Annotated in this window: 95 protein-coding genes and 3 pseudogenes (1 of these 98 running past the window's edge); 37 read left to right on the top strand and 61 right to left on the bottom strand. The window is 65.7% G+C overall.

All coding sequences use genetic code 11. The annotated features are described in order from the left end of the window. Positions 1-12,183: the 5' portion of a YDG domain-containing protein gene (locus DNX69_RS11630; protein WP_165825242.1), read on the bottom strand. The gene continues 936 nt to the left of window position 1, outside the view; the window shows 12,183 of its 13,119 coding nt (coding positions 1-12,183); the start codon lies at positions 12,181-12,183; the stop codon falls past the left edge of the window. A gap of 284 nt (positions 12,184-12,467) precedes the next feature. Between DNX69_RS11630 and DNX69_RS11625 the strand changes: the two genes are divergently transcribed. Beyond that, complete coding sequence (locus DNX69_RS11625) at positions 12,468-13,433, top strand: LysR substrate-binding domain-containing protein (RefSeq protein WP_110786157.1); 966 nt, start codon at positions 12,468-12,470, stop codon at positions 13,431-13,433. Positions 13,434-13,481: 48 nt separating this feature from the next. Here the strand turns inward: DNX69_RS11625 and DNX69_RS11620 are convergent, their stop codons facing one another. Continuing rightward, positions 13,482-15,185, bottom strand: coding sequence for a ShlB/FhaC/HecB family hemolysin secretion/activation protein (locus tag DNX69_RS11620; protein WP_165825241.1), 1,704 nt, complete (start codon positions 15,183-15,185; stop codon positions 13,482-13,484). Between the two features lie 259 nt (positions 15,186-15,444). On the opposite strand from DNX69_RS11620, the gene DNX69_RS11615 reads away from it, so the two are divergent. After that, positions 15,445-15,990 (top strand): invasion associated locus B family protein, encoded by a 546-nt coding sequence (locus DNX69_RS11615; RefSeq protein WP_165825240.1) that lies wholly within the window; start codon positions 15,445-15,447, stop codon positions 15,988-15,990. 183 nt (positions 15,991-16,173) lie between these two features. Here DNX69_RS11615 and hisI read toward each other — a convergent pair whose 3' ends face one another. Both hisI and folE read right to left on the bottom strand, forming a co-directional pair. Beyond that, positions 16,174-16,668 carry a phosphoribosyl-AMP cyclohydrolase gene (gene hisI / locus DNX69_RS11610; protein ID WP_234826935.1) on the bottom strand — a complete coding sequence of 165 codons (495 nt, stop codon included), beginning with the start codon at positions 16,666-16,668 and terminating at the stop codon, positions 16,174-16,176. After that, positions 16,665-17,303, bottom strand: coding sequence for a GTP cyclohydrolase I FolE (gene folE, locus DNX69_RS11605; protein WP_110786153.1), 639 nt, complete (start codon positions 17,301-17,303; stop codon positions 16,665-16,667). The genes hisI and folE overlap by 4 nt, the downstream gene beginning before the upstream one ends. A gap of 99 nt (positions 17,304-17,402) precedes the next feature. Here folE and DNX69_RS11600 point away from each other — a divergent pair, with 99 nt between their 5' ends. From DNX69_RS11600 to DNX69_RS26900, 3 genes and pseudogenes are all read left to right on the top strand, one after another. Continuing rightward, entirely contained in the window at positions 17,403-17,897 is a 495-nt protein-coding gene (locus DNX69_RS11600; protein ID WP_165825239.1) for a Fur family transcriptional regulator, read from the top strand. A gap of 36 nt (positions 17,898-17,933) precedes the next feature. After that, a pseudogene (locus DNX69_RS11595) lies at positions 17,934-18,128 on the top strand (cysteine--tRNA ligase); the annotation flags it as partial. Then, a complete protein-coding gene (locus DNX69_RS26900) occupies positions 18,071-18,271 on the top strand; it encodes a GTP-binding protein (protein WP_425327304.1) in 201 nt (66 codons plus the stop codon). The pseudogene DNX69_RS11595 and the gene DNX69_RS26900, both read left to right, overlap by 58 nt. A gap of 108 nt (positions 18,272-18,379) precedes the next feature. Here the strand turns inward: DNX69_RS26900 and DNX69_RS11585 are convergent, their stop codons facing one another. The 19 genes from DNX69_RS11585 to DNX69_RS11495 form a co-directional block, all read right to left on the bottom strand. After that, a complete protein-coding gene (locus tag DNX69_RS11585; protein WP_234826934.1) occupies positions 18,380-19,264 on the bottom strand; it encodes a thermonuclease family protein in 885 nt (294 codons plus the stop codon). Positions 19,265-19,657: 393 nt separating this feature from the next. Further along, on the bottom strand, positions 19,658-21,235 hold the full coding sequence (gene ggt, locus DNX69_RS11580) for a gamma-glutamyltransferase (protein ID WP_110786149.1): 1,578 nt from the start codon (positions 21,233-21,235) through the stop codon (positions 19,658-19,660). Positions 21,236-21,320: 85 nt separating this feature from the next. Then, complete coding sequence (locus tag DNX69_RS11575) at positions 21,321-22,982, bottom strand: ABC transporter ATP-binding protein (RefSeq protein ID WP_110786148.1); 1,662 nt, start codon at positions 22,980-22,982, stop codon at positions 21,321-21,323. Then, positions 22,979-23,818, bottom strand: coding sequence for an ABC transporter permease (locus tag DNX69_RS11570; RefSeq protein WP_110786287.1), 840 nt, complete (start codon positions 23,816-23,818; stop codon positions 22,979-22,981). Before DNX69_RS11570 ends, DNX69_RS11575 begins: the two co-directional genes overlap by 4 nt. Positions 23,819-23,830: 12 nt before the next feature. Next, the gene (locus tag DNX69_RS11565; RefSeq protein WP_110786147.1) at positions 23,831-24,853 is read right to left on the bottom strand and encodes an ABC transporter permease; all 1,023 of its coding nucleotides are present in this window, start codon (positions 24,851-24,853) and stop codon (positions 23,831-23,833) included. Next, positions 24,850-26,439, bottom strand: coding sequence for an ABC transporter substrate-binding protein (locus tag DNX69_RS11560; RefSeq protein ID WP_110786146.1), 1,590 nt, complete (start codon positions 26,437-26,439; stop codon positions 24,850-24,852). Before DNX69_RS11560 ends, DNX69_RS11565 begins: the two co-directional genes overlap by 4 nt. Positions 26,440-26,515: 76 nt before the next feature. Further along, positions 26,516-28,102, bottom strand: a complete 1,587-nt coding sequence (locus tag DNX69_RS11555; RefSeq protein ID WP_110786145.1) for an acetolactate synthase large subunit — start codon at positions 28,100-28,102, stop codon at positions 26,516-26,518. Then, positions 28,102-29,400, bottom strand: a complete 1,299-nt coding sequence (locus tag DNX69_RS11550) for an ArgE/DapE family deacylase (protein ID WP_110786144.1) — start codon at positions 29,398-29,400, stop codon at positions 28,102-28,104. Before DNX69_RS11550 ends, DNX69_RS11555 begins: the two co-directional genes overlap by 1 nt. Positions 29,401-29,450: 50 nt before the next feature. Continuing rightward, on the bottom strand, positions 29,451-30,902 hold the full coding sequence (locus DNX69_RS11545; protein WP_110786143.1) for an NAD-dependent succinate-semialdehyde dehydrogenase: 1,452 nt from the start codon (positions 30,900-30,902) through the stop codon (positions 29,451-29,453). A gap of 37 nt (positions 30,903-30,939) precedes the next feature. Further along, positions 30,940-32,214, bottom strand: a complete 1,275-nt coding sequence (gene gabT / locus DNX69_RS11540; RefSeq protein ID WP_110786142.1) for a 4-aminobutyrate--2-oxoglutarate transaminase — start codon at positions 32,212-32,214, stop codon at positions 30,940-30,942. 184 nt (positions 32,215-32,398) lie between these two features. Next, complete coding sequence (locus tag DNX69_RS11535) at positions 32,399-33,289, bottom strand: LysR substrate-binding domain-containing protein (protein ID WP_110786286.1); 891 nt, start codon at positions 33,287-33,289, stop codon at positions 32,399-32,401. A 497-nt stretch (positions 33,290-33,786) separates the two neighbouring features. Continuing rightward, complete coding sequence (locus tag DNX69_RS11530; RefSeq protein WP_110786141.1) at positions 33,787-34,635, bottom strand: N-acyl homoserine lactonase family protein; 849 nt, start codon at positions 34,633-34,635, stop codon at positions 33,787-33,789. Positions 34,636-34,728: 93 nt separating this feature from the next. Continuing rightward, positions 34,729-35,931 carry a tricarballylate utilization 4Fe-4S protein TcuB gene (tcuB, locus tag DNX69_RS11525; RefSeq protein ID WP_110786140.1) on the bottom strand — a complete coding sequence of 401 codons (1,203 nt, stop codon included), beginning with the start codon at positions 35,929-35,931 and terminating at the stop codon, positions 34,729-34,731. Beyond that, complete coding sequence (gene tcuA, locus DNX69_RS11520) at positions 35,915-37,363, bottom strand: FAD-dependent tricarballylate dehydrogenase TcuA (protein WP_110786285.1); 1,449 nt, start codon at positions 37,361-37,363, stop codon at positions 35,915-35,917. Before tcuA ends, tcuB begins: the two co-directional genes overlap by 17 nt. Positions 37,364-37,406: 43 nt before the next feature. Further along, positions 37,407-38,114 (bottom strand): IclR family transcriptional regulator, encoded by a 708-nt coding sequence (locus DNX69_RS11515; protein ID WP_207803140.1) that lies wholly within the window; start codon positions 38,112-38,114, stop codon positions 37,407-37,409. A gap of 55 nt (positions 38,115-38,169) precedes the next feature. Continuing rightward, positions 38,170-39,072, bottom strand: a complete 903-nt coding sequence (locus DNX69_RS11510; protein WP_283809341.1) for an NAD(P)-dependent oxidoreductase — start codon at positions 39,070-39,072, stop codon at positions 38,170-38,172. 55 nt (positions 39,073-39,127) lie between these two features. Beyond that, positions 39,128-40,336: an ABC transporter substrate-binding protein gene (locus tag DNX69_RS11505; RefSeq protein ID WP_110786138.1), complete on the bottom strand. Its 1,209-nt coding sequence runs from the start codon at positions 40,334-40,336 to the stop codon at positions 39,128-39,130. Positions 40,337-40,346: 10 nt separating this feature from the next. Continuing rightward, the gene (locus tag DNX69_RS11500; RefSeq protein ID WP_110786137.1) at positions 40,347-41,204 is read right to left on the bottom strand and encodes an alpha/beta fold hydrolase; all 858 of its coding nucleotides are present in this window, start codon (positions 41,202-41,204) and stop codon (positions 40,347-40,349) included. Next, complete coding sequence (locus tag DNX69_RS11495) at positions 41,201-41,575, bottom strand: hypothetical protein (RefSeq protein WP_234826933.1); 375 nt, start codon at positions 41,573-41,575, stop codon at positions 41,201-41,203. Before DNX69_RS11495 ends, DNX69_RS11500 begins: the two co-directional genes overlap by 4 nt. 345 nt (positions 41,576-41,920) lie before the next feature. Between DNX69_RS11495 and DNX69_RS11490 the strand changes: the two genes are divergently transcribed. After that, a complete protein-coding gene (locus DNX69_RS11490; RefSeq protein WP_110786135.1) occupies positions 41,921-43,354 on the top strand; it encodes an NAD-dependent succinate-semialdehyde dehydrogenase in 1,434 nt (477 codons plus the stop codon). Positions 43,355-43,365: 11 nt separating this feature from the next. Here the strand turns inward: DNX69_RS11490 and DNX69_RS11485 are convergent, their stop codons facing one another. The 6 genes from DNX69_RS11485 to DNX69_RS11460 all read right to left on the bottom strand — a co-directional run bounded on the left by DNX69_RS11485 (position 43,366) and on the right by DNX69_RS11460 (position 48,334). After that, positions 43,366-43,737, bottom strand: a complete 372-nt coding sequence (locus DNX69_RS11485; RefSeq protein ID WP_110786283.1) for a carboxymuconolactone decarboxylase family protein — start codon at positions 43,735-43,737, stop codon at positions 43,366-43,368. A 91-nt stretch (positions 43,738-43,828) separates the two neighbouring features. Next, positions 43,829-44,551, bottom strand: a complete 723-nt coding sequence (locus tag DNX69_RS11480) for an ABC transporter ATP-binding protein (protein ID WP_165825238.1) — start codon at positions 44,549-44,551, stop codon at positions 43,829-43,831. Then, positions 44,548-45,273: an ABC transporter ATP-binding protein gene (locus DNX69_RS11475; RefSeq protein WP_110786134.1), complete on the bottom strand. Its 726-nt coding sequence runs from the start codon at positions 45,271-45,273 to the stop codon at positions 44,548-44,550. Before DNX69_RS11475 ends, DNX69_RS11480 begins: the two co-directional genes overlap by 4 nt. Further along, a complete protein-coding gene (locus DNX69_RS11470; RefSeq protein ID WP_110786133.1) occupies positions 45,270-46,244 on the bottom strand; it encodes a branched-chain amino acid ABC transporter permease in 975 nt (324 codons plus the stop codon). The genes DNX69_RS11475 and DNX69_RS11470 overlap by 4 nt, the downstream gene beginning before the upstream one ends. Further along, the gene (locus DNX69_RS11465; protein ID WP_110786132.1) at positions 46,241-47,101 is read right to left on the bottom strand and encodes a branched-chain amino acid ABC transporter permease; all 861 of its coding nucleotides are present in this window, start codon (positions 47,099-47,101) and stop codon (positions 46,241-46,243) included. Before DNX69_RS11465 ends, DNX69_RS11470 begins: the two co-directional genes overlap by 4 nt. 12 nt (positions 47,102-47,113) lie before the next feature. Continuing rightward, positions 47,114-48,334 carry an ABC transporter substrate-binding protein gene (locus tag DNX69_RS11460; RefSeq protein WP_234826932.1) on the bottom strand — a complete coding sequence of 407 codons (1,221 nt, stop codon included), beginning with the start codon at positions 48,332-48,334 and terminating at the stop codon, positions 47,114-47,116. Between the two features lie 115 nt (positions 48,335-48,449). Between DNX69_RS11460 and DNX69_RS11455 the strand changes: the two genes are divergently transcribed. The 4 genes from DNX69_RS11455 (at position 48,450) to DNX69_RS26840 (ending at position 51,937) form a co-directional block, all read left to right on the top strand. Continuing rightward, positions 48,450-49,133 (top strand): GntR family transcriptional regulator, encoded by a 684-nt coding sequence (locus DNX69_RS11455; protein ID WP_110786131.1) that lies wholly within the window; start codon positions 48,450-48,452, stop codon positions 49,131-49,133. A 60-nt stretch (positions 49,134-49,193) separates the two neighbouring features. Continuing rightward, on the top strand, positions 49,194-50,084 hold the full coding sequence (locus DNX69_RS11450) for an NAD(P)-dependent oxidoreductase (protein WP_110786130.1): 891 nt from the start codon (positions 49,194-49,196) through the stop codon (positions 50,082-50,084). Between the two features lie 13 nt (positions 50,085-50,097). Next, the gene (locus tag DNX69_RS11445; protein ID WP_110786280.1) at positions 50,098-51,333 is read left to right on the top strand and encodes an alpha/beta fold hydrolase; all 1,236 of its coding nucleotides are present in this window, start codon (positions 50,098-50,100) and stop codon (positions 51,331-51,333) included. An 82-nt stretch (positions 51,334-51,415) separates the two neighbouring features. After that, positions 51,416-51,937, top strand: coding sequence for a GNAT family N-acetyltransferase (locus DNX69_RS26840; protein WP_110786129.1), 522 nt, complete (start codon positions 51,416-51,418; stop codon positions 51,935-51,937). 34 nt (positions 51,938-51,971) lie between these two features. Here DNX69_RS26840 and cydC read toward each other — a convergent pair whose 3' ends face one another. The 6 genes from cydC to DNX69_RS11410 form a co-directional block, all read right to left on the bottom strand. Then, positions 51,972-53,621 carry a thiol reductant ABC exporter subunit CydC gene (cydC, locus tag DNX69_RS11435; protein WP_110786128.1) on the bottom strand — a complete coding sequence of 550 codons (1,650 nt, stop codon included), beginning with the start codon at positions 53,619-53,621 and terminating at the stop codon, positions 51,972-51,974. After that, on the bottom strand, positions 53,614-55,338 hold the full coding sequence (gene cydD / locus DNX69_RS11430) for a thiol reductant ABC exporter subunit CydD (protein ID WP_110786127.1): 1,725 nt from the start codon (positions 55,336-55,338) through the stop codon (positions 53,614-53,616). Before cydD ends, cydC begins: the two co-directional genes overlap by 8 nt. A gap of 93 nt (positions 55,339-55,431) precedes the next feature. Beyond that, a complete protein-coding gene (cydX, locus tag DNX69_RS11425; RefSeq protein WP_110786126.1) occupies positions 55,432-55,584 on the bottom strand; it encodes a cytochrome bd-I oxidase subunit CydX in 153 nt (50 codons plus the stop codon). 12 nt (positions 55,585-55,596) lie between these two features. Further along, on the bottom strand, positions 55,597-56,748 hold the full coding sequence (gene cydB, locus DNX69_RS11420; RefSeq protein WP_110786125.1) for a cytochrome d ubiquinol oxidase subunit II: 1,152 nt from the start codon (positions 56,746-56,748) through the stop codon (positions 55,597-55,599). A gap of 16 nt (positions 56,749-56,764) precedes the next feature. Continuing rightward, positions 56,765-58,339, bottom strand: a complete 1,575-nt coding sequence (locus DNX69_RS11415; RefSeq protein WP_110786279.1) for a cytochrome ubiquinol oxidase subunit I — start codon at positions 58,337-58,339, stop codon at positions 56,765-56,767. Between the two features lie 539 nt (positions 58,340-58,878). Continuing rightward, complete coding sequence (locus tag DNX69_RS11410; RefSeq protein WP_110786124.1) at positions 58,879-59,241, bottom strand: darcynin family protein; 363 nt, start codon at positions 59,239-59,241, stop codon at positions 58,879-58,881. Positions 59,242-59,403: 162 nt separating this feature from the next. Between DNX69_RS11410 and DNX69_RS11405 the strand changes: the two genes are divergently transcribed. Next, positions 59,404-59,934: a TetR/AcrR family transcriptional regulator gene (locus DNX69_RS11405; RefSeq protein WP_234826931.1), complete on the top strand. Its 531-nt coding sequence runs from the start codon at positions 59,404-59,406 to the stop codon at positions 59,932-59,934. A gap of 38 nt (positions 59,935-59,972) precedes the next feature. Here DNX69_RS11405 and DNX69_RS11400 read toward each other — a convergent pair whose 3' ends face one another. After that, positions 59,973-61,442 carry an MFS transporter gene (locus DNX69_RS11400; RefSeq protein ID WP_110786122.1) on the bottom strand — a complete coding sequence of 490 codons (1,470 nt, stop codon included), beginning with the start codon at positions 61,440-61,442 and terminating at the stop codon, positions 59,973-59,975. Between the two features lie 74 nt (positions 61,443-61,516). On the opposite strand from DNX69_RS11400, the gene DNX69_RS11395 reads away from it, so the two are divergent. Then, positions 61,517-62,392 carry a helix-turn-helix transcriptional regulator gene (locus tag DNX69_RS11395; RefSeq protein ID WP_110786121.1) on the top strand — a complete coding sequence of 292 codons (876 nt, stop codon included), beginning with the start codon at positions 61,517-61,519 and terminating at the stop codon, positions 62,390-62,392. Between the two features lie 126 nt (positions 62,393-62,518). On the opposite strand, the gene DNX69_RS11390 is transcribed toward DNX69_RS11395, so the two are convergent. Both DNX69_RS11390 and DNX69_RS11385 read right to left on the bottom strand, forming a co-directional pair. Further along, positions 62,519-63,019 carry a GNAT family N-acetyltransferase gene (locus tag DNX69_RS11390; RefSeq protein ID WP_110786120.1) on the bottom strand — a complete coding sequence of 167 codons (501 nt, stop codon included), beginning with the start codon at positions 63,017-63,019 and terminating at the stop codon, positions 62,519-62,521. A 1-nt stretch (position 63,020) separates the two neighbouring features. Further along, complete coding sequence (locus tag DNX69_RS11385) at positions 63,021-63,353, bottom strand: YjhX family toxin (protein WP_425327303.1); 333 nt, start codon at positions 63,351-63,353, stop codon at positions 63,021-63,023. Between the two features lie 382 nt (positions 63,354-63,735). Here DNX69_RS11385 and DNX69_RS11380 point away from each other — a divergent pair, with 382 nt between their 5' ends. The 3 genes from DNX69_RS11380 to DNX69_RS11370 are packed head-to-tail and all read left to right on the top strand — an operon-like array spanning position 63,736 to position 65,510. Further along, entirely contained in the window at positions 63,736-64,263 is a 528-nt protein-coding gene (locus DNX69_RS11380) for a hypothetical protein (RefSeq protein WP_110786118.1), read from the top strand. Positions 64,264-64,278: 15 nt separating this feature from the next. Further along, positions 64,279-64,884 carry a hypothetical protein gene (locus DNX69_RS11375; protein ID WP_110786117.1) on the top strand — a complete coding sequence of 202 codons (606 nt, stop codon included), beginning with the start codon at positions 64,279-64,281 and terminating at the stop codon, positions 64,882-64,884. Continuing rightward, complete coding sequence (locus DNX69_RS11370; protein ID WP_110786116.1) at positions 64,881-65,510, top strand: hypothetical protein; 630 nt, start codon at positions 64,881-64,883, stop codon at positions 65,508-65,510. Before DNX69_RS11375 ends, DNX69_RS11370 begins: the two co-directional genes overlap by 4 nt. On the opposite strand, the gene DNX69_RS11365 is transcribed toward DNX69_RS11370, so the two are convergent. Genes DNX69_RS11365 through DNX69_RS11355 form a run of 3 tightly spaced genes read right to left on the bottom strand, consistent with a single transcriptional unit; the run spans position 65,505 to position 68,451 of the window. Beyond that, the gene (locus DNX69_RS11365; RefSeq protein WP_110786115.1) at positions 65,505-66,275 is read right to left on the bottom strand and encodes an ABC transporter ATP-binding protein; all 771 of its coding nucleotides are present in this window, start codon (positions 66,273-66,275) and stop codon (positions 65,505-65,507) included. The two genes, DNX69_RS11370 and DNX69_RS11365, sit on opposite strands and share 6 nt — an antisense overlap. Continuing rightward, complete coding sequence (locus tag DNX69_RS11360; RefSeq protein WP_110786114.1) at positions 66,272-67,360, bottom strand: FecCD family ABC transporter permease; 1,089 nt, start codon at positions 67,358-67,360, stop codon at positions 66,272-66,274. Before DNX69_RS11360 ends, DNX69_RS11365 begins: the two co-directional genes overlap by 4 nt. After that, positions 67,357-68,451 (bottom strand): ABC transporter substrate-binding protein, encoded by a 1,095-nt coding sequence (locus DNX69_RS11355; protein WP_110786278.1) that lies wholly within the window; start codon positions 68,449-68,451, stop codon positions 67,357-67,359. The genes DNX69_RS11360 and DNX69_RS11355 overlap by 4 nt, the downstream gene beginning before the upstream one ends. 497 nt (positions 68,452-68,948) lie before the next feature. On the opposite strand from DNX69_RS11355, the gene DNX69_RS11350 reads away from it, so the two are divergent. Next, entirely contained in the window at positions 68,949-71,111 is a 2,163-nt protein-coding gene (locus DNX69_RS11350; RefSeq protein ID WP_234826930.1) for a TonB-dependent receptor, read from the top strand. A 102-nt stretch (positions 71,112-71,213) separates the two neighbouring features. Here DNX69_RS11350 and DNX69_RS11345 read toward each other — a convergent pair whose 3' ends face one another. From DNX69_RS11345 to irrA, 6 genes are all read right to left on the bottom strand, one after another. Next, positions 71,214-71,888, bottom strand: coding sequence for a cytochrome b/b6 domain-containing protein (locus DNX69_RS11345; RefSeq protein WP_110786112.1), 675 nt, complete (start codon positions 71,886-71,888; stop codon positions 71,214-71,216). Positions 71,889-71,892: 4 nt separating this feature from the next. After that, a complete protein-coding gene (locus DNX69_RS11340) occupies positions 71,893-72,333 on the bottom strand; it encodes a c-type cytochrome (RefSeq protein WP_110786111.1) in 441 nt (146 codons plus the stop codon). A gap of 388 nt (positions 72,334-72,721) precedes the next feature. Further along, positions 72,722-72,910 (bottom strand): hypothetical protein, encoded by a 189-nt coding sequence (locus DNX69_RS11335; RefSeq protein ID WP_165825237.1) that lies wholly within the window; start codon positions 72,908-72,910, stop codon positions 72,722-72,724. Between the two features lie 9 nt (positions 72,911-72,919). Further along, the gene (locus tag DNX69_RS11330) at positions 72,920-74,086 is read right to left on the bottom strand and encodes a PepSY-associated TM helix domain-containing protein (RefSeq protein WP_110786109.1); all 1,167 of its coding nucleotides are present in this window, start codon (positions 74,084-74,086) and stop codon (positions 72,920-72,922) included. Between the two features lie 3 nt (positions 74,087-74,089). Continuing rightward, on the bottom strand, positions 74,090-76,432 hold the full coding sequence (locus tag DNX69_RS11325; RefSeq protein WP_110786108.1) for a TonB-dependent siderophore receptor: 2,343 nt from the start codon (positions 76,430-76,432) through the stop codon (positions 74,090-74,092). A 201-nt stretch (positions 76,433-76,633) separates the two neighbouring features. Further along, a complete protein-coding gene (gene irrA / locus DNX69_RS11320; protein WP_110786277.1) occupies positions 76,634-77,119 on the bottom strand; it encodes an iron response transcriptional regulator IrrA in 486 nt (161 codons plus the stop codon). 404 nt (positions 77,120-77,523) lie between these two features. Between irrA and DNX69_RS11315 the strand changes: the two genes are divergently transcribed. From DNX69_RS11315 to DNX69_RS11260, 12 genes are all read left to right on the top strand, one after another. Beyond that, on the top strand, positions 77,524-77,730 hold the full coding sequence (locus tag DNX69_RS11315; protein ID WP_133256011.1) for a hypothetical protein: 207 nt from the start codon (positions 77,524-77,526) through the stop codon (positions 77,728-77,730). 68 nt (positions 77,731-77,798) lie between these two features. After that, a complete protein-coding gene (locus DNX69_RS26610) occupies positions 77,799-78,218 on the top strand; it encodes a FeoA family protein (RefSeq protein WP_234826929.1) in 420 nt (139 codons plus the stop codon). Continuing rightward, positions 78,208-80,550 carry a Fe(2+) transporter permease subunit FeoB gene (feoB, locus tag DNX69_RS11305; RefSeq protein WP_234826928.1) on the top strand — a complete coding sequence of 781 codons (2,343 nt, stop codon included), beginning with the start codon at positions 78,208-78,210 and terminating at the stop codon, positions 80,548-80,550. The genes DNX69_RS26610 and feoB overlap by 11 nt, the downstream gene beginning before the upstream one ends. A 10-nt stretch (positions 80,551-80,560) precedes the next feature. Beyond that, the gene (locus DNX69_RS11300; protein WP_110786105.1) at positions 80,561-80,779 is read left to right on the top strand and encodes a FeoC-like transcriptional regulator; all 219 of its coding nucleotides are present in this window, start codon (positions 80,561-80,563) and stop codon (positions 80,777-80,779) included. Beyond that, positions 80,767-81,117 (top strand): hypothetical protein, encoded by a 351-nt coding sequence (locus DNX69_RS11295; protein WP_110786104.1) that lies wholly within the window; start codon positions 80,767-80,769, stop codon positions 81,115-81,117. The genes DNX69_RS11300 and DNX69_RS11295 overlap by 13 nt, the downstream gene beginning before the upstream one ends. Further along, positions 81,107-81,379 (top strand): hypothetical protein, encoded by a 273-nt coding sequence (locus DNX69_RS11290; protein WP_133256010.1) that lies wholly within the window; start codon positions 81,107-81,109, stop codon positions 81,377-81,379. Before DNX69_RS11295 ends, DNX69_RS11290 begins: the two co-directional genes overlap by 11 nt. A gap of 50 nt (positions 81,380-81,429) precedes the next feature. Beyond that, on the top strand, positions 81,430-81,861 hold the full coding sequence (locus DNX69_RS11285) for a hypothetical protein (RefSeq protein ID WP_133256009.1): 432 nt from the start codon (positions 81,430-81,432) through the stop codon (positions 81,859-81,861). 29 nt (positions 81,862-81,890) lie between these two features. After that, the gene (locus DNX69_RS26095; RefSeq protein WP_133256008.1) at positions 81,891-82,457 is read left to right on the top strand and encodes a hypothetical protein; all 567 of its coding nucleotides are present in this window, start codon (positions 81,891-81,893) and stop codon (positions 82,455-82,457) included. 18 nt (positions 82,458-82,475) lie between these two features. Next, complete coding sequence (locus tag DNX69_RS11275; RefSeq protein WP_234826927.1) at positions 82,476-84,641, top strand: heavy metal translocating P-type ATPase; 2,166 nt, start codon at positions 82,476-82,478, stop codon at positions 84,639-84,641. Next, positions 84,638-85,018 carry an HMA2 domain-containing protein gene (locus DNX69_RS11270; RefSeq protein ID WP_110786100.1) on the top strand — a complete coding sequence of 127 codons (381 nt, stop codon included), beginning with the start codon at positions 84,638-84,640 and terminating at the stop codon, positions 85,016-85,018. Before DNX69_RS11275 ends, DNX69_RS11270 begins: the two co-directional genes overlap by 4 nt. 226 nt (positions 85,019-85,244) lie before the next feature. Further along, on the top strand, positions 85,245-85,826 hold the full coding sequence (locus tag DNX69_RS11265; protein WP_110786099.1) for a Tll0287-like domain-containing protein: 582 nt from the start codon (positions 85,245-85,247) through the stop codon (positions 85,824-85,826). Positions 85,827-86,021: 195 nt separating this feature from the next. After that, positions 86,022-87,440, top strand: coding sequence for a sensor histidine kinase (locus DNX69_RS11260; protein ID WP_110786098.1), 1,419 nt, complete (start codon positions 86,022-86,024; stop codon positions 87,438-87,440). 13 nt (positions 87,441-87,453) lie between these two features. Here the strand turns inward: DNX69_RS11260 and DNX69_RS11255 are convergent, their stop codons facing one another. Then, positions 87,454-89,748 carry a CHASE2 domain-containing protein gene (locus tag DNX69_RS11255; protein ID WP_110786097.1) on the bottom strand — a complete coding sequence of 765 codons (2,295 nt, stop codon included), beginning with the start codon at positions 89,746-89,748 and terminating at the stop codon, positions 87,454-87,456. 192 nt (positions 89,749-89,940) lie between these two features. Here DNX69_RS11255 and DNX69_RS11250 point away from each other — a divergent pair, with 192 nt between their 5' ends. Next, positions 89,941-90,366: a hypothetical protein gene (locus DNX69_RS11250; protein WP_110786096.1), complete on the top strand. Its 426-nt coding sequence runs from the start codon at positions 89,941-89,943 to the stop codon at positions 90,364-90,366. A gap of 22 nt (positions 90,367-90,388) precedes the next feature. Here DNX69_RS11250 and DNX69_RS11245 read toward each other — a convergent pair whose 3' ends face one another. Further along, positions 90,389-92,095 (bottom strand): FecR domain-containing protein, encoded by a 1,707-nt coding sequence (locus tag DNX69_RS11245; RefSeq protein WP_110786095.1) that lies wholly within the window; start codon positions 92,093-92,095, stop codon positions 90,389-90,391. Between the two features lie 11 nt (positions 92,096-92,106). Next, positions 92,107-93,396, bottom strand: a complete 1,290-nt coding sequence (locus tag DNX69_RS11240; protein ID WP_234826949.1) for a tetratricopeptide repeat protein — start codon at positions 93,394-93,396, stop codon at positions 92,107-92,109. 330 nt (positions 93,397-93,726) lie between these two features. Between DNX69_RS11240 and DNX69_RS11235 the strand changes: the two genes are divergently transcribed. The 3 genes and pseudogenes from DNX69_RS11235 to DNX69_RS11225 all read left to right on the top strand — a co-directional run bounded on the left by DNX69_RS11235 (position 93,727) and on the right by DNX69_RS11225 (position 96,655). After that, entirely contained in the window at positions 93,727-94,188 is a 462-nt protein-coding gene (locus DNX69_RS11235; protein WP_110786274.1) for an SRPBCC family protein, read from the top strand. Between the two features lie 188 nt (positions 94,189-94,376). After that, entirely contained in the window at positions 94,377-95,819 is a 1,443-nt protein-coding gene (locus DNX69_RS11230) for a hypothetical protein (protein WP_133256007.1), read from the top strand. 144 nt (positions 95,820-95,963) lie between these two features. Then, positions 95,964-96,655, top strand: a pseudogene (locus DNX69_RS11225) (IS5 family transposase). 932 nt (positions 96,656-97,587) lie between these two features. Here the strand turns inward: DNX69_RS11225 and DNX69_RS11220 are convergent. After that, positions 97,588-99,213, bottom strand: coding sequence for a peptide chain release factor 3 (locus tag DNX69_RS11220; RefSeq protein ID WP_110786091.1), 1,626 nt, complete (start codon positions 99,211-99,213; stop codon positions 97,588-97,590). 229 nt (positions 99,214-99,442) lie between these two features. On the opposite strand from DNX69_RS11220, the gene sugE reads away from it, so the two are divergent. Continuing rightward, the gene (gene sugE, locus DNX69_RS11215) at positions 99,443-99,757 is read left to right on the top strand and encodes a quaternary ammonium compound efflux SMR transporter SugE (protein ID WP_012495776.1); all 315 of its coding nucleotides are present in this window, start codon (positions 99,443-99,445) and stop codon (positions 99,755-99,757) included. 31 nt (positions 99,758-99,788) lie between these two features. Here the strand turns inward: sugE and corA are convergent, their stop codons facing one another. The 3 genes from corA to DNX69_RS11200 all read right to left on the bottom strand — a co-directional run bounded on the left by corA (position 99,789) and on the right by DNX69_RS11200 (position 102,599). Further along, entirely contained in the window at positions 99,789-100,805 is a 1,017-nt protein-coding gene (gene corA / locus DNX69_RS11210) for a magnesium/cobalt transporter CorA (RefSeq protein WP_425327302.1), read from the bottom strand. 124 nt (positions 100,806-100,929) lie between these two features. Beyond that, positions 100,930-101,940 (bottom strand): inorganic phosphate transporter, encoded by a 1,011-nt coding sequence (locus DNX69_RS11205; RefSeq protein WP_110786090.1) that lies wholly within the window; start codon positions 101,938-101,940, stop codon positions 100,930-100,932. A gap of 14 nt (positions 101,941-101,954) precedes the next feature. Further along, positions 101,955-102,599 carry a DUF47 domain-containing protein gene (locus tag DNX69_RS11200; RefSeq protein ID WP_110786089.1) on the bottom strand — a complete coding sequence of 215 codons (645 nt, stop codon included), beginning with the start codon at positions 102,597-102,599 and terminating at the stop codon, positions 101,955-101,957. 598 nt (positions 102,600-103,197) lie between these two features. Between DNX69_RS11200 and DNX69_RS11195 the strand changes: the two genes are divergently transcribed. Then, positions 103,198-105,786, top strand: coding sequence for a DUF4407 domain-containing protein (locus DNX69_RS11195; protein ID WP_234826926.1), 2,589 nt, complete (start codon positions 103,198-103,200; stop codon positions 105,784-105,786). Between the two features lie 121 nt (positions 105,787-105,907). On the opposite strand, the gene DNX69_RS11190 is transcribed toward DNX69_RS11195, so the two are convergent. The 7 genes and pseudogenes from DNX69_RS11190 to DNX69_RS11160 all read right to left on the bottom strand — a co-directional run bounded on the left by DNX69_RS11190 (position 105,908) and on the right by DNX69_RS11160 (position 110,563). Then, the gene (locus DNX69_RS11190; RefSeq protein WP_110786087.1) at positions 105,908-106,879 is read right to left on the bottom strand and encodes a branched-chain amino acid ABC transporter permease; all 972 of its coding nucleotides are present in this window, start codon (positions 106,877-106,879) and stop codon (positions 105,908-105,910) included. 1 nt (position 106,880) lies between these two features. After that, positions 106,881-107,756, bottom strand: a complete 876-nt coding sequence (locus tag DNX69_RS11185; protein WP_011157830.1) for a branched-chain amino acid ABC transporter permease — start codon at positions 107,754-107,756, stop codon at positions 106,881-106,883. Between the two features lie 56 nt (positions 107,757-107,812). Then, positions 107,813-108,559 carry an ABC transporter ATP-binding protein gene (locus DNX69_RS11180; protein ID WP_110786086.1) on the bottom strand — a complete coding sequence of 249 codons (747 nt, stop codon included), beginning with the start codon at positions 108,557-108,559 and terminating at the stop codon, positions 107,813-107,815. Then, entirely contained in the window at positions 108,552-109,307 is a 756-nt protein-coding gene (locus tag DNX69_RS11175) for an ABC transporter ATP-binding protein (RefSeq protein ID WP_110786085.1), read from the bottom strand. The genes DNX69_RS11180 and DNX69_RS11175 overlap by 8 nt, the downstream gene beginning before the upstream one ends. 222 nt (positions 109,308-109,529) lie before the next feature. Continuing rightward, positions 109,530-109,877, bottom strand: coding sequence for an ArsC family reductase (locus DNX69_RS11170; RefSeq protein ID WP_110786272.1), 348 nt, complete (start codon positions 109,875-109,877; stop codon positions 109,530-109,532). Between the two features lie 40 nt (positions 109,878-109,917). Then, positions 109,918-110,309, bottom strand: a pseudogene (locus DNX69_RS11165) (type II toxin-antitoxin system VapC family toxin). Continuing rightward, positions 110,306-110,563 (bottom strand): type II toxin-antitoxin system Phd/YefM family antitoxin, encoded by a 258-nt coding sequence (locus DNX69_RS11160; RefSeq protein ID WP_110786084.1) that lies wholly within the window; start codon positions 110,561-110,563, stop codon positions 110,306-110,308. Before DNX69_RS11160 ends, DNX69_RS11165 begins: the two are co-directional and overlap by 4 nt. Before the next feature lie 187 nt (positions 110,564-110,750). Between DNX69_RS11160 and DNX69_RS11155 the strand changes: the two genes are divergently transcribed. The 3 genes from DNX69_RS11155 to DNX69_RS11145 all read left to right on the top strand — a co-directional run bounded on the left by DNX69_RS11155 (position 110,751) and on the right by DNX69_RS11145 (position 115,300). Further along, positions 110,751-112,229 (top strand): pyruvate kinase, encoded by a 1,479-nt coding sequence (locus tag DNX69_RS11155; protein WP_110786271.1) that lies wholly within the window; start codon positions 110,751-110,753, stop codon positions 112,227-112,229. A gap of 113 nt (positions 112,230-112,342) precedes the next feature. Beyond that, the gene (locus DNX69_RS11150) at positions 112,343-113,314 is read left to right on the top strand and encodes a TY-Chap domain-containing protein (RefSeq protein WP_110786083.1); all 972 of its coding nucleotides are present in this window, start codon (positions 112,343-112,345) and stop codon (positions 113,312-113,314) included. Positions 113,315-113,500: 186 nt separating this feature from the next. Further along, entirely contained in the window at positions 113,501-115,300 is a 1,800-nt protein-coding gene (locus tag DNX69_RS11145; protein WP_110786082.1) for an NAD(P)/FAD-dependent oxidoreductase, read from the top strand. Positions 115,301-115,343 lie beyond the last annotated feature (43 nt).

Raw genomic sequence — 115,343 nt, 5'->3', positions numbered from 1 at the left:
GCTGCCGACGCTCTCGCCCGGATCGCGGCTCAGCGCGCCGCTCAGACTGTCGCCGGCGACCAGCGAACCGTTGATCAGGCTGAAGCCGAACACCGGATCCGCCGTGCCGCTGGTCTTCGACCCCGGCTCCGCCGCCACCGTGATGGCGCGCGGGGTGATGTCGGCCGCGCCGATGAAGCCAGTCGACGCCAGCACATAATTGCCGGCCCCTGCCCCGGTCAGGCCGTAGCTGCCGGTCACGGTCTTCCCGGTGCCGACGTTCTTGTCGGCATAGGCGATGCCGGCGAGAAGCAGCGCCACCTCGTCGCTGCCGATCACGCCCGACAGCGTGCCGTTGCCGGTGACCGCTGCGGCGGTGGTGCCGTCGTAGACCTTGCTGGCCGCCACGCTGCCGTTCGACGCGAGCGTCAGCGTCGCCGGGGCGATGTCGGCCACCCCGGCGAAGCCGGTCGTGGCCAACACGTAGTTGCCGGCCCCCGCCCCGGTCAGGCTGTAGCTGCCGGTCACGGCCTTGCCAGCACCGACATTCTTGTCGGCATAGGCTGCCCCGCTCAGCAGCAGCGCGACAGCGTCGCTACCGAACACGCCCGATAGCGTACCATTGCCGGTGACGGCAGCCGATGTGGAGCCATCGTAGACCTTGGTGCCAGCGACCGTTCCTGCCGAAGCGATCGTCAGCGTCGCTGGCGTGATGTCGGCCGCACCGGTGAACCCGGTCGTGGCCAGCACGTAGTTGCCCGCCTCCGCGCCCGTCAGGCTGTAGCTGCCGGTCACCGTCTTGCCGGTGCCGACATTCTTGTCGGCATAGGCGGTGCCAGCCAGCAACAGGCCCACAACATCACCATTGATCACGCCCGATAGGGTGCCATTGCCGGTAACCGCTGCGGCGGTGGTGCCGTCGTAGACCTTGCTGGCCGCCACGCTGCCGGCCGACGCAATACTGAGCATCGCTGCAGTGATATCCGCCGAGCCGATGAAACCGGTCGAGGCCAACATATAGTTGCCCGCGTCTGCCCCGGATAGGCTGTAGCTGCCAGTCACCGTCTTGCCGGTGCCGACGTTCTTGTCTGCGTAAGCGGTGCCGGCGAGCAGCAGGCTGACCGCGTCGCCATTGAGCACACCCGAAAGCGTGCCGTTCCCGGTGACGGCCGCCGATGTGGTGCCGTCATAGACCTTGCTGCCGGCCACGCTGCCCGCCGACGCGATTGTCAGCGTCGCCGGTGTGATATCGGCCGCGCCGGTGAAGCCGGTCGAGGCCAGCACATAGTTGCTGGCACCCGCCCCGGTGAGGCTGTAGCTGCCGGTGACTGTCTTGCCGGCGCCGACGTTCTTGTCCGCATAGACCGTGCCGGCGAGCAACAGGCTGACAGCGTCGCCATTGAGCACGCCAGCCAACGTGCCGTTGCCGGTGACGGCCGCCGACGTGTTGCCGTCATACACCTTGCTGCCGGCGACGGTTCCTGCCGAGGCAATCGTCAGCGTCGCTGGCGTGATGTCGGCCGAACCAGTGAAACCGGTCGAGGACAGCACATAGTTGCTGGCACCCGCCCCGGACAAGCTGTAGCTGCCGGTCACTGTCTTGCCGGTGCCGACATTCTTGTCCGCATAGGCGGTGCCGGCGAGCAGCAGGCTGACGGCGTCGCCGCCGATCACGCCAGCCAACGTGCCGTTGCCGGTGACGGACGCCGATGTGTTGCCATCGTAGACCTTGCTGCCGGCCACGGTGCCCGCCGACGCAATCGTCAGCGTTGCCGGGGTAATATCGGCCGAACCGGTGAACCCTGTCGAAGCGAGCACGTAGTTGCCGGCACCCGCCCCGGACAGGCTGTAGCTGCCGGTGACGGCCTTGCCGGTGCCGACGTTCTTGTCCGCATAGCTGGTGCCGCCGAGCAACAGCGTCACCTCGTCGCTGCCGATCACGCCCGCGAGCGTGCCGTTGCCGGCGACCATGGCCGAGGTGGTGCCATCGTAGACCTTGCTCCCGGCGACGCTGCCCGCCGACGCGATCGTCAGCGTCGCCGCGGTGATGTCGGCCGAGCCGGTGAACCCGGTCGAGGCCAACACGTAGTTGCCGGCCCCTGCCCCGGTCAGGCTGTAGCTGCCTGTGACCGTCTTGCCGGTGCCGACGTTCTTGTCCGCATAGGCGGTGCCGGCGAGCAACAGGCTGACCGCGTCGTCATTGATCACGCCAGCCAATGTGCCGTTGCCGGTGACGGCCGCCGATGTGTTGCCATCGTAGACCTTGCTGCCGGCCACGCTGCCCGCCGACGCGATTGTCAGCGTTGCCGGCGTGATATCGGCCGAACCGGTGAACCCGGTCGAAGAGAGCGCGTAGTTGCCGGCTCCCGCTCCGGTCAGGCTGTAGCTGCCGGTCACCGTCTTGCCGGTGCCGACGTTCTTGTCCGCGTAGACGGTCCCGCCGAGCAGCAGGCTGACCGCGTCGCCGCCAATCACCCCTGAAAGCGAGCCGTTGCCGGTGACGGCCGCCGATGTGTTGCCATCGTAGACCTTGCTGCCGGCCACGCTGCCCGCCGACGCGATCGTCAGCGTTGCCGGCGTGATATCGGCCGAACCGGTGAACCCGGTCGAAGAGAGCACGTAGTTGCCGGCTCCCGCTCCGGTCAGGCTGTAGCCGCCGGTCACCGTCTTGCCGGTGCCAACGTTCTTGTCAGCGTAGACGGTTCCACCGAGCAACAGGCTGACCGCGTCGCCGTTGAGCACGCCCGACAGCGTGCCGTTGCCGGTGACCGCCGCAGATGTGCCGCCATCATAGATCTTGCTGCCCGCCACGCTGCCCGCCGACGCAATCGTCAGAGTCGCTGCCGTGATGTCGGCCGAACCGGTGAAGCCGCTCGAGGACAGCACATAGTTGCTGGCGCCCGCCCCGGTCAGGCTATAGCTGCCGGTCACCGTCTTGCCGGTGCCGACATTCTTGTCCGCATAGACGGTGCCGCCGAGCAGCAGTCCGACGACGTCGCCGCCGATCACGCCAGCCAGCGTTCCGTTGCCGGTGACGGCCGCAGACGTGTTGCCGTCGTAGACCTTGCTGCCGGCTACACTGCCTGCCGACGCAATCGTCAGAGTCGCCGGTGTAATCGAGGCCGAGGAACTTGCGGTGGTCGACAGGATGTAATTGCCGGCGCTGGCGCCGCTCAGGGTCAGGCCGCTGACCGCCACGGTCTTGCCGGAGCCGACATTGGCGTCGGCGAACACGAAGGTCCCGGAACCGCCGACGTTCACCGCGTCGCCTTGTACGACGCCATTGAACCCGACGATCGAGCCGGTCGCCGTAGTGGTCCCGTCATAGACCTTGTCGTCGGCGACCGCGATCGCCGAGATCACCGCCCGGTTCACCGTCAATCCGCCAGCCACATAGCTGATGTTGTAGTTCGACGACGTCAGCCCCGACGCCGTCAGCGTATAGCTGCCGGCATTGACCGCCCCCTGCGCGGTCCCGCCATAGGCCAGCGTGCCGCCCAGCACCGAGGTGTTCTCGTTGTTGACGAAGCCCGCATAGCCGACGCCGTTGCCGCCCGTGAACGCCTGGCCGTCATAGGTCTTGGTGGCATTCGCCGCCGTCACCGTCAGGTCGGCCTTGTTCACCGTGAGCGAGCCGCTGGCATAGGTGATCGCGTAATTCTCCAGTCCGGCCCCCTGGACCCCGCTGGCGGTGATGGTGTAGCCACCGGCATTGGCCGTCGCCGCGACGCCGGCGCTCGCCAGGTTCACCGCATTGATGGTGTCGCTGTTATACAACGAACCGGTCACGGTGTAGCCGTTCGGCCCGAAGGTCAGCATGTCGCCGTAGGTCTTGGTGCGATCGTTGGCCGTGATCGTCAACGGCGCCCGATCGACCGTCAACGTGCCCGCCACGTAGGTGATCGCGTAATTCGACAACCCGCTGCCGACCGCGTTGCTCGCCGTCAACCCATACGTCCCGACAGTACCCGACACGCCCGCGCCGCCGCTGAGCAGCGTCACCCCGTCGATCTTGTCACCGTTGAACAGCGTCCCCGTCGTGGAGAACCCGGTCGACCCCAGTGCCAGATCGGTGCCGTAGGTCTTGTGCTGGTCGAGCGCCGTCACCGTCAGTGGCGCCTGAGTCACCACCAGATTGCCGGCGTTGTAGTAGATCAGATAGTTGCCGAGGCGGTTTCCCGACGCCCCGCTCACGGCGACCTGATAGCTGCCGACATTGGCACTCGCCGCCGCGCCGGCGCTGCTCAGGCTCACCGCATCGACGGTGTCGCCGTTGACCAGCCCGGTCGCGGTGAACTCCGTGCCGCTGAACGAACGCGCCGAACCGTACACCTTCGACAGGTCAGTACCCGTGATGGTCAGGATCGCCGGACTGACCTGCAGCGTTCCAGGCTGATAGCTGATCGCGTAATTCGACAGCCCGCTGCCGATGGCCGCGCTGGCGATCAGGTCGTAATTCCCGACGCCCGCAGTCGCCGCCGCGCCAGTGCTGCCCAGCGTCACCGCGACCACCTTGTCGGCATTCTTCAAGCCGGACGTGGTGAAATCGGATGTCGACGTGTAGGTGTCGCCATAGATCTTGCTGGCCATGCCGGCATAGACGATCAGCGTCGCCTTATTCACCGTCAGCGCGCCGTCCGCATAGGTGATCGCATAGTTCGACAGGCCGTTGCCCTGCGCCGCCGAAGCGATGATCGCGTGCGGTCCCGCCGCCGCCGTGGCCGCGGCGCCATCGCTCGCGAGCGTCACGCTGTTGATCTTATCGCCATTATACAGTGAGCCGCTCACCGTATAGGCCGTCGAGCCGAGATCGATCGTGTTGCCATAGACCTTGCTCTGGCCGTTCGCCGTGATCGTCAGCGGCGCCGGATTCACCGTTAGGGTGCCCGGCAGATAGGTGATGGCGTAATTGTAGATCCCCGTCCCCGCTGCTCCGCTGGCGCTGATGCTGTACGAGCCGACGCCGGCCGTACCATAAGCTCCGGCGCTCGACAGCGTTACGCTCGTCAACGTGTCACCGTTATACAGCGATCCCGTCACCGAATAACCGGCCATCCCCGACACGGCACCGTAGGTTTTGCTGGCGTCGTTGGCCGTGATCGTGAGTGGCGCCGGATTCACCGTCAGCCAACCCGTGGCATAGGTGATGCTGTAATTGTTCAGCCCGCTGCCGGTCGCATTGCTGGCATAGATCGTCGATCCGCCTGCGGCCGCCGTGGCATTGGTGCCAAAGCTCGACAACGTGACGCCCGTGACCTTGTCGTTGTTGTACAACGCCCCCGTCACGGTGAATGCCGTGCTGTCGAGTGAGATGGCGCTGCCGTAGGTCTTCGACTGATTGTTGGCAGTAATGGTCAGCGGCGCCGGCGTGACGTTCAGCGAGCCGGGATTGTAATAGATCAGATAGTTGGACAATCCGGTGCCGGTCGCCGCGCTGGCGGTGACCTGATAGGTCCCGGTCCCCTTGCTGGCCGCGGCGCCGGCGCTGCTCAGCGTCACCCCCGACACGGTGTCACCATTGGTTAGCCCGGACGCGGTGAACTCGGTGCCGACGAAGCTCAGGTCGGTACCGTAGGTCTTGGTCGCGTTGGCCGCGGTGATCGTCAACGTCGCCGGCGACACCTGCAGGGTGCTCGCCTGATAATAGATGTTGTAATTCGACAGACCTGTTCCCTGCGCGTTGCTCGGCGTCAGGCCGTAGCTGGCGACCGTCGCGGTCGCCGCAGCACCGGCGCTGGACAGCGTGACACTGTTCACGTTGTCGCCATTGAGGAGACCGGACGCAACGAAGTTGCTGGTCGAGTTATAGGTCGTTCCGTAGGTCTTGTTCGCCGATCCGGCATAGATGATCAGAGTCGCCTTGTTCACCGTCAAGGTGCCGTCGGCATAGGTGATGGCGTAGTTCGACAAACCGTCGCCTTGCGCCGCGCTTGCCGTAATCGCATGCGACCCTGCCGATCCGCCCGCCGCCGCACCGTCGCTCGCCAGCGTCACCGAATTGATCTTGTTGCCGTTGTACAGGTTGCCCGTCACCGTATAGGCGGTCGAGCCGAGGTCGAGCGACGCGCCGTAGATCTTGCTCTGATCGTTGGCCGTGATCGTGAGCGGCGCCGGATTCACCGTCAGCGTCCCAGGCTGATAGGTGATGGCGTAGTTGTAGAGACCTGTGCCGGTCGCACCGCTGGCGGTGATCGCATAGGTGCCGACATTCGCCGCCGTACCCGCCCCCGTGCTCGACAGCGACACCCCGCTGATCGTGTCCCCGTTATAGAGCGCGCCTGAGACCGAATATCCTCCGCCTCCCCATGCGGCCCCATAGGTCTTGGTCGCATCGTTGGCGGTGATGGTCAGGGGCGCCGGATTCACCGTCAGCTTGCCGGTCACATAGCTGATGCTGTAGTTGGCAAGCCCTGTACCGGTTGCATTGTTGGCGTAGATCGTCGACCAGCCGACCGCCGCCGTCGCCCCCGCAGCAGCGCTGGTGAAGGTGACGCCGTCGACTTTGTCGTTATTGTACAGGCTGCCCGACAACGTGAAATCAGTCGACCCCAGCGGCAGCGCGCTGCCGTAGGTCTTGGAGCGGTCGTTGGCGGTGATCGTCAGCGGCGCCGGGGTGACGCTGAGATAGCCGGCATTGTAATAGATCAGGTAGTTCGACAGCCCGGTCCCGGTCGCATTGCTGGCGGTGATTTGGTAGCTGTTGGCGTTGGCGGTCGCGGCCGCGCCGCCGCTGGTCAGCGTCACCGACGACACCGCGTCGCTGTTGTGCAGTCCGGACACGGTGAATTCGGTGCCGGCGAAGGTCAGGTTGTTGCCGTAGACCTTCGAGCCGTTCGACGCTGTGATGGTCAGGCTCGCTTTGCTGACGACGAGCGTACCCTGCGAATACATCACGTTGTAATTGTCGAGGCCAATGCCCTGGACGGCGCTAGCGTTCAACCCATAGCTGCCGACGATGGCGGTCGCCGCCGCGCCGTCGCTGGTCAACGTCACGCCGGTGACCTTGTCGGAATTCTGCAGGCCCGAAACCGAATAGTCGCTGCTCGAGCCCGTGTAGCCGGTGCCGTAAGTCTTGTAGGCCGTAGACACGTAGATGATCAGCGACGCCTTGTTGACGGTCAACTGCCCGGAGCTGACGAAGTTCAGCGCATAGGACCCGGTCGACGCCACGCTACCCTGCGCGATGTCGATCAGGTACGGGCCACCGGCGACGGTCGCGGTGCCTGCGGCGCCGGCCGACGAGAGAACCGGCGTGCCAGTGTAGAGCGACGACAGCGTGTCGGCCTTGAACGCCCCGCTGACGCCGGCGCTGGCGCCGGTCACCGTGTAGGACGACGACACGTCGGCGGTCGCGCCGTAGTACTTCGACGCGTCGGTCGAACTGAAGGTCAGCGTCGGCTGATAGGCGAACACGTAGCGGTTGCCGGACGCGATCGTCGCCGGCGCGTTCGCCGCGTAGGTGGCGTTCCAGACCGCGGTGTTGCCGCTGTCGAGATTGTTGAAGGTGTTGCCGGTCGGCGCTGCGGCGTAGACCAGCCAGCGACCGTTCGGCACACTGATCGCCGAGGAACCGGCATTGTTGACGAATCCGGTGCCCGCGGAGAGCACGACGGCGTTGCCGGTCGCGCTTGAGCTCAAGGGCCCCGCCAACGTCAGAGCGCCCGCGGTGCGGATGAGCAGACCGCCATTGGCCGTGAACGCGCCGACGGACAGGTCGGTGCTGCTGTAGAAATCGAGGCTGCCCGATCCGAGGTTTCCGGGCTGCAGCGAGGAGACCGCATTGCCGGAATCCGTCAGCGAATAGCTGATGCCGCTCGAGATGTATTGCAGCTTGAGAGTCGCGGCGCTGATCGACGCACCCGCCGTCTGGGTCACCGTGCCGTTCGACGACAGCACCAGGTTGCCGGTCTGACTGATCGCCTGATCGATGGTGAAGCTGCTGCCGGTCGCGACGATCCAGCGGTTGGCGAGCGCTGTCGACACGCCCGACGATCCGATCGCAACGGCGAGGCCCGACGAGATCGACGACAACGTCGACGCGGCGCTTTGTTCAACGAGCGTGTTGCCGAGGATGTTCAGGCCGGTGATCGACCCTGCTGCGTTCTGAACGTAGCTGACGCCGGCGTTGGTGCCGGAGGTGAAGCTGACGAGCTGGCTGTTGCTGCCGATCGTGCCGGGCGCGAGCAGGACGTTGTAGTAACCGTTGGCGCCGGCGCTCGCCGATCCGACCGCGGCGCCGTTGACCATCACCGCGACGTTGCCGCCGGAAGCCGGGGTCACGCCATTGTTCGTGTACGCCGTGCCGGAAACCACCTGCGGGGTGCCGGACCAGAAGCTCTTCAGGAAGGGATAGCTCACTCCGGCGATGATGCCCCAGGTCGCGGTGTTCCATCCGGACGGCAGCGCCGCCTGCAGGGTCGCCGTGGTGACGCCGGTGCCGCCGTCGCTCGTCGACAGGCCGCTCGTCTGGGTGTCCCAGTAGGAGTTGGTGACGGTGCCCGCCCCCATTTTCGCGATCAGCCCGCCCCGCGACGAACCCGAGGAGGTGACGTAGCCGGTCGCGAAGGAGTTGCTGACCGTGATACCGCCGAAATAGCCGACGAGACCGCCGGCGCGATTGTACGCGTTGACGGCACCGGTCGCGTAGGTGTTGGTGATCGTGACACCGGCGTCTGCGTACCCCAAGAGTCCGCCGATATAGTTCGAGGTGCCGGACACGGTTCCGGTCGCGAAGGACAATTCGATAGGGCCGGCGGATTGGCCGACGAGGCCGCCGACATAGCTGGCCCCGCTGACGGCGCCGGTCGCATACGACCCCGTCACCATGGCGGCGGTCGAGGCCGACATCCCGACGAGGCCGCCGACGCCGTCGCCCGTGGCCGTCACGGTGGCGTCCGAATGGGAGCCGGAAATGGTCGCGTGGGCATAACCGACGAGACCGCCCACCTGATAGCCACCGGAGACGACGCCGCTCGACCAGACGTTGTCGAGCGTTCCGTAGCTGTCCGCGGCGACGATGCCCACGTGGGTCCCGCCCGAGACCCGCGCGTCCACGACGCCGAGATTGCTGATCCGCGATCCGGTGCTGCCAATATACCCGAACAGGCCGACATCGTCGTTGCTCGGACGATTGATGACGAGCCCGGAGATCACATGGCCCTTGCCGTCGAGGCTGCCCTTGAACTGCGCCGAGGCGCTGCCGATCGGCACGAAGCCGGCCGAGCCCCACATTTCCGACGGGTTGGCGAGCGCGGTGCCGAGCGCGATGTCGCCCGCGAGCGTGTAGGAAGCGCCGAGCGTCGTCGCATTCATGGCGATCAGCTGGAGCTGATGCGCGTTGCTGATCGTGGTTGAATATTCGCTGCGCAGGAACGGCCGCGTCGAGCCGTCGATCATGAACCAGGTGTTGGTGAAGTCGAAGCCGCTGTAGCTCGATTGCGTCAGGGCCTGAGCCGTGGTCAGAGCCGTCGCTCCGGAGCATGTTCCGGATCCGCAGGCATTGGCCACACCGGTCGTCGTGGCGTCCCAATAGACTCCGGACATAACCGGAGCGCTGCCGAACTGCTGGTAGATCACGCCGCCGCCCGGTAGCTGCGACGAAACCCGTCCGGAACTCCAGACATTGGAGAGGGTGACGGCGCCGTTCGTCGTCCCGATCAGGCCGCCGGCGCCTCCTGCAGAGACCGACGCGGTCGAATAGGAATCGGAAATGCTTCCGCCGTTGGCAGCGGCGCCGACCAGGCCGCCGGCGTTGCCGGCGATGCTGCCGTTGTTGCGTCCCTTCACGATTCCCGTCGCGTTGGACCGCGAGATCGTCCCCCCGGCCAGACCGCCGACGAGACCGCCGACCTGAATATAGCCTTCGACCGTTGCACTGCTTTGCGAATCGCTGATCGAGCCGCCCGACGCCAATTGGCCGGCGACACCGCCGACGTTGAGGTTCGAAGCGACGACCGAACCGGAGACTGATACAGCAGTGACCGTCCCCACACTCTGTCCGATCAAGCCGCCGACATTCACGTGCCCGATGATGTCGACGTTCGCCATCGTGAGACGGCTGATCGCAGAGCTCGCACTCCCAGAGCCGAACAGACCGACCTGATCGGTCGAAGACCGGTGGATGGTGAGGCCGCTGATGGTGTGACCGAGACCATCGAACGAGCCGCTGAATTTGGTCGTCGAATTCCCGATCGGCACGAAGCCGGCGCCGCTGTTCCAGTTCGCGGTTCCGGTGGCATCGACGTCGTTGGCCAGCACGTAGGACGCCGCGAGCAACGCCGACGACGAACCGATGCCCTGCAGGCCGTAGACGTCGGCGATCTGATAGGGCGAGCCGGCGTTGCCTGCACCTCCGGTCACGCGCAGGAACGAGCCGCCGGCGATGGTGAAGCTCGTCGCAGCGAACGACGGCAACGTACTGCCGTTCTGCACCCAGGCGCCGGACTGCAGCGTGAACTGGCCGACATTGATGCCGCCGGTCGCGGTGACGCCACCCACGGCGTTGATGGTCAGCCCGCCGCTGGCCGCAGTGATGTCGGCATTGATGGCGATGTTGTTGGCGGCGGTCAGCGTCAGCGTGTTGCTGCCGCTCCAAGAGATCGCGCTCGCCACCGTGATGTTGCCGTCCTGCGAGCCGGCCGAGCCCGACAGGCCGGTGGTGACGACGACGTTGCCGGAGGCGAGCGCCGCCTGCAGCGTGGCGATGTTCAGCACCGAATCGTCGGCCGACGGGGTGAAGGTGCCGCCCGACAGCGAGCCGCCGGAACTGTTCGCGTTCGAAATCACGATGTTGCGCGGATCGAGCAGCAGCGTGCCCGCGCCCGCAGTGCCGGCGAGCGCGGCGGTGCCGGTGAAATCGAGCAGACGATGACCTGAGACTTCGGCGAAGCCGCCGGCGCCACCCTGGCCCGAGACGTCGAGCGCACCCGCGAAGGTGGTCGTGTCGTCGGACCAGACCACGACTCGGCCGCCCTGCCCGCTGGTGCCCGCCGCTCTCAGCGTCGCGCCCGCGGCCACGGTGGTGGTCTCGGCATTGGCGACCGGATCGGTCGAGAAGTTATTGGCGACGTTGGCGCCGCCCTGATAATCGCCGCCGACCAAAAGCGTGCCGCCGGTCGTGCCGCTGACGTCGAGCTTGCCGGACGACTCGATGGTGACGTCCTTGGCGGTGATCACGACGACGCCGCCATTGCCGGTCTTGCCCTTGGCGGCGACCTCGCCGGAAATCTTCGCCGACTCCGTGCCGGTGATCTTGATGCGGCCCCCAGTCGTGCCGCTCGCCTTGACCTTGCCGGACACCGCGACCTTGGCACCCGAGACGTCGATGGACCCGCCCCGCGCAGTCCTGCCGCCGCTCGCGGTCACCTTGCCGGAAATCTGCACTTTGCCGCCGGCACCGCCGCCGATGATGATCTTGCCGTTGCGGGTGCCGACCGAATTCGCCCGGATCGTGCCCGGCACGTTGACCGCATCGCGCAACAGACCGGCCGCGGTCGCGGCGCTGAGATGCACGGTGCCGCCATCGGCGATGATCTTGCCCTTGTTCGACACCAGCGGACGACCGTCGGAGCCGACGATGCCGCCGAGCGAGCTGGTCGGCACCGCGACCGACAGGAAGCCGTCGCCGGCAAGATCGAGCGTGATCAGCTCGCCGCTGCCGAGCCCGACCTTGCCCAGCCGCGCCGAGATCAGGCCGTCATTGGCGACCTGGCCGCCGAGCAGCGCGGCGAAACCGCCGTCGGACACGTTGATCCGGCCCGCATTGGTGACGGCGGCGGAGGCGCCGTTGCCGCTGAACGTGTAGTTGCCCGACATGAAGTCGGAATCCTTGATGTTCAGCGTCGAGGCCGCGAACGATCCGACATTGACGGTGCCGGTCGGGGTGATGGCGATTCCGTTCGGATTGACCAGCAGCACCGTGCCGGGCGCGTTGATCGATCCGGCGATGCTCGACGGCGTGGTGCCGGTGACCCGATTGAGCGTTGCCGACGACGCACCGGGCTGAAGGAAATTGACGGTGCCGCCCTGGCCGACCGAGAACGAATTCCAGTTGATGATGGCGCGGTCGGACGACTGGTTGACGTTGAGGGTCGCTGCGTTCGGCGAACTGATCGTCGCGCTTCCGGCTGCGACGCTGCCGCCGCTGGGGAGCTGCTGCGCCATCGACAAGGTCGGCGTCAGCACCAGTGCGGTGGCCGCCACCATTGCGACGATCTTGCGCGACCGCGACCCTCTGCTATCGGCCACGAGGGCACGAGATTGCAGATTCGTCGAACGCTTGACTGACCGAGCCGAACGCATTGCCGCCTTCCCTCCCTCGGACAGCGCGGCGACAAGCCGCGCATCGGAGGGATCATTAAAATTTTCTTACAGTGCGAGTTTTGTGGAATAGTGTGCCGGTGATGAGAAATTGAAATTCGGTATAGCTTTCATTCGGCTCGCTGATTTCATGCCCGTCGCGCCGACAACCGATTGAACGTACTCGACTAATGGCCATTAACCTACGAACGATCGATCTTAACCTTCTGGTGATCTTCGAGGCGCTGTACGCCACCAAGAACACCAGCCGCGCGGCCGAGCGGCTCGGCATGAGTCAACCTGCCGTGTCGAATGCACTCGCCCGCTTGCGCGATCTGATCGGCGATCCGCTGTTCGTGCGGCAATCGCGCGGACTGAAGCCGACGATGAAGGCGCAGGAAGTGATCGGCCCGGTACGCGAGGCGCTGTCGGTGATCGGGCGACAATTCGTCGCCGGCAGCAGCATCGATCTGTCGACCTATCGGCGGCAATTTCGCATCGTCATCACCGATCCCTACGAGCCGATCATGATGCCGCCGATCGTACGCGTCGTCGCGGCGGAAGCTCCAGGCGTCGAGATCGAGTGCATTCAGCCGACCGCAGGATTCGCCGAGCTGCTGCGCGAAGGCTCGATCGATCTGGCATGCTCGGTGTTTCCGGTCGACACCACCGATCTCGTCGTGAAGTCGCTCGGCCAGACCGACTTCGTGATCGTCAGCCGCCGCGACCACCCGGCGATCACCAAGCCGCTCGATCGCGCCACCTTTCTGACGCTGCCGCAGATCACGATCGGCCGCGAACTACGCGGCATGACGGGCATCGAGAAAGTCCACGTCACCCAGAATATCAACCGACGCACGCCCTATGCGGCGGCGAAGATCTGGTCGATTCCCCCGATGGTCGAACGCACCGATCTGATCGCGTTCCTGCCGCGGCGTTTTGCCGAGGAAGTCGCCGGCAACTTCCATCTCGATCTGCACGAGATCCCGATCGAGATGGAGCTTCAGCACGGCTACATCATGTGGCACGTCAACAGCGAACACGACCCCGGGCACCGCTGGCTGCGCGAAAGCATGCTGCAGGCGATTCATCCGGGATGGGGTGCCCGCCCGGAGCCGATTCAGAGCACCGATCACGTCGCCGCCACGCCAGCTTGACGCCGAGCAGAGGCCACCAGACGCCGCCACGCTCGGCGGACGGGCGCCTCAGTAGCGCAGCGACAGGCCGGTGAAGACGCGCCAGCCGGGCTGCTGGAACGGATCGTTGGTGACCTTGCGGGCGCCTTCGAGAAAGCCGAAAACGTCGACCGGCACCGCACCGGTCTGCGGCATGCTGAAGCGTACGCCTGCGCCCCAGTTCGAAGCGTGCTGGCTGGCGATCTCCAGACTGGTCGGCTGGGCGAGGATGCGCTCGCCGGTGGCCGCGAACAGATACGGGGTGACTTCCGCGGTCACGTTCGGCAGCGCGAACGGGTGTCCGAACTCTGTGCGGACCACCCAGCCGGTGTCCCCGATGAACGAGCCGGCGCTGTAGCCGGACAGCAGCCGGGCGCCGACCAGATCGAACTGCTCCGAATGCAGCAGCGGCTTGTCGAACGAAGTCTGACCGTTGGCGAACGCCGCCACGAAGAAGCCGGCCGGAAGGCTCTGCGTCAGTTCGAAATGTCCGGCCAACTTGGTGAACACCGCATCTGCGCCGGCGCGCGACAGCGGCAGCAGCGGATCGGCGTCGGCGGCGGTGCGGGCGCCGAACGCATCGAGCCCCCGTGACAGGGTGGCGCCGTACCCGATCACGGTACCGCTCTCGCGCAGCCGCCACAATCCCTCGACGCTGCCACGCACCGTCCGCACGCGATCGAGGCTGAGCGGCAGCGCCGGACTGAACAGCAGCGATTCGATTTCTTCATCGGTCGCGTCGAACCGTGCGCTGAACGTCAGTTCGGCATCGCGGCGTTTGAGCGCCGCATAGGACAGTCGGCCGTAGCCCTGCGTCAGGAAACCCTGCGACGCCGTCAGCAGCGAGGCGGCCTGCGGCGTGGTGATGCCGCGGGTGAAGCCGCCGTCGAACTTCCAGCCGTCGGTGCCCAGCGGGGTAGCGAATGTCGCGCTCAGATATCGCCGCGTCGGAAACGCGCTGGTGTAATCGCTATCGGGCAATCCGGCGGCCGACACGGTGATCTGCTCGCCCATGCCGAACACGCTGTTGAGCGATGCGCTCGCCACGACCTGCCCGGTGCCGAACACCGAAGGCATCGCGTTGTCGGCATAGACCGACGCGGAGACCGGCTTGTAGGTGCCGGCCAGAACCAGCACCGCGCCCCCGACCTGCTTGCCTGCGCTGAACACCGCGTTGAGCACGATGCCGGGCGTCTCGCCGGCCAGCAGCAGGCGCCGCTCCAATTCAGCTTGCGTCAAATGGCGCTTGTCGATCAGTGACGACACCACCGCGACCACGGCCTTGCGTCCGGGCTCGGCGATGTTGCTGGCATCGATCTGCTCGACGAAGCCGTCGATAATCGCCACCTTCACCCGCGCGGCCTCGCCGAGCTCCTGCGGCGGCACCACGACGCGCACCAGCGGATAGCCGGCGCGGGAATACACCGCCTGCAATGCGGTGGCGAACTCGAATACTTGCGCAACCGAGATCCGCTTGCCGACCAGCGGCGCCGCGAGTCTTTCACGTTCGGCGGCGAGCTCTTCGAACTCTCCTTCGATCGCGATGCCGGTCAGCTTGAAGGTCAGCGCCTTGGCACCCGGCGGAATCGTGGCGCCGGCTTCGACGCGGGGCAGGATGATGCGGGTCGGCGCGGACACAGAGGGCGGCGCCACCGGCGGCGCCACCTGGCTCGGCGGCGGCGCGATCTGCGCGACTGCAGCGTCTGTCGATTGCCAAACGGCCGCGGCGATCACGCAAGCGGTCGCACCCGCTGCTCTGAAACGACTCCACCCGCGCATGCACCCTCGCCTTTGCCTCGTCCGTTCTTCGGCGGATATCGCAGTGAGCACAAGTGCAAGGATGCATCACTCGGCGACGGGTGATATCGGCGAGGTCAATAGCTCCTATTTCCAAATTCAATTGGTCCTCTCCCAACGCCGTGCCTAACAGGATGTTCGCACGCGGCGAACAAGCCGCCGACGTGAACGCGAAACGAAAATGGAGTGGAGTGCGATGGCCAAGGTTCGTGATTGCGGCATGATGGCGTTTGTTGTGACGATCGCGGCGACGACCTCGGTACTTGCCGCGCCGGACAAGCCGGCCGCAGGCGCTGATACACACACGCCGCAGGCCACCACCGCGACCTATCAGGACTGGACCGTACGCTGCGACATTCGCGACGCCGCGAAGACGTGCGAGATGGCGCAGGCGATGCAGATCAAGGGCCAGCCGCAGCCGGTGACGCAGATCGCGATCGGTCAGCAGAGCAAGACGTCGCCGATGAAGATCGTGTTTCAGGTGCCGATCAACGTCGCGCTCGGTGACGGCCCGCGCCTCATCGTCGACGACAAGGACCCCGGCATCGCCGCCGCGTATCGCCGCTGCGTCCCGGTCGCCTGCTTCGCCGAAGCCGACATCAAGGACGATCAGATCAAGAAGCTGAAAGGCCTCAGCGAAAACGGCAAGCTGCAATTCAGGGACGCAGCCGATCAGCTGATCTCGATCCCGGTGTCGTTCAAAGGCTTCGACCAGGCCTTCGACGCGATGCAGAAGAGATAGCACACACTGGATTCGGCGTGCGGAGACGCGCCGCCCCTCTCATGTCCGCGCGAGAGGTATGCAAATCAGCAGGTCGTGCCGATCGCCGAGTCTGATTCCGGCGGTGACGAGCGTGCTCGGCAGCACAACATTAGGTTTTCGGTTCGAGCCGGGAGCGCGCCACATGTCTCGTCCATGACCGGGCTAGAGTTGCGTCGGATTTGGCACGTCGCCATAGATCGCGATCGGATCAAAGACCTTACTGCTCTCCGTGAAGGATAGTTGGATAGGCCGCGAGGCGGCATGAAGCGGGACGGCACGGTAGAAGCAGGATCGGTAGCCGACATGGCAACTGGCTCCGCCGACGATTTCCACCCGAAGCCAGACAGAATCCTGATCATCGTCGATCCTGATCTCGACGACCTTCTGTACGAGCCCGCTGGTGGCGCCCTTGCGCCACAGACATTGCCGGCTGCGACTCCAGTAGTGGGCTTCGCCCGTCTCGATCGTGTAGCTCAGCGCCTCAGGCGTCATCACACCCATCATCAGGACCTCTCCTGACGCGGCGTCGGTGGTGACGACTGGTATGAGCCCGTCGGAACCGAATTTCGGCGCCAGGACGCAGCCTTCTTCGACCTGCTCGACGGAAAGCCGCGGCGCGAAGAGATTGGTCGGCATACCAGAATTTGTCGTGCTCATGCCAATGCCTCGCTGGGACGGTTGATTGAGGCGAGGAATTCCTGCCGCAAATCGCGGTCGGTCTTGAAGGCTCCCATAAACCGGCGTGTGATCATCCCAACGCCGGGCTTTCGGATGCCACGCGTCGTCATGCACATATGTCCGGCTTCGATGACGACAGCCACACCGCGCGGTCTGAGCACGTCCTGGATCGTGTCGGCGATCTGCGTGGTCAAGGTTTCCTGGATCTGCAACCGCTTGGCATAGACCTCGACGACCCGGGCTAGCTTGCTGATGCCGACCACCCGGTCTGCCGGAAGATAGGCCACATGGGCTTTGCCGATGATCGGCACGATGTGGTGCTCGCAATGCGATTCGATCCGCATATTGCGAAGTACGATCACGTCATCATAGTCGTTGGTTTCTTCGAAGGTCCGGCCGAGCAACTCGGCCGGATCGATGTCGTAGCCCGCGAAGAACTCCTCATAGGCGCGTACGACCCTTGCCGGCGTGTCGACCAGACCTTCCCGGTCGGGATCATCCCCCGCCCATTCAATCAACAGGCGCACGGCCGCCTCCACATCCGCGCGAGAGGGTCGCTTCCGCCGTGCCTGTTTCTTGTTTTCGAAGACGACGCCGTTCACGGCCACATCCATTGCATCCCAACTCCTCGGCTTGCTCTTGCCCACCACAATGCAATGTTATAACATTGCATGCAAGCTCGATGCCCGAGCGACGGAGAATCGGATTCCCTGATGCTTCACGCCCAGCGCTTGCCCGGAGCCCGAGAGCGCCAGAGCGTCGCCAACGCCCTGCACGCTGCGGAGAAAACCTGTGACAGGAGAGGCGTGCAGCTCACGCCGATCCGACGCGCCGTGCTTGAAGCCCTCTGGCAGGTCGATCAGCCGATCGGCGCTTATGAACTGATCCGCAAGCTCGAGACCAGGCTCGGCCGCAAGCTTGCGCCGCCGACCGTCTATCGCGTTCTCGACTTCCTCTTGGAGCAGAAATTCATCGCTCGTATCGAGACGAGGAATGCTTTCATCCCCTGCGCTCATCCTGATCATGAGCACACATGCGTGTTCTTCATCTGTGAGGCCTGCGGAAGCTCCGCTGAGGTCGAAAACGACAAGGTCGAGGCGCTGTTCAACATCGACGCCGCCGCGCTCGGATTCCGGATCGGAAAGCGCGTGATCGAAATGCAGGGCATGTGCGCCAACTGCCTCACCGCTTCCGGCGCAGCCACCTGACAGCGTACTGACAGGGACTGAGACCTGCCTTCGATCGACATTCATGGCGGCGGACAGGATCTGATCTTTCCGCACCACGAGAACGAAATCGCTCAAGGAACCGGTGCCCGGTACTGGATCCACAACGGCTTCGTCACCGTCGAACGGCGGAAGATGTCGAAGTCGCTCGGCACGTGCTGCTCGTTCGCAAGCATTGGAACTCGACTTGGGGCGATCGACGGCAGGAGTTGGTCTTTGTCGGAGGATCGGAGATGGACGAGCAGGCGATCCGTGACGCCCTCGACGCCTCCCTCCACGGCAGCGCCATCACGGGCGTGTCGAAGGCCCACGCCAAGCTGCACGATCCGTTCCCTGCCTGGGGTCGAGCGGCATGACGGCCCTCGGGATGGGCCGCTTCGGATCTGCTTTCACTTACCGCGCGACAGTTACTTCTCGGTCTTGTCGTGCGAGGCCGCTGGCGACGGTCTGAGCGCGATCAAAGCTCACTTCTTTGGCGCGCGGCAGCCTGCCGTTTCGGCTTCCTTGACGCTGCAGAACCAGCGCTTGCCCGGCCCCATCTTCAGCTTCGCGTATAGTCGGCTACCCGGCTGATGGTACGTGCACTGACCGCCGCGGCCGATATTGGACTTGATGACGCATTCCGGCGAAGGTGGTTCGGCCGCCGCCGCGGCGCCGCGCAGGATTTCCAGGGCTGCGCCCGGCACGCTGGCGGCTCCGACGATGGTCGTCTGGGCGGTTCGATCGCGCCAATCCGCAGGCGCGATGAAGGCGCCCGACCAGAGGCCGGACTGCGCGTCCCGAGCGATCGCCTCGGAGGCCTGATAGGCGCCGGACGACCGGATCAGCGCCACGGCCCATCCCGAGCGCACCATCCATTCTTCGACGCTCTCGGCATTGGCCGAGCAGCTTCCGAGCGACCTGCCGTATTTGTCGTGACCCGCAACTTTGCAGGTCCAGGGCTTCGCGCCGAAGCGCTTGGCGAGTTCGTCGCGCGCGGCGAGACCACAGGTCCACCCGGTGCCCTTCTCGTCGACGCAAATCTGATCCGTTTCCGGCGCGTCGATCCCCTGCAGCCGAATTCTCCTGCCACTGATCTCGACCGTATTGCCGTCGATCACCAGCGGCATGCCGGCGATCTCGATCGGCTCGTCACCGGGCAGGCAGACATACTGCGTGCTGTGCATGCCGAGGCACCGGGCTGCGCCCAGTGTGAAGTCGATCTTCACGCCGAGGTCACGCGGCTTTCCGTAAGGGCCGCGATCGTTGACCCGGATGCTGCAGCTTCGGCCGTTCGCCGGGTTGGTGACCACGACAGTGGTGCCGAGGGGATATTCGTGGGAGGCTGCGGTCAGGCCGTCATGGTTCATCGGTTCGCCGCTGCTCGTCCGCGAACCGATCGTATACAGCGACGCGAGGACCTCTTTGCCCAAGCCGCACTTGCCTGTCCTGTGCACGAAGCGATGTACTGTGTCCCAGCCCCGCGCATCGGCCACGCCGGGGGCAAGCGCGATCACAGCATATGCGGCCGCGCAGATCGCTATCTTCGAGAAAACTTGCATTCCAACCCATCGCCTCCGATGCGCGGCTCAGCATAGCCGGCCTGCATCCGTGCCGAATGCTCAGAAATCATGGCTTTTCTGGGCGAAAATTGGGTCGAGACAACGCGGGGCCGAGGCGGCCCGGTGAAATGGGTCCGGCCACTGCATGTCCGTCACGCCGGCAAGGCGATAGGACTGATCGAGCTTCCGCCTTCGCCGGCTTCAATAGCCGAGCGCCACGCCGTCTTTGCGGTGGTCGGACGCGCCGAGCAGAACGCCACGCGCACGGTCGATGCGGATCGCCTGACAGCCGCCGATCGCCTGCTCGGTCCAGCGCACGGTGTGTCCACGGCGCTGCATCTCGTCGTGGACGTCCTGGCCGATCGTGGTCTCGAGCGTCAGCGCGCCGTCGAAGCAGAAACTGCGCGGGCGCTCGGCGGCGGCCTGGATGTCGAGGCCGAGGTCCAGCACGTTGGAGATGAAGTTGGCGTGTCCGGTGGCCTGATAGTGCCCGCCCATCACGCCGAACGGCATCACCGCCTCATCGCCCTGCATCAGCATGCCGGGAATGATCGTGTGCATCGGACGCTTACGAGGCGCCAACGAGTTGGGATGGCCGGGCTTGGCGCGGAAACTCCATCCGCGATTGTGCAGCAGCACGCCGGAATTCGGCGCGTAGATGCCGCTGCCGAACGGCGAGAAGATCGAGTTGATCAGCGACACCGCGTTGAGATCACGGTCGACCACGGTGACATAGACCGTGTCGCGATGTTCGGTGTCGAGCCACGGCTGCGCCTCACCGGCGCGATCCATCGTGATCGCCCGCCGGATCTTGCCGATCAGCGCATCCGACAGGAAGCGGGCGGGCTCGAGCGGGTGGACCGCCGGATCGCAGAAATACGCGTCGCGCGTCGCGTAAGCCGCCTTGGTGGCCTCGGCGAGCAGATGAATCCGGTCGGCCTCGTTCAGTTTGCCGACGTCGAAGCCTTCGAGCACACGCATGATCATCAGCGCCGCGAGGCCCTGCCCGTTCGGCGGACATTCCATCACGGTATAGCCGCGATAATCGGCCGAGATCGGCGTCACGTCCTCGCCGCGGTGGGCGGCGAAATCATCGACTGCGTGCGCGCCGCCGAGCTTGCGCAGCACCGCCACGATCTCTTCGGCGACCTCGCCCTCGTAGAAGCCGGCGCGGCCCTCGCTCGCGATCTTGCGCAACGTCGCGCCGAGCCGCGGCTGGGCGCGGACGTCGCCGATCTCGGGCGCATTTCCGCCGGGCAGGAACTGCGCCGCGGCGTTCGGATCGATTTCGACGCGCGCGCGGAACCGGTGCCAGTCGGCCGCGACGCGCGGCGTGATGCAGAAGCCCTGTTCGGCCGCCTCGATTGCCGGCGCCAGCACATCCGCGAGCGGCAGTCTGCCGTGGCGCTCGATCAACGTGCACCACGCATCGATCGCCCCCGGAATGGTGACCGCCTCGGGCGAGGTCGGTGGAATGTCGCGCGCGTCGCCGCCCGCATATTTCTCCGCGTCGGTGCCGGCCGGGGTGCGACCGGAGCCGTTCAGTGCAATCGGGCGACCGCCGCCCAGCGCGACCAGCGCGAAACAGTCACCGCCGATGCCGGTCATCTGCGGCTCGACCACGCCCTGGATCGCGACCGCCGCCGCCGCGGCGTCGATCGCATTGCCGCCGCGGCGCAGGATGTCGATCGCCGCCAAGGTCGCGCGCGGATGCGACGTCGCCGCCATGCCGTTCTGCGCGACCGCGAGCGAGCGGCCGGTCTTGTGGAAATCGCGCATTGTTGGTTCCCTGTTGGGTTTCGTTCGCAGCTATACCGCCGGTAGCCCGTACTCCACTACTGGTCAGACCGGCGAGAGCGCCCGGCTATGCGGACATGACGTCATTCTGCACCGCCGAAGCCTGCGGACCCGCGAACAGGCTGCGGCCCGGGATCGCGTCGAGCAAGGCGCGGGTGTAAGCATGCTGGGGTGACGTGAAGACCGACTTGGTATCGCCCTGCTCGACAATCTCACCGCGGCGCATCACCACGATGCGATCGGCGATCTCGGCGGCGACGCGCAGATCGTGCGTGATGAAAAGCATTGCCAGGTTCATCTCCTCGCGCAGTTCGGCGAGCAGGTCGAGAATCTGCGCCTGCACCGAGACGTCGAGCGCGGACACCGCCTCGTCCGCCACCAGCACCATCGGTTTCAGCGCCAGCGCGCGCGCGATGCAGATGCGCTGACGCTGACCGCCGGAGAATTCGTGCGGATAGCGCTCGGCCGCGCTGGCCTCCAGCCCGACGCGCGCCAGCAGGCGTTTGGCATCCGCGATCGCCTCCGCCGGCGGCACGCCGTAAGCCATCGGTCCGCGCGCGATGGCGTCGCCGACTTTCTGCCGCGGATCGAGCGCGGCGAACGGGTCCTGAAACACGATCTGGACCTTGCGCCGCATCGCCCGCAGCCCGCTGCCGCGCAACTCGAGGAAATCCATGCCGCCGAATTCGATCGCGCCGGAGTCCGGCTCGATCAAGCGCATGATGATGCGGCCGAGCGTCGATTTGCCGGAACCGGATTCGCCGACCACCGCCACGGTCTCGCGCGGACGCAGGCTGAGCGCGACATCGCGCACCGCCGGCACCGTACGGTGCGGCCGGAACAGCCCCTGCGCGGTCACGAAGGTCTTGTTCAGCCCGTGGGCGTCGAGCAACGGCTCGCCGTCGAGGTGACGGTCGCGCTCCGCGCCCGGCCGCGTGCCCGGCACCGCCGCGATCAGCGCCTTGGTGTAGTCGTCCTTCGGATGCCGCAACACCTCGTCGACGCTGCCCTGCTCGACGACGCGTCCGCCGCGCATCACCACCACCCGATCGGCGATGTCGGCGACGACGCCAAAATCGTGGGTGATGAACAAGACGCCCATGCCGCGCTCGGACTGCAGCCGACGGATCAGCGCCAGGATCTGCTTCTGCGTGGTGACGTCGAGTGCGGTGGTCGGCTCGTCGGCCAGCAACAGCGCCGGATTGTTCGACATCGCCATCGCGATCATCACCCGTTGACGCTGACCGCCGGAGAGCTGGAACGGATAGCTGCGAACCAGGGTCGCCGGCTCCGGCAACCCGACCGCAGCAATCAGTTCGAGCACCCGCGCGTCGAGATCGGCGCGGCTGGGCCGCGGATTGGCGTGGATCAGGATCGCTTCGGCGATCTGATCGCCGACCCGCGCCAACGGATTGAGCGCACTCAGCGGCTCCTGGAAGATCATCGAGATCGCACCGCCGCGCAGGCCGCGCATCGTGTCTTCATCGGCGTGCGCAAGATCAGTTCCGCGGAACCGGATGGCACCGCTGCCGATCGACAGGTTCGGCGGCAACAATCCCAGCACGGCATGAGCGGTGATCGACTTGCCCGAGCCGGACTCGCCGACCAGGCAGACGATCTCGTTGCGCCGCACGCTGAGCGACACCTCCGCGACCGCGTGGCTACGGTCGCCGCCCTTCGGCAGCGCCACCGACAGATTTTCGACGGACAGCAGGATATCATCGCTCATGCTTTTCGCGCCTTTCGTGAGATGCGCGGGTTCAGGGTGTCGTTCAGCCCTTCGCCAACGAGATTGATCGCCAGAACCGTCAGCACGATCGCAATGCCGGGAAACATGCTCATCCACCACGCCTGCCGGATCACCGTCCGCGACGCGCCGATCATCAGCCCCCACGACATCAGATTTGGGTCGCCCAGCCCCATGAAGCTGAGCGCGCTCTCGATCAGGATCGCGGTCGCGATCGTCAGCGATCCGGTGACGATGATCGGCGAGATCGCATTCGGCAGAATGTGACGCAGCGCCACCACCATCGGCGCCTGCCCCTGGCAAACCGCAGCCTGGACGAATTCGCGGCCGCGCAGCCGCATGAACTCCGCCCGCGTCAGCCGCGCCAGCGGCGGCCAGCTCACCACGCCGATCGAGATAATGACGTTGGTGAGCGTCGGCCCGATCGTCGCCACCAGCAGGATCGCCAGAACGAAACCGGGAATGGTCTGGAACAGCTCGGTGATACGCATCATCAGATCGTCGACCCGGCCGCCGAAATAACCGGCGATCGCCCCGATCACCACGCCGATGCACAGCGCCGCCAACGTCGAGGCGATGCCGATCGTCAGCGACACCCGGGCGCCATAGGCGATGCCCGCAGCGACGTTACGGCCGAGCATGTCCGATCCGAGCGGCAATCCCTCGCTCCCCGGCGGCTGGAACGGCGCCGCAACCATCTCCCAGGGATCTTCGGGAAAGATCGTCGGCGCGGCGACCGCGAGCACGACCACGCCGATCAGGATCACCAGACCGATCACGCCGGTCGGATGAGTGAGGAAGGTCTTCACGCGATCCATCATAACCTCCGCTCAGGACGCCGCACGCAACGACACACGCGGATCGACTACCCGGTAGATCGCGTCAGTCAGAAGATTGAGCCCGATGACGATCACCGACATCACCAGGAAGATCCCGAGCATCAGCGGATAATCACGCTGCAGCACGGCGTCGAAAGTCAGCCGGCCGAGGCCTGGCCATGCGAACACCGTCTCGATCACCACCGAACCACCGACCAGCGTTCCGGCCTGCATGCCGGCGACGGTGACCACCGGCAGCACCGCGTTGCGCAGCATGTGGTGAATGATGATCTGGCCGCGCTTCAGCCCCTTGGCGCGCGCCGTCTTGATGAAGTCCTGATGCGCGACGTCGATTACCGCGGACCGCATCAACCTGGCGTAAATCGCCAGATGCACCGCGCCGAGCGAGATCACCGGCAGCACCAGATGCGAGGCAATGTCGCTGGCCCGTTCGAGCGGCGTCATCTCGACACCGATCGTGACGTAGCCGAACGCCGGCAGCCAATCGAGCTGAACCGAGAACAACAGCACCAGCATCAGGCCAAGCCAGAACACCGGCATGGCGTAGAGGAACAGCGACACGATGGTCAGCGCGGTGTCCGACCATTTGCCGGCCCGCACCCCCGCCAGCGTGCCCAGCGACACGCCGACGAAAAGCGACAGAAGAAACGCGCAGCAGGTCAACAGCAGTGTGGCCGGCAGGCGCTCGCCGATCAGCGACAGCACTGAGCGTTGCTGCCGATAAGAGTAGCCGAGATCCAGCGTCACGATCCGCTTCAGATAGATCGCGAGCTGCACCGGGTACGGCTTGTCCAGGCCATACTCGGCACGAAGCTTGGTCAGCATCTCCTCATCGGCCGCCCCGCTCTGCCCGGCCATCACCTGCGCGGGATCGCCGGGCGCAGCATGCACCAGCACGAAGTTGAAGGTGGCGATCACCAGCACCACCGCGACGAAGCGGGCCACCCAGCGGGCGACCGCCAAAGCGATCGCCACACCACGACTGCCGCCGATCGACTGCGCCAGCGCCATCATCCGAACGAAACCGTCCCGAATGTGTCGTGGACGCCGATCGCCGTGGTCACCACGTTCTTCAGCCGCTTGTCCATGAAGTTCGGGTAGTCGATCTCGAGCAGCCAGGCGACCGGCACCTCCTCGACCATGATTTTCTGGACCTCGCTGTAGAGCTCCTGACGCTTGTCGTCCGACGTTGCGACCGCGGCCGCCTCGAACAGCCGGTCGACCTCCGGGTTGGAGTAGCCGCAGGTGTTGGAGAACAGGATGCCCTTGCGGATGTTGGACGAGATGTAGCTTCGAGAAACGCCGAGCGCGGGATCACCGAACTGATAGACCGTCGTCGACGTCATGGAGAAGTCCCAATTGCTGAACTTCTCGGCCCAGCCGGCGATATCGATTCCTTTCAGCTGCAGATCGATGCCGACGCGGGCGAGCGACTGCCGCAGAAACTCGGAAGCCCGCTGATGGGTTTCGCCATAGGGCGGCACCAGATAGGGAATCGACACCCGCTTGCCGTCGGGGCCCGGCTTCAACCCCATCTCGTCGAGCAGCGCCTTCGCCTTCTCGGGCGAGTAGTCGTACTTCTTGACGTCCTTCTCGTAGAATTTCGTCTTCGACGACACCGGGCCGGTGGACACCTTGCCGAGACCGAAATAGACGCGGGCGAGCAGTGCCTTGCGGTCGATCGCGTACATCACCGCCTGCCGGAACCGCTTATCGTTCATCGGCGCGATCCGGTTGTTCATCTCGAGCCAGGTATGCGGCGCGAAGAACTCGTAGCCCTTGGTGGTCATCGTCAGATGCGGGAGCTTCTGCAGCCGCGGCACCTCGAACAGCTCGACGTCGGTCCACTGCGTGAGCTGAACGGTCCCCTGCTCCAGCGCCACCGAGCGCGAGGCGGAATCCGGGATCACGCGGTAGATGATCTCGTCGAGAACCGGCTCGTTCGGACGATAATAGCCCTCGTGCCTGACCAGATGGACGTGCGAGCCGCGCACCCATTCCTTCAGCTTGAACGGGCCGGATCCGATCGCCTTCGCATTGGCCGGATTCTTGCGATAGTCAGTGCCCTCGTAGATGTGCTTCGGCACGATCGGCGCGGTGGTGCAATCGAACGCGGTGAGGAACGGTGCGAACGGCGTCTTCAGCTTGAACACCACGGTGAGCGGGTCCGGCGCCTCGGCCTTCTCGACCCGCGAGAAGGTGTTGCGCGCCCGCGCGTGGTTTTCCATCAGGATCTTGGTGATCGAGAACACCACGTCTTCGGAGGTCAGCGGCGTGCCGTCGTGGAAGGTGATGTTGGGGAACAGCTTGAAGGTGTAGGTCAGCTTGTCGGGCGACACTTCCCAGGACTGAGCGAGGCCCGGCAGCGGCTTGAGGTCGAAATCGTAGCGCAGCAGGCTCTCGTAGATCTTGCCGCCCAGCGTCAGCGTCGGCTGCTGCTGATTGAGCGCGGTGACCAGGATCGGCGGTTCCGGCTGAATGATGGTGTTGAGCGTGCCGCCGCGGGTCTGCCCTACGGCACGCGTGATGCCGAGCGGGATTCCGCCGATGCCGGCCGCGCCAGCGAGCAGGCCGAGCTTGGTGAATTCGCGTCTGTTCATGAGATCCCCCGCGTTACAAGAAGTTGAAACTGATAGTTCATCCAGAAAGCTGATCGTGACGACGACAGTCGCCGCATCAGACCATCGCCTCGATCAGATACGGACCGCGCCGCGCCAGCGCCGCGTCGAACGCCCGCGTGAACTCGGCCAGTGTGGTGGCGCGGCTCGCTTCGACACCCAGGCCCTGCGCCATCTTCGTCCAGTCGAGCTCGGGCTGATCGAGCTGCAGCATCCGCTGCGCATTGCGTCCCGGCGTCTGCGCCCCGACCTTGCTCATCTCGCCCCACAGCGTGGCGTAGGAGCGGTTCGAGAACACGATGGTGACGACGTCGAGATTTTCGCGGGCGTGAGTCCACAGTCCCTGCACCGTGTACATCCCGCTGCCGTCGGCCTGCAGGTTGATCACCTTGCGGTCGGGACACGCGACCGCCGCACCTGCGGCCATCGGAATGCCAATCCCGATCGCGCCGCCGGTGATCTGCAGATAATCGTGCGGCGGGGCGTCGTAGGAATAATCGAAGAAGCCCGACGAGGTCAGCGCCTCGTCGCAAATGATCGCCTGCTCCGGCAGCCTTGCTGCCACGAGACGGTTCACCGCATCCACGGAGAGAGCATCTCCGCCGGCCGCCGGAGCGGAAGCCGCCGCCGGCGCGGCCGAGACCGCCTCGAGCTTGACGCCCGCCTCGTCCGCGAGCCATTCCAGTGCCTGCGGCAGATCCTGATCGGGTCCCGCCAATCGCACGATCTCGCACGACGGCGGCGCGAGCCGGCCGGGACGGTTCGGATAGGCGAAGAACGACACCGGCTCCTTGGCGCCGATCAGCACCAGCATGTCGACCCCGCGCAGCAGCGCACCGCCGCCGTCGTGCGTCATCGGCAGCTTGGCGATCGGCGCGCGGCCGCGGCCACGTTCGATCCGGCCGTTGCTGCCCTGCGCGTAGATCTCCACGCCGGTCGTACGACGAATGCCGTCAGCGATGCGCAGCGCTCCCTCGCGCAGCGCCGCGCCGGTGAGCAGCAACACCACTTTGCGCCCATCGCGGATCGCGGTGCCGATGCGGGCGACGGTCTCCCGCTCCAATGGCGTCTGCGGCAGCCGTTGGCCGCGCGCCAGCTCGGAGCCATAGACGTGTTCGTTCCACGCCATGTCGGCCGGCAGGATCAGCGTGGAGATTCCCGGCGCCATGCTCTGCGCCCAGGCCTCGGCGACGTCCTGATCGATCCGCACCGGATCGCCGATCCGCTTGACCCAACGCGACATCGGCCGCGCCAGGGAGTCGATGTCGCTGGTCAGCGGCGAGTCCAGCGGCAGATGCTCGACCGCGTGATCGCCGACGATGTTGATCATCGGCGAAAGCGCGCGCCGCGCGTTGTGCATGTTGGCCAGACCGTTGGCGAGGCCGGGGCCGAGATGCAGCAGCGTCGCCGCCGGCCGGTCGCGCATCCGGGCGTAGCCGTCGGCAGCGCCGGTGACGACACCCTCGAACAGCCCCAGGATGCACCGCATCCGCGGCTGCCGATCGAGCGCCGCGACGAAATGCATTTCCGACGTGCCCGGATTGGCGAAGCAAACGTCGACGTCGTGGGCCAGCAGCGCGTCGCACAGCCGGTCGGCCCCGGTCATCGATTGTGTGGCGGAGGTCGACACGGCTGCGATCGCCATCACAGCTTCCTCAGCCCGCACCACTCGGCGACGAACAGCGCAATGCTCAGCGTCGTCTTGCGCAGGCTTTCAAGATCGATGCGCTCGTTGAACGCGTGCGGACCTTCACCGTAGGGTCCGTAACACAGCGCCGGAATGCCGTAGTCGACCGAGTAGTACCGCGTATCGTTGACCGCCGTCGACAGGCGGGCGTCGAGCGGCGCGTTGAACGCGGCCTTGTGCGCGCTGGCGAGAACGTCTTCAGCAACGCCGCCGGGCTCGCACACGGCCGGATCGGCCTGGAAGCCGCTCCAGATCAGTTCGGCCGGATTCTCCGACAGGAAGCTGTCGGTCGCCTGCGCGTCGGCGAGGCATTTCTCGATGCCGCGCATCGCGTCCTGCGGCGTATCGCCGGTCAGCAGACCGAGCCGGCAGTCGAGTTCGCACCAGGCTGCAGTCGAGCTCGCCCAGTCGCCGCCCTTGACGATGCCGACGTTGAACTTGATCGGATTCTTGATCTGTCCGAACCAGGGATCGCGCACCGCCTGGGCGTTGAGCGTCTTGGTGTACTCCTCGAACGCACGGATCAGATGCATCGCCGACAGGATGGCGCTGGTGCCGGTCTCCGAATAGGCGACATGCACCGGCGTGCCACGCACCCGCAGTCTGAACCAGATCGCGCCGACCTGAGCACGCGTCAGCGTGTGGCCGGTCGGCTCGGGGATCAGGCACGCATCGGCACGATAGCCGCGCATCAAGGTCGAGAGTGCGCCGTTGCCGGTGCTCTCCTCTTCGGTCACGGTCTGCACGTGGACGCGCGCATCGGGCGCGTAACCGGCGGCGCGGATCGCATCGAGCGCGAAGATCATCGCCGACACGCCGCCTTTCATGTCCTGCGCGCCGCGGCCGATCATCCAGCCGTCACGCACGGTCGCGGCGAAGGGCGGGTCGTTCCACAGATCGACCGGCCCTTCCGGTACCACGTCGATATGGCCCTGCAGGATCAGGCTGCGGCCCTTGCCGTCATAATCTGGGGTGGCGACGACCTGCATCGAGCCGGCGGGATCGATCGTGTCCATCGGCGCCGCCTTCGGGTGACTGGCGATATCGACGTCGGCGAGACTGAAAGTGTCGACCTTGTAGCCGCGGTCGGCGAATTGCTGCGCCAGCCATGCCTGCTGCGGAGCTTCCTCGCCGCGCAGGCTGCGGAACTGCACCATGCGCTGGAGAAACGCGACCTGGTCGTCGAAGTTGCGATCGACGGCAGCACGCAGGCTCTCGGTGATCGCATCCGATTTCGTCAATGTCTCAGTCGCCACGTCTCGTGTCTCCCCTGAATCTCAATCTTCTCGTCATGTGGATAGCAGTGTCAGCGATCGAGGCCGCCGAGCAGGATGTACTTGGTCTCGACATACTCCTCGATGCCGTGGCGCGAGCCCTCGCGGCCGAGGCCGGACTGCTTGACGCCGCCGAACGGCACCACGTCGGCCCCGAGCAGCGCCGAGTTGACGCCGACCATGCCGGACTCCAGCGCTTCGGCGACACGGAACACGCGGCCGAGATCACGCGCATAGAAGTAAGCGGCCAGACCGAACGGCGAGTCGTTCGCCTGCGCGATCACGTCGGCCTCGTCGGTGAAGCGATACACCGGCGCGACCGGACCGAAGGTCTCTTCGCGGGTGATCAGCATCGCGGTGGTGACACCGGCCAGCACGGTCGGCTCGAAGAAGGTGCGACCGAGCGCGTGACGCTTGCCGCCGAGCACGACCTTGGCGCCCTTGCCGACGGCGTCGGCGACATGACGCTCGACCTTGGTGATCGCCTCCTTGGTGATCAACGGACCCTGCGTCACTCCGGCGTCGACGCCGTTGCCGACCTGCAGCGTCGCCACCTTGGCGGTGAGCTTCTCGACGAAGGCGTCGTAAATCCCATCCTGCGCATAGATGCGATTGGCGCAGACGCAGGTCTGTCCCATGTTGCGGAACTTCGACGTGATCACGCCTTCGACCGCGGCGTCGAGATCGGCATCGTCGAACACGATGAAGGGCGCGTTGCCGCCGAGCTCGAGGCCGACCTTCTTCACGGTCGAGGCCGCCTGACGCATCAGGATCTTGCCGACCTCGGTCGAGCCGGTGAAGCTGATCGCCCGCACCGTCGGATGCTCGGTCCAGGCCCGACCGATCGCCGGCGCATCGCCGGTGACGATGTTGAGCACGCCCGGCGGGAAGCCGGCGCGCTGCGCCAGTACGCCCAGCGCGAGCGCCGTCAGCGGCGTTTCCGGCGCCGGCTTGATCACGACGGTGCAACCGGCGGCCAAAGCCGGCGCGACCTTGCGGGTGATCATCGCGGCGGGGAAATTCCACGGTGTGATCGCCGCGACGACGCCGACCGGCTGGCGGATGACCATCGTGCGGGCATCGGCGCGATGCGACGGAATGGTCTCGCCGTAGATGCGCCGCGCCTCCTCGGCGTAGAACTCCACGAAAGACGCCGCGTAGTCGATCTCGCCCAGCGCCTCGGCCAGCGGCTTGCCCTGCTCGCGCGTCAGCAGCAGCGCCAGATCTTCGCGATTGGCGATGATCTGATCGAACCACGCCCGCAGCATCGTCGCGCGCTGCTTGGCGAGCAGCTTCGACCATTGCCGGAATGCGATATCGGCGGCGCGCACCGCCTCCTCGGCCTCGTCCGCACCGAAATGCGGCACCGCGCCGATGCGCTCGCCCGTCGCCGGGTTGAACACGGCATCGACCGGCTCACCACACCACTTGCCGCCAATCAGGCAGCGCTCGGCCAACAGGCCGGGATCACTCGGCATCAACATCTCGATTAGTCCCGTCTCGGCGCAGACGCGCCATGTGCTACGCAGCGAGGCAACGCTCCAGGATCGCCAAGCCTTCATCGACGATCTCGTCCGACGCCGTCAGCGGCACCAGAATGCGAATGGTGTTGGCGGCGGTGCCGCACGACAGCAGGATCAGCCCGTTCTCGTAGGCCAGCTTCGTCACCCGCTTGGTCATCTCCGCATCCGGCTCGTTGCTGCCGCGCTGCTTGAGAATGTCGAACGCGACCATCGCTCCCGGCCCGCGCGCGACCGAGGTCGGCACCAGCGTGTTCGACAGCGCGAAGCGATCGATCGCGTTGCGCAACCGCTCGCCAATCTGGTTCGCGCGTGCAATCAGGTTCTCTTCTTCGAACACGTCGAGCACTGCGAGCGCGGCGGCGCACGCCAACGGATTGCCCGCATAGGTGCCGCCGAGGCCGCCCGGCTCAGCCGCATCCATGATCGCGGCGCGGCCGATCACGCCCGACAGCGGCAAGCCGCCGGCGAGACTCTTGGCGACGCAGACGATGTCGGCCTGCACGTCGTAGTGCTCCATCGCAAACATCTTGCCGGTGCGACCGAAACCGGTCTGCACCTCGTCGGCAATCAGCACGATGCCGTTCTCGTCGCACAGCCTGCGCAGACCACGCATCAGTTCGGGCGGCGCCTGGTGGAAGCCGCCCTCGCCCTGCACCGGCTCGATGATGATCGCCGCGACCTGCGAGGCGTCGATATCGGCCTTGAACACGAACGAGACGCAGCGTAGCGCGTCCTCGACGGAGACGTCGCCGCCGGCCGCGGGAAACGGCACATGCCACACGCCGGGCAGCGGCGGGCCGAGCGCCTTCTTGTAGGGAATGACCTTGCCGGTCATCGCCGACGCGAACGCGGTCCGTCCATGAAAGCCGCCTGTGAAGGCGATGACGCCGCTGCGCCCGGTCGCGGCGCGCGCGATCTTCACGGCGTTCTCGGTGGCTTCCGCGCCGGTGCTGAGCAGGATCGACTTCAGCGGTCCGTTGATCGGCGCCAATTGATTCAGCCGCTCGGCGAGTTTGATATAACCCTCATAGGGCGCCACCTGGAAACAGGTGTGGGTGAAGCGATCGAGCTGCTCCCGGATCGCTGCGACGATGCGCGGATGGCAATGACCGGTGTTGAGCACGGCGATGCCGCCGGCGAAATCAACGTAGCGCTTGCCCTCGACGTCCCAGATCTCGCTATTCAGCGCACGCTCTGCAAATACCGGCGTTGCTTGGCTGACACCTCGCACGACAGCCGCCTGTCTGCGCGCCAGCAATTCACTATTCGTCATCAGCTCTCTCCTGAACTGACGACAACGCTAAAGCGACGACGAGGACAATCAATCAGCTTGTAAGTTCGATCTGGTGACTTCCATGCACCAATCGAAAAATGCTGCACCATTGAGAGCAGAGACTGATGCTTTGTTGGGCGCTTCGCTCAACGCGTGGCCAGAGCGCTCGCATTCGGCATCGCGGCTAGATCTCCGACAGCACTTGCTTCAGCCAGTTTCGCAATGCAACGATCTCCGGATCGTCCCACCGCTCTCTCAGCGCAACGAGCTGATAAGTCTCCATATAAACCGACGAACTGATCACCTCGACCAGCGCGCCGGAACGCAGATCGTCCTCGACCAGCACCTCGTTGCCAAGCGCGACGCCCTGCCCGAGCCGTGCCGCTTCAATCGCCAGATGGGCGTGCCACAACCGTTGGCCGCGCAGCGGCGGCAGATCGTCGAGGCCCGCGAGTTCGAACCAACGGGTCCATTGCATGGTCGACTCTTCATGGATCAGCGCGATCTGCGACAGATCCTCGAGACTGGTGATCGCCGGATAGCGCGCCAGATAGGCCGGGCTGGCGACCGGAAACACGCGCGGCCGCAATAGGATTTCCGCCATCAGCGGTCCGCGGGAGTCGATGACGTCGGCATAGACGATCTCGGCGTCGGCTTCGGCCCGCGACAAGTCTGGATGAGTCAACGTCGGCTGTAGATTCACCTCCCAGTTGCGCGGAGGCCCGGTCAATTCCGGCAGCCGCGACAGCAGCAGCCGATTGGCGATGCCCGGAATACACCAAATGTTCAGCGTCGGCAGCGACGTCGGCCGTGCGGACGTGGTGGCGCGCGCGATGATGTCGAAGGCTTGCGAAATTTGCGCGTGAAAGTTGACGCCGGCCTCGGTCAAGATGACGCCGCGCCCCTCGCCGCGGACCAACGCAACGCCGAGAAATTTCTGCAGATTCTGCAGATGCCGCGAGACGACGGTATGACTGACCGCCAATTCGTCTCCGGCGGCGCGGACGCTGCCGGTGCGCCCGACAGCCTCGAAGGCACGGAGCGCGATCAGCGACGGCAAACGACGGCGCATCATGAGCCCCACATCACCGGGGCACTGTGACGACGCTTAGACATTGTGAACTCGTTGCCTCCACGCACTCGCGCGAAACCGTGGTCTTCTGCAATCTAGCCCCGGTCAGCTGCAGGACTCTTCCCCCTTGTCGCACGCCGAAGCAACCGTCACAAACGCACGACCTCCCCGTCGCCGCGCTGGGCCATTGCCTTGGCACGACGATTCGCTCAAATTTGAACGGTTCAGTCCGCGGGGGATATGGCGATGCGCCGAATTCGCGCCGGTGCGGGTGACCTCCGCCTTCGCAAATCTTCAATTTTTTCGAAGTGTTGTCGCCTGGGAGGGCAGCGTTCGCGTCATGTGTCAGCCGGAGCCGGAGTCGACGGCGAGACGGCCCGCCCGATCCGCCGGCATGATCTTCCGGTCAAAGACGTCGGTCCATCCCGGGTTCGAGGCTGGCTCGAACATCGCGCCAACGCGCTGGGCGCAGCAAACCGGGACAGACGATCGCAGGCTGACTACTTCGACGGAAGCTGTTGCTGTGGCGGCTGATGCAGCATGAAGGCGTCGGGGTGCCCCGCCACTGCGGGATAAAGCGCAGCGACCAGTGGATCGTGCCCGGGGACAATTCCGTCGATCCCGCCGGCCAGCCGCTTCAGCTCACGCCATCCCTCACACATCTCGCCGACATTGCTGACGATCGGGAAGGGATTTTCCTTGATGATGTTGTCGTAGAAATGCGCGGCATCCGAGGCGAGCACGACCGGACCGCGCGCCGTTTCGACCCGCACGACCTGAAGCCCGTTGGAATGGCCGCCGATCAGATGAAGGCTGATGCCGGGAGCCAACTGGCCATCGCCATCATGGAAGACGACCCGACCGCCGTAGACGTGCCGCACCAGCGTGGTCACGTCGGTGACGGAGAACGGGTGCCGCAATGCGCGATGGCACATGCAGCGCCCTGTCGCGTAGGAGACCTCACGATCCTGAACGTGAAAGCGAGCATTCGGAAAACTGTCGAGATTACCCGCGTGGTCGTAGTGCAGATGCGTAATGACGACGTCTTCGATGGCGAGCGGATCGATGCCGAAACGTCGCAACGCTTCGACCGGATCGATCGTCAGAGCCCGGTTGCGCTCCTGCGCGGCGACTTCGCCGAAACCGGTGTCGACAAGGACCGTCCGCCCCTCCCCGCGTATCACCCAAACGAAGTAGTCGAGATCACTCGCCTGCTCGTGCGCGTCGGGAAACATGAAGTTCTGGAAGATTGCGCGATTCCGCATCGTGGCATAACGCAGCGCAAAGATTTCATACTGCGCAACGGCGCCTCCGGACGTAGCGGCCGTTCCACTCGGGCGGTTGACCATAGGCTTCCCTCCACCGACATCACGCGCTCTCGACGAGCCATCTTGTTATAGGGATGTTCAATACAACGTGCGGCGCCTCGCAGCCAGCGCTTCCTACTCGCCGCCGACGCCGAGGCGGTTCGGCATTCGCCTTTCGATGTTGAACTTGAGCAGTGCCGCGGCGCGGAAGATGCCGTGGGCGAACTTGCCATAGGGCAGCGTCAGGAACAGCGCCAGCACCGTAGCAAGATGGATCGCGAGCCACAGCGCCATCCACTGCGTATCGCGCAGCGCGAGCAGCGCGAAGCCGGTCGCACTGACCAGCAGCAGCAGCGCGATGAACCCGCGATCCATGGAATGCTGTGCGGGATCGCCATGCTGCGGGTCGCGGCGCAAATTGAGCCACAATAGGCCGATCGGCCCCATGATCAGTCCGATGCCGCCGAGCGAGCCGAGCACCACCGGCGCGCTGAACAGACCATAGGGGGCGTGCAGGCCGAGCGCGTAGTGATACAGCGACGCCACGCAAGTCGCGGCGAAGCACAGCAGGAAGCCGTACAGGGTGGATTGATGGAAGCGCCGGCGCCACAGCGTGAAGCGGTCGCTCTCCTCGTTGCAGCCCTCGCCATGACCGCCGCCGAGATAACGCATCCGCGCGACGTCGGAGACCGCTTCCGCCGCTGCCGGCATCCGCGCCCGCGCGGCCTCGGCCGTATCGCCGCCGAGCGCCGGCGACACCTGCCGCCAGAATCGCGTCACGCCGATGCCGAGCGCCAGCACCGCGTAGAAGAACGCCGCGCTGAACAGCACGGCCAGCAGATTGTGCGGGAACACCGCGTAGAAATTGCCGGCCAGCGGCGCGTGGCGCAGGCTTCCGGTGATCGCGACCGCCAGGATCAGAAACAGCGCCAGACCTCCCGCCAGAGCGAGCGCGACGGTCAGCCCGGCGCGGTCGTAGAGGCGGCCGAAGGCCGAGGGCCACGCGTAGTCCTTGTAGGTTCGCACCCGGACCTTGGCCATCGCCTGCGGCACGTTGACGGCGAATTCGTGCGGCGGCGCGTATTGGCAAGCGTGCAAGCACGCGCCGCAATTGTGGCACAGGTTGGCGAGGTAGTGCGTATCGGCCTGATCGAACGCCAGCCGGCGGGTCATCGCCGGAAACACCGCGCAGAACCCCTCGCAATAGCGGCAGGCATTGCAGATCTGCAGCACCCTCGCGACTTCGGCCTCGTCGGCGCTCAGGATGCCGGCCAGACCGATCCCGCCCTGACAGGCTGCCGGATCGGAAGGCGCGGCAGGGTCAGCGAGCGGCCGCATAGTCGAACTCCTGCTGGAACGTCGGATGCTGGAAGCCGGCCGCGCGCGCGGCGTTGACGCCGGCGATGCGGCCGAACGCCGTGCCGATGCTCATGCCGACGCCGGCGGTGTAGCCTTTGCCCAGCACATTGCCTGCCACCATCTCGCCGGCCGCGAACAGATTGTCGGTCGGCGTGCCGCGGAAACGAACCGCCGCCGTCGCGTCGGTCTTCAGGCCCAGATAAGTGAAGGTAATCCCCGGACGCAGCGGATAAGCGGTGAACGGCGGCGTGTCGATCGGCAGGGCCCAATGCGTCTTCGCCGGCGACAAGCCATCGGTCCTGCAGTCGTCCATTTTGGTGTGGTCGAAGGTGCCCGGCTGGCACGCGGCGTTGTAGGCGGACAGCGTGTCGACAAACGCCTTCGGGTCGAGACCAATCTGCGCGGCAAGCTCATCCAGGGTCTCCGCCCGCGTGCCTTCGAACACCGGCGGCATGAAACGGCCGATCGCCTTGGCGTCGATGATCGACCAGGCGATCTGCCCCGGCTGCTGGGCGACGAGCCGTCCCCAGATCGCGTAGCGCTTCGGCCAGAAATCCTCGCCTTCATCGTAGAACCGCGCTGCGTCGCGATTGACGACGACGCCGAGCGACACGCAATCGATCCGGGTGCAGATGCCGCCGTCGTAAAGCGGTGCGCGCGCGTCGATCGCGACGCAATGCGCCTGCGTCGGATCGCCGATGCTGTCGAAGCCAGCGTCGATCATAAATTTGAGCGGTACGCCCTGATTGAACCGCGTGCCGCGGATCAGGAAATTCTCGGCGGGCCATTCGCCGCGCTCGTTCTGGCCCCAAGCCTCGCGCTGCCACTCCAGATTGGACTCGAAGCCGCCGCAGGCGAGCACGCAGGTCCTGCCGGCGATACGCTCGCCGGTGTCGGTGATCGCGGCGACGAACCGTCCGTTCTCGAGTTCGAAGCTCCGCACCTTGGTGTCGTAGCGAACCTTCACGCCGAGCGCTTCGGCGCTGCGATAATACGCGTTCACCAGCGCCTTGCCGCCGCCCATGAAGAATGCGTTGGTGCGCGCGACGTGCAACGCGCCCGAAAGCGGCGGCTGGAAGTGCACGCCGTGACGCCGCATCCACGGCCGGCAGCGCGACGAATGGCGGATCACCAAACGGGCCAGCGGCTCGTCGGTCAGGCCGCCGGTGACTTTCAAGAGGTCCTGCCAGAACTCGTCTTCGGGATAGGCCTCGACCAGCACATCCTGCGGCGCGTCGTGCATGCAGCGCAGATTGCGCACATGCATCGAGTTGCCGCCGCGCCACTCGCGTGGTGCGGCTTCGAGGATCAGCACCGAGGCGCCCGCTTCCCGCGCCATCAACGCCGCGCACAGAGCGGCGTTGCCTCCGCCGATCACCACAACGTCCGGAACGCCCGCGGAAGTCGCCATCACCGACACCGCCGACCGGCCGCGGCCGATGCGCGCCACACCATCATCGATACGCGGGCCATGTCCCACCCAAACTCTGCGTGAGCGCCCGGGCCACCGGGCCGAGCACGCGCTTCATCTTTGCGATCTCCGCCTTGCCGAACCGCTCGCGCGGACCGGACAGCGAGATCACCCCGATCAGCATGTCGCGCGGGCCGAACACCGGCGCGGCGACCGCGGCACAGCTCGGATCGCGCTCGCCGAGCGAGACGTCGAAGCCGTCGGTCCGGATCGCGTCGTAACGCGCTCCCTTCTGGCCGGCGTAAGCCAGGATGATGTGGCCGGCGGCGCCGCGATCCAGCGCGTAGCTGTGCCCGACCTCGACCCGATCGAGCGTGGCGTGACGCGAATTCACCCGAAACAGGCACAGCCGGTTTTCCGCGTCCTGCCGAATGTGAAACGACGCACTTTCGGTACCTTGATCGACCAGTTGCTGCAGCGCGGGCAACACATGGTGTCCGATGGCGTTCTTGCGCGTGAACGCGGCGCCGAGGCGGAACGCGGCCGGCCCGAGGTCGTAGGCGCCATCGGGCAGCCTCGTCGCGTAACCGGTCGCGATCAGCGATCCGAGCAATCGCAGAATCGTGCTCTTGTAGAAGCCGGTTCGGACCGCGAGTTCGGCCAGCGTCATCGGCTGGTCAGCGGTCTCCAGCGCCGCCACGATGGCGAGCGCACGCTCGACCGCGGCGACGCCTTCGCCGGCTTCACGCATCGGCGCCTCTGTCGTCGAAGATCCGGTCGCGGACCGCTTCATCGTGCCATCCAGGTCACGCCGAGCGCGACGCCGCAATCACGCGCGCCAGCACCGGCCAGTAGAGATCACCGTATCCCGCCTCGATCGCCTCGCCGAGCAGCTTGTCGGCGAGCTCCGCGCCGGGCAGGTTGATGTCCACCGATCTGGCGAGGTCAAGCGCGTAAGAGATGTCCTTCCGTGCGTACTCGGTCGAGAACGCCCGTTCCGGAAAGACGTCCGGCAGCATCGCCTTCATGCCGTGGTTGCGCAACGCGAAGCTGTCGGCCGATCCCTTGGCGAGTGTCTCGAACACCAGCTTGGCATCGAGTCCCGCCCGCTTGGCGGTTTCCAGCGCTTCGCCGAGCGCCACCACCGTCTGCATCAGCACCATATTGTTGAGGATCTTCACCACCTGCCCGGCGCCGACGCCGCCGCAATGGGTGATATCGGTCGCAAATGTCGCGATCAACGGCCGTAGCTTGTCGAACGTCGCCGCATCGGCGCCGACCATCACGCTCAGCGTGCCCTCTTCGGCCGCCTGCCGGGTGCGCGCGATCGGTGCGTCGGCGAAGGCCGCGTCCTTTGCGGCGAAGCGCTCGGCGAGCTCCCGACTCGCCTGCACCGGCGAGGTGCCGAGATCGACGATGGTGTGACGCGCCTCGGCATGCCGCAGCAGGCCGTCATCGCCTTCGCACACCGCCTGCACGTGCTTGCCACTCGGCAGCGCCATGAAGATCACGTCGGCATCGCGGGCAAGATCGGCGAGCGAGGCCGCACGCTTGACGCCCGCCTCCGCGAGCCGCTGCAGCGGCGCATCTGCCCGATCGAAACCGAGCACTTCGGCGCCGGATTTTCGGGCCAGATTGCGGCACATTGGCTCGCCCATGACACCCAGTCCGATGAATCCGATCGCCGCCATCACAAGTTCCTCTTTCATTCCCAAATCCAAAGCCGCAGGCGCGCCGACACGGCGCGCCTGACTCAAGCCGAGGTCAGTTCTGCACCAACGGACAGTTGCCCTCGCTCATCGGGCGGAACGCCCCCGCGCCCGGCGACACCTTCACGACCTTGTAGTAATCGAATTTGTACTTCGATTCGTCCGGCTTCTTTACCTGAACAAGATACATCGTGTGAAGCACACGTCCGTCCGGACGGATGGCGACGTCCTTGTTGTACATGTCGTTGACCTTCATCTCGTGCATCTTCTTGGCGACGATCGTCGGGTCTTTGGTGCCGGCGGCTTTCACCGCCGCGAGATAATGATGCACGCCGCTGTAGACGCCAGCCTGCACCATGCTCGGCGGCTTGCCGGTCGCCGCGATGTAGCGTTTGGTCCAGGCCCGGGTCTCGTCGTTGAGGTCCCAATAGAACGAGGTCGTGACCTGCAGCCCCTGAGCCACCTTGAGGCCGAGCGCGTTGACGTCAGTGATGAAGACCAGCAGGCCGGCGAGCTGCTGGCCGCTCTCGACGATGCCGAATTCCCCGGCCTGCTTGATCGCGGTCTGCACGTCCGCACCGGAGGTCGCGAGGCCGACGACCTTGGCCTTGGAGCCCTGCGCCTGCAGCAGGAACGACGCCATGTCGGTGGTGCCGAGCGGATGCGCGGACGATCCGACCACCTTGCCACCGGCGGCTTCGATGAACTTGGTCGCGTCGCGCTGCAGCGCGTGACCGAACGCGTAATCCGCCGTGATGAAGTACCACGTCTTGCCGCCCAACTTGGTGATGGCGTCGCTGGTCATCTTCGACAGCGCATAGGTGTCATAGTTGAAGTGGAAGCTGACCGGCGAACACGCCTTGCCGGTGAAGTCGGACGAACCGGGGCCGCTGATCACGAAAATCTTGTTCTTCTGTCGCGCCACTTCGAGGATGGCGAAACCGGCCGACGACGCCGCGCCGTCGGCGATCATGTCGACACCATCGGTATCGAACCAGCGCCGCGCCGTCGCCGCCGCGATATCCGGCTTGTTCTGGTGGTCGGCGGCGATGACTTCGATCTTCTCTCCCAGCAATTCGCCACCGAAGTCTTCGGCCGCGAGCTTGGCGGCAGCGACCGAACCGGTGCCTCCATTGTCGGCGAAAACGCCGGACTGATCGTTGAGCACGCCGATCTTGATCGTCTCCGCGGCTTTCGCCGGCAACGCCGACAGCACCAGTGCGGCTGAAAGATACAGCGCTTTCTTGAATGTTCGGGTCGTCATGGTTTCCTCCTCAGATGGTCTTTTGTTGTTTGATGGCATCGAGAACCGGCGCGATGTAGCGCCGGAATTGGTCGGGATTTTCGCTCATCGGAAAATGACCGAGCTTCTCCATCACGACGACCGCGGCGCCAGGAATCCCCGCGGCAGTGCGCAACGTGTCTTCCGGCGAGCAGGAGAAGTCGTATTCGCCGGTGAGCAGATAGAGCGGACACGCGCTGGTATCGATCGCCTTGGTACGCCCCCGCAGATCACCATCGACGCGGTAGAAATACAGGTCGCCCTTGAACACGCCGGGCCCCCCCTGCTTGTAGGCCCACAACGTTTCCATCCGAGTCTCGGCCGGACTCTGCGGCGCGACGAGACCCGACACGAGCGCCGCGCAAACTTCGCCGCCATGAATGTCGGGGCGATTCAGCCAGCTCGTATCGTACCAGGGCGCCTGGAAGTCCGCGGCTTCGAGGCCGATCAGCGCCCTGAACTCGGCCGCGTGGTCGATCGCCAGATTCAGCACAATACGCCCGCCGATCGAGCAGCCCATCACCACCGGCCGATCGAGATCGAGCGCCGCGCAAAATGCGCGGATCGTCTCGGTGTAGCGCGCGGTCGTGAGCTGATACTCGGTGCCGTCCCAATCCGCCGGCGGGTTCGACTTGCCGTGCCACGGCAGATCGAACGCGATGATGCGGAAAGCCTTCGCGAATGCCTCGTCGGCGAGCAGATGGCGCCACTGTCGGCCGTCCGAGCCAGCGGTGTGTAAACAAACCAGCGGAATGCCGCTGCCCGCCTCCTCGAAATAGATCCGGTGCGTCGTGCCGGCGATGTCGACATGCACGTAGCGGCCGACCATCGGTTCAATGTGCCCGGTCATCGCGCGCCTCCTGTGCGGGGCAGCGCGAGCAGATCCTTGAAGTACTGCAGGTGCGTCATGAACGGCTTGATGTCGCCTTCGAGAGTCGCCGCGCCGCGCTTGGTGAGTGCCAGCAGATCGTGCCACCCCGCGGCCGGCATCGGTTGCCAGTAGGCCGTCCAAGCCTCCGGCGTCGCCCGATACGCGAAAGTCCAGGACCGCATCAGCACCGGAGCCGGCGTCATGTCCGTGATACGGCCGGCACGGATCGCGACGTGGAACGCCTGCTCGACCGAACCGAGCAGGCAATCGACGTCGAGCAAACGTGCCCGATGGATCAACGCCGGATCGCGCTCGAGCATCGCTGGCAGATGCGTAAACGCATCGCTCACGGCATCAGAGCCTGTCATCGCCGGCCCCCATAGAGGAGATATCGACACCGATTGTTCGGCGCCGCGTTCCGATCGGTGAAACCATCGCGTGCGCTGGTGCGATGTGCGCGCCGGTGTCGGCTACTGCGCATCCCGTCGCCGTTCGTGACCTCCCCTGGCCTGCCATCTCGCTCCCTTGTCGCTTGTTTTGCCCGGCCGCTGCTGCGAACGCGCCGTCGGGGATCGGTCGCCCCGACTTCAATCGTTCTGTCTGACAGAACTGTTGTTCTGTTATAGGAACATATGATTGGATGCGACGCAAGCGGGCAGCATCGCTCGCGCTTCAAACAGCAAGCGGACTTGGCAATGACCTATCCAGAGATCGAGCTCTATGTCGGCGGACATTGGCTTCGCAGGCCGGGCGCCCCGATCGTCAATCCGGCGGACGAAAGCGTGCTCGGCACCGTGCCGCACGCGACCATCGCCGACCTCGACGATGCGCTCGACGCAGCCGCGCGCGGCTTCGCCCTGTGGCGCAAGACGGCCCCGAATGCACGGGCGCAGATCATCCTGCGCGCTGCCGCGTTGATCCGCGAACGCGTCGATCAGATGGCGGTGGCGATGACGCTGGAGCAAGGCAAGCCGCTCGATCAGGCGCGCCTGGAAATCCTGCGCGGCTGCGACATCATCGAATGGGACGCGACCGAAGGCATGCGCCAGTATGGCCGCGTCATTCCGGCCGGCCCCGGACTGCAGCACACCGTGTATCGCCAGCCGATCGGCCCGGTGGCTGCGTTTTCGCCCTGGAATTTCCCGATGAGCTCACCGGCGCGCAAAGTCGCCGGCGCGCTGGCGTCGGGCTGCTCGATCATCCTGAAAGCATCCGAAGAGACACCGGCCGGCGCGCTGCAGCTGGTACGCGCCTTCCACGACGCCGGCCTGCCGCCGGGCGTGCTCAACCTGGTGTACGGCGATCCGGCCGCCATTTCCGATCATCTGGTGCCGCATCCAACGATCCGCCTGATCACGTTCACCGGGTCGGTCCCTGTCGGCAAACACCTCGCCGCGATGGCGGGCCGCGCGATGAAACCTGCGATCATGGAGCTCGGCGGTCATGGCCCGGTCATCGTCTGCGATGACGTCGATCCGGTCACCACGGCCGCCGCGTCTGTGGTCGCGAAGTCGCGCAATGCGGGCCAGGTCTGCGTCGCGCCGACGCGGTTCTTCGTCCACGAGCGGCTGTATGAAAAGTTTGCCGCGACCTTTGCGGAGCGTGCGGCACAGCTGAAGATCGGCAACGGACTCGATCCTTCCACTCAGCTCGGCCCGCTGGCGAATGTTCGCCGGATCGAGGCGATGGAGCGGTTGGTGGCGGATGCCAAATCACGCGGCGCCCGCGTGATGGCCGGCGGACAGCGCCTGGGGAATCGCGGCTACTACTATCCGCTCACGGTGCTGGCCGACCTTCCCGACGATGCGCTGGCGATGAACGAAGAGCCGTTCGGTCCGCTGGCGCTGATCAATCCGGTGCGCAGCCTCGACGAGGCGATCGCCAAGGCCAATGCCCTGCCCTTCGGCCTCGCCGCCTACGCCTTCACCCGGTCGGCCGACAACGTGCAACGGCTGTCGACCGACGTGGAGGCCGGCAATCTCACCATCAACCATTTCGTGGCGTCGACCGCGGAGACACCGTTCGGCGGCGTCAAGGACAGCGGCTACGGCCGCGAAGGCGGCACCGAAGGCCTTGGCTGCTACACGATCGCCAAGAACGTCTCACACCAGTTCACGCCGGCGGGCTAGCGACGTCGTCGCTACTCCACCTTGCCCATCTCCTTGAGGACTTCATTGGCCGCCTTGAAAGCGTCGAGGCCGGCCGGGATGCCGCAATACACCGTGGCGTGCAGCAACACTTCCTTGATCTCCTCGACGGTGACGCCGTTGGTGATCGCGCCGCGGGTGTGCAACTTGATCTCCGGGGCGCGGTTGAGCGCCGTGAGCATCGCAAGATTCAGCATGCTGCGAGTCTTGCGATCGAGCCCCGGACGATTCCAGGCGTAGCCCCAGCACCATTCGGTTGTGATGTGCTGAAACGCCATCATGAAGTCGTTGGTCGATTGCATCGACTTGTCGACGTACTCCGCGCCGAGAACTTCGCGGCGGGCCGAGAGGCCGATATCGAACATGCCGCCGAGGGTGATCTTCTGGTCGTAGCTCACAGGTGTCGTCCTTTAATTTTCAGTTGGTTCGAATCGAAATCAGGTCCGTTACGACCGCTCATATACCCAGATAGGCCGAGCGGACGGCGGGATTTTGGCTCAAGTCGGCGGAGGAGCCCTGCAGTGCGATCCGGCCGCTCTCCAGGACGTAGCCGCGCGTCGCCACGTCGAGTGCCAGGCCGACATTCTGCTCGACCAACAGGATCGAGGTTCCGCCGCTGTGGATTTTGACGAAGGCATCGTGCATCTCCTCGACGACCTTCGGCGCAAGCCCATGACTCGGCTCGTCGAGCAGCAACAGCTTGGGCCGCAGCATCAGCGCGCGGCCGACAGCGACCATTTGCTGCTCGCCGCCGGACAGCGTGCCGGCGAGCTGACTGCGCCGCTCCAGCAGCCGCGGAAACAGCTCGAAGATGCGCTGCATCCGCTGCGGCAGATCCGAGGCCTTGCGCGCCGTGAACGCGCCGAGCATCAGATTGTCTTCGACGCTCATGTCCGGGAAGACGTGACGCCCCTCCGGCACATGCGCAATGCCGAGGGCCGGCACCTCGTGCGCCGCGCGGCTCGACAGATCGGCGCCCGCAAAGCGCATCGAGCCGGAGACACGCGGCACCAGGCGCGAGATCGCGCGCAGGATCGTGCTCTTGCCGGCGGTGTTGGCGCCGATGATGCAGACGAACTCGCCGTCGCGGATTTCGAGGTCGATGCCGTGCAGCACCTCGACTTCGCCATAGCCGGCGCGAAGCCCTTTGATCTCGAGTAGCGGCACAGCCTCGCTCATGTATGCGCCTCCATCGAGCGGCCGAGATAAGCCTCGATCACCACCGGATCGTTGGCGACCTGCTGGGCTGTGCCGTCGGCCAGCAGCTTGCCGAAATTCAGCACCAAGATGCGATCGCAGATCGTCATGATGGCGCGCATGTGATGTTCGACCACCAGCAGCGTCAGGCCGTCGTCGCGCAGCGAGCGGATCAGATCCATGATCTCCTGCATTTCGACCGGATTGAGCGCCGCCATCACCTCGTCGAGCAGCAGCACCTTCGGGCCGGTACACAACGCACGCGCCAGTTCGACACGCGCCCGCTCGGGAAACGACAGCTCGCCGGCGAGCTTGTGCGCGACCGATCGCAGCCCGACACGGTCGAGGCAGATCAGCGCCTGCTCGCGCGCGGTGGTGACGTCGTGGCGCAGCAAGCCGGCGGTGAGCACGTTGTCGAGCACCGAGCTTTCGGCGAACAGCGCGACGTTCTGGAACGTCTTGGTCATGCCGAGCGCCGCCACCTTGTGCGGCTTCATCCCGACCAGGCTGGCGTCGCCGAGCTTGATCGTTCCGCTATCGGGGCGGATCAGTCCGACCAGCGTGCTGAAGAACGTCGTCTTGCCGGCGCCGTTGGGGCCGATCAAACCGACGATCTGCCCCTGCGGCACCGCGAAGGTCACATCCGACAACGCCTGCAGGCCGCCGAACCGCTTGGACAGGCCGCGCACATTGAGGATCGTCATGGGCGTGTCTCCCCGCGGACGAAACGGGCACGCAGCGCGTCCCACAGCGTGATGAAGCCACGCGGCTTCCACAGGATCACCGCGATCAGGATGGCGCCGAAAATCAGCTGTGACAGACCGGCCGCGCGAGCCGAGAACAGGTCGTTCATCAGTTCCTCGATCGGAATGATGAACAGCGCACCGAGAATCGGACCTGCGGCGGTGCCGACGCCGCCGAGGATCGCGATCAGCGCGACGCGGATCGAGATCGCCGCGGCGCTGAACACGGTGTCGGGATCGAAGAACACCGCGACCTGGGCGTAGAGCGTCCCGAGCATCGCCATCAGCACGCCGGAGATCACCGCGGTCTGCAGCTTGACCTTGGTGGTGTCGATGCCGATCACTTCGGCGGCGGCTGGATTTTCGCGGATCGCCCGCAGCCGGTACCCCATCGCGCCACGCCGAATGATCTCGAAGATCGCGGTCACAATGATCAGCGCGACCAGCGCGATATAGGCATGGGGCAAGAGCTGCTTGAACGAGTATGCGGCAAAGCTCGGCGGCGTGAACGGCACCGATAGCCCGCCGGGCCCGCCGGTGAGCGGCGTCCAGACATTGGCGATCACCCGCATGACTTCGCCGAACGCCAGCGTCGCCAGCGCGAAGTAGTGTCCCTGCAGCCGCAGCGTCGGGATCGCGATCACTAAAGCCGCGAGACCGCCGAGCGCCCCGGCCGCGAACATGCCGAGCCACGGGGTGATGCCGAATTTCAGCAGCAGGATGGTCGAGGTGTAGGCGCCGATGCCGAAGAACGCCGCGTGGCCGAGCGATGTCTGATTGGCGAGGCCGCCGATCAGATTCCACGCCTGCGCCATGGCGGCGAACAGCAGCGTGAAGGTGAGTACGCGGATCCAATAGCCGGTCGGGCTGAGCAGCAGCGGCAGCACAGCCGCGACCGCGATCACCGCGGCGAGAGCGAGCCATTTTCTCATCGCCGTGCTCCGACCAGGCCTTGCGGGCGCACGGCCAACACCAGAATGAAGACGATGAACAACACCAGGTTTTGCAGCTGGATCGGAAACACCAGGGCCGACAGCGCCTGGATCACACCGACCGCGAGCCCGCCGACCACCGCACCGGCGACGCTGCCGAGGCCGCCGAGCACGACGACGGTGAACATCAGCACCACGAACTGTCCGCCGACGCCGGGAAACACCGCCACATAAGGCAGGATCACGGCGCCGCCGAACGCGGTGAGCCCGACGCCGAGCGCGAACGCCATCTTGTACATCAGCGCGGTATCGATCCCCATCAGCTGCGCCGCCATCGGGTTCTGCGCGGTGGCGCGCATCGCCCGGCCGAACCAGCTCGTGCGCATGAACCACCACAGCGCCACGCCGCAGGCCAGCGACATCGCGAACGCGATCAGATAAGGCACGCTGACGAACAGCGCGCCGAGCGACAGCGACATCGTCTGATAGCTCGTCACCACCGAGCGGAACTGGGAGCCGAAGGTGAGCAGCGCGCCGTTCTCCAGCACGATCAGGAGGCCGACCGTGAGGAAGATCTGCGCCACCGACGGCGCCTTCAGCACCCGTGAGATCAGCTGCCCCTGCACCACCCAGCCGATCGCGAACGCCACCGCGAAGGACAGCGGCGCCGCGAGAACCGGATCGAGCCCGAGATAGGCCCAGGCGAACCACGACACGAACATGCCGATCATCAGGAATTCCGCCTGCGCGAAATTCACGATACCCATCACGCCGTAGACGAGAGTGAGCCCGATCGAGATCACGGCGTAGACGCCGCCGACCAGCAGGCCGTCAATGATAGCTTGAACGAAGGACACGTCAGGCTTCGCTCAGGTCTTCCACTCGGCGGTGCCCTTGGCGACGTCCTTGGGCCAGACCGTCACCAGTTCTTTGTTGCGCCACTGCACCATCACCGGCACCGACAGCACGTTGAGGCCGGTCGAGTCGAACTGCACGGCGCCGCCGGTCATCGCCTTGGTCCAGCCGCCGGTGAACTTGGCGCCGCGCAGCGCGGCGGCGACGTCCTCGGCCTTGGCCGACTTGGCCTTCTCGATCGCCTGCACCAGCACGTCGAGCGCGACCGCGTGTTCGAGCGCTTCGTGAACCATGAAGTAACCGAAGCGCTTGCGGAAGCGCTCGGTCAGATCCGGCGCCAGATCGTAGTTCGCCGGCGCGATCGACAGCACGCCTTCGGCGAATTCGCCGAGACCCTTCTCGAAATCCGGAATCACATAGCCGGCCGCGCCGCCGATCGCCGGCATGGTGATGCGCTGCTGCCGCATGGTGCGGATGATCAGCAGGCTGTCGTTGAGATAGGACACCGGGAACACCGCCTGGGCGCCGGACGCGCGCAGCTTGTTGATCAGCGGCGTGGTGTCGGTGATGCCGAGCGGATAGGCGTCGTCCATCGCGACTTCGACATTGGCGGCCTTCGCGGCGGCGCGCAAGCCGTTCGCCTGCGCGGTGCCGTAGGCAGTGTCCTCGTACATGATCGCGATCTTGTCGATCTTGGCGCCGGCCGCCTGGGCGATCGCCAGCGTGTAGTCGAGCTGCGCCTTGCCGAGCGTCGACGCCTTGGCGACGACCTGGAAGATGTTCTTGAAGCCGCGCCCGGTGATCTGGTCGGCGAACGACATCGTCAACAGCGGAATGTCGCGGCGTTCGGTCACTTCCGAGATCGCGATGGTCAGCGACGACGCGAAAGCGCCGAGGATGCCGGTGACTTCGTTCTGCGAGATCAGCCGCTGCGCCACGGTGCCGGCCGTGGTGGGGGTCGAGGTCGCGTCGGCGACGATCAGGTTGATCTTGGCGCCGCCCAGCGCCTTGATGCCGCCGGCCGCGTTGATCTCGTCGGCGACGAGTTCGATGCCGTTGCGGGAGTTGATACCGAACTGCGCATTGGCACCCGAGAGCGGCATGATCACGCCGATGTTGACCGCTTTCGCGTCGGCGCGAGCCGAACCTCCGATCATCGGACTGGCGAGCAGCGACGCTGTGCCGGCGAGCAATGTACGACGGCTCAGCCCCGCGCGGGGCGACATCTTCGACATGGTTTCTTCCTCCCGGTGACCAATAGGTCTGTTTTGATTGGGTCCGAGGTCGCCACAAATCAGACCATCCGTCAAGCTGCTTGACAGATTGTCTGACAATCGGCCAGATCGCCGCATGCCCAAGACCGACTCGAACCTCAACGTCTCGCGTGAAGCCACCAGTCTTCGCCTGCTGGTGGAGAACCGCCTGCGCTCGGCGATCGGCAGCGGCGTGTTCAAGCCAGGACAGCGGCTGATTGAGCGCGAGCTGTGCGAACAGACCGGCGTCGGCCGGACGTCGATCCGTGAGGCGCTGCGTCAGCTCGAGGCCGAAGGGCTGGTCACCACCATCCCGCACCGCGGCCCGATCGTCAGCACGATCACGGCCGACGAAGCCGCCCAGCTCTACGATCTGCGGGCTCTGCTCGAAGGTTTCGCTGGCCGTGAATGCGCCAAACGCCGCGATCCGGCGATCATCGGTCGGCTGCGAACGCAGTACGAACGCATGAGCGCGGTCGCCGGCAACGATGATCGCAGCGAGCTCCTCGCGGCCAAGACCGAATTCTACGCCGCTCTGCTGGAAGGCTGCGGCAACGTCTTCGTCGAACGCTTTCTCAAGATGCTGCTGAACCGCGTGACGGTGCTGCGGATGACCTCGATGACGCAGCCGAACCGGATCGGCCGCAGCCTGCTCGAGATCGGCACCATCCTCGACGCGATCGAAAACGGCGACGAAGACGGCGCCGAACGGGCCTGCGTGGAGCACATCAACAACGCCGCTGCGATCGCGCTCGAGGCGCTCCGCCGCGGCGAGCCCTGAGCGACAGCGCCACGGCTCAGCACGACCTTCAAAAACAAAACACGATGGAGAGGAACGCCAGTGTCGCAATCAGCCGCCATCACTCCGCCCGCACGCATTGCCGTGATCGGCCTCGGGAACATGGGACGTCCGATGTCGGCCTGCCTGGCCCGCGCCGGGTATCACGTCGTCGGCTTCGACATCTCCGCCGAGGCGCGCTCCGCCTACGCTGAGGCGGGCGGTACTGCGGCCTCGACTGCGTCTGACGCGGTCGCCGGCGCGGCCGCCGTCGTCACGCTGCTGGGTGACGGCAAGATCGTGCGGAGCGCGATCGAGGGCGTCAAAGCCCATCTGGCCCCCGGCGCCGTAGTGATCGACATGAGCTCGTCGGCACCGATCGGCACGCGCGCGCTCGGCGAGGAGCTGATCGCTGCCGGCTTCGGCTTCATCGACGCCCCGGTGTCAGGCGGCGTCAAGCGTGCCGTCGACGGCACGCTGGCGATCATGGCCGGCGGCGATGGCGCCACGATCGATCGCGCCGAGCCGGTCCTCAAGGCCATGGGCAAGTCGATCTTCCGCACCGGCCCGCTCGGCTCCGGCCACGCCGCCAAGGCGCTCAACAACTACGTCTCGGCCGCCGGCCTCGCCGCCGCGGTGGAAGCGCTGGCGATCGGCGGCCGCTTCGGCATCGAGCCCGAGGTCCTGGTCGACGTGCTGAACGCCTCGACCGGACGCAACAACTCGACCGAGAACAAGCTCAAGCAATTCGTGATCCCGGAGAAGTACACCTCGGGGTTCTCGCTGGCGCTGATGGCAAAGGATATCGGCACCGCCGACGAACTCGCCCACGACATCGGCGTCAGCGCCCCGCTCGCGGACCAGGTGACCGCGCTGTGGAGCGCCGCAATGCAGGCGCTCGGGCCAGGCGCCGACCATGTGGAAATCGGCCGCTATCTGACCGCCAAACGCTGAGCAAGTGCTGCAGATGGCGCTGATCGATCAGCTCCGCGATCGGCTGACGCAGGCAGTCGCCGCCCCGGAAGCCCGGTCGCTGGCGCGCGGGCTCGACGTCACGGTCGCATTCGTCGCCGGGCAGCAGGCCGTCGGCATCGTCTGCTCGGCCGACGGACCGATGATCGCTGCGACGCCCGGCGGGATCGACATTACGCTTTCAGCCGCCGAGAACGAATGGCGGGAGGCGCTGGCGCCCTGCCCGCTACCGACCTATCACTCGTTCTCGTCCATCCAGTTGCGCAACCCGAACTTCGTCGTCACCGGAGACGCGCTGGTGATCGCCCAGGCGCGCGCATTTCTTGAAGCGATCTTCGCCCATCTGACGATTGCCGAACCGGCGCACAGCGAGCCCGATCTCACGCGTCTCAGCGGACGTTATCATCGCGTGCGTAGCGCCAGCAGCGGCGTCTGCGACATCTATGCGGAAGCCGCCGGCCAGGGCGCGCCGATCCTGTGCCTGCATACGGCTGGTGCCGACGCCCGGCAGTTTCACGGCGTGATGTGCGATCCCCATCTCGGGCGCCACTGGCGCCTGATCGGCTTCGACATGCCGCATCACGGCCGCTCCCTGCCGCCGCTCGACTGGGACGGCGGCAGCTACAGCCTCGATCAGGCGACCTATCTCGACTGGTGCATCAGTTTCATCGAGCAGACGGTCGGCGAACCGGTGGTGGTGATCGGCTGCTCGATGGGGGCGGGCATCGCGCTCGCCCTCGCCGCCGAGCGGCCGGATCTGGTCAAAGCCGTTATCGCGCTCGAAGCCCCGCTGCGGCCGCGCGGCCGGCGCAATCCGTATCTCACCCATGCCAAGGTCAATGGCGGCTGGCATTCGGCCGCCTATGTGCGCGGACTGATGAGTCCGTCGAGCTCTGCCGAGGATCGCCGCCGCGCCGCCTGGATCTATTCGCAGGGCGCCCCCGGAGTCTACGACGGCGACCTCGCCTTCTACTCCGACGAGTTCGACGGTGAGCCGATCGCGAAGCGGATCGACGGCGGCCGCATTCCCGTGCACCTGATGATCGGCCACTACGATTTTTCCGCCACCGTCGCCGATGCTCACGCGCTGGCCGGATGGATCGACGGCGCAACGGTCACGGAGATGCCGGAGCTCGGGCATTTCCCGATGACGGAGAATCCGCCGAGGCTGCTGGAGTATCTGCGACCAGTCCTGGCAACACTGAAACCTCCCGCGTCGCCTTCCCGCTGATCGAAGCGCCAAAGCAGGACGCCTCGACACCAGACCGCCCCGAGGCCTCCCATCCGGGTGCCTGCCCGGCTACACTGCGCAGATGATACGGATCAGACCCGCAAGCGACAGCGATGTCCCGACGCTGCCCGAGATCGAACGCAGCTCCGGCGAACTATTCCGGCAGTCGCCGGGGCTGGAATGGATCGCCGACGACAGCGTCCAATCAGAGCAACAGCACCGCGCTCTTATCGCCGACGGCGTCGCTTTCGTCGCCGAGCTGCCAAGCTATGGCATCGGGGCGTTCCTGAACGGACAGGTGATGACCGACGCCCTGCACATCTGGCAAATGGCGGTCCACCGCGATCAACAGCGCCGCGGCATCGGCCGGAAACTGATCGAAGCGGCGCAGCGCTTTGCCGCCGATCATGGCTCTACTGCACTGACGCTGACCACCTTCAGAGACGTGCCCTGGAACGAGCCCTACTATCAACGTCTCGGTTTCGTCACGCTCGGTGAGGACGATCTCGATTCCCGACTGAAGGCCGTGCTGGATGCCGAGGCGCGGGCCGGGCTCCCAAGAGCACGGCGCTGCGCCATGAGGAAACCTCTCGAGGTGGCGTAGCCCCTCTCTCGACGACACCGTCAGCGGCCCACGTTCACCGAACGATGTCCGATGCTGGGCCGGCCTGTGACGACGCGTTGCGATGCGAGACGATCAGCAGGCTGCGCTCGCCGCGGAGTCGTTGCACGCCTCGCATCACCTCTGCGGCGGTCGCCTCGTCGAGGCCTTCGGTCGGCTCGTCGAGGATCAGGATGTGGGCCTCGGTGCGTAGCAGTCCGCGCGCGATTCCCAGCCGCCGCACCTCACCGCCCGACAATCTGGTGCCGCCGTCGCCGACATAGGTCGCGAGCTGTTCGGGCATCTCCGTAACCGCCTGCTTCAAGCCGGCACCGTCGAGCGCGGCCCACAGTTCGGCGTCGCTCGCATCCGGCGCGAAGGCGCGCAGATTGTCGGCAATCGTCGCCGCGAAGATGTGCGGCTGCTGCGGCACCAGCGCGATCGCCGATCGCAGATCGGCCAGGGCCAGACGACGGACGGGCACGCCGCCGAGCCGGATCTCGCCGGCATCGGGATCGCGAACCCGTACCAGCAGATCGATCAACGTCGACTTGCCGCTGCCGCTCGGGCCGTCGAGCCGTCGTTCGGTGCCCTGCGGCAGAATGAAATCGGCGTCACGCAACGCCGGCATGGTCCGTCCGGGATAGGTCAGCGACACGCGATCTGCGACCAGGTCGAAAGCTTGCGGCAGCGGCACCGGCTGCGCCGGCTTGTCCACCAGCGCAGCGCGATCCCACAACGCGAACAGCCGCCGCAGCGACACCAAGGTCGCGCCCAGCCCCGCCGCCGCAACTGGGAGCGGCGCGAATGCTTCGAACGACGCCAGCACCAGCAGCAGGATCAAGGTGAGGTCGGGGCCGCTGAGCGCCGCGCTGCCGAGCGCCGAGCTACCCACGCCGAGCACGGCGATCACCGCGACGTCGGACGCGGCACCAAGGCCGATCGCCCCGAACGCGCTGCGCGTCGCGATCGTCCGCTCGGCCGCGATCCGCCGCCCCAGCAATTCGTCCAGCGCGTCGATACGGCGGCGATCGTCGCCGGTGACCAGCAGCGTCGCCAGCCCGTCGAGATGTTCGGTGGTACGGCGGCGCAGCGTCGCGGCCAGCACCGCGTCGCGATCGGCGGCGCTGCGTGTGGCGCGCACCACCAGCGCCGGGCCGATCAGCCCGCCGGCCGCCAGGATTGCCGCGAGCAGCCATGCGAGCGACGTCTGGCCCAACCAGGCGACGGCGCCGACCACGACCGCGCCGACCAAGATTGCGACCACCACCGGCGCGACCAGCCGCAGGAACACGATCTCCAGGCGGTCAATGTCGAGCTTCAGCCGCGCCGCCACCTCGCCCGAGCGCAGATCGGCGAGACCGCCGGGCGCGATCGCAGCCAGCCGCGCGAACAACGCGACGCGGGTCGAGGCCAGCAGCGCGAAGGTTGCCTCGTGGCTGACGACGCGGTCGAGCCAGCGTCCGCCGGTGCGCACGATCGCGGCGAACCGGATGATCGCAGACGGCGTGAAGTAGTTCATGGTCACGCCGGCGGCGCCGGCGACCGCCATCGCGGTGACGAACCAGCCGGCCGTCGCCATCAGGGCCAGATTGGCGAAGGTGGTGAGCAGCGAAATCGCGAGCGCACCGAACAGCAGCGGCAGCGAGCCGCGCCATAGCCGCATCAGACGCATCAGGTCACGCATCGGTGCGCTCCGCTTCGAACCGATCGAGCGTGCCGGCCAGGAGTTGCGCCGGCGTACCCTGCGCGGCGATGCGGCCGCGCTCGATCACCACCACGCGATCGGCGGCCGCGATGGTCTCGCGCCGGTGCGCGATCGTCAGCACGGTGCGCCCTTCGCTAAGCCGCGCCAGCCCCTGCATCACCACGCGCTGCGCCTCGGCGTCGAGATGCGCGGTCGGCTCGTCGAACAGCAGCAGCGGCCCGGCGGCGTAGATCGCGCGCGCCAGCGCGAACCGCTGTGCTTCGCCGCCCGACAAGTTCGCGCCGCGCTCCGCCAGCAGGGTCGCGGTGCCGTCCGGCAGCCGGTCCACCCACGCCGCGGCGTCCGCGGCCCGCAATGCCTCGCGCAGCGCCGCATCGTCCGGAGTCGCCGCACGGCCCATCACCACGTTGTCGGCGATCGAGCCCTCGAAGAACTGCGGCGTCTGCGACATCGCCACCAGCGCCCGCCGCCACGACGCGGGATCAATTTCGGACAGCGGCACGCCGTCGATCAGCACCCGGCCGCTGCTCGGCTCGATGAACCGCAGCAGCAGCGCCAGCACCGTGCTCTTGCCGGCGCCGGACGGGCCGACCAGCGCGACGTGCTCGCCGGCGGCGATGTCGAGGCTGAAGCCGTCGAGCGCGACGCGGCCGTCGGCATGGACGACGCGCACCTCGTCGAACCGGATCGACGGCGGCGCCGCTACGACATAAGGCCGGCCGGCGGCGGGCGGCGGGTCGAGCAGCGGCGCCAGCCTGTCGAGCGCAGTGAGCGCTTCCAGCTTGGCGTGGCGGCGCGCGCCGAGGTCGCGCAGCGGCGCAAAGAACTCAGGCGCCAGCAGCAGCACGAACAGGCCGGTGGCGAAATCCATCTCGCCCCACAGCAGCCGGAAGCCGACCGCGATCGCCACGCCGGCGATCGCCGCGGTCGCGACGAACTCGACCACCAGCGCCGACAAGAACGCGATGCGTAGCACCGCCATGGTTTCGCGGCCGTAGCGCTCGGCAGCGACCTTCACCGCGGCGACGGCGTTGTCGGCGGTGCCGGCGAGCTTGCGTTCGGGCAGGCCGCGGATCTGATCGAGCAGATGGCCGCCGAGCCGGGCAAGCCCGGCCCAGCGCTCGCCGCTCGCCCGCTCGGCACCCTGCCCGGCCAGGATCGAGAACCACACCAGCAGCGGCAACGCCACGACGAGGATCGCCGCAGCCAGAGGATCGCGCCACGTCACCACCGCCAGCACCGCGACCGGCACCACCGCGGCACGCACGATCGCCGGTTGCCACGATCGCCACAACGGCGCGACGGCATCGAGCGAGTCGGTCAGTAGCGCCACCAGCTCGCCGGGAGGATACTCACCAAGCCGCACCGGGCCGAGCGCCGACACCCGTTCCAGCGCCCGCCGAAACAGATGCCGCCTCACCTTGGCGGAAGCCTCGAACGCCGCCCGCTCGGTGAGCCACGCCGCCGCGGCACGCAGCAATGCGACGCCGGCGAGCAGCGCCAGCAGCGGCACGATAGCCGCCAGCGCCGCATGACCGAACACCAGCCGGTCGACCACGATCGCGATCAGTTGCGCCGTCGCCACCGCCAGCACGCCCCAGACCGCCGCCGCGACCGTCGCGGCGCGGGCGTGGCGTCCGGCCACTGCGCGGAGCGAACGCAGCAGCTCGGCGGACTGGGCGGTTCGTGCAGTCACGGTGACGGCGCCTCGAAATTACAATTCACGAGACAGACACGAGGCCGGTGCGTCGATCGCACCGGCCTCGCCGGAGGTCAGGTCGCTTGATGATTAAACGACGCGTTCGGGGACCTGCGAGCCGTCAGGCCGGTCGTGGGTCGGCACGGCGACCACCAGACCGTCCTGAAACTCGTACCACATCACGTTGATCACAGCGATTGCCGCGGCGGCGGTGACGCCGAGAATCCAGGCGAAGTACCACATGGCGGATCTCCTTCAGTAGGCCGAATGGGCGCGGGCTTCGATCTCGCCGGCGGTGACCCTGCCCCACATGTTGGCGTAGCACCACACGGTGTAGCCGAGCACGATCGGCAGGAAGATCACCACCGCCCAGAACATCACCGTCAGGGTCAGTTCGCTCGACGCCGCGTCCCAGATCGTCAGGCTCGATCGCGGATCGATGCTCGACGGCATGATGAACGGGAACATCGACAGCCCGGCGGTGCCGATGATGCCGATCATCCCGAACGCGCTGGTAACGAAGGCGAGCCCCGGCCGATGCACCGCCGCCAGCAAGGCGGTGAGCAACGGGCCGATCAGGCCGAGCGCCGGGACGATCATGGCCAGCGGTTGCTTGGCGTAGATGTCGAGCCAGGCGCCGGGCGCACGCACCACTTCCTTGGCGAGCGGGTTCGACGCCGCGCTGTGCGCCGCTTCCTTGACGATGCGATAGCCGTCGATGCCAAGCCACAGCCAGACGCCGGCCAGCGCGAACGCCGCCGCCACGATCGGCGACAGCAGCAGCACCGCCTTGCGGGCGCGATCGGCAACCGCGTCGGAGGCACGCAGCTGCAGCCAGACCCCGCCGTGGGCGGCGAGCATCGCCAGGCTGATCACGCCGGCAAGCAGCGCGAACGGGTTGAGCAGCGGCAGCAGCGCCGTCAGCAGCGAGCCCTGATAGTGGGCGCGCAGCAATTCGTCGAGCCGGAACGGCACGCCCTGCAGCAGATTGCCGAAGGCGACGCCGAAGATCAGCGCCGGGATGGTGCCGCCGGCGAACAGTCCCCAATCCCATGCGTTGCGCCAGGTCGGGTTCTCGATCTTGGAGCGATAGTCGAAGCCGACCGGCCGGAAGAACAGCGCGAACAGCACCAACAGCATCGCCATGTAGAAGCCCGAGAACGCGGCGGCGTAGACCGCAGGCCAGGCGGCGAAGATCGCGCCGCCGGCGGTGATGAACCAGACCTGGTTGCCGTCCCAATGCGGGCCGACAGAGTTGATGGCGATCCGCCGTTCGACGTCCTTGCGGGCGACGAACGGCAGCAAGGTGCCGACGCCCATATCCATGCCGTCGGTGATGGCGAAGCCCATCAGCAGCAGGCCGACGAAGATCCACCAGACGAATTTGAGAGTTTCGTAATCGAGCATGATGATCTCCTCCGGCTCACACCACAGCCGCGGCGGGCTTGGCGTTGGTCTCGAAGTGATAGCGTCCGGTGCCGAGCGAACTCGGACCGAGCCGGGCAAACTTGAACATCAGGAACAGCTCGATCACCAGCAGCAGCGTGTAGAAGGCGAGGAAGCCGGTCAGCGAGAAGATCAGGTCGCCCGAGGTCAGGCTCGATGTGGCCAGGAAGGTCGGCAGCACTTCGCCGATCGCCCAAGGTTGCCGGCCGAATTCGGCGACGAACCAGCCTGCTTCCGACGCTAGCCAGGGCGCCGGGATCATCAGCACCGTCAACCACAGGAACCAGCGCTTGTTTTCGAGGCTTTTGGTCGCGTTGAACCAGAAGCCCGCCGCGAAGGTGAACAGCATCACGAAGCCGAGGCCAACCATGATGCGGAACGCCCAGAACAGCGGCCACACCGTCGGGATGGTCGAAGCCGCGGCGGCCTTGATCTGCTCCGGCGTGGCGGTCGCCGGATCTTCGACGAACTGCTTCAGCAACAGACCAAAGCCGAGGTCCTTAACGTGTGCGTCGAAGGTCTTGCGGGTCTCTGGCGAGGTGTCACCGGCACGGATCTTGGTCATCGCCGCATAGGCGATCCGCCCGGATTCGATCCGCGCCAGATGCTCGCGTTCGAGGTCGGCAAGGCCCTGGACCGGCTTGTCGATCGACCGCGTCGCGATCAGCCCGAGCACCGCCGGGATCTTCACCGCGTCGGCGATCGCCTGACCGGTCTGGCTCGGGAAGCCGAACAGCGTGAACGCCGCCGGCGCCTTCTCGGTGTGCCATTCGCCCTCGATCGCGGCGAGCTTGACCTTCTGCACGTCACCGAGGGTGTAGCCGCTCTCGTCACCGAGCACGATCACCGAAAGCGACGACGCCAGACCGAAGCCGACCGCGACCGCGAACGAGCGGCGCGCGAACGCGAGATCCCGCCCCTTCAGGATGTACCAGGCGGAGATGCCCATCACGAACACCGACGCGGTGACGTAGCCCGCCGCCACGGTGTGAACGAACTTCACCTGCGCCACCGGGTTGAGGAACACCTCGGCGAAGCTGGTCATCTCCATCCGCATCGTCTCCGGCGAGAACACTGAGCCGACCGGGTTCTGCATCCAGCCGTTGGCGATCAGGATCCACAGCGCCGACAGGTTCGAGCCGATCGCGGTGAGAAACGTCACCGCCAGATGCTTGCGCTTCGACAGCCGATCCCAGCCGAGGAAGAACAGGCCGATGAAGGTCGACTCCAAGAAGAACGCCATCAGGCCTTCGATCGCCAGCGGCGCGCCGAACACGTCGCCGACATAGTGCGAGTAGTACGACCAGTTGGTCCCGAACTCGAACTCCATGGTCAGGCCGGTCGTTACGCCCAGGGCAAAGTTGATACCGAACAACTTGCCCCAGAACTTGGTCATGTCCTTGTAGATCTCCTTGCCGGTCATCACGTAGACCGTCTCCATGATGACCAGGAGCCAGGAGAGTCCGAGCGTCAGCGGCACGAACAGAAAATGATAGAGCGCGGTCGCGGCGAATTGCCAGCGCGACAGCTCTACGAATGTTGAGTCCACCATGATGGCCGACATCCTTCCGAGGGGTGAAGCCGATCCGCCGCAGGCGGCGGCTCCGTAGCGATGCGGTGAGAGTGAGCATGCGAGGCTTCGCATGCGGCCGACAGGGAGATGTCCAGACTCATGACGGCGAAGTCCCGATCACGATCGGGCCCCCTGTTGCAGAGGTGCCGCCGATGGCCGATCGGGCGATGGCTTGGTCGAGCGGCGCTGCTGCGACAGAATGTCAGAGGCATTCAAATCGCTCGGTGACTTCGTCACAGGACTCGACGTTCGTCGACCTCAGAATGTGTCCACTCCGTATCGATACGGAGGCGCGCGTCGCGCGATCGTTGGTCGTCAGCCACCCGCACATCCTGCGCGCGTAGAACAGTTGCCGTCCGGGTCATCGCAGACTCTGCGCACGGCATCGTCTTGTGCATAGCTGCTCAGCGAATAGCGAAGTAGTCGAGCAGCTCGCTCCGCGTTCGCACGCGATAAGTAGACCAGCTTCTCCACCAGGCCGAAGAAAGAGGACAGGCGAAAGCCTGCCCTCGATGTCGTCAGGCCGTGATGGTCGGCCGATCGTAGTTCTTCGCGTAGGCGTTTTCGACGCCGCTCAAGATTTCGACGATGTCGAAATAGCGATCCCAAAACGCGGTCTCGCGCAGATCCTCCACCAACAGCTCGTAGGAGTGATGATCCTTGGCATCCCACATCCAGATGTCAGTGACGCGGGTGGAGTAGAACTCGACGTCGAAGAAACGCAGTGCGACGTTCGCCGCGTGCTTTTTCAGAATTGGGGTGAACTGTTCGGCGAGCAGTTCGAACCGGCGATCCACGGGAAAGCCCAGCCATTCGGGTGAGGTCTTGACCAGCATGAAGACGGTGAGGCTCGGCTCGAACGGCAATTGCGGGGTGGTCATGGAGAGATCCTTGCGTCGTTGTTGAACGTCGATAAAATGCGAGCAAACCCTCACATTGGCTACTCGCATCCGAATCCGATGTCTCAAACACCGACGCAACAGCGCCCGCCCCCGAGAAAATCGCCCCGACAGGCCCGCTCCGCCGAGACCGTTCGGGCGATCGTGGAGGCTGCCGCTCGCATTCTGGAGCAAGGCGGGCTGGGAGCGTTCACCACCAATGCGGTGGCGGAGCGCGCGGGCGTCAGCATCGGTTCGCTCTACCAGTACTTCCCCGGCAAGGAAGCGCTGATCGGCGCGCTGATCGTTCGCGAGACCTTCCAATTGATCGAAGACTGGGAAGCCGCAGCTGTGACCGCCTCCGGCCGGGATGCACTGGCCGGACTGATCGCAGCGGCGGTGGCTCACCAGCTCCGGCGGCCGGCCTTGGCGCGGCTGATCGATCTGGAGGAAGCGCGGCTTCCGTTCGACCACGAGACCCGGCGTGTCTCCGACCGGCTGCGATCGATCCTGCGGGATGTTCTGAGCCGCGCCGACATTCCGGCACAACGCGACCTCGATACGGCGACCCAGGACGTGCTGGCGATCATCAAGGGCATCGTCGACGCCGCCGGCGAGCGAGGCGAGCAGGACCACGTCGATCTGACCGCACGGGTGAGACGCGCCGTCTACGGTTATCTCGGCAGCTCTGCGTAACGTCGCATCGAACTCTCGTCAGACACCGGCGCATGCCATCATTTCTCGCCGGCCCGCCTGATCCGCACCAGGACAGCGATCAGCGCAGCAGCCACGAGGATGGCGGCGACATTGTAGATCATCGCACCGGAGAATGCGTCGGCGTAACGCTGCGCCTCAGAAAGGCCCGCGCCGGCTTGCCGATCGAGAATGCGGACAAAGAAGATGCCGACGACGGAAACGCCGAAGGCGCCCCCCACCTGTTGCATCGTCGAGATGAACCCCGCCGCCATTCCGGCATGTCGCTCCGCGATAGAGCCGATCACCAGATTGAGCAGCGGCGTCATCGACAAACCTTGTCCGAAGCCGAAGATCACCAATGGCGGCAGCAGCGCGAGCGCTCCGGCGCGACCGTCGACGCCAGCGGCGATGGCGATCAACCAGCAGATTCCGGCAGCGTAGATCAGTGCGCCGGCCGCGATCGTGGAGTTCCCAAACCGCGCCACCAGCCACGGAGCCAGCAGCGACGCCGCGATGAACCCGACACTCGCGGGCGCAAACAGCGCGCCTGCCTCGAATGGCGACAGTCCGATTCCGGACTGCGTCAACAGAGCGAAGCAGAGAAACAGCGATGTCGCCGTCGAATAGATCAGCAGCACCACCACCGCCCCAATGGAGAACGCGACATTTCGAAACAAGGCGAGATCGACGGCCGGATCGCCGCCACGCCCCGCGATGCGGCGCTCCCATCCGAGAAACAGCGCCAGCAGTACGACCGACGCGACGATGCTGATCCATGTCCATGCCGACCAGCCGAGCCTGGGACCTTCGAGCAGCGGCAAAAGCAACAGCAGCAATCCCGCCGCCGCCAATCCGATGCCTACCCAATCGACGCGCAGCGCGTCGGCCGCACGCGATTCCGGAATGACACGTGCCGACCACGCCGCAGCCAGGCCGATCGGCAGGTTGATGAGAAAGACAATCCGCCAGCCGAGCCCGAACAGATCGCTCTCGACGATCAGACCGCCGACCACCTGCCCGGCAATCGCAGCCAGTCCCAGCGTCATCCCGAGACGACCGAATGCCCGGCGACGCCCCGCCTCGTCGTAGAGCACGCGTAGCAGCGCATAGACTTGCGGAAACAGCAGTGCGCCGGTCGCGCCTTGCAGCAGACGAGCGACGATCAGGCTGGTCGCATCGGGCGCGATGCCACAGAGGAACGACGTCACGGCAAATCCGGCCATGCCCAACACGAACAGCCGGCGGCGTCCATGGCGGTCCCCAAGCCGCCCGCCCCCGATCAGCAGCACGCCGAACGCCACCTCGTAGCCGGCGATGACGAAGCCGATGTCGGCGAAGCTCGCGCCGAGATCGGCCTGCATCGAGGGAATTGCAACGTTGACGACGAACAGGTCGAACACCGTGATGAACCCGCCGAGCAACAGGATTCCCAGCGCCAGCGCTGAGGGATGGGTCGTCGTGGCGGTCGAGGCGGAAGCGATGTTGGAAGGCGGACGGTGAACAGTCATGGCAACTCCAATCGTCTTGAAGTCGCATGGCACCGCCGTTAAACTATTACTATGGAACAAGATATCGTATTACTATGAGTGATACGCTGGATCATCGACTCGATCGCACGCGCTCCGAGCTGGCGGACTTTCTGCGCCGCCGCCGGGAGAGTCTGTCGCCGCTCGACGTCGGTCTGCCGGCCGGTAAACGGCGGCGAACGCCTGGGCTGCGCCGTGAGGAAATCGCCACCCTCGCCGGTGTCGGGCTGACTTGGTATACGTGGCTGGAACAGGGCCGAGCCATCAAGGTTTCCACGGCGTTTCTCGACAACGTGGCCCGGGTCCTGAAGCTGGACGAGGTCGAGCGGCGGCATCTGTTCGTCCTCGCGCATCAGCGTCCTCCGGCGATGGCCGGCCGTGCTTGGTGCGAGCTGCCGCCGCTGGTGCGCCGACTACTCGACGACCTCACATTGCGGCCATCCTATGTGCTGAATCTGCGATGGGATGTGATCGGCTGGAACGCCGCTGCGGATCGCCTGTTCGGGTTCGAGGCGCGCGAGCCGGCTGAGCGGAACGTGCTGTGGATGCTGTTTGCGGATGATCGGCTGAGCAGCCGGATCGTCGAATGGGCGGTGCAGGCGCCGCAAGTGCTAGCGAGCTTCCGGCGGGACTTCGCGCAGGCCCCGGAGGATGAAAGCATGGTCGCGCTCGTCGAGGCGCTGGAGCAGGTCTCGCCCTCCTTCAGAACGCTATGGAATCAACATGACGTCCACGGCCGATGCGAGGGCCGCCGAAGCTTCATGATCGAGGGCCAGGGTGCGGTCACGTTCGACCACTCGTCCTTCATCGTCGACGAGGAGAAACACCTTCGCCTCGTGTTCTACGCGGCCGTGACCGACCACGACAGCGGCCCGGCGTCCGAAGCGGGTGCAACGACGCTTCCGCCGCCGCGAGCACGCGCCATCCGGTAACGGTCTGATTGCGATTCAACCGAACTTCGCCGCTCGTCGAGACGCGATGTCGCGCCCTACTTCCCTGCCCGGCGACTTCGGCAACGGGCTGGGCTGCGCCTAGCGTTGGCGCAGCCCGGCCTCGTGCTACGTGTGTTGGTTCAGACCGAACGCCGAATGATGGATCAGTTCGCCGCAAGGCTCCGTACCGTCGAACGGCAACGCCTGAACCACGTCGGGAGGGCAGCCGGTCACCCGCAGGCCCGGGAAGGCACGAAAGCCGAACCGTCCATAGTATCCAGGATCACCGACCAGTGCCGCTCCGCGGCACGTGGCGCGCAACCGGCGGAGCGCCTCCGCCATCAGCGCCGAGCCGCTCCCCTGGCGGTGCCGCGACGGCAAAATGACGAGTGGACCAATCAGTCCCCAGTCGGGCTGCGCACCGATCCGCGCCGCTGAGGCGGCCAGATAGCCGACGACGTCGCCGTCGTCCTCGGCCACGAGCGACAAGACAAGAGCGCCTTGCGCGCGCAGCCTCTCGACGATCTCCGCCTCGGTGCCGGTGGCCTGCGGCAGCTTCCGGAGAGCTTCGGTGACGACCCGGCCGATCGCGGCGACATCGGCCGCGGTTTCGTTGCGGATCAGCATGTCATGCTCCCTGATTGTCGAGCTGAGCACGCACGCAAATGCGACCAAGCTGCGAGATCCGATACGGGCTGCCCGAGCGGGATTCGATCAGACGCTTCCGCCGCAATCGCTCGAACAGCTCCAGATCGAAATCGGCGAGGATCATTCCCTCGCGCGAGATGCAGAGGACAGACGAAATCTTGCGGCCACGGCTGCGGGCGTGACGGATGCAGCCGCCGAGGGCCAGAACGTGCAGCGCACGCTGTTCGTTTCGTGAGATATTCATGGATGTCTCGTGTGATGGACGTGAACAAGCGCCCGCGAGCACCGATGCGCCCGCCGGCTTCGACTTCACGAGGCTCTCTGAACAATCAGAGAGCCTGATCACACAAGCTCTGACATCCAATCCACATTCGCAGCACGGCGAACCTCGTCGCCGCGCAAGCTCCGCATTACAGCGAATGCGCGCGCCTGACAACGACGAGAGCGACTCGTCTGCTCGTCCTCGATGACTGCGTTCGACAGCGCCGGCGGCCTGCCGAGCAAGTGAACGACTCTTCGCGAGTTTCAGTCAATTCTAAATCTCGCGAAGAAGCGTTTACCGCGAGTGAGTTACGCCGAACCGAAGCTGCTGCTGCACGCGATGCGTGAGACTCACAAATTGCTGCGCTCCAACCTTGTTGCTACGCGACGCACATTCCTGCGTCGTCGCTTCCATCAAACTCGATCGGCCCACAATGACTCCGACTCTCGACACTCGTCCGACACTCACCATCGCGGGCGAGGAAGATCTCATCGACATCCGCTTCGACGCGGTCGCCGCGTATCACGGGCAAAGCGCTCTGGCGATGCTCGCGGTGACGTTTCAGGCGCTGCGGCTGATGCTGCCTGTGCTGTCGCCGGAGCGGCCGCCGCGGCGCGCCGATCTCGTCGTGACGAGCGGCCATCCAGGCCCCGGCGTGCGCGACGCTTTCGAGTTCGTCACCCGCGCGGTGACGCGCGGCGTCTACACCGTCGACCGCTCGCTGCCGCATGCGAGGCTCTGCCCCGGCGCCGACATGTCCTACAGCTGGCGGGTCTCGGCGGGCGATCGCAGCGTCGGCGCAGCGCTGCGCAGCGGCGTGGTGCCGGACCGGTTCTTCGAGCTGATCGGCCGCGGTGCCGCGCGCAGCGACGATGAGAACGCTGAACTGTCGGCGCTAAAGCGACGCGTTGCCGACGACGTGCTGGCCACCGCGCCGGACACGCTGTTCGACCGGCTGTAACCGGACGGTGCGACCATGAAAACCATCATCCGCCCGTTCTGCGGCCACAAGACCTCGTCCGCGGCATGGGCCGAACGGCTCCGCGGCCTCGACTGCAGCGTTCGCGACGTCGATCTCTACACGCTCGATGCCGCGCTGCTCGGCAGCGCCGATGCGCTGCTGATCGGCATGCACATGGACCAGCGCTTCCTACAGGCGAACACCGCGCTGCTCGACGACTATGTCGCGTCCGGCGGCCGTCTGGTGATCAGCGGCCACATCGCCCACCCGTTTCTCACCGGCCAGTCCCCGGTGCAGCCGCTCGGCGGCGGCGGCATCGCCGATCTCACCGTGTCGCGCGCGGCCCCGCATCCGATCTGGGACGGCGTCGCGCTCGACGACCTCACCTTCCGCCGCGGCGTCGCCGGCTTCTACGGTCACGCCTGGCACATCCCGCCGGACGGCGCGACGGTGATCCATACGCTGGGGCCGGACGCAAGACCGCTCGATTTCATCTATCGCTCCGGCCGCGGCGAAGTGCTGATGCACGGCGGCAACGACCTGTGGAGCTTCGGCGGCGACGATTCGACCCGGCGGCTGCTGCCGCAACTCATCGCCTGGCTGGTGGAGGCACGCCCATGACCGTAGCTGTTCTCGACGGCGGCACCTATTATCATCACGAGACCATTTTCGGCGAACGCTTCCGCGACCGCTTCGATCGCGTGATCTACACCCCAATGCTGACCGCGGACGATCTCACCGAGCCGACGCTGCTGATCGTGCCCGATCGCAGCAATCCCGAGCTGATGCGGCGGCATCGGCCGCTGCTCACCGAGTTTCTCGCCCGCGGCCGGACGCTGGTGGTGCTCGGCGAAAGTGATGCCGAGACCTGGGCCCCCGGCGTGCGCGCCGCACCGCGCCCGACGAATTTCTGGTGGTGGCTCGATCCCGCGCAGAAGCCGCCGCATCAGTTTGTCGCGCCGGAGCACGAGATATTCGGCCACGTCGCGCCAGCCTCGACGGTCTGGCACATCCACGGCGTGCTGTTTCCGCCCGAGGGCGCGCAGCCGCTGGTTACCGTGCCGGAGGATCGCGACGGCCGCGATCCCGGCGGCGCGCTCCTGTACGACGACCGCGTCTCGACGCCGGGCCGGCTGATCGTCTCGACGCTCGATCCGTTCTATCACCATGGCAGCCGGTTCATGCCGGCGACGACGCGGTTTCTCGATGGCTTCCTGCGCTGGGCGCAAGCCACCGCGCAGTCATGACGACGGCGGCGGCGCATCGCTCCCCGTCAGCCGGTGCACCGGCACGGTCGCCTCGATGCGCTCGCCATCCGCCTCGACGGTGACACGGCGCACCGTCACGCCGTAGAGCCGCGCCAGATTGGCCTCGTCGAGCACCGTATCGGCGGGGCCGAACACCGGCTCGCCCGCCATCATCAGCACCTTGTCGGCCACCGCCAGCGCGTGATCGGGATGATGCGTGGTGAACACCACGGTCATGCCGTCGTCGCGCACCAGGCGGCGGATCAACCGCAGCACCACGCCCTGGTTGGCGAGATCGAGCGCCGAGGCCGGCTCGTCGAGCAGCAGCACCCGGCAATCGCAGGCGAGCGCGCGGGCGAACAGCACGAGCTGTCGCTGGCCGCCGCTGAGCCGGTCGTAACGCCGTTCGGCGAGCTCGGCGATGCCGACGGCATCGAGACAGGCTTCGGCGCGCGACAGATCCCGCCGCCCTGGCGCACCGAACCGGCCGAGATAACGGCTGCGGCCGAGCAGCACCATGTCGATCACCCGGTAGCCGACATCGCCGCGCAGCGCCTGCGGCACCACGCCGACGATGCCGTCGACGCTGATCCGGCCTTGCTTCAACGCCAGCGTCGCGGCGAGCGCGCGCAGCAACGTGGTTTTGCCGCATCCGTTCGGCCCGAGGATCGCAGTCGCCTCGCCCTCCGCCACCGCGAATGACAGATCGCGAAACAGCCATTGCTCCGGCCGGAACCAATGCCCGGCCTGCTCCACGCGGATCATGCCGCCTGTCCTCTCGCATGCCGGCGCAGCAGCCAGGCGAACACCGGCGTGCCGACGATCGCGGTGACGATGCCGACCGGAATCTCCGCCGCCGACAGATCGCGCGCCAGCGTATCGGCCGCCATCAGGAACGCCGCGCCGGCCACCGCCGACACCGGCAGCAATCGGCGATGATCGGCACCGGCCACCATCCGCACCAGATTGGGGATGACCAGACCGACCCAACCGATCGTGCCGGACACCGCGACCTGCGCCGAGATCGCCAAGCAGGTCGCGGCGAGCAGGATGACGCGGTCTCGGCCGGGCTCGACGCCGAGCGTGCGCGCTTCTTCATCCCCCAGCGACAGCACGTTGACACGCCAGCGCATCGCCAACATCACGCCGCCACCGACGATGGTACACGCTGCCAGCAGCGCCAGGTTCGGCCAGCTCGCCGCCGCGAAGCTGCCGAGCAGCCAGAACACGATGCCGGGCAGCTTCACTTCCGGATCGGCGATGAAGGTGACGAAGCCGACCAGCGCGCCGCAGAACGCACCGACCACGACGCCGGCGAGCACCAGCGTCAGCACCGGCGAGACGCCGTCGCCGCGGTGAACGATCAGCACCGCGGCGAGCGCCAGCGCGGCACCGCCGAATGCGCCGAGATGCACCGGCAGGCCGAAGCCGAACAGCAGGATGGCGACGACGCCGCCGAGCGACGCCCCGGATGCGGCGCCGATCGTCTGCGGTCCGACCAGCGGATTGCGGAACATGCCCTGCAGCACCGCGCCGGACAGCGCCAGCCCCGCCCCGGCGATCCCGGCCATCAGCACCCGCGGCAGCCGCACCGTGGTCACCACGATCCGTTCGGTCGGCGTCCAGCTCGCGGCGGCCCAGCCCGGCAGCCAGCCGGCCGGGTCGACACCGAACAGGCCGAGCAGATCGTGCAGCAGGATGCCGAACACGTGCGCGGCCGGCACCTGATAGCGCCCCGCCGACAGGCACAGCATCGCCGTCACCACCGGCAGCAACACCAGCGCGCCGATCGCGATCGGCACTTTGATCGATCGCACGGGCTGGACCGCGACTGCGTCGAGTGTGCTCATCGGGCGCCTGCAAACCGCGCGTAGCCGGCCGAGCCGCCGTTCAGCCGCGTTCGGAGAATGTCGTCGATTTCGCCGTCGCTCAGCTTGTAATCGTACAGGAACGTGTACCAGTCGCGCATGTCGGCACGCAGGTCGATCGCGACACGGGCGGGATGCAGCAGACCGGCGAGCCAGGTCCAGGCCAGCGCCGACTCGTGGCTCGGGGGATCCCAACGATAGCCGCCGAGCGGCACACGATACACCCGCCGATCCCTCACCGCCGCAACGCCCTGCAGCCGCGGATCGCGATACAGATCGTCGGGCGTCGCCGTATCGAAGTTACCGAGCAGGATGACGTCCGGATTCCAGACCAGCAACTGTTCGAGCGTGACGGCGCGGCTGCCGCCGATCTCGCCCGCCGCGTTGCGACCGCCCGCGGTGCGAATGACGAAATCCGAATAGGTGTCGCGGCCGGCGGCAGCGAACGAGTCCGACGCCCGCGACAGGTGCAGCACGCGCGGACGCTCGGCATCGGACAAGGCGCCGAACGCGGCGGCGAGCGCGGCGCGCCGTTGTCGCTGCCGTTCGACGATCGCGGTCGCGCGCGGCACCTGCCCGGCGAGGCGTCCCATCATCAGGATCGCGCCTTCGACCTCGTCCTGGCCGCCGTAGCGCAGCCCCAATACGGTCAGTCCGGCGCGGTCGAGCATCGCGATCGGCTCATCCCCCGAAGTCGCCCATTGCAGCACCGCGTCCGGATGCAGTGCCATGATCGCCTCGACATTCGGCACCACGCCGGCGCCGCGGGTGATGCCGGTCGGGATCTTGTCGAACGACGGATAGATCCGCCCGAGAATGCCGGCTTTCATCGCGGTCGCCGACGCCGGATTCATGCCGGCGATGTGCGCGACCGAACGATCGATCGCCATATAGGTCGACGGCGCCGGCATCGGCAGAAACACCACGCGCTGCGCCGGCGTCGCGACGGCGACGGTGGCACCACGCTGATCGGTCAGTTCGCCAGCGCATACCGGACCGAGCGCAGCGCACACAGCAGCAACGCCGATCGCCATCGCAAGAGCCCACCTCATCCCGCGCAGCTGTGACAACATGACCTCATCGATCTCGAAAGCGTTCACCACGGCCAGCGTGGCGAGAGCAACGTTGCCTACATAGGAGGCGGCGATACGAAAACGCAAAACCAAAACGCCATCTACAATCGAAAGCGACGCTCCCGACAATGGAATCGTTCAAGGATTGATTTCGTCGAGTTGCGAGCGCTGCTAATCGCACGCTCATGGATCACGCACCGCAATCTGTAATGTGTCGAAGTTTGCATCCGCGTGGATGTAATCGCCCCACACGCTAACGTGGGGATGGTGGTCGGCAAGATGACGAATCGTTAAGGACCCCACTCACTGTTCGTGAGCTGGGGACTAATCCGATGATTCAAAGAGCATTCACGCTCGAAACCAAGAAACGCGCATTACTCGCGTCGACGTGTGGACTAAGCGTCGCGCTGGCCTGCGTGATAACGAGCGTCGATGCACGCGCGCAAACAGCGGAAGCGCCGTCGCAGCGCACACGGCACGTCTTGCCGGAAGTGCGCGTGGAAGCAGGCAATGCGGCGAAGCTGCAGCGCGCATCGCGCCCGAATGCGGGCCGTGCGTCGCGCCGCAACGCGGCACAAGCACCGAAGCCGGCGCAGAGCGAGCAGGCCGCGGCGTCGGGTGCGGCGACCAGCGACAACGCTCTCAAGCCGATAGGCGGCAAACTGCCGCAGGCTGGTATTCCGCATCCGGCGCAGCAGAGCATCACCGTCGTCGATCGCGCGCAGATCGAACAGACCAGCCCGACCAGCCTGCTCGACATTCTCCAGAATGTGCCGGGCGTGTCGATCGCGCGTGCCGGCGGTATCGGCGGCCAGATTTACTTGCGCGGGTTCTCGTCGAACAATTGGCGATCGCCGATGTATATCGACGGCGACCGCTTCCGCGGCCGCAACACGCTGCAGCTCAATTACTTCGCGCCCGAAGAGATCGAACGCGTCGAGGTGATCCGCGGCCCCGGCTCGGTGGTGTACGGCTCGGAAGCCATGACCGGCCTGGTCAACGTCGTCACCCGGCGCCCGAAGGTCGATCCGTTCGGCCCGTGGCGGATCGCGCACGGCGGGTTCTCGGCCGGCTACAGCTCGGTCGACAACGGCTTCAGCACCTATGAATGGGCGCAGGCGGCCGGCCTCGGCTTCGACGTGCTCGGCGGCATCAGCTATCGCAAGGGCGGCAACTATCAGACGCCCAGCGGTGCGGCGCTCAACAGCGACTACGAGAGCATCGGCGGCAATCTCCGGCTCGGTTGGTCGCCGACCTACAATCAGCGCTTCGAATTGACGCTACGCGACTATTGGGAAGAGGACGGCCGCGCCGGCGGCGTCGGCGGCGCTCCCGGCTGGCCCTACACGCAGGTGCGGCAGCAGCCGAACAAGGTTCACATGGCGAAGCTGTCTTATTCGGGCGACTTCACCGATCAATTGGTGCAGCACGTCGAAGGATCGTTCTACGCCAATTATTTCGACACCCAGCTCGCCACCGTGAACACTGCGACGGCCGGCGTGGTCACCCGTTCGGTCAGCAACGTCGGCGGTCCGCTGGTGATCGGCGGCCGCGCCCAGGGCGTGATCCCGTGGGAGCCGGCGCCGTGGGGGCTGGTGAAGACCACGTTCGGCATCGACGGCTTCCAGGAATGGCGGCCCGGCAGCACGTCGTGGTCGACGCGGCAGACAGCGACGGCCACGACCGTCACGCCCGAAACTCAGACCGCGCCCGACAACACGCAGGCCAATGTCGGCGCCTTCATGCTGCACGAGTGGACTCCGATGCAGCTGCTGACGCTGTCGGCCGGCGGCCGGTTCGACTGGTTCAACACCACGTCCGAACTGTCGCCGGTCAGCTCGGCGAAGGCGCTTCAGGTGCTGCGCCAGAACGACGACGTCTCCAAGACCGCGCCGACCGGCAGCTTCGGCGCCACCGTCCACCTGACGCCGGTGCTCGATCTGCTCGCCTCGGTCGGCACCTCGTATCGCTATCCGACCAATTCCGAGCTGTTCGCGTTCTCGGGCACGACGATTCCGAATCCCGAACTGAAGCCCGAGACCGGCCTCACCTACGAGGGCGGCTTCCAGCTCAACTTCCCCACCGCCACCATCAAGGTGACGGCGTTCGACAGCCACTACACGGACTTCCTGCAGACCGTGTTCGTCAATTACAACGGCTCCTCGATGACCCAGCGCCAGAACGTCGGCCACGCCACGGTGAACGGTGTCGAGGCCGAATGGCGCTGGCAGGCGACGCCGTCGTTCAACATCTACGGCAACGCCGCCTGGCTGCAGGCGACCAACACCGACACCGACACGCCGCTGCCGTTCATCGCACCGTGGAAGGGACGGCTCGGCGTGCAATACGCCCCGCTCGGCTCCGGCTATTCGCTGGGCGCGGCGGTCGACTGGGCGGGCGCGAAGACCCGCATCAGCCCCACCGAGGAGTACCCGACCGGCGGCTACGCGGTGCCGAGCATCTACGCGTCGCTCGATCTCGGCATTCTGATTTCGCCGCGCCTTGGCGACACCAAGGTGCATCTCAGCCTGCAGAACATCTTCGACACGTCCTACGTCAGCGCAGCGACCTATGTGAACCGGTCGTATCCGCAGTCGATGTACAATCCGCTGCTGGAGCCGGGCCGCAACTTCACTGCGCGTCTCGTCCACACCTTCTGAGGGCGCGCTGGCGCTCGCCCGTCACGGCGGGCGCCGGTTGGCTGAAACCAAGATCAATTGAGATCCGAAGGCCGGCCGCACCAAAGCGGCCGGCCATCGTGTTTACAGAAGCCGGCCGCCGACGATGTAGATCGGCGCCAGCACGATGAAGGCCGCGACGCCCAGACAGGCCAGCGCCCTGCCCCACGGGCCGGGCTCGGCCGCAGGCATGTCCGCATAGCTGTCGACGGGCTTTCGGCCGGTGATCATCGCCCGGATCAGCGGCTCGCGACTGAACAGCGCATAGATCACATTGGCGGCGACGTGCACCACCACGAAGATCTCAATCGCGGTGAAGATCCGCCGGTGCCACATCGTCGCGGATTCAACCGCGGCGTCGGACACCGTCTTGGCGAGCGGCCCGTCGATGATCAGGCGATCCTCGTCACCGGAAAACAGCCCGGAGGTCGCCATCGCCAGCACCAGCGCCAATAGCGCCAGCACCATCCAGCCGCCGAGCGGATTGTGTCCGAGGAACTTCTTCTTGTCGGCGATATAGGCCATCACCTTGCCCGGCATCGCGACGAAGCTGCCGAACCTGGCGGTCGAACCGCCGACGAAGCCCCACAGGATTCGAAACACGATCAGCACCAGCGCGGTGTAGCCGTTGAGCTTGTGCCAGGCGGGGATGCCCCCGCCATATTTGTTGCTGATCCAGCCGTCGATCACGACGAGGACGAGCGCCCACTTGAAGACGCGCGTGGGCCCGTCCCAGGCGACGACGCTCGCTTCCTTCATTCCGTCAGCTCTTCTTGGCGCGGAAATCGTCATGGCACGATTTGCAGGTGCCGAAAACGCTGCCCATGTTCGCCTTCAGCGAGGCCTGATCCTTGATCGTGCCCTGCGCGGCGGTCGCCGCCGCTGCCAGCTTGGCGAACAGATCGTCGAACTTCGCCTTGTCGTCCCAGATCTTGGGCAGCGCTGCGGTGTCGCCGCCGGTCTTGGAATCGGCCGGGAACAGCGCCGGCAGCTTCTTCGCATCGGCGGCGATCGCGCCGAGCGACTTCTGCACCACCGCCTGATCGAACGTCGCCTCGCCCTTCATCATCGCGGCGATCGGCTTGGTGGCTTCACCCATCTGCTTCAGGATCGCCTTGCGCTGCGCGATCACGTCGGTCTGCGCAACCGCAACGCCACTGACCGCAACGGCCAGCCCGACGATAGTAGCAATTCGCAATTTCATCTTCTCAGGTCCTTTTCCAATCGTTTCTGTCGTCGCAGATCGAACCGACGATGGACGGCATCCCCACTTCGGTGCCTCAATCTACGACCACAGACTTCCAGGACCGCAAATTCGCACACACAACCTGACGATGCAGTGACAACGTCACAGACCGACGGTGCGCCGAGGTGCGATTCGCGATCCCTACCGAATTCCATATCGCTGCGACCACACAGTCGCAAACGATCCACGACAGCGGACAGCGTCCGCTAGAGGGCTGCCGCTGAATCCGGTAGTCGTCCCCGACCGCCTGACGAATTTTATGGTGTCGATGGTTGCCGTCGCGACGGCTGCGCTCCGAACGCGGGCAATCGGGGCGGTCGCGGCGGAGGCACCGCGCCCCTATCGCTCAGGGCCGAATTCGGCTGCGGAGCTCCACATAGAACAGGTAGAGCACGACCGGCAGCATCAGCATCAGCCAAGACGCGATGTCCCACCAGCCGTCACCGACCAGCGCCGAGACCAATCCGATTCCGCTCAGAACGCCGATGATTGCCGGAACGGCGAAGATCTGTCGAAGCGTGCGGTGATGTGACACGGCCCACACCTATCGCGACAGCAGCGGCGAAGTGGCGGCGGAGCCGCCGGCAATCGCGCGATCGACGCTGAGCCCGGAGCGGCGTCGCCGCAACCACAGATAGATGCCGGTGACCAGCACCATGATGGTCAGAACGTCGAGCAGCGCCCACAGGATCTTTAGCGGCATCCCGCCATAGTCGCCGAAATGCAGCGGCTGTGAGATCAGCAGCGCCGAGACGTACCACGGCATGTCGCGGCTGTCGGTCAGTTGCCCGGTCTCGGCGTCGATCAGCGCCGGCCTCAGCAGCCGCGAGGTGAGCGGCGTATCGCCGTGCAGAAACACCGCATAGTGGCTCTTGCTGGAGAACAGCGAGCCCGGAAAGGCGACGAAGCTCGGCGTCATCCCCGGCACCGCGCGGCGCGCCGTCTCGACCGCGGCCTGCAGCGAGCTCGGCTGCTCGGGCGGCTTGCGGTCGCGATATTGCGCGGTCATCTCGGCGAGCTGGTCGGCCTGCCAGAACTTCACCACGAGATCAGCCCAGGTGTTGATGACGCCGGTGAAACCGACCACCAGCGTCCACATCACCAGCAGGATGCCGGCGAGATTGTGAATGTCGAGCCAGCGCACCACCCGCGGTCGCTGCCGTCGGTAAGCGCCAAATTCGAGTTTCCGCATCGACGGCGCATACACGACGATGCCGGACACGATCGCCACACAGAACAGGATTCCCATCAGTCCGAGAAACAGCTTCCCGGGCAGCCCTGCGAACATGTCGGTATGCAGCCGCAGCATGATGTAGGTGAAACGGCCGGTGACGTCGGGCGCATCGAGGAATGCGCCGGTGTGGGTGTCCATCCTGACGATACGATTGTCGACCGGGTTGGCGTCGATCGACGGGCCGACGCTGACGAGCAGCGCGCTCGGGTCGTCGCGATCCCAGATCAGAAAATGCGGCACCTGGCCCGGCACCTTGGCGAGCGCGTTGGCGAGCACCACGTCGAGATTCGCCGCAGGGGTGCCGGCCGGCACCTCGGCCGGATTGACCTCGCTGTGCAGCAACGCATCGATCTGCTCGTGAAAGATCAGCGGCAGGCCGGTGACGCACAGCAGCAGCATGAACAGCGTGCAGATCAGGCTCGTCCATTTATGGACGAGCCCCCATACCCGCAGCGATCTGGTCGAACGGCCCGGCATCGGTCAGTTCCAGGCGTATTTCAACGTTCCGATCACCGTGCGCGCCGCACCGAGACCGCAATATGTCAGGCTCGTCACGCAGGACGACACGTAATAGCGGTTGCCGAGGTTGGTGGCGTTGACCTGCATGCTCCAGCCCTTCAGATCCGGCCGCAGATACTGCAGGTCATAGCTGATGCTGGCGTCGAACAGCGTATAGGAGGGAATCAACACGGTATTGGCGGCATCGCCGTAGCTCTTGCCGACATAGCGCACGCCGCCGCCGATCCCGAGCCCGGCGACCGGTCCGTTGTACCAGGTGTATTTGGCCCACAGTGAGGCCTGCTCCAGCGCGGTGTTGAGCAGATAGTTGCCGACCGTACCGTCGTTGCTGCTGGTGACGCGCGGATCGTATTTGTTGTAGCCGCCGACGATTTCCAGTTCCCGGGTGACGTTGCCGCGGGCTTCGAACTCGAAACCGCGCACCCGAACCCCGCCGGTCTGGACGCTGAAAATAATGTTGGTCGGGTCGGCGGTCAGCACGTTCTTCTGGTTGATCTCGAACACCGCCGCGGTCAGCATCAGGTTGGAGCCGAGCGGCTTGAACTTGACGCCGATCTCGCCGCCCTCCCCGGTGGTCGGCTTGAAAGTGTTGCCGAACTGATCGGTGCCCGAGGTCGGCACGAATGACGACGAGTAGTTGACGTAGGGCGACAGCCCGACGTCGAACAGATAGTTCAGCCCGACTCGGCCGGTCGTCGCCTTGTCGTTCTGCAGATAGGTTCCTGCAGCCGGAAACAGCGCGGTGCTCACGGTTCGGGCGTTGGCCCAATCCTGGCGGCCGGTCAGAGTCAGCGTCCACCGATCGTATTTGACCTGGTCCTGCAGATAGAGACCGGCCTGCTCCGAGGTGGCGGTCGTGGCGATGAACGGCGCGACCGACGCCGCGGGCGGCACGAATCCGCCATAGGCCGGCGCGAACGCGTCGATCGACCCGATCATCGTGAAGCGGTAGTCCGAATTCGAATCCTGGCGCTGGTAGTCGAACCCTGCCAGCACCTTGTGAAGCAGCGGCCCGGTCGCGAAATCGGCCTGGATCTGATTGTCGAGGGCCAGGTTCTTCGCCGAGGACTTCACGTAGTTGTACGACCGTGCGACAGTCCGGTCGTCCGCCAACAGGCCTTCGGCGCGGACGCCGGCCAGGTCTTGCGACACGTCGAAATAGCGCAGGTTGGATCTGAACTGCAGATTGTTGTCGAACCGGTGCTCGAACGCATAGCCGACCGAAAACTGATCGAGCGTGTAGCCGTCTCGCCCCGGTTCGCCGAGGTAGCGGCTGTACGGCACCCGCCCGAAAGCGCCGGGCCGCAGCGACACCCCACCGGGCACGTATTGCTGCCAGCCGTCGTTCTTGATGTGGGAATAATGCGACAGAATGGTGAGCGACGTATCGGTCGTCGGACGCCAGGTCAGGCTGGGGGCGATGTAGGCCTTATTCTCGTGGACGAAGTCCTGCTGGCCGTCGGTGCTACGGCCGAGACCGACGATGCGGTAGAGAAATTCGCCGTTGCGGTCGATCGGCCCCGAACTGTCGAACGCGCCCTGAAACCGCTCGAACGATCCGAAGCTGCCGATGATCTCGTGCTGCGGGTATGCGGTCGGCCGCTTGCTCACCATGTTGAGCAGGCCGCCCGGATCGGTCTGGCCGTACAGCCCCGACGACGGCCCGCGCAGCACTTCGATCCGCTCCAGCCCGTAAGTCTCGATCCGCGGGAAAGCGAACTGGGTGCCGGGGTCGACCGGCAGCCGCAACCCGTCGAGATAGCGAGGCACGTCGAAGCCGCGCAGCTTGAAGGAATCGAAAAACGTCGTCGCCCCGTAGGTGTCGAGCGTCACGCCCGGCGTGTAGCGCAGCGCCTCGACCACGTTCTGGGCGCCTTGGGCCTGGATCTGGTCCTGGGTCACCACCGAGATCGATTGTGGGGTCGACAGGATCGGGGTGTCGGTCTTGGTCCCGGTGGCGCTCTGGTTCGCCAGATATCCGGTGACAGGACCATCGGCGCGCTCGGCGCCTCGGCCGAGCCCCACCGCGCGGACCGGCGGCTCGGCGACCTGCTGACGCGACGGCGCAGCGGTTCGGCGCGCAGCGGTGACCGGGCGGCTCGCCCGCCGCGGCGGCTTGGATGACCGCGCGGCCTGTGGCTTCGGCGCGTCCACCGTCACCGGCGGCAGATCACGGCCGGACTGCGCCAGCGCCGGCCCCGCCTGAAGACCGAATCCCAACAGGCCGGCTCCCAGCGCGGTCGAGCACAGCACAGCTTTGAAAGCGGCGCCCGCAACAATGTGTCCCGACTTCCCCAAATTCATTAAAATACCTCCACCCCTGGAGGCACAAATATCACACCGAGCAAACATGACAGCCGTTCGCAATTTGGAATCCATCCAAGCGGAACGTGCAGCTCTGGAGATGGAAGTGGCGTGCAGCCCCCCCGGCGGCTGCCCCCAACAGGGGGACAATCTTCGCCACGGCGCAGATGCCGCCTCGCCCAAGCGCGCGACGGTCTAGCCTTAGGCCTTACGACGCAGCCGGACGACCATATCGATCCGGCTGATCTCGTAGCCGTCCGGGATTTCCGGCAGGCTGCCCAGCGCAATATGTTCGACCGGAACGTCGATCAATTCGTGCTTGGCCTCGAGATAGAAGTGATGGTGATCCGACACGTTGGTATCGAAATAGGTCTTACTGCCGTCCACGCTGACCCGGCGCACCAGGCCGAGCTCGGCGAAATGATTCAACGTGTTGTAGACCGTCGCCAGCGAGATCTGAGCGCTCGACCTGCTCGCCTCTTCGTACAGGATCTCGGCGGTCACATGCCGATCGCCGCTACCGAACAGCAGGCGGGTCAGCAACAGCCGCTGCGCCGTCGGCCGCAGGCCGACCGATTGCAGCATCTCGCTTTCACGAGACAGCTTCGGCTGCCGGGCCAGTCGGTTGAAGTCGACCGGCTCGATCTCGGCCAGCGCAAAGTGACTGCTGTCGGGTCTGAAATTCACAATCGAAACCTCCAATTCTGGAGTTGATTATAAGAAGCAGCACGGCGTTGCGAATTGATCCCAATCAATTGTCGAGAACCACTCGCATTGGCGGTTCGGCCGAAGCGCTCACGCTGCGGAGGCCGAAGCTGGCGCGTCGTCGAATTGACTTGCCCGGTTCCGAATGGAAGCATCGCATGCGCGGCGGACTCGTCCGTCCCCCGCAGCCAGCCAGCAGCTCGCCAGCCAGCCTCCAGCGACGCCCTCGTCGATCTCGCCCCGATGCGCGGGTGCGAGTTCGGGCGGCGGCATCGGTTGCCATTCACTCAACGGGGCCAGCAATGCCGCGACCTCCCCTCCCCGCCCGTGCCAGAGCGTCCGCTGCCCTGCAACGCCGCGCCGAGCGCGAAGCCGCAAAGGCCGCCATGGTTGCAGCGCTAGGTGTGGTGACGCTGACGGGATTCGCGCTGATGGGTCATCACCGCCGCAGCAAGTCCACCATTGTGTCGGCGCACGTCGCCACCGGGTTGGCGCTGATCGGCGCTTCGTACTGGCACTACACGCTGTACGGTCGACCGATCCCTCGCGCGATTGTCGCGGCGCGACCTCGTCGGGAGAAGCAAATCAAGTGATCACGCTGACCCGCACCACCGAGTCTCCAGAGCTACCGAGTCTCCAGAGCTGACGCACCGATCCTTATTTGACGTGTATCAAAGCCAGTTGCGAGGACGCCGATCAAGCTGATTGCTGCGTGCAGGCAGCCAGCTATTACCAGCTCGTTGATCAAGCCAGCCACCCGGACACGCGTCGACAGCGCCTTCTCGAGCAATGGAGCGCCCGCTCCATCCAGGCCGCTGTGCGCCGGGAAGGAGCTGACTTGAGGATCACGATTCAATCGATGAGTCCCGGCGACCGGGCCTGCATCGCAGGCTTGGCGCCCGGCGACCGCGGCTATCGCCAGCGGCTTCTGGCGATGGGACTGACTCCCGGCACCGTTATCCAGCTGAAGCGGATCGCGCCCCTCGGCGACCCGATCGAAATCTCGGTGCGCGATTTCGCCCTGACCTTGCGTCGTGAAGAGGCCTCCATTCTGGAATTGGATACCGTTCATGAATGGTGAGATGCATCATCACACCATTGCCGTCGTCGGCAATCCCAATTGCGGTAAGACGACACTCTTCAATCTGTTGACCGGCGCCGCGCAGAAAGTCGGCAACTGGCCCGGCGTCACCGTCGAGAAGAAGGTCGGCAGCTACAGCTTCGCAAGACAGCGCTACGGGCTGGTGGATCTGCCGGGCATCTACATGCTCGGCAGCGTCGGACGCGGCGGCGAAGACGAGAAGGTCGCGCGCGACTACATCCTCGCAGGCGAGGCCGACGTGGTGGTGGACGTGATCGACGCCGCCAATCTCGAGCGCAACCTCTACCTCACTGTTCAGCTTTGCGAACTGGGTGTGCCGCTCGTCGTGGTGCTGAACATGATCGATCTGGCCGAGCGCGCCGGCAGCGCGATCGATACGACCGCGCTGGCGAATATCCTCGGATGCCCGGTGGTCCCGGTCGTTGCCAGCCGCGGCACCGGGGCCGACGACCTGCGACGGGCGATCGCTGCCGCCGTCGCTGCTCCGACCGCGCCGAAGCTGCGCCCGACACAGGCCGGCGCGGTCGCCGCTGCCGTCGGGAAACTCGCACCGGAGCTCTCAGCACAGGCGTCGGAGACACGGCTCGGCGCCGAATGGCTGGCGCTGAAACTGATCGAAGGCGACGACCGCGTCGAACGCATGGTCGGGAGCCGGCTCGATCCTGCGATCGAGGCGGCCCGCGCGGCGATCGCCGAGCAGGAAGGCGACGACGCCGACATCATCATCGCCGACGGCCGCTATCGCACCATCGGCGAGATCATGGCCGGCGTCCATCACCGCTCCCGTCGGTTGTCGGCGTCGGTGACGCAGGCGATCGATCGGGTGGTGCTCAACCGGTTTCTCGGCGTCCCGATCTTCCTGCTCGTGATGTATCTGATGTTCCTGTTCACGATCTCGATCGGGGGAGCCTTCGTCGATTTCTTCGATCAGGCGGTCGCTGCCATCGCGGTCGACTGGGTCGGAGAACAGCTCGCTCCGCTCGGCGCGCCAGGCTGGGTGCTGGCGATCGTCAAGGGTCTCGGCAGCGGCATCCAGACGCTGTCGACCTTCATCCCGATCATCGCCAGCCTGTTCCTGTTTCTGTCGTTCCTGGAAGACTCCGGCTACATGGCGCGCGCCGCCTTCGTGATGGATCGCGCGATGCGGACGATCGGCTTGCCCGGCAAATCTTTCGTGCCGCTGATCGTCGGCTTCGGCTGCAATGTGCCGGCGATCATGGCGACGCGGACGCTCGAAAGTCACCGCGATCGCATTCTCACCGCGCTGATGGCGCCGTTCATTTCGTGCGGCGCCCGGCTGCCGGTGTTCGCGCTGTTCGCCGCCGCCTTCTTCCCATCGAGCGGACAGAACGTGGTGTTCGCGCTGTATCTGGCCGGCATCCTGTTCGCCGTCGTCACCGGCCTGGTCCTGAAGGCGACGCTGCTGCCCGGCGGAGCGACCCCGTTCGTGATGGAGCTGCCGGTGTATCACTTGCCGACGGTCCGCACCGTGCTGATCCAGGCGTGGCGACGGCTGTCGGATTTCATCTTCCGAGCCGGACAGGTGATCGTTCCGATCGTCACCGCCCTCAGCTTCCTGGCCGCGATCGGCACCGACGGATCGATCGGCAAGGAGAATTCCAAGGACTCGGTGCTGGCGACGATGAGCCGGCAGCTCGTTCCGATCTTCGAGCCGATGGGAGTCCGGCAGGACAATTGGCCGGCGGCGGTCGGCCTGTTCACCGGCATCTTCGCCAAGGAGGCGGTGGTGGGCACCCTCAACGCGCTGTACGAAAAGCTCGGCGAAAGTGGCACCGCGACTGCCGCCGCCGCTGCGCCCGATCAGCCCGGCCTGGCGGGCAAGCTGCTCGCCGCGGTCCAGACCATCCCGGCCAAGTTCGCAGCGCTCGGCGACGCCCTGCTCGATCCGTTCGGCATCGACGTCCGCTACGTCAGCGACGATGCGCTGGCGGCCGAAAAGCTCAAGGTCGCCGGGAACACTTTCGGCGCGATGCGGGCGAGCTTCGACGGCGCTATCGGCGCTTTCGCCTACATGCTGCTGATCCTGCTCTACACGCCTTGCGTTGCCGCGCTCGGCGCCATCCGCCACGAGGTCGGGCTCGGCTGGACGGTGTTCTCGGCGCTGTGGAACACCACACTCGGCTGGCTGGTCGCCGTCGCCTTCTATCAGGCCGCGATGTTCGCGCGCGATCCCGCCATTGCGACCTCGTGGCTCATCGTCGTGGCGACGGCGCTGGCGGCGATGATCGGCACGATGTGGGCCATGGGCCGCTGGCAGGCGTGGCGCCTCGCTCCGCCGATGAGCGAGTAGGAGCAACACCGTGCTGACGCTCTCCGCCCTGAAATCGTGCCTGATCGATCGCAGATGCGCGTCGCTCGCCGAGCTGGCGCTGCATTTCGATTCCAGCCGCGACGCGGTCCGCCAGGCGCTGCAGCAACTCGAAGCCAAAGGTTCGGCGCGGCGGAAAGACAAATCGGCGTCGTGCCGCTGCGCCGGCGGCTGCGGATGTGACGAGGAGGTTTGGGAATGGTGCAACTGAGCGGGTTCGCGGCCCTGATCGAGGCGCTGCGGCCGATCCGGCGGCATCTGATCGTGGCGCATCATGTGCGCGGCAGGATTCGCGTGCGCCTCGCCCCCTCCGGCTACATCCACCTCACCCCGCAGCTACTGCAGACGCTGCAGGCCGGCGCCCGCAGCGACGAGATCGCCTCGGTGCGGGTCAACAGCGCGGCGTTGTCGGTCGTCGTCGAATACGCGCCCGACCGGCTGGCGCCGGATCTGTGGGACCTGTTGATCAACGCGCCCGACGACGAACTCGACGACCTGATTGCCGGCAATGCCGCGCGGCACCGCGAAGGAGAACGCCATGTCGGCTGACGACGCGATCCACGATCTGCTCCACGCGCTGAAGAAGGGCGATCATCTGGTCGAAGCGCTGCTGCACGGCGGCCGCCGCGGCTCGCCGTTCGAAGCCTTGCGCGCGGCCGGACTGATCGATCGCACCTCCCTCGCCGATCGCCGGTTCTGGACCGGCGTGGCGATCGGCTCCGCCGCGATGCTCGCGCTGTCGGCGGTCGCCGGCGCAAGGCGTGAGCCGCCGGTCCCGGAGGCGGTGGCGGAGATCGAAGATCCGGCCTGATGATCACGCGCCCAGGATGCAGCGCCAGACCAGAGACGAGGAGACCGACCATGTCGCACAGATTGGATCACTTACCCGGTGAAGTCGCCGACGCCGCGCTGCGTCTCGGCACAGTCGGGGCCATCGTCAACGGCGGCATCGCCGCCGGGCAATCCGCCGCCGCCGCACGCGCCGGCACCAAGACGCCGGCCGAAGCGGTTTCCGAAACGCTGAAGGCCGCGACCAAGGGCGGCATCGCTTCGGCGATCGGCGGCGCCGCGGCTGCGGCACTCGGCGGACGTGGCTTCGTTCGCCTAGCGCTGTTCGTCGCCGGCGCCGCGATCGCGACCTGGGCGATGAATCCGGCGAAGGCCAAGATCGCAGAAGAGCCTGCCGAAGCGCCGCCTCCTGCGCCACCGGCCGCGGCTGCGAAATCGAAACGCGCGGCCGCCGCCGGCGCCAAGCGGCGCAAGCCGCGCCGCGCCGCGGCCAAGGCCGCTTGATCCCACTCACCACTCGCAAGGAACACGACATGAGCGACGGCAAGACCGACTCCAACACTGCGCAGGCGCCGGATGGGTGGGGGCCGTACGGGCCCGCGCCGGGCATGGCGCCTCACCCGGGTTGGGGGCCGGGCTACGGATGGGGACCGGCGGGGACTCATGGCGCGCCGCCGCCGCAGGGCGCCGCGCATCCGGGCTGGGGAGCGCCGCCACCGTGGGCGGGTGCATGGCCCGCGCATCCGCACTGGGCGGCGCATCATGGCTGGGCGCCGCCGCCACCCTCCTGGGCGGCCCCGCCGCCTTGGGCCGCGGCACCGTGGCAGGGGCCTCCGGCGCCCGGCCCGGGCGCGGCGCCGTCCGCGGCCGGCGACAGCAGCTCGTTGTTCTCTTCCGGGCTCGGTGTTCACAACGACGCGCTGATCAAGGGCCTGCTGATCGGTGCCGGCGTCACCTTTCTACTCACCAACGACAGCGTCCAGAAGAACATGATCGCGGCGCTGGTGAAGGTGTGGTCGTCGCTGACCGGCGGCATCGAAGAGATGAAGGAGCGCTTCCGGGATGCCGAAGCCGAAATCGCGACGGCCTCCGAGGACTGACGCGACGATGCGGTCCTGGTGTCGACCTCGCGGCACATCGTGGGCGGCGGCGCAGCCCGACGCGGCGGTGCGGGGCCGAAGCTCGCTGCATCCGGTGAAAGTGGCGCTGCGGTGATCCGGATCTCCCATGAAACCCACGGCCGCCTGCGGCTCCGGCTGCCGGCGATCGCGGTGGACGCGAACGGATCGGGCATCGTGGCACGGCTCGAAGCGGTCGACGGCGTTCGCGACGTCCGCCTCAACGCCGCCTGCGCTTCGATCGTCGTCGCCTATGACGGTGCCGCGGCGACCCGGCAGGCGGTGCTGGCAGCGGTCCGCCATCCGGTAGCGGCGGACGCGGCGATCCGGCCGACCGACAGCGGCCCGGATTTCGGCCAGGTGCTGCTGTCCGGGGCCGCGCTGCTGGCGCTGCCGCTCCTGCCGCCGCCGCTGAAGGCGCTGGTCACCGTCGTCAACGTCGCCGGGGTGGTCGGCCGTGGCGCCCGGATGCTATTCGCCGAGGGTCTGAAGGTCGAAGTACTGGATGCGGTGGCGATCACGCTGCCAACGCTGCGCCGCGAGTGGTTCACTGCCAACTTCGCCAGGTTCCTGCTCGACCTCGGTTCGTACATCGAAGCCAGCACCGCGCGCCGCTCCGACAAGCTGCTGCGCGACCTGTTGAAGGCCCGTCCCGACACGGTGACGGTGGAGACGCCCGACGGCGAGCTGCGACAACTGCCGTGGAGCGAGGTCAAGGTCGGTGCCCGCGTCGTGGTCGGCACCGGCGACCAGATCCCGGTCGACGGCATCGTCGCCGACGGAGACGCCTGGGTCGATCAGGCTGCCGTCACCGGCGAGAGCCTGCCGATTCCGCGCGGTGCCGGCGATGAGGTCTTGTCCGGCAGCGTCGTCAACGAAGGCCGCCTGACGGTGATCGCCGAACGGGTCGGCGACGCCACCACCACCGCCCGGATCTCGCGCTATATCCTCGAAGCGCTCGCCGACCCGTCGCAGATCCAGTGTATGAGCCAAAAGATGGCGGATCGCCGGATCCTGATCACGCTGTTGTCCGGACTTGGGGTGTTCGCGATCACCCGCGACTGGCGCCGGTTGGAATCGGTATTTCTGGTCGATTATTCCTGCGCGGTGAAGTTCGGCACGCCGATGGCGATCAAGGCGGCGATGTTCCGCTCCGCGAAGGAGGGCTGCCTGATCAAGTCCGGCCACTCGCTCGAAACCTTCGCGGCGGTCGACACCGTGGTGTTCGACAAGACCGGCACGCTCACCCACAACACGCTGCAGGTGACCGACATCCACCGCCCCGACTCGTGCCGACTGTCGGAAGAGGAACTACTCGCCACCGTGGCGTCGGTCGCCGAGCACACCAGCCACCCGGTCGCGGGCGCCATCGTCAATCTGGCGAAGGCGCGTCACCTGGCGCATATCGGCCACGAGGAGGTCAATTTCCTGGTCGGCCACGGCATCGCCTCCACGGTGCACGGGATGAGCGTCAGGATCGGCTCGCGGCACTATCTCGAAGAGCACGAAGGCGTGTCGTTCGCATCGAGCGAGCGGCTGATCCAGCAGCTCGCGGAAGCCGGCAAGTCGATGCTGTTCGTCGCCGCCGACGGCCAGCCGATCGGGATCGTCGGGCTGCGCGACCGGCTGCGCGACGAAGCGCAATCGGTGCTGAACCGGCTGCGCACGCTGGGCGTCAAGAGCTGCGTGATGATCACCGGCGATCACGCCGCGAAGGCTCGAATCATCGGCGACACGCTCGGGCTCGACCGGGTGTTCTGCGATCAGAAGCCCGAAGACAAAGCGGCGCTGGTCGAGTCGTTGAAGGCCGAGGGCCGCACCGTCGCCTTCGTCGGCGACGGCGTCAACGACGGCCCTGCCCTGATGGCGGCCGACGTCGGCATCGCGATGCCGCGCGCCACCGACATCGCCCGCGCGACCGCGGACATCATCCTGCTGGAAGATCGGCTCGACGGTCTCGCCTCGCTCAGGGGCATCGCGCAGGACACGCTGGCGCTGATTCAGTCCAACTTCACCGCCTCGGTCGCAATCAACTCGGCGATCATGGCCGGCGCCGTGCTCGGCCGACTGTCGCCGGTGGCGACGGCGACCCTGCACAACGGCACCACGATCGCGATCCTGCTTCGTGCGCTCGCCTCCTCCGGCAGATCGGGCAGCCGGACATGACGCATCTGGTCCACCGCCTGCCGGGACGTTTGCGGTTCAAGGTTCCGCAACTGCGGCGCGATCCGGGCGTCGCCGAGCGCTTCCGCAAAGCGGTGGAGCAGGCCGCACCGCTCGCCGGCGTGCGGATCGAGGTCAATCTACGGGCATCGAGCGTGATCGTGGCGTTCGACGCCAAACTGGTGTCCAGCGAAACTATCCTCGCCGCCATCGTTCACGAGGGGCTGACCGGCGCGGTCCCTGCGGTCGCGCCTCCGCCTCCGCGCGGCGTCATCCTCGCCGTCGGCTCGGCGATCGGACACGCCATGTTCGGCGCCGCGATCAAGACCGGTGTCGAGAAATCCGTCGCCGGCCTGATCGGAAAGCTCGCGCGCCGCTGAGTTCACCGCAAGTAACACGTCGTCCGTCGGGTGAAGTCATCATGGACCACTTGCGATATCGAACCGCCATAGCGCTCCTGCGAGAGTCTCGGGCGCCAGCTTAGTTCGCACTCGGCACGACACGGGATACGGGGGCCGATCAGCGTGACTTGATCACAGACCATCACCGTGGCTCGCCGTACCGATGCGCTTTGTCTTGGCCCAACCGGACGAGCGGAGTGCAGCGATGTCGACCAGAGTGTTTATTGCCTTCATCATCGCGGCGGCGGTCGGCTTCACGGCACTTGTCGTGCGCGGCCGCTCCGTCGACGAAGCCGCCTTGCAGGCCGAGGCGCGAGGTCTGATCAAGGACTACGGCGCGGCGCTGCTCGGCGTGCTGAAGAGCACGCTGGAGAGCTCGGGTCCGGTCGAAGCGATCGGGTTCTGCAACCGCGAAGCACCGGCACTCGCGGCGACCGCATCGCAGCAGAGCGGCTGGACCGTCGCCCGGACCAGCCTGAAGCCGCGCAACCCGAACGCCGCACCCGACGATTTCGAGCGCCGGGTGATGACCGAATTCGTCGCGCAGATCGCCGCAGGTACCCCCGCGGCCTCGCTGCACCATGCCGAAATCGTCGAACAGAATGGCGCGCGGGTATTTCGATACGTCCAGGCCATTCCGACCGCCGAGCTGTGCCTGACCTGCCACGGCAGCGCGCTGAAACCGGACGTCGCCGCCAAAATCCTCGCGCTGTACCCCGCCGACCAAGCCACCGGTTTCGCGCCCGGGCAGATGCGCGGCGCGTTCACACTCAGCCGCAAGCTGTAAGTTCCAATGCAACTCGCTCGCGATGCCGCGCAATATCGTTACGCGCCACACTCGTCTTTCGTCTAACTGATCGGGGCAACAACCCCATTTCGCGCACTGCACATGCCACACTAGAACAAATCTACACGGCTGATGCGGATTCAATCCGCAACGAATTTGCTCTAGGGTATTCGGGTCGTGTGTGCGTGAGTGGCGATGTCGCGAAAATCATTATCAACTAGCTTGCTCGGTCCGTGGCTACTAGGCGCCACCCTGCTGCTGTTCATTGTCATTGCCGGCGCACTGGTGCTCAACCTGATGCGACTGCGCGACAGCTTCTCATGGGTGCAGCAAACCAACGAAGCGCTGCTGGCGATCACCGCGATCCAGCAGGCCGTGCTCGAGGCCGAGACCAGCGAACGCGGCTATCTGCTGACCGGCGTCGAGACCTATCGCGACAGTTACAGCCGCGCCCGCGACGCGCTGGCCTCCCGGCTCGACAACCTGCGCGCGGTGCTCGCCGATAACCCGGAGCAGATCGCCCACATCGATGAACTCCGGCTGCTTACCGACATGCGCATGGCCCAGCTCGGCCGCGTCGTCGAACTAGGCCCCGAGCGGATGAACGAGGCGCTCGACATTCTCGAACAGGCGCGCGTCGATCGCCTGACCGAACGGATCGAAACCAGCCTCACGGTGCTGACCCGCACCGAACAGGGGCTGCTGACTCAGCGGCTGCTGCGGCACGATCGCGAAAGCCTCGCCGCCGCGCTGATCACCGCCTGCCTGTTGATCCTCGCGGTCGGCAGCGCCGCGATTGCGGCGTTCCTGCTCGAGCATCAGCGCGCGGTGGCGCGGCAGCAGGAAGCCGACCAGCGGCTGCAGGCGTTGCAGGCCGAGCTGTTGCGCGTTGCCCGGCTCAGCACCATGGGCGAGATGTCGAGCGCGCTGGCGCACGAGCTCAACCAGCCGCTCGCCGCGGTCACCAACTACGTGCAGGGCTCGCGCCGCCTGATCGAGGCCAGCAACCACCCCGATAAGGCGAAGATCAGCACAGCGCTCGACAAGGCGGCGCAGCAGACGCTGCGCGCCGGCGCGGTGATCCAGCGGCTGCGCGAATTCGTCGGTCGCGGCGAGACCGACAAGACCATCGAGAGCCTGCGCGCGATCGCCGAGGACGCCCTTGCGCTCGCCTCGGTGCTCACCCGCGACCGTCCGGTCGACGTCGCGCTGACGCTCGATCCGGCGTTCGACCGCGTCCTCGTCGACAAGGTACAGGTGCAACAGGTGTTTCTTAATCTGATCCGCAACGCCTTCGAGGCGATGCGCGACCAGGAGGATCGCAAGCTGACGGTCAACAGCCGTCTGGTCGAGGACGACATGGTCGAAGTGGTGGTCGCCGACACTGGCCCCGGCCTCGACTCGCTGATCGCCGAACGGATCTTCCAGCCGTTCGCAACCACCAAGGCGGATGGCATGGGTGTCGGACTGTCGATCTCGCAGACCATCATCCAGGCGCATGGCGGTTCGATCAAGGCCGAACCGGCACCGGGCGGCGGCACGCTGTTTCGCTTCACCCTGCCCTGCGCCGACCCGATCCGCCAGCATCTCTCGTTCCGCCCGGCGGCGGAATAGCCCCGCCGCTCCGCTAACCGCCGGCGCGATCGAGCAACGGCCGGGACGCGCCGGACAGCGTCGTCACGCGCCCGGCGAAGCGGTCGTACAGGCCGGTCAGCGCCTGCGGTGCGGCAGCGCGGCACGTCGCCAGCATCGTCTGCGCGCGCATCGCCTCTCCGGCCTCCAGCGCCTCGAGCAGACCGCGGTGCGATCGCTGCAATTCGGTGAACGTCTCGGACGCGGCGTAGCTTTCGTCGCCGGCGAGCGCGTACAGCCTGGTCGGCCGCGACTTGCCCTTCAGCATGATCTCGCCGGCTTCCAGCAGCGCAAGGCCCGGCGCGGCGCGTGCGACCTCTTCCGAAACCAACAGATCGGTGCCGAACTCCTTCGATGCGCTTTCGATCCGCGCCGCGACGTTGACGACGTCGCCCATCGCCGAATAGTTGAAGCGCTTTTCCGATCCCATATTGCCGACGCAGGCGACGCCGGTGTTGAGCCCGACGCCGATCCGCACCACCGGATCGACGAGCCCGTGGGCAGCGAAGCCAAACGCGTCGGCGTCGTTGAGCTGCTCGACGACGCTGCGCATCTTCAGCGCAGCGCGGCAGGCGCGCAGCGCGTGATCCGGCACGTCGACCGGCGCGTTCCAGAACGCCATGATCGAGTCGCCGATGTATTTGTCGATGGTACCGAGCTCGTCCTGGATCGCGTCCGACAGCGGCGACAGCAGCGTGTTGATGAAGTCGACCAGCTCGGTCGCGCTCAGCGTCTCCGAGAGACGGGTGAAGCCGCGCACGTCCATGAACATCACGCTCAGCTCGCGCTGCTCGCCGCCGAGCCGCAGCCCGTCCGGCGCGCGCTCGAGCTGCGCCAGCAGATCGGGCGCCAGATACTGCCCGAACGCCTGCCGGACGAACTTCTTCTCGCGGTCGGACGCCGTGTGCAGCACACGCTCGACCGCGATGTAGGTCAACAGCGTCGCCAGCGACGGATACACCGGATCGATCAGCAGCCGGAACTGCGAGAACGCGATCCACGAGCCGCCGATCGCGCCGACGAACACCAGCCCGCACGCGACCAGCGAGAACCGCGCGCCGGCGAGCAGCACCAGCGCCGCGACCAGCGAGCCGAGCAGCAGCGTCATCACGATCTCGAAGCCACGTGCCCAGTCGGGACGTTCGAGGAAGTCCTGCGACACGATCTGCTCGATCATCTGCGCCTGAATCGCGACGCCCGGCATCACCTGCCCGATCGCCGTGGCGCGGGCATCGACCAGCCCCGACGCGGTGGTGCCGACGAGCACGATGGTGCCTTCGAGTCGATCGCGCATCCGCTCGGTCTGCGCCGGGTCGAGCACGTCCTTGGCCGAGACGTAGCGGCCCGGATCGTCGCGGGTGTAGTACAGCCACGCCTCGCCGTCGTCGGTCAGCGGCAGCTTGAACTGACCGACCCGCATGTCGACCAGCGCCGCATGGCCGGTGTCGTCGTCGCCGGAGGCGCCGGTGCCGCGGATGATGACGCCCTTCTGGCCCTGGGCGACGCGCAGCGCTTCGACCGCGAGGCCAGGATAGACCCGGGCGCCGTCCGACATCAGCATCGGTAGCCTGCGCACCACGCCGCCGCGATCGCGCGCCGACAGGTTGATCGCGCCGACGCCGGACGCCGCCTCCTCAAGGATCGGCAGATTCGCGATCGCGCCATCGAACGGCGGCAGCACCTTGGTCGGCGTGATCCCGACAAAGGCCAGTCCGGTCTTCACCGACGGCCTGATGTCGTTGGCGCGCCGCGTCGCGGCAAAGCCGAGCACCGTCGGGGTCTGCCGCAGCGCATCAGCGAAGCTCGTATCGTGATCGGGCAGGCTCTTGAGCAGCGCCACAGCACGGTCACGATCGGGGAGATCGGATCCGACCAGATCGGCCGCCAGCCGCTCCGGCGTGGTCCGGTCCGGCTCGGAGAAGATGATGTCGTAGGCGATCACCCCGGCGCCGAGCTCGCCCAGCCGTTTGGTGAGGGCAGCCAGCCGCGTCCGCGGCCACGGCCATTGGCCGAACGCAGCGAGCGACGCCTCGTCGATATCGACGACCCGCACCGGCAGATCCTCCGCCGGCTGCCGCGGCTTCAGCCGCTGGTAGGCGTCGAATACGCGCTCTTTGGTTTCCGTGACGATGCGAGGCTCGTAGGTGCGCAAGGCGGTGAGCGCCAGTAGCATCAACAGCGCCGCCAAAGCCGCGCGCATGTACTTGCCGCGGGTAAGCCAACGCAGCCGCACGAAGCCGCGCGCCAGACGGATCAGCAGCGGATGCGCCGCACCGCTCAGTACGCGCATCGCAGGCCTCGCTCGCACCGCCCAACGACGCTGGGCTGAACGCCACCGAGTGCGCGCCCGGCATACGGACGAAGGTTATGACGCCGAACACCGGCGCAAGGATCAGGGAACTGACGCATCGCGCCGACGTTAGCAGATCGCAGCGCGAACCGGGAGGACGCCGGTCGCCCGCGCACCAGGGAGGATCAGGCCATGAGATCGCACCGCTCCCAGCGACGGCTGACTGCGCCGCTGGCGTTGTTGCTCGCTGCGCCGGTTGGTCTCGGCGCCGTGTTTGCAGTGCCGCTGTTGCACCGCACCGATCCGCCGCTGCAACGCCTTGCCGACGAAGCGGCGCTGGCCAGCGTCAATGCGCTCGCCGCCGCAGCGCCGCTGACAGCTCAACGCCGCGACGCTGTCTCAGCAGCAGCCGCCAAACGCGTTCTCGGCCATCGCCCAGCCTCGGTGCGAGCCAGCCAGGTCTCCGCCGATACGATGGAAGTGTCGGTCGAGGTCACTGACCCCACCTCGCAGCAGCGCGCGCAGGCAACGGCGCGCTATCTGCCGCCGAGTCTCGGCCGCCACGATCAGAAATCCGCCTCGGTAGGGCAGCACGCCGGTCCGCCCTCGCACATGTAGCCGCGACCGCGGGCCGCCGCGTTCACTGCATCTTGGCAGCGAAGATGCCGGCGCCGAGATATCCGGGCCCGTTGATCGAGACGCTGCCGCCCATCTCGCCGACCGGGCTGGCGACGCCACGGAAGAACGCGCCCTCGAGCGCCATGTTGCGGCTCCCCACATTGCCGATCAGCGAGCCGCCGAACGCCGTCGAGCCCGGGGCGAGCGACACCTGTCCGGCGTAGTTGGTGCCGTCGAGGCCGGTGACAGAAACCTGCCCGGTCCGGGTGCCGAAATTCACCGTGTTGCTGAAGGCTCCGGCCGCATAATAGGTGCTGCCGTCGTTCTGGATCGCGGCCGCGACGTGGCCGGCGTAAGTCGCCTGGCCGGTCAACGGCACTTCGCCGGCGGTCGTCGGGCGACCGGCGACCCAGAAGCCGTGGGCGAAGTCCTTGTAAGGTCCCTGGTCGCTGACGCTGCTCCAGAAGCCCCATTTGGTGTAGTCGCAGTCGCACGGCGTCACGCTGCCCATGCCGTAAAGCGAAACGTAGTACTGCGCCATGTCGCGCGACATCGTGACCATCACGCCGTCATGGTTGGTGATCGGCGCATCGTCGATCTTCGATACGATCTCGCCGTTCTTCCGGATTGCGGGACCGGCGGCGAAGTTCGACGAATCGTAATAGCCGCCCTGCGGATCCTCGTTCGGATCGAGAAAACCGAACTGATAGTTGAACGAACCCGGCAGATACTGACCTTGCTGATCATGGGTGACGGTGCCGTCGAAATTGGCCTGCACTCGCCGCCTGACGCCGTCGACTCCGATCTCTGCGGTTCCCGTATAGCGGCCGACCGAGGGGTTGCTGGATTGAGAGCCACTGGCGGACGTCAGCCAAGCCGTCATCAGTCCGCCGACGAAGCCGAACAGCGACGTATCCTTGGTCTCGACCTGCTGCACCGCAGTCTGCTGCGTCGAGGTCTGGATCGTCTGGTTGAGGTTCGAAGCGACCTGATTGATCGACGGCAGCGGCGTCGGCGGCTGCGGGGTCAGCGAGCCGGCGACCGAGCCGTTCGGGCTCCCCGTGGCGCGCGCTTCGGCGCGCTGCACGTTGCCGCGCGAGGCGGTGCCCTGCCCGGCGCCGCCGCTCTGCCCCGGGGCGCTCTGGAACGACTGGATCAGGTTCTGCACGAAGTTCGGCGGCGGCGGAGCCGGCGGCGACGGCGGCTGGCCGCCGCCGGGGGTCTGGGTGAATTCGCCGGCGCCGAGCGTCACCGTGCCGCCCTGTGTCGTCACCGTGGAGCTTCCATAGCCGGCGAATACGAAGCCGGGTCCGATCATCGCCACGCCGCCGCGGATGCCGATGGTCGCCGAGGCGGTCTTGATCTCGGCGTCGCCGGTGTGGCTGATCTGGCCGCCGACGAAGCGCAGCGCGCCCTTGCCGAGCCGCGCCGCCAGCTTGCCGGTGCCGGCGTTCGGATCATAGACGTATTCGTCGATCGTCAGATCGCTGTTCGGCCCGACCGTCATCGAGGTCTTGTCGATGAACAGGATCTGCACCGAGCCCTTGTCGGTGGTCTTGATCCGCTCCTTGTGGGTGATCGACGCGCCGATCGAGATCGTGCGCAGATTGGCGGTTGCGGCGGGGTTCACCGCCGAGGCCTTGCCGACCTCCTGGGCGATCGCGACCTTCGCCCCACCCCCGGCTGCGATCAGCGCGGCGGCTCCGATCATCCATGCTGACAGACGCATCGCGAGCCTCCTCAAAAACGCACCGTCGGGCCCATCGAGGCCGACAGGTTGTTGGTGCGATAGTTCGGCAGGTTGGAGTCGATCTTGGTGTACAGCACCTGGGTGCGCAGCCCGACATGGCCGGCGATCTGCGCGTCGAGGATCGCGCCGTAGCGATACTCGTCCTCGCGCCGCGCCGTGGTCGGATCGACGATGAAGTTCGGCGCATCGTAGGTCGAGCGGCTGTAGCCGATCGTCGGGGCCACCACGAACTGATGCGGCTGGCCGAACAGCGGCACCACGAACTGGACCGGGAACGCCATGTCGATCGAATAACGCTTGTAGCTGTTGTAGTCGGCGACCGCCTTGTTGACGTCGTAGCCGCCGCGCGTGGTCCAGTGCACCGGGCCGAACCGGAAGTCGGTGGTGATCGCCGCGGTCGTCAGGTCGCCGGTCTGGGTGCCGGCGGTCGGATAGTAGGTGGAGTCGCTGAACTTGCGATGCCGGGTCTCGACATAGCCTTCGATCAGGCCGTTGTCGCCGATCGTCGAGCGCGCCGACAGGCCGCCGCCGAGCGCGCTGAAATAGCTGTAGTCGCCGAGCCAGACCTTGTCGCCGATCGCGTAGTATTTGAACGAAGCGTTCTGGCCGATCCCGACGCGGTGGCCGATGGTGCCTTCGAGCAGGCCGAGGTTGAACTGGCTCTGGGTGAACTGCCGCGAATTGTAGCCGAGGAAGGTGGTCTCGATCGCGTCGCCGCGCAGATTGAGCTTGTAGGCGTAGGCCGCCGTAATGGTCTGGAACGCGTTCCAATCCGGCTTGCGGCCGAACCGCGGATCGAGGATCGCATCCTGGCCGAGCGCACGCACCTGCAGCGAGTTCGGGCCGATATTGGCGTTGGTCTGATAGCGCATGCCGCCGTGCATGAACACGCTGTATTCATGCTTGGACATCCGGCGGTCGATCTCGGCGAGATACGCCATCACCTGGGCGCGGATGTCGTCAGGAACGTTACCGCCCTTGATCGCATCGGCCAGATAGCCGCGCGCGATCTCGTAGGAGGCGAGCTTGAAGTACAGCACGCCGAGTTCGAGCTTGACCCGCGGCAGATCGGGATTGAAGAACAGCATCCGCTCCAGCGCGCCGATCGCCGCCTCGTAGTCGCCCCGCTCGACCGCCGCATGGGCGAACTTGAAGCTGACGTCGAGATTCGCCGGCTGCTGATACATCTGGTTGAACAGCGCGTCGTAGCCCTGCTGCACCATCGCCGCCGGCGTCGGCTTCGCCTCCTGCGCCGATACGCCGGAGGCGGCGATCAACATCGCCGCCACAGCCCCCGCCCCTGTCGCTTTCAATCGCACGCCGCACCCCGAAATGATCTGGTCTGGAAACCGATTGCTCGTTGGCCGAGCTAATTGGTCGGGATTTTGCGGGAGACGTTCGGCCAGCGGTATTGTTTTTTGCGCGAAACGCCCGCTATTGCACCCCGTCGTGGCCTTTTTGCCACGCGGACCCGCCAGAAATATCCCGAAACAGAACCAAACCGACGATTTCGCGCAAGAATCGAGTGGTACGGCAAGACACACTCCGAGCCGTCACGCTCATCTGCGCCGATGCCGCTCGCCGTGCACGGCTCCAAAAAAGGGAACCAGATGGCCGATTCAACCGCCTCCGCAGTCACTTCACCGTTCGAAATCCGTCATTCGGTGGTGATCGCCGCGCGGCCCGAAACCGTGTTCGATTACGTCACCAATCCGAAGAGCTGGCCGGAATGGCTGCCCTCCTCGCACGCGCTGGAATGCGACGATCGCCCGATGGGCTTCGGTGATACTTTCCACGAGCACTGGTCGACCCGCACCGGCCCGGTGGACCTCGACTGGCTGGTGATCGCCTGCGACCGCCCGACGCTGTGGATCGGCATGACCACCACCAGCTTCATGGGCCCGGTGGTGGTGCACTACACGTTCGAAGCCGCGGACGGCGGCACCCGCTTCACCCGCATCCTCCGCAACCCGGCACGGCCGAAGCCGCCGACGCCGGAGATGGTCGCGCGGATGAGCGCGGAGGCGGAGCTGGGGCTGGGGAATATCAAGAAGATCGTGGAGCGGCGGTGAGCCGACCGGCGAAGCGGCGGGCAACACGGTCGACACGGCCTAATGGCCGCTATGGGCCAGAAGAGGACACAACCCAATCAGGGAATTTTCCTTAGTGGACGTGACACTTTGAAGCGACGGATCAATCGGTGGTTGACTTTCTTGTTTAGACAACCATGATCCAAGCCATTTAAAGTAAGGGGTATTTCATGACGATAGCAAGCGCACACGCTGAAATTCGAAATTTGTGCGATATGAAATTTGGTTTCGGCGTTTCTCTGGACTTTCTCAACCTCGCCGTTGTCAGCGAAATCGCCAGAATACAGTCAGGCCCCTTCTTAAAGAACCTGCCATTTCCGCATCCCGGCCTGGCAGTCACTTGCGAACTCTCAAATAATGCGGTCCAAATTACGCCTCAGGCTGGCACAGTGGATTTTAGGATAGATGCCAAGCTCACAATCATAATCCACCTCGATAAGAACCCTGCAAGTTTTTTGTCCAAGGACGAAATTGCTTTTTCCGGTGGGCAGGCAACGATCGCGCCGAATGCAGCGGATACGCGGCTTGTGTTTGCACCCGGTAGCCAAGGAAAGTTTACTGTTGCGCTGGGAAACGACCCTGCAAATCTCGGTACGCTCCTTCAACAGGTAGGCTTGGTCGACGCCGCAGGCGCGCCGGACTTTACTAAATTTAATCTACTACGCACCGCGTCGTTGATAATGAACGATCGAAGCTTCTTCGTATACCTGGTCGAAACGCTGCCTTTTCCTGATTTATTGGGCACCCTCACAAGCTTCAAACCGCTTCCGCCTTTGCTGCTAGGCACGACCAGCACGCACTTCGTTGTGTACTCCGAAAATGTCCAGACACCGATACCAGGGTGTCCCATCGGAGGTAATGCTTTTCACGAACTCGAGTGGACTTCCCTCGACAGCAAGACGACCGCTGTATCGGTAAAGCAGAGCGATGCTGCAATTAAGACGGTCGCCACCGACGTAGCAGACTCGAAAATTCCCGATAAGGCAGCAAGGCTTACTAGTGCGAACGCTTTTGTGTACTATTTTCCAAAGACAGTGCTGTTTGATTACACGTTCGGAAAATGCAAGCCATCCGTCACTGCCAGCGATTCAGGTTCATATGCTGGCATACAATGGTACTACGCAATTACAGCCGCTCTGAAATCCGTAACGGTCGCTTTTCAAGGTGTGTCGCCGACTGAGGGACGCCTGATTGTTGATATTCCGTTTCAGGTTTTTGGTCAGGCAGGAGCGAGCATCAAGGTTGGCTGCATCGATTACAGCATCGGAAATGTGGCCTGCCATGGCATTGTCGACCCTTTCCAATTCGAAGTTTTGGGTGGATACAACAAGACCAGGTCTGAGATATACATGACCGCAGCGATCAATAAGATAGATGTCGAGCTTAAGTGGACTACGGGTTTAGGCTTTCCGATCGATCAAATATCCTCGTGGTTGCTTAATCGCGTAATGGACGCCCAAGCCGAGAAAGTTATCGGCGCTCGAATTGACATATTCCGACTTCCGATCTCTGACATATTCAAGTTGAAGGCATACGGCTACTACGCGTCAAATTTCGAGAGCAATGCCACCTCGGATTCTCTCCTCTATGCGCTGGATGGTGGGATAGATTAGGGTCAAAACTCAATAATTTGGTTGCCGGCTGAATCAGTTGGCGATTCCCTGCTCATGTGATTTGGGGCGGGGACGATGCGAAGCAATCTGTTTTGGCTGAGCGACGAGCAATGGGCGCAAATCGAGCCGCATCTGCCGAAGGATGTGCGTGGCAAGGCCCGCGTTGATGATCGCCGCGTGATCAGCGGCATCGTGCATGTGATCAAGAGCGGCTGTCGATGGTGCGACTGCCCGCCGGAATATGGCCCGCCGACGACGATCTATAATCGCTTTGTACGCTGGGCGGAGCGCGGTGTTTGGGAGCGGTTGTTTCGCGAGCGTGCCGGGCGCGGTCGATCGACTGAGACGCAGATGATCGACGCGACCCACGTCAAAGCGCACCGCTCCGCCTCCGGCGCAAAAAGGGGGAACAGAACCAAGCTATTGGACGCACGCGCGGCGGGCGCAACACGAAAATCCACGCAATCGCAGATGCTAAGGGCCGTCTTCTTGCCATCCTGCTGACCGGTGGCGAGGCTCACGATTGCCCGCCAGCTCAGCGTTTGATCAGGCGCACCAAAGCAGCAAAGAAGATACTCGGCGACAAAGCCTACGACAGTGCTGAGTTACGGCAATGGCTCATCAACCGTGGGACCAAGCCGGTCGTCCCCAATCGATCAAACCGAAAGCAGCCCTTCAGCTTCGACAAGAAGTCCTACAAGCAACGCCACCACATCGAGAATGCCTTCTGCCGTCTCAAGGACTTCAGACGCATTGCAACTAGGTATGACCGCCTCGCGAGGAACTTCCTCGCCTCTGTCTGCCTCGTTGCAGCACTCGTGTGGTGGATTCAATGAGTCTGGGCCCTAGTATAGTCCTTGACAGGCCGCCTTCGTCTCCAAAGGCATGATGATTGGAAGTGCCGTACCCGAATAGCTTTCGTGAACGACGTCCGCTCAGGTTCATTACCTGACATCGACTTAAGTACACTCTCCGGACCAGAAAGTCGGGCTTCGCTGCTGGTATCGGCCTCTGATCGGCTGCGCGGCTTCGCCAATCGCCGATGCACGTGCCGATCGTGCAGCTCGCCCGCGTCGTTTTCTTCGATCGCTAAGGGCCGCCAAATCCGCACGACCGGATTGACGCCCCCGCCGATATAGATTATATTCCTATTCGTCCCGTTCGCGAGGGGCGCTTCTCGAGGGCGCTTGCGAGGCGGAGCGGGATACGGCGTCCTGCGTGACGTGCCTCGCAAGCACGCGCCCGGGAGGTTGAGGGTCACCGTCCGCCGCTACTACGAGCGGCCGCCGCTTCAGAGGCTGGACGGGTGCGGTAGAGGCCGGGGAAAGCCCGCAAGCTCGCCGTATCCCGGAAGAGCGGCCCTTCAGCCAAAAACCGCCGGGGTGGCGCGCCGCAAGGCGACGCGCGGTTCGCGATCTTCGCCCCTCGCGCGGGCGAAGGCCGGATCGCGACACTACCAACGCCGCGTCTTGCGGCGCGCCGCCGCCCCTCACTTTGGGGCGGCTCTTCGGGCAAAACTCGGGCGCATTGCGCCGCGAGGATGCGGAGGTGTGGCTGTTTGACATGTGAAGCGGACGGCGCAGCTCAGGCGGAAGCTCGCCGTGACGCAGAGCGCTCGCCCCGCATTCCGCCGTCGTCGTCCGGCTTGTCCGGACGATCCAGTATCCCAGGGCGCTCGACGCAGCGTCCGATGCTCAGCTCGGTCGCTCTGCGATACTGGATCCCCGCTTTCGCGGGGATGACTATCGGAGGAGGAACGCGATCCGCCTCACCCGACCTTCTTCACGTCCTTGATCTCGGAGAACACGATGCCCTCGGCGCGGTCTTTGGTGTAGCCGAGATAGAATTCGTTCTTGGCGAGGTACACCGGATCGCCGTCGACGTCGTCGGCGATCGACGAGCCGTTGTTGGCGATGAAAGTGTCGAGCTTCTTGCGGTCGTCGGAGGAGATCCAGCGCGCGAGCTGGAATTCGGAAACTTCGAAATCGACCGGGAGCTGATACTCGGCGGCGAGCCGGGCCTTGAGCACGTCGAGCTGCAGCGGGCCGACGACGCCGACCAGCGCCGGCGCGCCGTCGCGCGGGCGGAACACCTGCACGACGCCCTCTTCCGACATCTGCTGCAGCGCCTCTTTCAGCTTCTTGGCCTTCATCGCGTCGGTGAGCCGGACGCGGCGGACGATTTCCGGCGCGAAGCTCGGCACGCCGACGAAAGTGACGTCCTCGCCCTCGGTCAGCGTATCGCCGATCCGCAAGCTACCGTGGTTGGGAATGCCGACGACGTCGCCGGCGAAGGCTTCGTCGGCCACCGAGCGATCCTGGGCGAAGAAGAACTGCGGGCTCGACAGCGGCATCGCCTTGCCGGTGCGCACCAGCTTGGCCTTCATGCCGCGGGTCAACTTGCCGGAGCACAGCCGCGCGAACGCGATACGGTCGCGGTGGTTCGGATCCATGTTGGCCTGGATCTTGAATACGAAGGCGCTCATCTTCGGCTCGTCGGCGGCGATCTTGCGGGCGCTGCTCTCTTGCGCGCGCGGCGGCGGCGCGTAGCGGCCGAGGCCCTGCAGCAAATCGCCGACGCCGAAATTGCGCAGCGCCGAGCCGAAATACACCGGCGTCAGGTGGCCCTCGCGAAACGCCTCGAGGTCGAACGGCTTGCAGGCTTCGGTGGCGAGCTCCAGCTCCTCCTTGACCGCGGCGACATCGAGATTGGGATGGCGGTTGCCGAGTTCCTCGATGCTGATCTGCTCGGCCGCGCCGGTCTTGGCGCCGCCGCCGTCGAGCAGGCGCACACCACCGTCGAGCACGTCGTAGGTGCCGAGGAAGTCGCGGCCGCGCCCGACCGGCCAGGTCATCGGCGTGGTGTCGAGCGCCAGCGTCTTCTCGATCTCGTCGAGCAAATCGAAAATGTCGCGGGTCTCGCGGTCCATCTTGTTGATGAAGGTGATGATCGGAATGTCGCGCAGCCGGCAGACCTCGAACAGTTTTCGGGTGCGCGCCTCGATGCCCTTGGCGGCATCGATCACCATCACGGCGGAGTCGACCGCGGTCAGCGTCCGGTAGGTGTCTTCCGAGAAGTCCTCGTGGCCCGGGGTGTCGAGCAGGTTGAACACCAGGCCGTCGAACTCGAAGGTCATCACCGAGGTGACCACCGAGATGCCGCGGTCGCGCTCGATCTTCATCCAGTCCGACCGGGTGTTGCGGCGCTCGCCCTTGGCCTTGACCTGACCGGCCAGATTGATGGCGCCGCCGAACAGCAGCAGCTTTTCGGTCAGCGTGGTCTTGCCGGCGTCAGGATGCGAAATGATCGCAAAGGTGCGCCGCCGCGCCACTTCATGGGCGAGCGAATACGGGGTCGAGGACGGCGCTTCGGCCGGAACAGCGGTGTCGGACATTCATCAGCCTGTGGCAGGGAAAGCCGGCGCGATCAAGGGCTTCCGGCGGTCGCAGAGCCGGCAGTTGCGCGGCGCAGCGGCCTCCCTCATATAGGGGTTCGAGGACGACCTCAAAATCACCTTTTCGGCCGGGACGACCCGGCCTCCTTGCAGACCGCGCATCGCGCCGGCGCGCCATCCCGCTGGATGGCCTCATGAATATTGCCCGGACGTGCGCAAGGAGGCCACCATGGCCTGGTTCTATCTGTTCGTTGCCGGTCTGATGGAGATCGGCTGGGCGCTCGGCCTGAAATACACCGAAGGCTTCACCCGTCTGGTGCCGACGGCCCTCACCGTCTCGGCGATGGTCGCCAGCGTCGCCTTGCTCGGGCTCGCTTTGAAAACGCTGCCGATCGGCACCGCCTATGCGGTGTGGAGCGGCATCGGCGCGGTCGGCACCGCGGCGCTCGGCATCGCGCTGTTCGGCGATCCGGCCACGATCGGCCGCCTCGCCTGCATCGGCCTGATCGTCGCCGGCATTGTCGGGCTGAAGCTGGTCGGCTGAGGAACCAGCACGGGACGTGCTCGGCTGGCGTTCAGAGCCAGCCGGCGCGCTTGAAGCGATAGTACAGAAACCCGCAGACGCAGCAGATGACGCCGAGCACGCCGTAATAGCCGTACTGCCATTTCAGCTCCGGCATGTGCTCGAAATTCATCCCGTAGATGCCGGCGATGGCGGTCGGCACCGCGAGGATCGCCGCCCACGCGGTCAGCCGCCTGGCAATTTCGGTCTGCTGCGCCTGCCCCGCCAGCATGCTGGCTTCGAACACGAACGCCAGGATCTGCAGCAACTGGTCGATGTCTTCCTCGGCGCGGTTGACGTGGTCGAGGATGTCCCGGAACAGCGGCTTCAACGGCGCGTCGAGGGTGATCAGATCGGCATGCTCGAGCCGCTTGCAGACGTCGACCATCGGCCCGACCGCCCGTTTCAGCCTGAGCAGTTCGCGCCGCAGCCGATACAGGCCGTCCATCTGGCCTAGATGCGAGCGGCGCAGCACCTCCTCTTCGAGGCAGTCGACCTTACCCTGAATGCGGTCGATGACGGGTCGGTAGTTGTCGACGATGAAGTCGAGGATGGAGTACAGGATGTAGTCTTCGCCCTCGGCGAACCAGTTCGGACTGGCTTCGCAGCGCGATCTGACGACGGTGTACGAGGACGACGCACCGTGACGGACGGACACCACATAGCCCTTGCCGACAAATATGTGCGTCTCGCCGAATGTAATCCGCTCCTGCTCCATCTGCGCGGTGCGGGCGACCACGAAGAACGCGTCGTCGTACTGCTCGACCTTCGGCGGCTGCCGGGCGTTGGTCGCGTCCTCGATCGCCAGCGGATGCAGGTTGAGCTGCCCGGCGACCCTCGCCAGCAGATCCCTGCTCGGCTCGTGCAGGCCGATCCAAACCACGTGCCCATCTTTGGCGGCCCACGCGCCCGCCTGCTCGATGGGGATGTCGGCGACAAGCCGGCCGTGCGCGTAAACGCTCGCCGCCACGACGCCAGGCTCGCAGGATGGCGCGTGGGGCTTTGGCGGGAGCGCGTCGATGCTGCGCAATCGGGGCTGCTTCAGCGTCACAAGCCACGCTTTCCTCAGAGGTCGGAGACCTTTGACAAGCGCGAGGAGGTCGGCTGGTTCCGCCGGCTGGGTCCGGCGGAGCACAGTCGCGTGGCGTCGGCAGTCAGAATGTCGGAATCAGCCGGGTGCCCCAATACGCCAGCGCTGCGACGATCGCCGAGGCCGGGATCGTGATCACCCAGGCATAGACGATCGAGCTTGCCACGTTCCAGCGCACCGCGGACATCCGCCGCGCCGCGCCGACGCCGACGATCGCGCCGGTGATGGTGTGGGTGGTCGACACCGGAACGCCGAGGAAGGTCGCCATGAACAGCGTGGCGGCGCCGCCGGTTTCGGCGCAGAAGCCCTGCATCGGCGTCAGCTTGGTGATGCGCAGGCCCATGGTGCGGACGATCCGCCAGCCGCCCATCAGCGTGCCGAGCGCCATCGCCGCCTGGCACGACAGCACCACCCAGAACGGTACCGAGAACTCACCGCCGAGATAGCCCTGCGAGTAGAGCAGCACCGCGATGATGCCCATCGTCTTCTGAGCGTCGTTGCCGCCGTGACCAAGCGAATACAGCGAGGCCGAGGCGAATTGCAGGATGCGGAAGGCGCGGTCCACCGCAAACGGGGTCGAACGCACCGACGCCCACGACACGATCGCCACCAACACCAAGGCCAGCAAAAACCCGACCAGCGGCGACAGCACGATCGCCAGCAGCGCCTTGGTCAGGCCGCTCCACACCGCCGCCGACAGTCCGGCCTTGGCAAGGCCGGCGCCGAGCAGGCCGCCAATCAGCGCATGCGACGAGCTCGACGGAATGCCGAGTCCCCACGTCACCAGGTTCCAGACGATCGCGCCGGTGAGAGCCGCGAAGATCACCGCGGCGTCGATCACGTCAGGTTCGATGATACCGGTACCAATGGTGTTGGCGACGTGCAGGCCGAACACCATGAAGGCGATGAAATTGAACGAGGCTGCCCACAGCACCGCATATTGCGGCCGCAGCACCCGGGTCGAGACGATGGTGGCGATCGAATTGGCGGCGTCGTGCAGACCGTTCAGAAAATCGAACAGCAATGCGACGGCGATCAACCCGACCAGGATCGGCAACCCGAGCGAAGCGTCCACGGCCGGCCCCTGCCCTAGACCTGCTCGATGACGATGGAATTGATCTCGTTGGCGACATCGTCGAACCGGTCGGCGACCTTTTCGAGATGCTCGTAGATCTCGGCACCGACGATGTAATCCATGGTGTTGGCGTTGCGGTGTTTGAGGAACAGTTCCTTCAGCCCGATGTCGTGCAAATCGTCGACCCGGCCTTCGAGCTTGGTGATCTCTTCGGTCATTGCCGTCAGCATCTGCAGGTTCGGCCCGATCGATTGCATCAGCGGCACGGCACGACCGACCAGATTGGCGCTTTCAACCAGCAGCGTACCGATTTCACGCATCGGCGGCTCGAATTCGCGGACCTCGAACAGGATCACCGCCTTGGCGGTCTGCTGCATCTGGTCGATGGCGTCGTCCATCGAATTGATCAGGTTCTTGATATCGACCCGGTCGAACGGGGTGATGAAGGTGCGGCGCACCGCGGTCAGCACTTCGCGGGTGACGCTGTCGGCCTCGGCTTCGAAATGGCTGACGCGCTGGCAATGCACCAGGGTCTCGTCACCGCCGCGCAGCATGTCCTGCAGCGCCTGGGCGCCCTGCACGACGGTATGCGTGTGCTGGGCGAACAGGTCGAAGAACCTCTCTTCCTTGGGCAGAAAGGCTCGAAAGTATCGTAGCATCGGGAGCTATCCGGTTGACGTGACGCGGGTTCGAAGGTTGGCCCTCCGACGCCGGGGGCGCCCGGCCGCGTCACACCGGCGTCATAAAACACTTCAGAGCCGGACAGGCAACCGCGGATTCCGGGTCCCGGCCGGCGGCGGCGCGCCGCAATTGTCCGGACCGACCGCAGCAGGTCGCAGCGCGCCGGGCCGAGCCGCAGGCAGCGCCTCGCCATTCACAGAATTGATGGCGCCGCGCGGTGGCAGCCAGCCTCGCGATCCTCCCGCTCCGGCTCCCCGCTGGCGAATCACTTGAAGCCCTGATGGGAGATCGAATGCTCCATCGACGATTCCGAGTGGTAATCGAGGACGGGATGAGCGGGACGGAACGAGCGGAGCCGACAAATTACTGAGGACCGAACGAGCCCGTTCGCCGACACTCCAGCTCCGCAAATTTCAGATCGATCACCAACACTTAGCAGCGGTTGTTCGAACAAGATCCGAACCGGTTGAATCAGCTCCCGAAGCGCAACTCGTATTGAATTTGTTTACGCTCTGTTAGACTCGGCCGACTTGTCACTTCAAACCGCGGCGCATGTCACCGCAGAATTGGGCGGCCATGATTCAACGCGTCCTTGGCATCATCGCTGGCGTCGATCGCAAGACCCTGCAGAGTTGTCCGGCGTCGGACAAATTGTGGGCCACGCATCTGGGCGCCTCGCTCTGCCTGTCCTTCATCGTGGTGCTCGGCGTGTCGTTCCACGCCACCGGCTACATGATCGACAACATCTGGACCCGATTGCTGGTGTCCACGGTGATCGCGTTGACGGTACTGATGTTCGACCGCGCGCTGTGCCAGTCGGACTGGTTCTACCAAGGCACGCTGTGGAACACCTCCCCGATCGTGTCGAAGGCAGAGGCCAAGCAGACAGCGTGGCGGTTCGTCAGGGTCGGTATCCGTCTGGCGCTGTCGTTCGGGCTCGCCTGGGTGATCGCGATGTTCCTCGAACTGGCGATCTTCTCATCGACCATCAACGAGAAGATCGAGGCCGACCGGGTCGCCGCCAATCAGCCGATCTACGACAAGATCGCGACCTTCGAGTCCGGACTGAACGCCGAGGTCAGGCGCCGTCAGGCCGACATCGAGCAGCTCGAGGCGTTGCACCGCGCCGCCCTCACCGAACAGCCGAAGCCGGAACCGACCACCCGCGCCCGCACCGAGGATATCGAGCAGCAAATCCGGGCGCTGGCGACCCGCGAGGCCGGACTCCGCGCCGAAATTGCCGAGATCGACAAGACGGTCCAGCGCTATACCGCCGACATGAATGCGGAGGAGTTCGGGCTGAAAGCCGCTCCGAACAATTCCGGCCGCCCCGGCGCCGGCCCGCGCTACGAATTCGCCAAGAAGCAGCGCCAGGCGTTCCAGGCGCAGCGCACTGAGCGCGAGGCCGAGATCGTCCAGCTTCACGCCCGCCGAGACGATCTGCTCGCGGTGCAAGCCAGGATCACCACCGACGCCCTCGCCGCGCGCGAGCAGGAGCGCGCCGCGATCAAGGCGCGGGCCGATGCCCTGCAGCAGCGGATCGACGCCGCGCGCGCCGACCTGAAGCAGTTCGAAGTCGACAAGACGGCGCGCGTCGCCGACTTCCGCAAGAAGGTGATGTCCGACTCCTACTTCCAGGAAAAGAAAGACAAATTCGATCCGCTCACGCGCATCGCCGCGTATCAGGAATTGAAGAACGATCCGCGTGACGGCGCCACCATGACGCTGTTCTCGTGGATGACGCGGTGCTTCATCATCTTCCTGGAAATCGTTCCGGTGGTTGCGAAGATCTTCTTCTCGCCGCCCAGCGTTTACGCCGCCAAGATTCAGGCGCAAGTCGAACGCGCAAGACAGCGGATCGAGAACAACGAAGATCTCGAAGACGAGGCGCCGAAGCCCGCTGCCGCTCCCGCGATGGCGGCCATCACCCTGCCGACGATGACGCTCGATCCGGTTATGGTCGCACAGCCACGGGACCAAGCGCCGAAGCCGCAACCGGCCGCACCGGAGCCGCTGCGTGCGGCGGAGCCGCGCCCTGCGCCGCACCGCGACGACTATGCTCCGGCGGCGTCGCGCGACTACAGGCCGCGCCACGATGAAGCCGCGTTCGACGAGCTGCCGCACCGGGACGACCGGCGCGCCCATGAGTGGCAGCGTTACGGCGGGCGCGACGGCTACGACGACGACCATCGCGATTTCGAGCGCCGCGAATTCGCTCGGCGTCATGACTACGACCGCTACGACGACCGGCCGCGCCGCAGCGCCGCCCGGCGCGCTCCGCCGCAATTCGTCGCCCGCGATTACGCGGTCCGCGACTATGGCGGCCGCGATCTCGGAGAACCCGAGTTCGAAACCAGCGAGATCGACGTCCGCAATCTGATCATGCCGCGGCGCGGCACCTCGCGGCGCGAAGCGTTCGCCGTCGAGCCGGCTGCCGAACGCAGCCTGCGCTGGCCGGACGGCATCGCCGTCGACGCCGACAGCACCCGCGAGTTGGTGCGACAGGTGCTGGCCGAAGCCGGCTCCGCCGCACGCGCCGAGCCGATCCGCAGCGAGGCGATCCGCAGCGAGACCATACATAAGACCGAGCACGGTAAGACCGAGCACGGCGAGACCGTGCGCAACGAGGCGGAGGCGCCGCGCGTCGAACCTCCGCGTCCCGCGGAGGCGCCGCGTGCGGAACAGGCCCCCAGCGAGCCCGTGACAGTCTCGCCACTCGTCTCGGAGCCGGTTATGGTCGAGGCCGCAACGTCCGCCCCCGCCGACAGCGTAACCGCCGATGCAGCCGCGATGGAGGCAACCTCTCCTGCGCCAGAGCCCGAACCGGCCGCCGCAACCGTCGCGGCTCCGCCTTCGTCGGAAGCTGCGTCGCAAGTGCTGGAGCCGGACGTGCTGCCCAACCTGCTGACGGAGCTCCGCCCCGCACCGATCGAGCCGCCGACAAGCACTCCGCAACAGGCAACAGCCGAAACCATGACGGTGGCCGCTGCCGAGCCCGAGGTGATCGGGCCGCAGCCGAAATACACCGCCGATGTCGAGAAGCTAATGACCGATGCGGTGGAGCTGTCACGCCCGCGCAAGCGGGCCGCTCATCCTCGCCGCGATCACCGCGCCGACGGCGACCCCGAACTGCCGCTCGATCACGGCAATAGCCGCAGTCTCTAGCTGATGAGCTGTTGGGTGCCCGTGCTTGCTCGCGGGCACCGACCTGTCGAAACACGGGGAAAGCCGGCGAGCCGAGCTTGGCCGTCCGCCTCGCCGCTTCCTTTAGTCTAAAAGGCTTCGCCTACAGCGATCGCTTGAACAGATGGCCGATCTCGCCGACGATACCGCGGCGGAAGGTCAGCACGCAGGCGACGAAGATCACGCCCTGGATCACCGTGACCCATTGGCCGAAGCCGGCGAGATATTGCTGCATGGCAATGATCACGAAGGCGCCGACCACCGGGCCGAACACCGTGCCGAGGCCGCCGACCAGGGTCATCAGCACGATTTCACCCGACATCGTCCAGTGCACGTCGGTCAGCGACGCGTTCTGCGCCACGAACACTTTGAGCGCGCCGGCAAATCCCGCCAGCGTGCCGGACAGGATGAACGCCAGCAGCTTGTACTGATCGGTCTTGTAGCCGAGCGAGACCGCGCGCGGCTCGTTCTCGCGGATCGCCTTCAGCACCTCGCCGAACGGCGAATTGATCGCGCGATAGATGATCAGGAACCCGATCAGGAAGCCGGCCAGCACCACGAAATACAGCGTGTCGGTGTTCGACAGGTCGATGAAACCGAACAGCTTGCCCTGCGGGATGCCCTGGATGCCGTCTTCGCCGTGGGTGAACGGCGCCTGCAGATAGATGAAATACAGCAACTGCGACAGCGCCAGCGTGATCATCGCGAAGTAGATGCCCTGGCGGCGGATCGCGATCAGGCCGGTCAGCACCGACAGGCCGAACGATGCCGCGATGCCGACGACGATCGCCAGCTCCGGCGGCAGTCCCCACACCTTGAGCGCGTGGCCGGTGACGTAGCCGGCGGTGCCGAGGAACATCGCGTGGCCGAACGACAGCAGGCCGCCGTAGCCGATCAACAGGTTGAAAGCGCAGGCAAGCAGCGCGAAGCACAGCCCCTGCATCACGAAGAACGGATAGACCCCGGTGAACGGCACCACCAACAGCAGCGCGGTCATGATCGCGAACGCGATCATCTCGTCGCGGACCGGGCGGCGGGTCGTGGACGGGGCGGAATTCTGCGTCATCGTGGTCATGTCAGGTCGCCCGTCCGGTCAGGCCCGAGGGTTTCACCAGCAGCACCAGGACCATCAGCACGAACACCACGGTATTGGAGGCCTCGGGGTAGAAATACTTGGTCAAGCCCTCGACGACGCCGAGAGCGAAGCCGGTGATGATCGAGCCCATGATCGAGCCCATGCCGCCGATCACCACCACCGCGAACACCACGATGATCAGATCGGCGCCCATCAGCGGCCGGACCTGGTTGATCGGCGCCGACAGCACGCCGGCGAGCGCCGCCAGTCCGACGCCGAGACCGTAGGTCAGCGTGATCATCCGCGGCACGTTGATGCCGAACGCACGTACAAGAGTCGGGTTCTCGGTGGCGGCGCGCAAGTAAGCGCCGAGCCGGGTCCGCTCGATCAGGAACCAGGTGAGCAGGCACACCACCAGCGAGAACACCACCACCCAGCCGCGATATACCGGCAGATACATGAAGCCGAGATTGATCGCGCCGCGCAGCTGTTCGGGAATCGCATAAGGCAGGCCGGACGAGCCGAAATAATTCTGAAACACGCCCTGGATGATCAGCGCAACGCCGAAGGTGAGCAGCAGGCCGTAGAGGTGATCGAGCCCCGACAGCCATTGCAGCAGCGTGCGCTCCATCACCATGCCGAACAGGCCGACGATGATCGGCGACAGGATCAGCGCCCACCAATAGTTCAGGCCGAGCAGATTGAGCAGGAAATAGGCGCAGAACGCGCCCATCATGTACAACGCGCCGTGCGCGAAGTTGATGATGTTGAGCATGCCGAAGATCACGGCGAGGCCGAGGCTGAGCAGCGCGTAGAACGAGCCGTTGATCAGGCCGACCAGAAGCTGCGCCAGCAGAGCGGGGACGTTGATATCCATCTTGCTCTCAGTCTTTCGAGAAAGTCACCGGTCCCGAAGTCGGACGCCAAGAAGCGTCAGACGCCGAGATAGGTGTGTAGCTTGTCCATGTTGGCTTCGAGCTCGGACGTGGCGAAGCCGTCGATGATCTTGCCGTGCTCGACCACGTAATAGCGATCGGCCACCGTGGCGGCGAAGCGGAAGTTCTGCTCCACCAGCAGAATGGTGAAACCCTGCTTCTTCAGCCGCGCGATGGTGGCGCCGATCTGCTGGATGATCACCGGCGCCAGTCCCTCGGTCGGTTCGTCCAGCATCAGGAACCTCGCCCCGGTCCGCAAAATCCGGGCGATCGCCAGCATCTGCTGCTCGCCGCCCGAGAGCTTGGTGCCCTGGCTCTTCAGCCGCTCGCGCAGGTTCGGGAACAATTCGAAAATCTGGTCGAGCGACAGCCCACTCGGCTGGACCTGCGGCGGCAGCATCAGGTTCTCGCGAACGTCGAGGCTCGCAAAGATGCCGCGTTCCTCTGGACAGAACGCGATGCCCCGGCGAGCGATCTTGTCCGACGACGCCCGGCTGATGTCGCTGCCGTCGAAGGTGACGCTGCCGCTGCGCTTGGCGACGATGCCCATCACTGATTTCAGCGTCGTGGTCTTGCCGGCGCCGTTCCGGCCGAGCAGCGTCACTACCTCGCCTTCGCGAACGTCGAAATTCATCCCGTGCAGGATGTGGGATTCGCCGTACCACGCCTGCAGATCGCGGACGCTCAAAAGCGCCGCGCCGGCGGCCGACGATGCCGGCCGATCCAATGTCGTCGCCTCAACCATGACCCGCTCCGAGATAGGCTTCCTTGACCCGCTGGTCCTGCGTGAGGTCGTTGTAGTGCCCCTCCGCCAACACCTGGCCGCGAGTCAGCACGGTGATCACGTCCGACAGGTTGGCGACCACGCTCAAATTGTGTTCGACCATCAGGATCGTGTACTTGGCCGAGATCCGTTTGATCAGCGCCGCGATCTTGTCGATGTCCTCGTGGCCCATGCCGGCCATCGGTTCGTCGAGCAGCATCATCTCCGGATCGAGCGCCAGCGTGGTGGCGATCTCCAGCGCCCGCTTGCGGCCGTAGGCCATCTCCACTGCCGGCGTGTCGGCGAATTCACTGAGGCCGACGTCGTCGAGCAGTTCGCGCGCGCGCTGGTTGTACTTGTCGAGCACGCTCTTGGAGCGCCAGAAATCGAACGACGAGCCGTGCTGCCGCTGCAATGCGACCCGGACGTTCTCCAGCGCGGTCAGATGCGGGAACACCGCCGAAATCTGAAACGAACGGACCAGCCCAAGCCGCGCCACGTCGGCCGGCGCCATCGCGGTAATGTCCCGGCCATTGTACATGATCTGCCCCGCGGACGGCCGCAGGAACTTGGTGAGCAGATTGAAACACGTGGTCTTGCCGGCCCCGTTGGGGCCGATCAGCGCGTGAATATGACCACGGCGGACCCGCAGATTGACATCGCGCACGGCAAAGAAGCCGGCGAATTCTTTGGTCAATCCGTTGGTTTCAAGGATGATGTCATCGGCCAAGCAAATTCCCCCCATCAAACGCGTGCGGTGCCGGCGCACACGTCCGATGCCTTCTTTTTCGACCCGGTGCTCTGCGCGCCTGCGGCGCCAAGCCCAGTCTTTCTGGCCGGACTATGCCGCTATTCGCGAGCCTTGTGCAAGATGCAAAGCTGGGCGGCGTTTCAAGCTGGTCGGGCCTGGGGAAACTTCCTGGCGGTCGGCGTTGCGGGCCAGTCTTCCGTATTAGTCGAACACCTCCGCATAAGCTTCCGGCCGGAAGCCGACCAGCAGCTTGCGGCCGTGCTCCAGCACCGGGCGCTTGATCATCGACGGCTGCGCCAGCATCAGCGCGATCGCTTTGGCTTCGGTGATCCCTTCTTTGTCCGCCTCGGGCAGCTTGCGGAAGGTGGTGCCGGCGCGGTTGAGCAGCGTCTCCCAACCGACCTGCCCGACCCAACGCGCCAGATGCGCCTGATCGATGCCCGCGGACTTGTAGTCGTGGAACGTATAGGCGACGCCGTGGCCGTCGAGCCAAGCTCGCGCCTTCTTCATCGTGTCGCAGTTCTTGATGCCATAGAGGATGGTGGGCACGAGAGACCTTTCGCTGCTGACGTCGTCGATCCGGATCACGTTAGCGACTTGGCAGCACGCCTTCGACATCCGTCCGGGCAAAATCCTCACCGACATATAGCAGCCGGCATCCGTATGCGCGCGCCACCTGATAGGCGAAACAGTCACCGAAGTTCAATCCGGCGTAGAGGCGCCTCTGCCCCATCTCTCATAGGCATTCGCGATTTCGTGCGCAGACATCGACGTGACGGGGACCACCTCGAAACCGAGCCCCTCGATCAGACCGGTGACCTCATCGCGCACATTTCGGCGGGCCGCCACGATCAGGCTCTCGACCATCGTCCCAGCCGAGATCAAAATCCGCTCTTCTGCAGCAATTGCATCGATACAGGCAGCCGCCTGCGGCTCGTCCAACACGATCGCCATCAAGGCCGAGGTGTCGACCGCAATCACAGCGGCAGACCATCCTCACGATACAGGAAATCCTGGCTGCGGGCTGCCGATACCCCGGCGGCGGCCTTCGCGGCACCGGCCACCCGTGCGGCTTCGAGCAGCTCGCGTCGGGAGCGGGACTCACCCTCGTGGCCGATCGGAACGAGGCGCACGGCCGCATGTCCCGGCAACGTGAGAACGACGTCGTCCCCCGCCTCGGCGCGCTGAACCAGATCGGCAAGCTGATCCTTTGCCTCGGTGACAGTGACCCGCATCGGCCCGCCTCGTCGTCGATAGACCATCGCAAGATGCTAGTTCATGTTGAAATGCCCATCAACCTGCGTCGCGCCGGCCGAACAGTTACGACTTTCCGCCATCCGTCCTGTCACATCGGCTTCATCCAGCACTCCTAGAGCGGGTGGGATGCGGCTCTCCGGCCGCCTGAACCTGCGAGCGCCCGAGATGTCGACCGAAATCCTCCGCCTCAAGCACAAGCTCGACACTCTGATCACCGAGATCGAAGTCGACAGCCGGGCGCGGATCGACGGCTGGGCGGATCAGATCCATCGTCCCGGCTTCGCCCCGAGCGCCGCCAACCTCGCCCACTATCTGGCACTGCGTCACCACGATCTGCGGCCGCTGCAGCATTCGTTGATGGCGCTCGGGCTGTCGTCGCTCGGCCGGCTGGAAAGCCGGGTGATGCCGACGCTGCTGGCGGTGCGCGCCACGCTGGCCGCACTGGCGGGCGAGCCAGACATGCTGCGGCCGTCGTCGAAGCAGTTCTTCGCCGGTGAGCACGACCTCGCCGGCCGCAGCGCCGAGCTGTTCGGGCCGCTGTCCGGCGCCCGCCGCTCCGCGCTGCTGGTGACCTGCCCGAGCGAGGCCGCCGACGATCCGACCTTCATGCTGCGGCTCGCCGAGCGCGGCGTCGAGGCGGTGCGGATCAACTGCGCCCACGACGATGCCCCCGCCTGGCAGCGGATGATCAATCACCTCCATGTCGCCGAGGAGGCCACCGGGCGGCGGATGAAGGTGCTGATGGATATCGCCGGCCCGAAGATCCGCACCGGCGCCGCGCGCACGCCCGACGGCCGCGACCGCATCGTCACCGGCGATCTGGTGGCGATCGTGGCGCAGGGCGAATTCGAGCGGATCGATCTCGACGACGAGCATTTCGCGGTTGAATGCACCCTGCCCGATCCCTTGACGCGTGCCGCCGTCGGCGCCCGTGTGTTCGTCGATGACGGCAAGCTGTGCGTCAGGATCGAGCGCAAGACCGCGTGGGGTCTGGTCGGCCGCGTCACCGCAACCGCCGAAACCGGCTTCCGGCTGAAGCCGGAGAAGGGCCTGAACTTCCCGGATACGCCGCTCGACATCCCGGCGCTCACCGCCAAGGACCGCGCCGACCTCGATTTCGTCGCCGCCCATGCCGACGGCGTCGAGTTCTCGTTCGTGCAGTCGGTCGGCGACGTCAAGATGCTGCAGGCGGCGCTCGCCGAACGCCGGCCCGACGACTGGCACAAGCTGTCGCTGGTGCTCAAGATCGAGACGCCGGATGCGGTCGCGCACCTGCCGGACATCCTGGTGCAGGCCGCCGGCCGCCAGCCGACCGCGGTGATGATCGCGCGGGGCGACCTGGCCGTCGAGATCGGCTTCGCCCGGCTCGCCGAGATGCAGGAAGAGATCCTGTGGATCGGCGAGGCCGCCCACGTCCCGGTGATATGGGCCACCCAGGTGCTCGAACATCTGGTGAAGAAGGGCACGCCGTCGCGCGGCGAGATGACCGACGCCGCGATGGCCGCGCGCGCCGAATGCGTGATGCTGAACAAGGGCCCGTATCTGTTCAAGGCGATCACCGAACTCGACACCCTGCTCGGCCGGATGGCCGACCATCAGCACAAGAAGACGCCGCAGCTCCGCCGGCTGCGCAGCTGGGGCTGAGCGTACTCAATTTTGGTATCAACCTAAGGTTGACTCCGCATCACCTTCGTTCACTCTATGTTCCATTCAGTGGAGCAGAGCCGCGGTGCCGGCCGGAGTGAGCGGAGGAGATCATGAGGCAGCAGACGGCTCGATTTGTAGCCGCGATCACCCTGCTGATGACCTTGGGCGCCACAGCAGCTCCTTCGCTCGCCGAGGAAGCTGCGGTCGACCGGGTCGACGCCGCGCTGCAGAACATCACCAGCATCGTCCGCGCCAAGAAGGTCGGCTACGCGACAATCTGGGACGGCAACAAATACGTCCAGTGCCACCGACTGCCGAGCCGCGAGATGCGCTGCGAAGCCGCCGGCCCGACGCTGCAACCGTCGTTGAAACGCGTCCTGACGATCGAACGGCAAAACCGGCTCGCGGCGCTCGGCTGGACCGTAGATCCGGCTTTCGGCAACTACGCGAAAGTATTTCCGGCCGACGCGCCGACCGGCCAGATCTCTGCAGACATCCTACGCACGCTGACTGATGCCTATGACATCAACTTTCAAGACCTCGAACTGAAAACCGACTGGGTCGTCGACATCCCCTGCCCGCCGAGGAACGGGCCGTCCCAAAATCTCGCCGGCATGATCAGCGGCGCGCCGTCGATGCGTTCGACCGCCCTGCTCACTTGTTCCTATGCGGCGAAGCCCCAGCCGCAGACCGCCGAAACTGCGGAAGCGCTGATCAAGCTGTACGGCCCATCGGTCACAGCAGAGATTCAGCGACTGCGGGTGAATGCGGCACATCGGGTCTATACGGTGTTCGACAGCGGCATCGGCTACATCCAGTGCATGCCGGAGACGCCGCCGGTGGCGCTGTATTGCGAAGCCCAGTCGGCGGAAAGTTGGGCGGCACTCAGCGCCATCCTGAAGCCGGATCACGTCGCGCGTCTGACGGCGGCCGGCTACAAGGAGCCCGGCCGCGCGCCGAACTACAGCAAGAGCTATCCGCTGACGCTGACGGACGCCGCGATCGCCGCCGAGATCCTCACTCTGCTGCACGACGTCTACGACTACACCGGCGCAACCAAACTCGACGTCAAGACCGACTAGAGCCGCACGCACGCCATCGCAAACGCTGTTATCGCTGCGTGCATCGCAACAAGTGCCTGATCACAACTTCACTAGTGAGCCCGCTTCGCTCTCCCCTCGGATGGACGGGATGGTATCATCGCGGAAAACGACGCCGCATCGCGGCGCAACAATGCTGTCAAAACAACAGCCCATGGGAGGATCAGCATGCTCGACACCGCGCCGAACGGCAAAGTCACGACGCTCCTTGGACAACTCGACGATGCGCTGAGCGCCGGCGACATCGACCGCACGGTCGATCTGTTTCAGACCGATTGCTACTGGCGCGACCTGATCGCCTTCACCTGGAACATCAAGACGATGGAAGGCAAGGATCAGGTCCGCGACATGCTGAATGCGCGGCTGGCCGATACCAAACCGTCGCACTGGCGGATCGCCGACGGCGAGGATGCCAACGAGACCGACGGCATTGTCGAGTGCTTCATCCAGTTCGACACCGCGCTCGCCCGCGGCGTCGGCCATCTCCGCCTCAAGGACGGCCGGATCTGGACGCTGCTCACCACCATGGCCGAACTGAAGGGTTTCGAAGAGCCGCAGGGCTTTCAGCGCCCGATGGGCGTCAAGCACGGCGCCGATCCGAGCCGCAAGACCTGGAAGGAAGAGCGCGACGCCGAGGCCGCTGAACTCAGCCTCACCCGCCAGCCCTATTGCGTGATCATCGGCGGCGGCCAGGGCGGCATCGCGCTCGGCGCGCGGCTGCGCCAGCTCGGCGTGCCGACCATCATCATCGAGAAGAACGAGCGCCCGGGCGACAGCTGGCGCAAGCGCTACAAATCGCTCTGCCTGCACGACCCGGTCTGGTACGACCACCTGCCCTATCTGCCGTTCCCACCGAACTGGCCGGTGTTCGCGCCGAAAGACAAGATCGGCGACTGGCTGGAGATGTACGCCAAGGTGATGGAGCTGAACTACTGGGGCTCCACCGTCTGCAAGCGCGCCTCCTACGATGAAGCCGCCAAGCAATGGACCGTGGTGGTCGAGCGTAACGGCCAGGAGATCACGCTGAAGCCGAAACAACTGGTGCTCGCCACCGGGATGTCGGCCAAGCCGAACATGCCGCAATTCGAAGGCATGGACGTGTTCAAGGGCGATCAGCACCACTCCTCGCAGCATCCCGGGCCGGATGCGTGGAAGGGCAAGAAGGCGGTGGTCATCGGCTCGAACAACTCGGCGCACGATATCTGCGCGGCGCTATGGGAGGCCGGCGCCGACGTCACCATGGTGCAGCGCTCGTCGACCCACATCGTCAAGTCGAACTCGCTGATGGAGCTGGGGCTCGCCGGGCTCTACTCCGAGCAGGCGGTGCAGAACGGCATCACCACCGCCAAGGCCGACCTGATCTTCGCCTCGCTGCCCTACAAGATCCTGCACGAATTCCAGATCCCGATCTACAACGTGATCCGGGAGCGCGACGCCGAGTTCTACAAGCGGCTGGAAGCCGCCGGCTTCATGCTCGACTACGGCGACGACGAGTCCGGCCTGTTCATGAAGTATCTGCGCCGCGGCTCCGGCTACTACATCGACGTCGGTGCGTCCGAACTGGTCGCCGACGGCCGGATCAAGCTGAAGAGCGGCGTCGACGTTCAGCGCCTGACAGAGCACTCCGTGATCCTCAGCGACGGCACTGAGCTGCCGGCGGACCTCGTCGTCTACGCCACCGGCTATGGCTCGATGAACGGCTGGGCCGCCGACCTGATCTCGAAAGAGGTCGCCGACAAAGTCGGCAAGGTCTGGGGGCTCGGCTCCAACACCCGCAAAGACCCCGGCCCCTGGGAGGGGGAGCAGCGCAACATGTGGAAGCCCACGCAACAGGAAGGCCTGTGGTTCCACGGCGGCAATCTGCACCAGTCGCGCCACTACTCGCAATTCCTGGCGCTGCAGCTCAAGGCCCGGATGGAAGGCCTCCCTACTTGTACTGAGTCACAAGGTCGCGGGCCTGTGAGGTAGGACTCAAGTATCTATTGAGATTCAGATTTTGGCAGATGGAGGC

The sequence above is a fragment of the Rhodopseudomonas palustris genome (genome assembly GCF_003226555.1).
GTDB lineage: Bacteria > Pseudomonadota > Alphaproteobacteria > Rhizobiales > Xanthobacteraceae > Rhodopseudomonas > Rhodopseudomonas palustris_I.
Note: the sequence above shows the minus strand (reverse complement) of the source record. Positions and strands in the feature narration are given on the sequence as shown.

Bases quoted from the DNA above. Each gene is read 5' to 3' on its own strand.
- hisI (WP_234826935.1), bottom strand. From the start codon at position 16,668: ATGAGCACGACAAATTCTGGTATGCCGACCAATCTCTTCGCGCCGCGG.
- DNX69_RS11455 (WP_110786131.1), top strand. From the start codon at position 48,450: ATGCCCAAGACCGACTCGAACCTCAACGTCTCGCGTGAAGCCACCAGT.
- DNX69_RS11555 (WP_110786145.1), bottom strand. From the start codon at position 28,102: ATGGCGATCGCAGCCGTGTCGACCTCCGCCACACAATCGATGACCGGG.
- DNX69_RS11245 (WP_110786095.1), bottom strand. From the start codon at position 92,095: ATGCGTCTGTCAGCATGGATGATCGGAGCCGCCGCGCTGATCGCAGCC.
- DNX69_RS11155 (WP_110786271.1), top strand. From the start codon at position 110,751: ATGTCGACCGAAATCCTCCGCCTCAAGCACAAGCTCGACACTCTGATC.
- DNX69_RS26840 (WP_110786129.1), top strand. From the start codon at position 51,416: ATGATACGGATCAGACCCGCAAGCGACAGCGATGTCCCGACGCTGCCC.
- DNX69_RS11240 (WP_234826949.1), bottom strand. From the start codon at position 93,396: ATGTTGATCGCCGCCTCCGGCGTATCGGCGCAGGAGGCGAAGCCGACG.
- DNX69_RS11180 (WP_110786086.1), bottom strand. From the start codon at position 108,559: ATGGTTGAGGCGACGACATTGGATCGGCCGGCATCGTCGGCCGCCGGC.
- DNX69_RS11370 (WP_110786116.1), top strand. From the start codon at position 64,881: ATGACCGTAGCTGTTCTCGACGGCGGCACCTATTATCATCACGAGACC.
- DNX69_RS11255 (WP_110786097.1), bottom strand. From the start codon at position 89,748: ATGCGCGTACTGAGCGGTGCGGCGCATCCGCTGCTGATCCGTCTGGCG.
- DNX69_RS11485 (WP_110786283.1), bottom strand. From the start codon at position 43,737: ATGTTCGATATCGGCCTCTCGGCCCGCCGCGAAGTTCTCGGCGCGGAG.
- DNX69_RS11570 (WP_110786287.1), bottom strand. From the start codon at position 23,818: ATGGATCGCGTGAAGACCTTCCTCACTCATCCGACCGGCGTGATCGGT.
- DNX69_RS11250 (WP_110786096.1), top strand. From the start codon at position 89,941: ATGAGATCGCACCGCTCCCAGCGACGGCTGACTGCGCCGCTGGCGTTG.
- DNX69_RS11530 (WP_110786141.1), bottom strand. From the start codon at position 34,635: ATGGTCAACCGCCCGAGTGGAACGGCCGCTACGTCCGGAGGCGCCGTT.
- DNX69_RS11315 (WP_133256011.1), top strand. From the start codon at position 77,524: ATGGTTGCAGCGCTAGGTGTGGTGACGCTGACGGGATTCGCGCTGATG.
- tcuA (WP_110786285.1), bottom strand. From the start codon at position 37,363: ATGGCGACTTCCGCGGGCGTTCCGGACGTTGTGGTGATCGGCGGAGGC.
- DNX69_RS11365 (WP_110786115.1), bottom strand. From the start codon at position 66,275: ATGATCCGCGTGGAGCAGGCCGGGCATTGGTTCCGGCCGGAGCAATGG.
- DNX69_RS11545 (WP_110786143.1), bottom strand. From the start codon at position 30,902: ATGTTGATGCCGAGTGATCCCGGCCTGTTGGCCGAGCGCTGCCTGATT.
- DNX69_RS11380 (WP_110786118.1), top strand. From the start codon at position 63,736: ATGACTCCGACTCTCGACACTCGTCCGACACTCACCATCGCGGGCGAG.
- DNX69_RS11390 (WP_110786120.1), bottom strand. From the start codon at position 63,019: ATGCTGATCCGCAACGAAACCGCGGCCGATGTCGCCGCGATCGGCCGG.
- DNX69_RS11145 (WP_110786082.1), top strand. From the start codon at position 113,501: ATGCTCGACACCGCGCCGAACGGCAAAGTCACGACGCTCCTTGGACAA.
- DNX69_RS11150 (WP_110786083.1), top strand. From the start codon at position 112,343: ATGAGGCAGCAGACGGCTCGATTTGTAGCCGCGATCACCCTGCTGATG.
- DNX69_RS11400 (WP_110786122.1), bottom strand. From the start codon at position 61,442: ATGACTGTTCACCGTCCGCCTTCCAACATCGCTTCCGCCTCGACCGCC.
- DNX69_RS11535 (WP_110786286.1), bottom strand. From the start codon at position 33,289: ATGATGCGCCGTCGTTTGCCGTCGCTGATCGCGCTCCGTGCCTTCGAG.
- DNX69_RS11375 (WP_110786117.1), top strand. From the start codon at position 64,279: ATGAAAACCATCATCCGCCCGTTCTGCGGCCACAAGACCTCGTCCGCG.
- ggt (WP_110786149.1), bottom strand. From the start codon at position 21,235: ATGCGCGATTTCCACAAGACCGGCCGCTCGCTCGCGGTCGCGCAGAAC.
- DNX69_RS11260 (WP_110786098.1), top strand. From the start codon at position 86,022: ATGTCGCGAAAATCATTATCAACTAGCTTGCTCGGTCCGTGGCTACTA.
- DNX69_RS11625 (WP_110786157.1), top strand. From the start codon at position 12,468: ATGGCCATTAACCTACGAACGATCGATCTTAACCTTCTGGTGATCTTC.
- DNX69_RS11510 (WP_283809341.1), bottom strand. From the start codon at position 39,072: ATGAAAGAGGAACTTGTGATGGCGGCGATCGGATTCATCGGACTGGGT.
- sugE (WP_012495776.1), top strand. From the start codon at position 99,443: ATGGCCTGGTTCTATCTGTTCGTTGCCGGTCTGATGGAGATCGGCTGG.
- DNX69_RS11575 (WP_110786148.1), bottom strand. From the start codon at position 22,982: ATGAGCGATGATATCCTGCTGTCCGTCGAAAATCTGTCGGTGGCGCTG.
- DNX69_RS11220 (WP_110786091.1), bottom strand. From the start codon at position 99,213: ATGTCCGACACCGCTGTTCCGGCCGAAGCGCCGTCCTCGACCCCGTAT.
- gabT (WP_110786142.1), bottom strand. From the start codon at position 32,214: ATGACGAATAGTGAATTGCTGGCGCGCAGACAGGCGGCTGTCGTGCGA.
- DNX69_RS11235 (WP_110786274.1), top strand. From the start codon at position 93,727: ATGGCCGATTCAACCGCCTCCGCAGTCACTTCACCGTTCGAAATCCGT.
- DNX69_RS11160 (WP_110786084.1), bottom strand. From the start codon at position 110,563: ATGCGGGTCACTGTCACCGAGGCAAAGGATCAGCTTGCCGATCTGGTT.
- DNX69_RS11515 (WP_207803140.1), bottom strand. From the start codon at position 38,114: ATGCGTGAAGCCGGCGAAGGCGTCGCCGCGGTCGAGCGTGCGCTCGCC.
- cydB (WP_110786125.1), bottom strand. From the start codon at position 56,748: ATGCTCGATTACGAAACTCTCAAATTCGTCTGGTGGATCTTCGTCGGC.
- DNX69_RS11200 (WP_110786089.1), bottom strand. From the start codon at position 102,599: ATGCTACGATACTTTCGAGCCTTTCTGCCCAAGGAAGAGAGGTTCTTC.
- DNX69_RS11190 (WP_110786087.1), bottom strand. From the start codon at position 106,879: ATGACCACGATGACGCAGAATTCCGCCCCGTCCACGACCCGCCGCCCG.
- DNX69_RS11505 (WP_110786138.1), bottom strand. From the start codon at position 40,336: ATGACGACCCGAACATTCAAGAAAGCGCTGTATCTTTCAGCCGCACTG.
- DNX69_RS11415 (WP_110786279.1), bottom strand. From the start codon at position 58,339: ATGGTGGACTCAACATTCGTAGAGCTGTCGCGCTGGCAATTCGCCGCG.
- DNX69_RS11565 (WP_110786147.1), bottom strand. From the start codon at position 24,853: ATGATGGCGCTGGCGCAGTCGATCGGCGGCAGTCGTGGTGTGGCGATC.
- folE (WP_110786153.1), bottom strand. From the start codon at position 17,303: ATGGATGTGGCCGTGAACGGCGTCGTCTTCGAAAACAAGAAACAGGCA.
- DNX69_RS11445 (WP_110786280.1), top strand. From the start codon at position 50,098: ATGGCGCTGATCGATCAGCTCCGCGATCGGCTGACGCAGGCAGTCGCC.
- DNX69_RS11560 (WP_110786146.1), bottom strand. From the start codon at position 26,439: ATGAACAGACGCGAATTCACCAAGCTCGGCCTGCTCGCTGGCGCGGCC.
- DNX69_RS11615 (WP_165825240.1), top strand. From the start codon at position 15,445: ATGGCCAAGGTTCGTGATTGCGGCATGATGGCGTTTGTTGTGACGATC.
- cydC (WP_110786128.1), bottom strand. From the start codon at position 53,621: ATGCGTGACCTGATGCGTCTGATGCGGCTATGGCGCGGCTCGCTGCCG.
- DNX69_RS11490 (WP_110786135.1), top strand. From the start codon at position 41,921: ATGACCTATCCAGAGATCGAGCTCTATGTCGGCGGACATTGGCTTCGC.
- DNX69_RS11340 (WP_110786111.1), bottom strand. From the start codon at position 72,333: ATGAAATTGCGAATTGCTACTATCGTCGGGCTGGCCGTTGCGGTCAGT.
- DNX69_RS11285 (WP_133256009.1), top strand. From the start codon at position 81,430: ATGTCGCACAGATTGGATCACTTACCCGGTGAAGTCGCCGACGCCGCG.
- DNX69_RS11185 (WP_011157830.1), bottom strand. From the start codon at position 107,756: ATGGATATCAACGTCCCCGCTCTGCTGGCGCAGCTTCTGGTCGGCCTG.
- DNX69_RS11345 (WP_110786112.1), bottom strand. From the start codon at position 71,888: ATGAAGGAAGCGAGCGTCGTCGCCTGGGACGGGCCCACGCGCGTCTTC.
- cydX (WP_110786126.1), bottom strand. From the start codon at position 55,584: ATGTGGTACTTCGCCTGGATTCTCGGCGTCACCGCCGCCGCGGCAATC.
- DNX69_RS11355 (WP_110786278.1), bottom strand. From the start codon at position 68,451: ATGTTGTCACAGCTGCGCGGGATGAGGTGGGCTCTTGCGATGGCGATC.
- DNX69_RS11295 (WP_110786104.1), top strand. From the start codon at position 80,767: ATGGTGCAACTGAGCGGGTTCGCGGCCCTGATCGAGGCGCTGCGGCCG.
- tcuB (WP_110786140.1), bottom strand. From the start codon at position 35,931: ATGCGGCCGCTCGCTGACCCTGCCGCGCCTTCCGATCCGGCAGCCTGT.
- DNX69_RS11460 (WP_234826932.1), bottom strand. From the start codon at position 48,334: ATGTCGAAGATGTCGCCCCGCGCGGGGCTGAGCCGTCGTACATTGCTC.
- DNX69_RS11600 (WP_165825239.1), top strand. From the start codon at position 17,403: ATGCTTCACGCCCAGCGCTTGCCCGGAGCCCGAGAGCGCCAGAGCGTC.
- DNX69_RS11480 (WP_165825238.1), bottom strand. From the start codon at position 44,551: ATGAGCGAGGCTGTGCCGCTACTCGAGATCAAAGGGCTTCGCGCCGGC.
- feoB (WP_234826928.1), top strand. From the start codon at position 78,208: ATGAATGGTGAGATGCATCATCACACCATTGCCGTCGTCGGCAATCCC.
- DNX69_RS11395 (WP_110786121.1), top strand. From the start codon at position 61,517: ATGAGTGATACGCTGGATCATCGACTCGATCGCACGCGCTCCGAGCTG.
- DNX69_RS11325 (WP_110786108.1), bottom strand. From the start codon at position 76,432: ATGAATTTGGGGAAGTCGGGACACATTGTTGCGGGCGCCGCTTTCAAA.
- DNX69_RS11330 (WP_110786109.1), bottom strand. From the start codon at position 74,086: ATGCCGGGCCGTTCGACCAGATCGCTGCGGGTATGGGGGCTCGTCCAT.
- DNX69_RS11500 (WP_110786137.1), bottom strand. From the start codon at position 41,204: ATGACCGGGCACATTGAACCGATGGTCGGCCGCTACGTGCATGTCGAC.
- DNX69_RS11585 (WP_234826934.1), bottom strand. From the start codon at position 19,264: ATGAACCATGACGGCCTGACCGCAGCCTCCCACGAATATCCCCTCGGC.
- DNX69_RS11195 (WP_234826926.1), top strand. From the start codon at position 103,198: ATGATTCAACGCGTCCTTGGCATCATCGCTGGCGTCGATCGCAAGACC.
- DNX69_RS11360 (WP_110786114.1), bottom strand. From the start codon at position 67,360: ATGAGCACACTCGACGCAGTCGCGGTCCAGCCCGTGCGATCGATCAAA.
- DNX69_RS11265 (WP_110786099.1), top strand. From the start codon at position 85,245: ATGTCGACCAGAGTGTTTATTGCCTTCATCATCGCGGCGGCGGTCGGC.
- DNX69_RS11470 (WP_110786133.1), bottom strand. From the start codon at position 46,244: ATGAGAAAATGGCTCGCTCTCGCCGCGGTGATCGCGGTCGCGGCTGTG.
- DNX69_RS11270 (WP_110786100.1), top strand. From the start codon at position 84,638: ATGACGCATCTGGTCCACCGCCTGCCGGGACGTTTGCGGTTCAAGGTT.
- DNX69_RS11290 (WP_133256010.1), top strand. From the start codon at position 81,107: ATGTCGGCTGACGACGCGATCCACGATCTGCTCCACGCGCTGAAGAAG.
- DNX69_RS26095 (WP_133256008.1), top strand. From the start codon at position 81,891: ATGAGCGACGGCAAGACCGACTCCAACACTGCGCAGGCGCCGGATGGG.
- DNX69_RS11230 (WP_133256007.1), top strand. From the start codon at position 94,377: ATGACGATAGCAAGCGCACACGCTGAAATTCGAAATTTGTGCGATATG.
- DNX69_RS11410 (WP_110786124.1), bottom strand. From the start codon at position 59,241: ATGACCACCCCGCAATTGCCGTTCGAGCCGAGCCTCACCGTCTTCATG.
- DNX69_RS11475 (WP_110786134.1), bottom strand. From the start codon at position 45,273: ATGACGATCCTCAATGTGCGCGGCCTGTCCAAGCGGTTCGGCGGCCTG.